This is a genomic window from Kitasatospora sp. NBC_01246 (assembly GCF_036226505.1).
In the GTDB taxonomy this organism is placed as follows: domain Bacteria; phylum Actinomycetota; class Actinomycetes; order Streptomycetales; family Streptomycetaceae; genus Kitasatospora.
Map to the genome: position 1 here is coordinate 5942039 of NZ_CP108484.1, position 115343 is coordinate 6057381.

82 protein-coding genes, 2 tRNA genes and 1 pseudogene (2 of these 85 running past the window's edge) are annotated in these 115343 nt (G+C 73.0%); 36 read left to right on the forward strand and 49 right to left on the reverse strand.

Annotation, left to right across the window (positions count from 1 at the left end; all coding sequences use genetic code 11):
- Together OG618_RS25760 and OG618_RS25765 are read left to right on the forward strand one after the other, a co-directional pair.
- A protein-coding gene (locus tag OG618_RS25760) for a citrate synthase (RefSeq protein WP_329489905.1) crosses the window boundary here: on the forward strand, nucleotides 1-875 show its 3' portion. It extends 415 nt beyond the left edge of the window; only the last 875 of its 1290 coding nucleotides appear in the window; the start codon falls outside the window, past its left edge; it ends in the stop codon at nucleotides 873-875.
- A gap of 507 nt (nucleotides 876-1382) precedes the next feature.
- A complete protein-coding gene (locus tag OG618_RS25765) occupies nucleotides 1383-2102 on the forward strand; it encodes an SDR family NAD(P)-dependent oxidoreductase (protein WP_329489906.1) in 720 nt (239 codons plus the stop codon).
- A 75-nt stretch (nucleotides 2103-2177) separates the two neighbouring features.
- On the opposite strand, the gene OG618_RS25770 is transcribed toward OG618_RS25765, so the two are convergent.
- Both OG618_RS25770 and OG618_RS25775 read right to left on the reverse strand, forming a co-directional pair.
- Complete coding sequence (locus OG618_RS25770; RefSeq protein WP_329489907.1) at nucleotides 2178-4499, reverse strand: heavy metal translocating P-type ATPase; 2322 nt, start codon at nucleotides 4497-4499, stop codon at nucleotides 2178-2180.
- Between the two features lie 69 nt (nucleotides 4500-4568).
- Nucleotides 4569-4787: a heavy-metal-associated domain-containing protein gene (locus tag OG618_RS25775; RefSeq protein ID WP_329489908.1), complete on the reverse strand. Its 219-nt coding sequence runs from the start codon at nucleotides 4785-4787 to the stop codon at nucleotides 4569-4571.
- 248 nt (nucleotides 4788-5035) lie between these two features.
- Here OG618_RS25775 and OG618_RS25780 point away from each other — a divergent pair, with 248 nt between their 5' ends.
- The gene (locus OG618_RS25780) at nucleotides 5036-6208 is read left to right on the forward strand and encodes a PP2C family protein-serine/threonine phosphatase (protein WP_329489909.1); all 1173 of its coding nucleotides are present in this window, start codon (nucleotides 5036-5038) and stop codon (nucleotides 6206-6208) included.
- A gap of 19 nt (nucleotides 6209-6227) precedes the next feature.
- On the opposite strand, the gene dhaL is transcribed toward OG618_RS25780, so the two are convergent.
- Together dhaL and dhaK are read right to left on the reverse strand one after the other, a co-directional pair.
- Nucleotides 6228-6857 (reverse strand): dihydroxyacetone kinase subunit DhaL, encoded by a 630-nt coding sequence (dhaL, locus tag OG618_RS25785; protein WP_329489910.1) that lies wholly within the window; start codon nucleotides 6855-6857, stop codon nucleotides 6228-6230.
- Between the two features lie 16 nt (nucleotides 6858-6873).
- Entirely contained in the window at nucleotides 6874-7869 is a 996-nt protein-coding gene (gene dhaK, locus OG618_RS25790; protein WP_329489911.1) for a dihydroxyacetone kinase subunit DhaK, read from the reverse strand.
- Between the two features lie 159 nt (nucleotides 7870-8028).
- Between dhaK and dhaM the strand changes: the two genes are divergently transcribed.
- The gene (gene dhaM / locus OG618_RS25795; RefSeq protein WP_329489912.1) at nucleotides 8029-8421 is read left to right on the forward strand and encodes a dihydroxyacetone kinase phosphoryl donor subunit DhaM; all 393 of its coding nucleotides are present in this window, start codon (nucleotides 8029-8031) and stop codon (nucleotides 8419-8421) included.
- Between the two features lie 63 nt (nucleotides 8422-8484).
- Here dhaM and OG618_RS25800 read toward each other — a convergent pair whose 3' ends face one another.
- Nucleotides 8485-10200, reverse strand: coding sequence for a bifunctional 3'-5' exonuclease/DNA polymerase (locus OG618_RS25800; RefSeq protein WP_329489913.1), 1716 nt, complete (start codon nucleotides 10198-10200; stop codon nucleotides 8485-8487).
- Between the two features lie 168 nt (nucleotides 10201-10368).
- On the opposite strand from OG618_RS25800, the gene OG618_RS25805 reads away from it, so the two are divergent.
- Nucleotides 10369-12393, forward strand: coding sequence for a M3 family metallopeptidase (locus OG618_RS25805; RefSeq protein WP_329489914.1), 2025 nt, complete (start codon nucleotides 10369-10371; stop codon nucleotides 12391-12393).
- An 84-nt stretch (nucleotides 12394-12477) separates the two neighbouring features.
- Here OG618_RS25805 and OG618_RS25810 read toward each other — a convergent pair whose 3' ends face one another.
- Nucleotides 12478-13953: a cellulase family glycosylhydrolase gene (locus OG618_RS25810; RefSeq protein ID WP_329489915.1), complete on the reverse strand. Its 1476-nt coding sequence runs from the start codon at nucleotides 13951-13953 to the stop codon at nucleotides 12478-12480.
- Between the two features lie 76 nt (nucleotides 13954-14029).
- Nucleotides 14030-14662 carry a TetR family transcriptional regulator gene (locus OG618_RS25815; protein ID WP_329489916.1) on the reverse strand — a complete coding sequence of 211 codons (633 nt, stop codon included), beginning with the start codon at nucleotides 14660-14662 and terminating at the stop codon, nucleotides 14030-14032.
- 282 nt (nucleotides 14663-14944) lie between these two features.
- Between OG618_RS25815 and OG618_RS25820 the strand changes: the two genes are divergently transcribed.
- Nucleotides 14945-16168: an acyl-CoA dehydrogenase family protein gene (locus tag OG618_RS25820; protein ID WP_329489917.1), complete on the forward strand. Its 1224-nt coding sequence runs from the start codon at nucleotides 14945-14947 to the stop codon at nucleotides 16166-16168.
- Nucleotides 16169-16231: 63 nt separating this feature from the next.
- On the opposite strand, the gene OG618_RS25825 is transcribed toward OG618_RS25820, so the two are convergent.
- A complete protein-coding gene (locus OG618_RS25825; RefSeq protein ID WP_329489918.1) occupies nucleotides 16232-17041 on the reverse strand; it encodes an enoyl-CoA hydratase/isomerase family protein in 810 nt (269 codons plus the stop codon).
- 89 nt (nucleotides 17042-17130) lie between these two features.
- Complete coding sequence (locus OG618_RS25830; protein WP_329489919.1) at nucleotides 17131-17829, reverse strand: TetR/AcrR family transcriptional regulator; 699 nt, start codon at nucleotides 17827-17829, stop codon at nucleotides 17131-17133.
- 192 nt (nucleotides 17830-18021) lie between these two features.
- Between OG618_RS25830 and OG618_RS25835 the strand changes: the two genes are divergently transcribed.
- Complete coding sequence (locus OG618_RS25835; RefSeq protein ID WP_329489920.1) at nucleotides 18022-19524, forward strand: MFS transporter; 1503 nt, start codon at nucleotides 18022-18024, stop codon at nucleotides 19522-19524.
- A 78-nt stretch (nucleotides 19525-19602) separates the two neighbouring features.
- Here the strand turns inward: OG618_RS25835 and OG618_RS25840 are convergent, their stop codons facing one another.
- A complete protein-coding gene (locus OG618_RS25840; protein WP_329489921.1) occupies nucleotides 19603-20151 on the reverse strand; it encodes a GNAT family N-acetyltransferase in 549 nt (182 codons plus the stop codon).
- Nucleotides 20152-20246: 95 nt separating this feature from the next.
- On the opposite strand from OG618_RS25840, the gene OG618_RS25845 reads away from it, so the two are divergent.
- Nucleotides 20247-20876 (forward strand): TetR/AcrR family transcriptional regulator, encoded by a 630-nt coding sequence (locus OG618_RS25845; protein ID WP_329489922.1) that lies wholly within the window; start codon nucleotides 20247-20249, stop codon nucleotides 20874-20876.
- 348 nt (nucleotides 20877-21224) lie between these two features.
- On the opposite strand, the gene OG618_RS25850 is transcribed toward OG618_RS25845, so the two are convergent.
- A tRNA-Arg gene (locus tag OG618_RS25850) sits at nucleotides 21225-21297 on the reverse strand.
- A gap of 635 nt (nucleotides 21298-21932) precedes the next feature.
- Between OG618_RS25850 and OG618_RS25855 the strand changes: the two genes are divergently transcribed.
- The 5 genes from OG618_RS25855 to OG618_RS25875 all read left to right on the forward strand — a co-directional run bounded on the left by OG618_RS25855 (nucleotide 21933) and on the right by OG618_RS25875 (nucleotide 27600).
- Nucleotides 21933-22484, forward strand: coding sequence for a single-stranded DNA-binding protein (locus tag OG618_RS25855; protein WP_329489923.1), 552 nt, complete (start codon nucleotides 21933-21935; stop codon nucleotides 22482-22484).
- 348 nt (nucleotides 22485-22832) lie between these two features.
- On the forward strand, nucleotides 22833-24302 hold the full coding sequence (locus tag OG618_RS25860; RefSeq protein ID WP_329489924.1) for a Cys-Gln thioester bond-forming surface protein: 1470 nt from the start codon (nucleotides 22833-22835) through the stop codon (nucleotides 24300-24302).
- A 290-nt stretch (nucleotides 24303-24592) separates the two neighbouring features.
- The gene (gene ettA, locus OG618_RS25865; protein ID WP_329489925.1) at nucleotides 24593-26257 is read left to right on the forward strand and encodes an energy-dependent translational throttle protein EttA; all 1665 of its coding nucleotides are present in this window, start codon (nucleotides 24593-24595) and stop codon (nucleotides 26255-26257) included.
- A gap of 112 nt (nucleotides 26258-26369) precedes the next feature.
- Nucleotides 26370-26849, forward strand: coding sequence for an acyl-CoA thioesterase (locus OG618_RS25870; protein WP_329489926.1), 480 nt, complete (start codon nucleotides 26370-26372; stop codon nucleotides 26847-26849).
- A 55-nt stretch (nucleotides 26850-26904) separates the two neighbouring features.
- The gene (locus OG618_RS25875; RefSeq protein WP_329489927.1) at nucleotides 26905-27600 is read left to right on the forward strand and encodes a hypothetical protein; all 696 of its coding nucleotides are present in this window, start codon (nucleotides 26905-26907) and stop codon (nucleotides 27598-27600) included.
- A 170-nt stretch (nucleotides 27601-27770) separates the two neighbouring features.
- Here OG618_RS25875 and OG618_RS25880 read toward each other — a convergent pair whose 3' ends face one another.
- The 10 genes from OG618_RS25880 to OG618_RS25925 form a co-directional block, all read right to left on the reverse strand.
- Complete coding sequence (locus OG618_RS25880) at nucleotides 27771-28175, reverse strand: globin (protein ID WP_329489928.1); 405 nt, start codon at nucleotides 28173-28175, stop codon at nucleotides 27771-27773.
- Nucleotides 28176-28267: 92 nt separating this feature from the next.
- Complete coding sequence (locus OG618_RS25885; RefSeq protein ID WP_329489929.1) at nucleotides 28268-29428, reverse strand: ABC transporter permease; 1161 nt, start codon at nucleotides 29426-29428, stop codon at nucleotides 28268-28270.
- Complete coding sequence (locus tag OG618_RS25890; protein ID WP_329489930.1) at nucleotides 29425-30342, reverse strand: ABC transporter ATP-binding protein; 918 nt, start codon at nucleotides 30340-30342, stop codon at nucleotides 29425-29427. The genes OG618_RS25885 and OG618_RS25890 overlap by 4 nt, the downstream gene beginning before the upstream one ends.
- 211 nt (nucleotides 30343-30553) lie before the next feature.
- A complete protein-coding gene (locus tag OG618_RS25895; protein WP_329489931.1) occupies nucleotides 30554-31936 on the reverse strand; it encodes an FHA domain-containing protein in 1383 nt (460 codons plus the stop codon).
- Nucleotides 31937-32009: 73 nt separating this feature from the next.
- Complete coding sequence (locus OG618_RS25900; protein WP_329489932.1) at nucleotides 32010-33365, reverse strand: vWA domain-containing protein; 1356 nt, start codon at nucleotides 33363-33365, stop codon at nucleotides 32010-32012.
- A 67-nt stretch (nucleotides 33366-33432) separates the two neighbouring features.
- The gene (locus OG618_RS25905; protein ID WP_329489933.1) at nucleotides 33433-34794 is read right to left on the reverse strand and encodes a PP2C family protein-serine/threonine phosphatase; all 1362 of its coding nucleotides are present in this window, start codon (nucleotides 34792-34794) and stop codon (nucleotides 33433-33435) included.
- A 2-nt stretch (nucleotides 34795-34796) separates the two neighbouring features.
- Complete coding sequence (locus tag OG618_RS25910; protein WP_329489934.1) at nucleotides 34797-37403, reverse strand: serine/threonine-protein kinase; 2607 nt, start codon at nucleotides 37401-37403, stop codon at nucleotides 34797-34799.
- Nucleotides 37404-37408: 5 nt separating this feature from the next.
- Entirely contained in the window at nucleotides 37409-38764 is a 1356-nt protein-coding gene (locus OG618_RS25915; RefSeq protein WP_329489935.1) for a hypothetical protein, read from the reverse strand.
- Nucleotides 38765-38925: 161 nt separating this feature from the next.
- Nucleotides 38926-39870: a glutamate ABC transporter substrate-binding protein gene (locus OG618_RS25920; protein WP_329489936.1), complete on the reverse strand. Its 945-nt coding sequence runs from the start codon at nucleotides 39868-39870 to the stop codon at nucleotides 38926-38928.
- Nucleotides 39871-39886: 16 nt separating this feature from the next.
- Nucleotides 39887-41281 carry a hypothetical protein gene (locus OG618_RS25925; protein ID WP_329489937.1) on the reverse strand — a complete coding sequence of 465 codons (1395 nt, stop codon included), beginning with the start codon at nucleotides 41279-41281 and terminating at the stop codon, nucleotides 39887-39889.
- Between the two features lie 359 nt (nucleotides 41282-41640).
- Between OG618_RS25925 and OG618_RS25930 the strand changes: the two genes are divergently transcribed.
- The 3 genes from OG618_RS25930 (at nucleotide 41641) to OG618_RS25940 (ending at nucleotide 44410) form a co-directional block, all read left to right on the forward strand.
- The gene (locus OG618_RS25930) at nucleotides 41641-42216 is read left to right on the forward strand and encodes a nucleosidase (protein WP_329489938.1); all 576 of its coding nucleotides are present in this window, start codon (nucleotides 41641-41643) and stop codon (nucleotides 42214-42216) included.
- A gap of 26 nt (nucleotides 42217-42242) precedes the next feature.
- A complete protein-coding gene (locus OG618_RS25935; protein WP_329489939.1) occupies nucleotides 42243-42761 on the forward strand; it encodes a DinB family protein in 519 nt (172 codons plus the stop codon).
- Between the two features lie 173 nt (nucleotides 42762-42934).
- Nucleotides 42935-44410 (forward strand): trypsin-like serine peptidase, encoded by a 1476-nt coding sequence (locus OG618_RS25940; protein ID WP_329489940.1) that lies wholly within the window; start codon nucleotides 42935-42937, stop codon nucleotides 44408-44410.
- A 134-nt stretch (nucleotides 44411-44544) separates the two neighbouring features.
- On the opposite strand, the gene OG618_RS25945 is transcribed toward OG618_RS25940, so the two are convergent.
- Complete coding sequence (locus tag OG618_RS25945; RefSeq protein WP_329489941.1) at nucleotides 44545-45141, reverse strand: cysteine hydrolase family protein; 597 nt, start codon at nucleotides 45139-45141, stop codon at nucleotides 44545-44547.
- A gap of 117 nt (nucleotides 45142-45258) precedes the next feature.
- Here OG618_RS25945 and OG618_RS25950 point away from each other — a divergent pair, with 117 nt between their 5' ends.
- The gene (locus OG618_RS25950; protein WP_329489942.1) at nucleotides 45259-46317 is read left to right on the forward strand and encodes a GlxA family transcriptional regulator; all 1059 of its coding nucleotides are present in this window, start codon (nucleotides 45259-45261) and stop codon (nucleotides 46315-46317) included.
- Here OG618_RS25950 and OG618_RS25955 read toward each other — a convergent pair.
- Entirely contained in the window at nucleotides 46218-47252 is a 1035-nt protein-coding gene (locus OG618_RS25955) for a TetR/AcrR family transcriptional regulator C-terminal domain-containing protein (RefSeq protein WP_329489943.1), read from the reverse strand. The two genes, OG618_RS25950 and OG618_RS25955, sit on opposite strands and share 100 nt — an antisense overlap.
- Before the next feature lie 246 nt (nucleotides 47253-47498).
- Between OG618_RS25955 and OG618_RS25960 the strand changes: the two genes are divergently transcribed.
- Nucleotides 47499-48611 (forward strand): FAD-dependent monooxygenase, encoded by a 1113-nt coding sequence (locus OG618_RS25960; protein WP_329489944.1) that lies wholly within the window; start codon nucleotides 47499-47501, stop codon nucleotides 48609-48611.
- Between the two features lie 60 nt (nucleotides 48612-48671).
- Here OG618_RS25960 and OG618_RS25965 read toward each other — a convergent pair whose 3' ends face one another.
- The 3 genes from OG618_RS25965 to OG618_RS25975 form a co-directional block, all read right to left on the reverse strand.
- Entirely contained in the window at nucleotides 48672-49181 is a 510-nt protein-coding gene (locus OG618_RS25965; protein WP_329489945.1) for a hypothetical protein, read from the reverse strand.
- 82 nt (nucleotides 49182-49263) lie between these two features.
- Nucleotides 49264-49941, reverse strand: coding sequence for a response regulator transcription factor (locus OG618_RS25970; RefSeq protein WP_329489946.1), 678 nt, complete (start codon nucleotides 49939-49941; stop codon nucleotides 49264-49266).
- Nucleotides 49938-51173, reverse strand: coding sequence for a sensor histidine kinase (locus tag OG618_RS25975; RefSeq protein WP_329489947.1), 1236 nt, complete (start codon nucleotides 51171-51173; stop codon nucleotides 49938-49940). Before OG618_RS25975 ends, OG618_RS25970 begins: the two co-directional genes overlap by 4 nt.
- 132 nt (nucleotides 51174-51305) lie before the next feature.
- Here OG618_RS25975 and OG618_RS25980 point away from each other — a divergent pair, with 132 nt between their 5' ends.
- The 3 genes from OG618_RS25980 (at nucleotide 51306) to OG618_RS25990 (ending at nucleotide 53766) form a co-directional block, all read left to right on the forward strand.
- Nucleotides 51306-52226: an ABC transporter ATP-binding protein gene (locus tag OG618_RS25980; protein WP_329489948.1), complete on the forward strand. Its 921-nt coding sequence runs from the start codon at nucleotides 51306-51308 to the stop codon at nucleotides 52224-52226.
- Nucleotides 52223-53071 (forward strand): ABC transporter permease, encoded by an 849-nt coding sequence (locus OG618_RS25985; protein WP_329489949.1) that lies wholly within the window; start codon nucleotides 52223-52225, stop codon nucleotides 53069-53071. The genes OG618_RS25980 and OG618_RS25985 overlap by 4 nt, the downstream gene beginning before the upstream one ends.
- A gap of 176 nt (nucleotides 53072-53247) precedes the next feature.
- Nucleotides 53248-53766: a cupin domain-containing protein gene (locus OG618_RS25990; RefSeq protein WP_329489950.1), complete on the forward strand. Its 519-nt coding sequence runs from the start codon at nucleotides 53248-53250 to the stop codon at nucleotides 53764-53766.
- Nucleotides 53767-53954: 188 nt separating this feature from the next.
- On the opposite strand, the gene OG618_RS25995 is transcribed toward OG618_RS25990, so the two are convergent.
- A complete protein-coding gene (locus OG618_RS25995) occupies nucleotides 53955-54449 on the reverse strand; it encodes an ATP-binding protein (protein ID WP_329489951.1) in 495 nt (164 codons plus the stop codon).
- A gap of 170 nt (nucleotides 54450-54619) precedes the next feature.
- Here OG618_RS25995 and OG618_RS26000 point away from each other — a divergent pair, with 170 nt between their 5' ends.
- The 4 genes from OG618_RS26000 (at nucleotide 54620) to OG618_RS26015 (ending at nucleotide 57295) form a co-directional block, all read left to right on the forward strand.
- Nucleotides 54620-55570, forward strand: a complete 951-nt coding sequence (locus OG618_RS26000; protein ID WP_329489952.1) for a helix-turn-helix domain-containing protein — start codon at nucleotides 54620-54622, stop codon at nucleotides 55568-55570.
- Nucleotides 55527-55664, forward strand: coding sequence for a DUF397 domain-containing protein (locus OG618_RS26005; protein WP_329492275.1), 138 nt, complete (start codon nucleotides 55527-55529; stop codon nucleotides 55662-55664). The genes OG618_RS26000 and OG618_RS26005 overlap by 44 nt, the downstream gene beginning before the upstream one ends.
- 147 nt (nucleotides 55665-55811) lie before the next feature.
- Nucleotides 55812-57140, forward strand: coding sequence for an alpha/beta hydrolase (locus tag OG618_RS26010; protein ID WP_329489953.1), 1329 nt, complete (start codon nucleotides 55812-55814; stop codon nucleotides 57138-57140).
- 71 nt (nucleotides 57141-57211) lie between these two features.
- Nucleotides 57212-57295, forward strand: a tRNA-Leu gene (locus tag OG618_RS26015).
- A 77-nt stretch (nucleotides 57296-57372) separates the two neighbouring features.
- Here OG618_RS26015 and OG618_RS26020 read toward each other — a convergent pair.
- Nucleotides 57373-57621 (reverse strand): annotated as a pseudogene (locus OG618_RS26020) (RNA polymerase subunit sigma-24); the annotation flags it as partial.
- Nucleotides 57622-57736: 115 nt separating this feature from the next.
- Nucleotides 57737-61651, reverse strand: a complete 3915-nt coding sequence (locus tag OG618_RS26025; protein WP_329489954.1) for an RICIN domain-containing protein — start codon at nucleotides 61649-61651, stop codon at nucleotides 57737-57739.
- Between the two features lie 228 nt (nucleotides 61652-61879).
- Here OG618_RS26025 and OG618_RS26030 point away from each other — a divergent pair, with 228 nt between their 5' ends.
- Together OG618_RS26030 and OG618_RS26035 are read left to right on the forward strand one after the other, a co-directional pair.
- Nucleotides 61880-69115: an RHS repeat-associated core domain-containing protein gene (locus OG618_RS26030; RefSeq protein ID WP_329489955.1), complete on the forward strand. Its 7236-nt coding sequence runs from the start codon at nucleotides 61880-61882 to the stop codon at nucleotides 69113-69115.
- Nucleotides 69115-69534 (forward strand): hypothetical protein, encoded by a 420-nt coding sequence (locus OG618_RS26035; protein WP_329489956.1) that lies wholly within the window; start codon nucleotides 69115-69117, stop codon nucleotides 69532-69534. Before OG618_RS26030 ends, OG618_RS26035 begins: the two co-directional genes overlap by 1 nt.
- Before the next feature lie 665 nt (nucleotides 69535-70199).
- Here OG618_RS26035 and OG618_RS26040 read toward each other — a convergent pair.
- The 3 genes from OG618_RS26040 to OG618_RS26050 all read right to left on the reverse strand — a co-directional run bounded on the left by OG618_RS26040 (nucleotide 70200) and on the right by OG618_RS26050 (nucleotide 74364).
- Entirely contained in the window at nucleotides 70200-71123 is a 924-nt protein-coding gene (locus tag OG618_RS26040; RefSeq protein WP_329489957.1) for an RNA polymerase sigma-70 factor, read from the reverse strand.
- Nucleotides 71124-71192: 69 nt separating this feature from the next.
- Nucleotides 71193-71666, reverse strand: a complete 474-nt coding sequence (locus tag OG618_RS26045) for a carboxymuconolactone decarboxylase family protein (RefSeq protein WP_329489958.1) — start codon at nucleotides 71664-71666, stop codon at nucleotides 71193-71195.
- Nucleotides 71667-71892: 226 nt separating this feature from the next.
- On the reverse strand, nucleotides 71893-74364 hold the full coding sequence (locus OG618_RS26050; protein ID WP_329489959.1) for a SpoIIE family protein phosphatase: 2472 nt from the start codon (nucleotides 74362-74364) through the stop codon (nucleotides 71893-71895).
- Nucleotides 74365-75055: 691 nt separating this feature from the next.
- Between OG618_RS26050 and OG618_RS26055 the strand changes: the two genes are divergently transcribed.
- The 3 genes from OG618_RS26055 to OG618_RS26065 all read left to right on the forward strand — a co-directional run bounded on the left by OG618_RS26055 (nucleotide 75056) and on the right by OG618_RS26065 (nucleotide 79211).
- A complete protein-coding gene (locus tag OG618_RS26055; protein WP_329489960.1) occupies nucleotides 75056-76147 on the forward strand; it encodes an alpha/beta hydrolase in 1092 nt (363 codons plus the stop codon).
- Between the two features lie 245 nt (nucleotides 76148-76392).
- On the forward strand, nucleotides 76393-77310 hold the full coding sequence (locus tag OG618_RS26060; RefSeq protein WP_329489961.1) for an AurF N-oxygenase family protein: 918 nt from the start codon (nucleotides 76393-76395) through the stop codon (nucleotides 77308-77310).
- Between the two features lie 239 nt (nucleotides 77311-77549).
- Nucleotides 77550-79211, forward strand: a complete 1662-nt coding sequence (locus tag OG618_RS26065) for an FAD-dependent oxidoreductase (protein ID WP_329489962.1) — start codon at nucleotides 77550-77552, stop codon at nucleotides 79209-79211.
- A gap of 236 nt (nucleotides 79212-79447) precedes the next feature.
- On the opposite strand, the gene OG618_RS26070 is transcribed toward OG618_RS26065, so the two are convergent.
- From OG618_RS26070 to OG618_RS26110, 9 genes are all read right to left on the reverse strand, one after another.
- Nucleotides 79448-80200, reverse strand: coding sequence for an SDR family NAD(P)-dependent oxidoreductase (locus tag OG618_RS26070; protein WP_329489963.1), 753 nt, complete (start codon nucleotides 80198-80200; stop codon nucleotides 79448-79450).
- An 88-nt stretch (nucleotides 80201-80288) separates the two neighbouring features.
- Complete coding sequence (locus OG618_RS26075; RefSeq protein WP_329489964.1) at nucleotides 80289-81257, reverse strand: GNAT family N-acetyltransferase; 969 nt, start codon at nucleotides 81255-81257, stop codon at nucleotides 80289-80291.
- Nucleotides 81258-81711: 454 nt separating this feature from the next.
- Entirely contained in the window at nucleotides 81712-82731 is a 1020-nt protein-coding gene (locus OG618_RS26080) for an N-acetylglucosamine kinase (RefSeq protein ID WP_329489965.1), read from the reverse strand.
- Between the two features lie 135 nt (nucleotides 82732-82866).
- Nucleotides 82867-84147: a 6-phospho-beta-glucosidase gene (locus OG618_RS26085; RefSeq protein ID WP_329492276.1), complete on the reverse strand. Its 1281-nt coding sequence runs from the start codon at nucleotides 84145-84147 to the stop codon at nucleotides 82867-82869.
- Nucleotides 84148-84155: 8 nt separating this feature from the next.
- Complete coding sequence (locus OG618_RS26090; RefSeq protein ID WP_329489966.1) at nucleotides 84156-85070, reverse strand: carbohydrate ABC transporter permease; 915 nt, start codon at nucleotides 85068-85070, stop codon at nucleotides 84156-84158.
- A 20-nt stretch (nucleotides 85071-85090) separates the two neighbouring features.
- Complete coding sequence (locus tag OG618_RS26095; protein ID WP_329489967.1) at nucleotides 85091-86089, reverse strand: carbohydrate ABC transporter permease; 999 nt, start codon at nucleotides 86087-86089, stop codon at nucleotides 85091-85093.
- A gap of 21 nt (nucleotides 86090-86110) precedes the next feature.
- Entirely contained in the window at nucleotides 86111-87421 is a 1311-nt protein-coding gene (locus OG618_RS26100) for an extracellular solute-binding protein (protein ID WP_329489968.1), read from the reverse strand.
- A gap of 199 nt (nucleotides 87422-87620) precedes the next feature.
- Nucleotides 87621-88811, reverse strand: coding sequence for an ROK family transcriptional regulator (locus OG618_RS26105; RefSeq protein ID WP_329489969.1), 1191 nt, complete (start codon nucleotides 88809-88811; stop codon nucleotides 87621-87623).
- A 297-nt stretch (nucleotides 88812-89108) separates the two neighbouring features.
- Nucleotides 89109-90329: a mechanosensitive ion channel family protein gene (locus OG618_RS26110; protein WP_329489970.1), complete on the reverse strand. Its 1221-nt coding sequence runs from the start codon at nucleotides 90327-90329 to the stop codon at nucleotides 89109-89111.
- A gap of 524 nt (nucleotides 90330-90853) precedes the next feature.
- On the opposite strand from OG618_RS26110, the gene OG618_RS26115 reads away from it, so the two are divergent.
- On the forward strand, nucleotides 90854-91498 hold the full coding sequence (locus tag OG618_RS26115; RefSeq protein WP_329489971.1) for an HNH endonuclease: 645 nt from the start codon (nucleotides 90854-90856) through the stop codon (nucleotides 91496-91498).
- Nucleotides 91499-91713: 215 nt separating this feature from the next.
- On the opposite strand, the gene OG618_RS26120 is transcribed toward OG618_RS26115, so the two are convergent.
- Nucleotides 91714-95682, reverse strand: a complete 3969-nt coding sequence (locus OG618_RS26120; protein WP_329489972.1) for a beta-N-acetylglucosaminidase domain-containing protein — start codon at nucleotides 95680-95682, stop codon at nucleotides 91714-91716.
- A 357-nt stretch (nucleotides 95683-96039) separates the two neighbouring features.
- On the opposite strand from OG618_RS26120, the gene malQ reads away from it, so the two are divergent.
- Together malQ and OG618_RS26130 are read left to right on the forward strand one after the other, a co-directional pair.
- Complete coding sequence (gene malQ / locus OG618_RS26125) at nucleotides 96040-98139, forward strand: 4-alpha-glucanotransferase (RefSeq protein WP_329492277.1); 2100 nt, start codon at nucleotides 96040-96042, stop codon at nucleotides 98137-98139.
- 10 nt (nucleotides 98140-98149) lie between these two features.
- Nucleotides 98150-98380, forward strand: a complete 231-nt coding sequence (locus tag OG618_RS26130) for a hypothetical protein (protein WP_380391966.1) — start codon at nucleotides 98150-98152, stop codon at nucleotides 98378-98380.
- Between the two features lie 113 nt (nucleotides 98381-98493).
- Here OG618_RS26130 and pepN read toward each other — a convergent pair whose 3' ends face one another.
- Nucleotides 98494-101085 (reverse strand): aminopeptidase N, encoded by a 2592-nt coding sequence (pepN, locus tag OG618_RS26135; protein ID WP_329489974.1) that lies wholly within the window; start codon nucleotides 101083-101085, stop codon nucleotides 98494-98496.
- A 155-nt stretch (nucleotides 101086-101240) separates the two neighbouring features.
- Nucleotides 101241-102935: an outer membrane protein assembly factor BamB family protein gene (locus OG618_RS26140; RefSeq protein ID WP_329489975.1), complete on the reverse strand. Its 1695-nt coding sequence runs from the start codon at nucleotides 102933-102935 to the stop codon at nucleotides 101241-101243.
- Nucleotides 102936-103424: 489 nt separating this feature from the next.
- Between OG618_RS26140 and OG618_RS26145 the strand changes: the two genes are divergently transcribed.
- From OG618_RS26145 to OG618_RS26155, 3 genes are all read left to right on the forward strand, one after another.
- Entirely contained in the window at nucleotides 103425-104627 is a 1203-nt protein-coding gene (locus OG618_RS26145) for an ROK family transcriptional regulator (RefSeq protein ID WP_329489976.1), read from the forward strand.
- A gap of 279 nt (nucleotides 104628-104906) precedes the next feature.
- The gene (gene dxs, locus OG618_RS26150; protein ID WP_329489977.1) at nucleotides 104907-106811 is read left to right on the forward strand and encodes a 1-deoxy-D-xylulose-5-phosphate synthase; all 1905 of its coding nucleotides are present in this window, start codon (nucleotides 104907-104909) and stop codon (nucleotides 106809-106811) included.
- Between the two features lie 123 nt (nucleotides 106812-106934).
- On the forward strand, nucleotides 106935-108449 hold the full coding sequence (locus tag OG618_RS26155; RefSeq protein WP_329489978.1) for an ArnT family glycosyltransferase: 1515 nt from the start codon (nucleotides 106935-106937) through the stop codon (nucleotides 108447-108449).
- 164 nt (nucleotides 108450-108613) lie between these two features.
- Here the strand turns inward: OG618_RS26155 and OG618_RS26160 are convergent, their stop codons facing one another.
- From OG618_RS26160 to OG618_RS26180, 5 genes are all read right to left on the reverse strand, one after another.
- A complete protein-coding gene (locus OG618_RS26160) occupies nucleotides 108614-110743 on the reverse strand; it encodes a 3-hydroxyacyl-CoA dehydrogenase NAD-binding domain-containing protein (protein WP_329489979.1) in 2130 nt (709 codons plus the stop codon).
- Between the two features lie 2 nt (nucleotides 110744-110745).
- On the reverse strand, nucleotides 110746-111963 hold the full coding sequence (locus OG618_RS26165; RefSeq protein ID WP_329489980.1) for a thiolase family protein: 1218 nt from the start codon (nucleotides 111961-111963) through the stop codon (nucleotides 110746-110748).
- Between the two features lie 305 nt (nucleotides 111964-112268).
- Nucleotides 112269-113516 (reverse strand): ribonuclease D, encoded by a 1248-nt coding sequence (locus OG618_RS26170; protein ID WP_329489981.1) that lies wholly within the window; start codon nucleotides 113514-113516, stop codon nucleotides 112269-112271.
- Nucleotides 113517-113751: 235 nt separating this feature from the next.
- Entirely contained in the window at nucleotides 113752-114477 is a 726-nt protein-coding gene (locus OG618_RS26175; RefSeq protein ID WP_329489982.1) for a response regulator transcription factor, read from the reverse strand.
- A 333-nt stretch (nucleotides 114478-114810) separates the two neighbouring features.
- Nucleotides 114811-115343, reverse strand: the 3' portion of a protein-coding gene (locus OG618_RS26180; RefSeq protein ID WP_329489983.1) for a DUF3000 domain-containing protein. 130 nt of this gene lie beyond the right edge of the window; the window shows 533 of its 663 coding nt (coding positions 131-663); its start codon lies off the right edge, out of view; the stop codon is at nucleotides 114811-114813.

Sequence of the window (115343 nt, forward strand, 5' to 3'; positions counted from 1 at the left end):
TCGGCGCGCTGTCCACCTTCTACCAGGACAGCCACAACCCCTTCGACGCCGCCCAGCGCCACCTGTCGACGGTCCGCCTGCTGGCGAAGCTGCCGACGATCGCGGCCTACGCGTACAAGAAGTCGGTCGGCCAGCCGTTCGTCTACCCGCGCAACGACCTGAGCTACGTCGAGAACTTCCTGCGGATGACCTTCGCCGTCCCCGCCGAGGACTACGAGCTCAACCCGGTCGTCGTGAATGCGCTGGACAAGCTGCTGATCCTGCACGCGGACCACGAGCAGAACTGCTCGACCTCCACCGTCCGCCTGGTGGGTTCCAGCCACGCGAACCAGTTCGCCTCGATCTCGGCCGGCATCTCGGCGCTCTGGGGCCCGCTGCACGGCGGCGCGAACCAGGCCGTGCTGGAGATGCTGGAGAGCATCCAGAAGGACGGCGGCGACGTCGACGCGTTCATTCGCAAGGTGAAGAACCGCGAGGACGGCGTCAAGCTGATGGGCTTCGGCCACCGCGTGTACAAGGCGTTCGACCCGCGCGCCGCGCAGGTCAAGCTGCTGGCGCACGAGGTGCTCGGCCAGCTCGGCAAGTCCGACGAGCTGCTCGACATCGCGCTCAAGCTGGAGGAGCACGCGCTCCAGGACGACTTCTTCGTCTCGCGCAAGCTCTACCCGAACGTGGACTTCTACACCGGCCTGATCTACCGCGCCATGGGCTTCCCGACCAGCATGTTCACCGTGCTGTTCGCCCTCGGCCGGCTGCCGGGCTGGATCGCCCACTGGCACGAGATGATCAACGACCCGACCAGCCGGATCGGCCGTCCGCGCCAGATCTACACCGGCACCGCGATCCGCGACTACGTGGGCCTCGAAGCCCGCTGACGCAGGACCTGAAAGGGCCCGGCCGCTTCACGCGGCCGGGCCCTTCACCGTCCCGCACGAGGGTGGGAGAGGTACAGCGCACGACTCCGGGGCGGCCGCAGCCGGGGACGGCCGCTCAAAGCGTCCCAGACCCGCCACACCCCGGCGTCGTGCGCGAAGGCCGCCAACCGTCGGCGACCGTCCCGGGGCCCGCCGGAGCCCCGTCGGCGGCAGTGGTGGCCGTGCGGCGACGTGATGCCGTTCGCCACGTCTCCGCCCACCGAAAAACTGCCGCACTACCAACCTAAGACGTATCAGGGTGCGAGAAGTTACGCCCGGGGGGTGTGAGCTGCCTCTCGCCACGCTCCGTGTGCGGGCTGTGGCCCGCCCATATCACACCTCCCGGCGGCGGCTACGTCACCCTCCCCGCAGTCACGGCAACCGAGCGTGATAGGAATCGTGGCATTCCGGTACGGACCGCCCCGCACCCTCGCAGCGTGGCGGCGGAACTGGGGAGGGAGTGCGCAGATGGCCAGGAACGTCGTCGTCACCGGTGGTGGCACGGGTATCGGGTACGAAGTGGCGCGGCGGTTCGCCGAGGCGGGCGAACGGGTGGTGATCGTCGGCCGTCGGCGGGCGGTGCTCGAACGGGCCGCGGCCGACCTCGGACCGAACGTCACCCCACTGGTCCGCGACCTCGCCGACCCCGACGACGTCGAGGCTGCGCTGGGTGAACTGCCGGAGCGGATCGACGTGCTGGTGAACAACGCCGGCAGCCGGGAGACCGTGATCGGTGGCGGGCCGCACGCCCTGCTGGCCCGCTGGCGCGGCGACTTCGAGCGCAATGTGCTGACCGTGGTGCTGCTGACCGAGTCCATCCGCGACCGGCTCACCCCGGGCTCGGGCCGGGTGGTCACGGTCAGCTCGATCGCCGCCCTGAGCGGCGCCGGCTCGTACGGGGCCGCCAAGGCCTCGCTGCACGCCTGGAACCACTTCCTGGCCGCGCAGCTCGGCACCTCGGGGATCACGGCCAACATCGTCGCCCCGGGCACCGTGGCGGGCACCGAGTTCTTCGGCCCCCGGCTGGACGAGGCCGAGGTGTCCCGCCGGGCGGCCCGGACGCTGCTCGGCCGGATCGGCGAGGCGGGCGAGGTGGCCGCGGCGGTCTACTTCCTGGCCTCGGCGGAGGCCGGCTTCATCACCGGCGAGATCATGCACTGCAACGGCGGCGAGCTGCTCGGGCGCTGACCGCTCCGGGAGACGCCGAGGGGCCCGCCACCGCACGCGCGGTGGCGGGCCCCTCGGCGTTGCGGGGGCGCGGTCTCAGGGCCGGTCGGCGGGCTGGAACCGGCGCAGCCGGAGGCTGTTGGTGACCACGAAGACGGAGGAGAAGGCCATGGTGGCGCCGGCGATCATGGGGTTCAGGAGGCCGGTGGCGGCGAGGGGGAGGGCGGCGAGGTTGTAGCCGAAGGCCCAGGCGAGGTTGCCCTTGATGGTGGTGAGGGTGGTGCGGGCGAGGCGGATGGCGTCGGGGGCGGCGGTGAGGTCGCCGCTGACGAGGGTGAGGTCGGCGGCCTGGATGGCGGCGTCGGTGCCGGTGCCGAGGGCGAGGCCGAGGTCGGCGGTGGCGAGGGCGGCGGCGTCGTTGACGCCGTCGCCGATCATGGCGACGGTGTGGCCCTGGTGTTGGAGGGCGCGGATGGCGTCGACCTTGTCCTGGGGGAGGACTTCGGCGATGACGTCGGTGGGGTCGATGCCGATCTCGGCGGCGACGGTGTGGGCGGCGGTGGTGTTGTCGCCGGTGAGGAGGATGGGGCGTAGGCCGAGGGCGCGTAGTCGGGTGATGGCGTGGGCGCTGGTGGGTTTGACGGCGTCGGCGATTTCGAGGACGGCGCGGGGGGTGTTGTCCCAGGTGATGGTGACGGTGGTGCGTCCGGCGGTCTCGGCGGCGGTTCGGGCGGCGGCGAGGGCGGGGGGCAGGGGGTGGTGGTCGGGGTGGGTGTGGCGGCCGGCGGTGACGTGGTGGCCTTCGACGGTGCCGTGGACGCCGAGGCCGGGGAGGTTGTGGAAGTCATGGACGGGGGGGAGGGTGCCGAGGCGTTGGGTGGCGGCGGTGGTGATGGCGGTGGCGATGGGGTGTTCGGAGGCGTGTTCGAGGGCGCCGGCCAGGCGTAGGACGTCGGTTTCGGTGGTGTCGTGGGTGGTGTGGACGGCGAGGAGGGTCATGCGGCCGGTGGTGACGGTGCCGGTCTTGTCGAGGACGACGGTGTCGACGCGGCGGGTGGTTTCGAGGACTTCGGGGCCTTTGATGAGGATGCCGAGTTGGGCGCCGCGTCCGGTGCCGACCATGAGGGCGGTGGGGGTGGCGAGGCCGAGGGCGCAGGGGCAGGCGATGATCAGGACGGCGACGGCGGCGGTGAAGGCCTGGGTGGGGTTGTCGGTGGTGAGGAGCCAGGTGGTGAGGGTGGTGAGGGCGAGCAGGATGACGGTGGGGACGAAGACGGCGGAGATGCGGTCGGCGAGGCGTTGGGCAGCGGCTTTGCCGTTCTGGGCGTCTTCGACGAGGGTGGCGATGCGGGCGAGTTGGGTGTCGGCGCCGACGTGGGTGGCTTCGACGACGAGGCGGCCGCCGGCGTTGAGGGTGGCGCCGGTGACGGTGTCGCCGACGGTGACCTCGACCGGGACGGACTCGCCGGTGAGCATCGAGGCGTCCACCGCGGAGGAGCCCTCGACGACGGTGCCGTCCGTCGCGATCTTCTCCCCCGGACGCACCACGAACCGCATCCCGGGGGTCAGCCGGTCCACCGGCAGCCGGACCTCGACGCCGCCGCGCAGCACCGCCACGTCCTTGGCGCCCAGCCCGAGCAGGGCGTGCAGCGCGGCGCCGGCGCGGCGCTTGGAGCGGGCCTCCAGGTAGCGGCCGAAGAGGATCAGCACGGTGACCGCGGCGGCCGTCTCCAGGTACAGGGTGGAGGAGGCGTCGGTGGCGCCGATCGACAGCGAGAACTCGTGGCGCATGCCCGGCATCCCGGCCCGGCCCCAGAACAGGGCCCAGCACGACCAGCCGAAGGCGGCCAGCGTGCCGAGCGAGACCAGGGTGTCCATGGTCGCGGCGCCGTGCTTCAGGTTGGTCCAGGCGGCCCGGTGGAACGGCAGCCCGCCGTAGACGACGACCGGGCCGGTGAGGGCGAAGGCCAGCCACTGCCAGTTGGCGAACTGCAGGGACGGGATCATCGACAGCATGACCACCGGCACGCTGAGGACGGCGCTGATCAGCAGCCGGTCCAGCAGCGGGTCGGCCGCGCGCTCCGCCGGGGCGGGGGCCGGCCCGGCGGGCGCGGCGGCCGGTTCGACGGCCGGCGGTGCGGGGAGCTCGGCGGTGTAGCCGGTGTTCTCGACGGTGCTGATGAGGTCGGCGACGCTCACCGCCGGTCCGAAGTCGATCCGGGCCTTCTCGGTCGCGTAGTTGACCGTGGCCTCGACGCCCTCCATCCGGTTGAGCTTCTTCTCGATCCGGGCCGCGCACGCTGCGCAGGTCATCCCGCCGATCGACAGCTCGACGCGGTCGCGTACCGGGGCGGTGCCGTCCTGGTCACGCGGGCCGCCCGGGCCGGCGGCGGTGGTGGCCGGGGTGGCGGTGCTCATGCTGATCAGCTCCTTGGGGAGGGCGTACGGCGGGGGCCGGGGCGAGCGGCCCCCGCCGCACCGCGGGGCTCAGACGGACCGGCCGACCAGCTCGTAGCCGGCCTCGTCGACGGCCGCGCGGACCTGGTCGTCGTCGAGCGGGGCGGCGGAGGAGACCGTCACGGTGCCGGCCTTGGCGTCGGCCGCCACCTGGGTGACGCCGGCCAGCGCGGTGAGCTCCTTGCTGACCGAGCTCTCGCAGTGGCCGCAGCTCATGCCGGTCACGGTGTAGGTGATGGTGCTGGACATCGGGGCCTCCGGGAGGTCTGTTCGGCCGCGGGCGTACGCCCGGGCTCCCACTCTTGATGACACCATACCCCTGCGGGGTATTCCCCGAAGGGGGTGGTGCGGTGCGGATCGCATCGGGGACGCGGTCCGACAGCAGAGCGTATGCGCCCGGACACGCTGCGCCCGAATCCGCGCCGCGTGGCGCGGGCGCGTCCCGGGCGGCCGCCTCCCGGGGGGTGCGGACGATGAGCGTCCGTTATGTTCGAGAGGTGTTCCCGATCCGCCGAGCCCAGTCGCCCGCGGCCCCCACCGCCACGGGACTGCCGCCGGAGCGGCGGCGCGGCGCGCTGCTGGCGGCCGACCTCCAGGACGTACCGCTCTGGCGCCGGGCGAGCCCCGCGCTGATCGCGATCGTCCTGGTCGGGCTGGCCGACCTGCTCTCCGGCAAGGATCGCTACCTCGCCCCGCTGATGACGGTCGTCCCCACCATCGCCGCGCTCACCCTGCGGCCGCTCGAACTGCTGATGGTCTGCCTGCTCGGCCTGTTCGCGGTCTTCGGCCTCAGCCACTACGACGAGGTCGACAACGTCAACGACGAGCGCTTCCTCTACGGCGCGATGGTCAGCTATCTGCTGCTCACCGTGTTCTCCGCCTGGGTGGCCAAGATCCGCATGCGGCGGGCCGCCGCCTTCGCGGCCGTCAGCTCCGTCGCGGAGGCCGCCCAGCGCGCGCTGCTGCGGCTGCCCGGACCGGTGGTCGGTCCGCTGCACCTGGCCGTGCGGTACGTGTCCGCCGCCGACGCCTCCCGGATCGGCGGGGACCTCTACTCCGTGCTGGAGACCCCGCACGGCACCCGGGTGGCGGTCGGCGACGTCCGCGGCAAGGGGCTCGGCGCGGTGCAGACCGCCGCCGTGGTGCTCGGCTCGTTCCGGGAGGCGGCCTACGACGAGGCCGGGCTGCGCGGGGTCGCGGCGCGGATCGAGGCCAGCGTCGAGCGGCACGCCCCGGACGGGGAGTTCACCACCGCGCTGTTCGCCGAGTTCCGGGTGCCGGGCGTGATGCAGCTGCTGCAGTACGGGCACGTCCCGCCGATCCGGGTGGACCACGACGGCGGCGCGCACGTGCTGCACGCGCCCGACCCGTGGGTGCCGCTCGGCCTGGGCCGGCTGGCCGTCGGCGAGCCGACCACCTGGGAGCAGCCGTTCGGGCCCGAGGACGTGCTGGTGCTCTGCACCGATGGCGTGATCGAGGCGCGGCACCGCGAGCACGGCGACTTCTACCCGCTGGCGGAGCGGGTCGGCCCGCTGGTCCGGGGCGCGGCCCGCTCCGCGACGGAGCTGGAGGCGGCGGTCGGCCGGGTCTACGCCGACCTGCTGGAGCACACCGGCGGGGAGCTGCGCGACGACGCGCTGCTCCTGCTGATCTCCCGGACGGACCGGTAGGGCCGGGGCCGCTCCGGGGCTACTCCGCGCCGACCACCTCCGCCAGGGCGCGGAAGAGCAGGGCGGTGGAGGTGGCGCCCGGGTCCTGGTGGCCGACGCTGCGCGGGCCCAGGTAGGAGGCGCGGCCCTTGCGGGCCTGGAGCGGCACGGTGGCCAGCGCGCCCTGCTCGGCCGCGTCCGCCGCGGCCCCGACGGCCCGCGGCAGGTCGGCGCCGGCCGCCACCGCCTCGGCGTACGCGGCCAGCGCCGGGGTGTAGGCGTCGACGATGGTCTTGTCGCCCGGCTCCGCCTTGCCGAGGGTCTGGACCGCCCGCAGCCCCTCGGCCAGCGCCTCGCCGAAGGCGACCGGGTCGGCCGGCCCGGGCAGTGCGGCGCCCAGCGCGCGGAAGGCCTTGCCGTACAGCGGGCCGGAGGCGCCGCCGACCTTGGAGATCAGCGTGCTGCCCGTTTTGCTCAGGACCGCCCCCGGGCTGTCGGGGGCGAGCGAGTCCAGTGCGGTGAGCACGGCGGTGAAGCCGCGCCGCAGGTTGCTGCCGTGGTCGCCGTCGCCGATCGCGGAGTCCAGCTCGGTGAGCCGCCCCTGTTCCTCGTCGACCGCGGCCGCGATCGCGCGGACCCAGGCCTCGGCCAGTGCGGTGTCGAAGTCCATGACCGTCCTTCCTCCGTCAGGCCCGCTTGAGGGCGGGGGTGTCCACCGGGGCGTCCCAGAGTTCCAGCAACCGGGCGTCGGCCTTGGTCAGGGTGAGCGAGAAGCCCGCCATGTCCAGGCTGGTCACGTAGTTCCCGACCAGGCTGCGGGCCACCGTGATGCCGCGCTCGGCGAGCCGGGCGGCGACCTCGCCGAAGACGACGTACAGCTCCAGCAGCGGGGTGCCGCCGAGGCCGTTCAGCAGGGCGATCACCTCGTCGCCGGCGCTCAGGTGGTGGTCGGCGAGCACGGTCTCGACCACCTCGGCGGCGAGCTCACGGGCCGGACGGAGCTTCTCGCGGCGGCGGCCGGGCTCGCCGTGGATGCCGACGCCGACCTCGATCTCGTCCTCCGGCAGGTCGAAGCCGGGCTTGCCGGCGGCCGGGGTGGTCGCGGCGGTCAGCGCGATCGCGAACGACCGGGAGGCCGCGTTGACCCGGGCGCCCATGGCGGTGACCTCCTCCAGCGCGGCGCCGCGCTCGGCCAGCGCGCCGGCGATCTTCTCCACCACCACCGTCGCGCCGGTGCCCCGGCGGCCGGCCGTCCAGGTCGAGTCCTCGACCGCGACGTCGTCGTCGACCAGCACCGTGCGGACCTCGATGCCCTCCTCGGTGGCGAGCTCGGCGGCCAGCGCGAAGTTCATCACGTCGCCGGTGTAGTTCTTGACGACGAAGACCACCCCGGCGCCGGAGTCGACGGCCTTGGCGGCGGCCAGCATCTGGTCCGGCACCGGGGAGGTGAAGACCTCGCCGGGGCAGGCGGCGTCCAGCATCCCCGGGCCGACGAACCCGCCGTGCAGCGGTTCGTGGCCGGAGCCGCCGCCGGAGACCAGGGCGACCTTCGACGCCGCCGGGCGGACCGCGCGGGTGATCACCCGATGCGCGATGTCCACCGTCAACTCCCGGTGGGCGGCGGCGATTCCGGCCAGGGCGTCCTCCAGGACGCTCTCCGGGGTGTTGATCAGCTTCTTCACGGCGCTTCGCTCCCTCGGCAGACGGTGCTGACCCGACGCTACGCCAGACGGGGGTGGCCGGCACGGGGTGCGACACGCCCCCGGGCGGCCCGCGGTACGACACGCGGGGCCGGCCGGCCCCCTCCCGCGGAGCGCCGGGGCGGTCGTAGGGTCGGCGGTATGAGCGACTACGTGGGCATCGTCCTGGTCTCGCACAGCGCACAGCTCGCCGCCGGGCTGCGGGAGCTGCTGGCGGAACTCGCCTCCGGTGCGGTGCGGGTGGTGGTGGCGGCCGGGACGGAGGACGGCGGGCTCGGGACCAGCTACGACCTGATCGCCCGGGCCGTCACGGAGGCGGACGGCGGGGCGGGCGTGGTGGTGCTGGCCGACCTCGGCAGCTCGGTGCTGACCGCCGTCACGCTGCTGGAGGACGAGCCGCGGCCTGGGGTGGTGCTGGTGGACGCCCCGTTCGTGGAGGGCGCGGTCGCGGCCGCGGTGACGGCCTCCACCGGGGCGGGCGTCACCGAGGTGGCCGCGGCGGCCGAGGAGGCGCGGGCGTTCCGCAAGCTGTAGCGGGCGGCCCGCGCGGCTGGCGCCGGTGCGCGGCCGGTCCTGGGCGCGCGGTCCGGGCCCCGGCTACTTGGCGTCGGCGTAGCAGTCCACCACGGCGGTGGTGAGCGGGAACCGGACCGGGGTGTCCCCGAAGACCAGCCGGCGGGCCTCGTCGGCGGACTCGGCGACGGCGGCGGCCACCTCGTCGGCGAGGTTCGCCGGGGTGTGCACCACCACCTCGTCGTGCTGGAAGAACACCAGGTGCGGCCGGTCGTCCGGGCCGGTGGCGGGCAGCGCGTTCAGCCGGCGGCGCAGTGCCGCGAGCAGGGCGAGCGCCCAGTCGGCCGCACTGGCCTGGATCACGAAGTTGCGGGTGAAGCGGCCCCGGGCCCTCGCCGAGCGGCCGCCGGCCTCCCCGGCCGTCTCCGGCGCCTCGGTGAGGTCGAGCCAGTCGGCCGAGGGCGGCGGGCAGGCCCGGCCGAGCCGGGAGGCGACCACACCGCCGTCCTCGCCGGTCCGGGCGGCCGCCTCGACGTAGCCCATCGCGGCCGGGTAGCGCCGGCGCAGGGTGGCGAGGAGCACGCCGATGTCCCCGCTGGTCTGGCCGTACATGGCGCCGAGCAGACCGAGCTTGGCCTTGTCGCGGTCCCCCTGGAAGGCGGAGGCGGCCAGCGCCTCGTAGAGGTCCCCGCCGGCGGCGGTGCGGGCCAGGCCGGCGTCCTGGGAGAGCGCGGCCAGGACGCGGGGCTCCAGCTGGGCGGCGTCGGCGACGACCAGCAGCCAGCCCGGGTCGGCCACCACGGCGCGGCGCAGGATGCGCGGGATCTGCAGCGCGCCGCCGCCCCGGCTGGCCCAGCGGCCCGAGACCACGCCGCCGACCACGTACTCGGGGCGGAACCGGCCGCCGCGGGCCCAGGCGTCCTGCCAGGCCCAGCCGTGCGCGGCGTGGATCCGGGAGAGCTCCTTGTAACGGATCATCAGCGCGGCGGCCGGGTGGTCCACCGCCTTCAGCTCCCAGGACCGGGTGGATCCGAGCTGGACGCCCCGGTCGGCGAAGGCGCGCAGCACCTGGCTGTGCGAGTCGGGGTTGAACGGCCTGCCGCCGAGGGCCTCCTGGAGCTCGACGGCCAGCTCGGCGAGCAGCCTGGGCTGGGTGCCGGGGACGGTCGGACGGGGGCCGAGCAGCTCGGTGAGCAGCCGGTCGTGGACGTCGGTGCGCCAGGGCAGGCCGTCGTGCGCCATCTCGGCGGCCACCAGCGCGCCGGCCGACTCGGCGGCGACCAGCAGCCGGAACCGGGCGCGGTCACCCGGCTCGGCGATCGCGGCGAGCCGGCGCTGCTGTTCGGCGTGGACGGCCGCCACGGCGGCCAGCGCGTCGGCCCCGGGCGGGAGTTGCAGCCGGTCGGGGGCGAACAGGGTGTCCTGGCCGTCCCCGGAGTCGGCGGAGCCGGGCTCGGGCAGGTCGGCCGGGACGGGCCGCCCGTTCAGCCGGGCCCAGGCGGCGCCGAGCGAGCGGGGCGCGCCGAACCGGCCCTCGTACGCCAGCAGCAGGGCCTCGGTCAGCCGGAGGTCGTGGCAGCGGGCGAGCCGGTCGGGCAGCCGGGGGAGCAGCGGCGCGTAGGCGCTGTCGGCGGCCGCCCAGACCCAGCGCGGGTGCTCGGCGGCCTCCCGCTCGGCGACGGCGGCCGCGAGGTCCGCCACGGCGGCGGGCGGCCCGAGCGGGGCCCCGGCGTCGTCGAGGGGGAGCAGCCGGCCGCCGGGGCCGTGCGGGTCGGGGACGAGGGCGATCCGGGGTGCCACGGGGGCTCCTCCTCTCGGGCGTACGGGCTGCGGACCTCGACGGTAACCGGTGGGTACGACAACCGGCGCAGGCGCGCGTGCCGATCCGTGCGCCCGTGCGCCGACGGTGCGCCGCCCGCCGGGCCGGACGCGTGTGCCCGGCCGTTGCCACGGCGTAGGGTCGGCGAAATGACCGAGAACCCGTTCTTCAAGCCCAGCACCCTGGTCTACGAACTGCCTCCCTTCGCCGAGATCCGGGAAGAGCACTACCTGCCCGCGTTCGAGCGCGGGATGGTCGAGCAGCTCGCCGAGATCGCCGAGATCGCCGCCAATCCGGAGCCGCCGACCTTCGACAACACCCTGATCGCGCTGGAGCGCTCGGGTGCGCTGCTGAAGCGGGTCCGGGCGGTCTTCGACAACCAGGTCTCCTCGGACACCACCCCGGGCGTGGACCGGCTGGACACCGAGATCAGCCCGAGGCTGGCGGCCCACCGGGACGCGATCCACCTGGACGCCGCGCTGTTCGCCCGGATCGAGGAGCTGCACGGGCGACGGGACGGGCTCGGCCTGGACGCGGAGTCGCGGCGGCTGCTGGAGCGGCGGCACACCGCCTTCGTCCGGGCCGGCGCCCGGCTCGGCGCCGCCGACCAGCGGCGGCTGCGCGGGCTGAACGCCGAACTGGCCGCCGGCGCCTCGGCGTTCCGCCGCAACGTGTCGGCGGACTCGAAGGCGCGGGCCCTGGTGCTGGACTCCGCGGCCGAGCTGGCCGGGCTCTCGCCGGACGCGATCGCCGGCGCGGCCGCGAACGCCCGGGCGCTCGGCCACGAGGGCAAGTACGTGCTGAACCTGAAGAACTTCTCCAACCAGACCGAGCTGGCCTTCCTCACCGACCGCTCGGTGCGCGAACGCCTGCTGGCGGCCTCGCTGGGCCGGGCGGCCGACGCCAACGGCCCGCTGGCGATCCGGATGTCCGCGCTGCGCGCCGAGCGGGCCCGGCTGCTGGGGTACGACACGCACGCGGCCCACGTGGTGGCGGACGAGACGGCCGGCACCGTCGAGGCGGTCGACGCGCTGCTGACCCGGCTGGTGCCGCCGGCGGTGGCCAACGCGCGGCGGGAGGCGGTCGAGCTGGCCGCGGCGGCGGCCGTCGACGGCGTCGAGGAGATCGCCGCGCACGACTGGGCGTACTACTCGGAGCTGGTCCGGCAGTCCTCCTACCAGGTGGACGCGGCCGCGCTGCGCCCGTACCTGGAGCTGGAGCGGGTGCTGCGCGACGGGGTCTTCTTCGCCGCGAACCTGGCCTACGGGGTGACCTTCACCGAGCGGCCGGACCTCCCGGCGTACCACCCGGACGTGCGGGTCTTCGAGGTGTTCGAGGAGGACGGCGGCTCGCTCGGCCTCTTCCTCGCGGACTTCCACGCCCGGGCGTCCAAGCGCGGCGGCGCCTGGATGGACGAACTGGTCACCCAGTCGCGGCTGCTGGGCCGGCGGCCGGTGGTGATGAACAACCTGAACGTGCCCCGCCCGGCCCCGGGCGAGCCGGTGCTGCTCTCCTGGGACGAGGTGCGCACGCTGTTCCACGAGTTCGGCCACGCGCTGCATGGGCTCTTCTCGGACGTGCGCTACCCGTACTTCGCCGGGACGGACGTGCCGCGGGACTTCGTGGAGTTCCCCTCGCAGGTCAACGAGATGTGGATGGTCCGGCCCGAGGTGCTGGCCAACTACGCGAAGCACCACGTGACCGGCGAGCCGCTGCCGGCCGAGCTGGTCGAGCGGATGGCGGCGGCCGACGGCTTCGGGCAGGGGTTCCGGACCGTGGAGTACCTGGCGGCGGCCCTGCTGGACCTGGCCTGGCACACCGTGGCGCCGGGCCAGGAGATCGCGGACGCCGAGGAGTTCGAGGCGCAGGCGCTGGCGAAGGCCGGGCTCGCGGTGGCGGCGATCCCGCCGCGCTACCGGACGGCGTACTTCTCGCACATCTTCGCCGGCGGGTACAGCGCGGGGTACTACGCGTACATCTGGTCCGAGGTGCTGGACGCGGAGACGGTGGACTGGTTCGAGGGGAACGGCCGGGGGGTGCGGGAGAGCGGCGAGGTGTTCCGCCGGGAGCTGCTCTCGCGCGGGGACAGCCGGGACCCGCTGGACTCCTTCCGGGCGGTGGTCGGGCGTGACCCGAGGACCGGGCCGCTGCTGGCCCGCCGCGGTCTGGCCTGAGCCGGTTCGAGCCCGGTGCCGGGCCTCGCGCGGTGGCCCGTCCCGTGGGCCTGGGTTCTCGTGGTCGGGGCGGGCCACCGGGCCTCAGCGGGGCGTGACGGTCACCGTGACCGGGGTGCCCGGGCGGGTGTGCGGCAGGCGGATCCGGGCGGTGCCGGCCCGGCCGCCGGCCGGCTGGTCGACCTCGACCCGGGCCGCCGGCGTGACGGTGATCCGCGCACCGGCCGGGAAGGTGGCGGCGGGCAGCACCAGGTCGGTGGTCCGGCCGCTGCCGTCGGCGTTCCAGCGCACCACGTGCCCGCCCGCCGCGGCGCCGGTGCGCACGGCCGTCCCGGCGACCGCCGCCGGGTAGGGGCCGAAGACCGGCTCGTCGCCGGGGGCGGGGCGGCCGGCCGGATCGAACGCGCAGTAGCCGCCGTTGCCCCGGCACCAGTACCACATCGTCCAGCCGGCGGCGAAGCCGTCCATGGCGGCGACCTGACGGCGGACCAGCTGGGAGTTGCCCGGGGTCCGCGCGTCCGGCGGGCCCCACTCGCCGACCAGGACCGGCAGGCGGTGGGCGGCGGGGTAGGCGGTGATCGCGGCGGTGTAGTTCTCGACGAAGCCGCCGGAGGGGTCCCAGTCGGCGCCGCCCTCGACCGCGGTGTCGTAGAAGTGCGGCGCGTAGCCGAGCCGGGGCGCGCCGGGGCGCGGGTCGCCGAAGCCGGGCAGCCGGGTGGGGACGCCCTGGCCGACCAGTACCGTCGGCTCGACGAACAGCCAGGCGCGGGAGTCCACGCGGCGCACGGCCCGGATCAGCCGGCGGTACATGTCGGCGAGCCGGCCCTGTTCGAGGGCGGCGGAGGAGGCGGCGAGCACGGCCGGGTCGGTCGGGTCGCCGTCCACCGGGCCGAACGGCTCGTTGAACAGGTCGTAGCCCAGCAGCGAGGGGTGGCCGCGCAGTTCGCGGGCCAGCCGGGTGTAGAAGTCGGCCTGCCAGGCGCGCAGGTCGGGGTCGTCGTAGAGGTGGCGGAAGGCCGCCTGGACGGCGGGCTGGAAGTAGCCGGCGAACCAGTCGTCCGGGTCCGGGGTGAACGGCAGGCCGTCGTCGCGGGTGGCCCAGAGCGGGACGCCGCGGTCCCCGCCGCCGAACTTGGGCCCGTAGACGTCCTGGTGGAAGTCGACCAGGGCCAGCACGCCGTAGCGGTCGGCCCAGTCCAGCACCCGCTGCACGCGGTGCAGTTCGGTCGGGTCGAGGTGCCCGCGGACGGGCTCCAGCCTGGTCCAGGAGACGGCCACCCGGACCAGGGTGAAGCCCTGGGCGGCCAGGGTCGCGATGTCCTGTTCGGTGGCCTCGGCGTACTTGTCGAGGTTGAAGCCGCGGAGCCGCAGCCGGCGGCCGGTGGCGTCGGTGAGGTCGGTGGTGCCGTCCGGCGCGGTGGCGGTGCCGGTGGGGAACCCGGCCCGGAACGGGGCCGGTGACCGGGAGGCGTCCGGCGACGCGGCCAGGGCGGGGGTGGGGGCGGCCAGGGCGGCGGTGGCGGCGAGTAGGAGGGCAACGGCGGTGCGGCGCAAGCGCATCGGTACCTCGCGGGAGCTCGCGGAGCGTGGGGGTGGGGCCCGATGATGCCCGAACTGGCATGCACAGCACAAGAGTTCAGCTCGACGCCGGGTCCTGCGCCGGGGCCGGCAGGGCGGCGGTCGGCAGGTCGGCGGCGGCGGCCAGCCGGCCCCAGAGGAGGTCGGCGAGCGCCTGCACCATCCGGGTGCGCGAGCACGGTCTGGACTCCAGCCACCAGTCCCCGGCGGCCAGCACCATGCCGGTGATCCCCCGGCCCCAGGCCTCCGCGAGGAGTTCCCGGTCGGCCCCGAGGTCCACCTGGCTCTGCACGGCCCGGGTGATCTCCTCGGCGATCTGCCGCAGCGCCGGGGCGAGCGCGTTGCCGACGCCGGACGGGTCGCCGGGCTCGGGGTGGGTGAGCAGCCGGTAGACCTGCGGGCGGGCCTCGATCCCGGCGAGGTAGGTGTCCAGCACGTGCTCGACGCGGTCGCGGCGCTCCAGCGGTTCGCTCAGCGCGGCCCGTACGGCGGCCAGCAGGCCGCTGGTGTGGCGCTCGGTCAGTGCCCGGATCAGGCCGTTCCGGTCGCCGAAGTGGCGGTAGAGGATCGGCTTGGTGATCCCGGCCTCGGCCGCGATGGCGTTCATGCTGGCGCCCGGGCCCTCCCGCTGGACCACCCGGTCGGCGGCGTTGAGCAGCTGCTCCCGGCGGGGTGCGTCGGAGGGCGGCATGAGGTCTCCTGGCGGGTCTGGCCGACGGGGGTTGCGGCTACGGGGTGGTGCGGGCGGTCGGGCGGAGCGGTCGGGGGCGTACGGGGGCGTGGCGCGGGGCAGGCGTGCCGCGGAGCTGCCCGGCGGGGGCGTCCACGGCCCCGGGGCGTTGACATTCCTACCTATGAGTAGCAGACTCCCCGCGATGTTACCCCCGGTAACACCTGTCCGACACCCCCACTGCCCCGCCCTTGCATCCGCCGCCCCGCCGGGCGGCGAGGGGCCCCTTCGACCGGAGGCATCATGAGCACGTTCTCGCTGGACCCGGGTGCGGACCAGCTCGCCGTACGCGACTGGCTGCACGGCTTCGCCGCCGACGTGATGCGCCCCGCCGCGGCCGAGTGGGACGAGCGCGAGGAGACCCCCTGGCCGGTCATCCAGGAGGCCGCCAAGCTGGGGATCTACTCCCTGGACTTCTACGCCCAGCAGTACTTCGACCCCTCCGGCGTCGGCATCCCGATCGCCATGGAGGAGCTGTTCTGGGGCGACGCGGGCATCGGCCTCTCGATCGTCGGCACCACGCTGGCCGCCGTCGCCGTGCTCGCCAACGGCACCGACGAGCAGATCGGCACCTGGGCGCCGCAGATGTTCGGCACCCCGGACGACCTCAAGGTGGCCGCCTTCTGCTCCTCCGAGCCGGACGCCGGCTCCGACGTGTCCGCGCTGCGCACCCGGGCCGTCTACGACGAGGCCAAGGACGAGTGGGTGCTGAACGGCACCAAGACCTGGGCGACCAACGGCGGGATCGCCGCCGTCCACGTGGTGGTGGCCGCCGTCGACCCGGCGCTCGGCGCGCGCGGCCAGGCCTCCTTCGTGGTGCCGCCGGGCACGCCCGGGCTGAGCCAGGGCCAGAAGTTCAAGAAGCACGGCATCCGCGCCTCGCACACCGCCGAGGTGGTCCTGGACGGCGTCCGACTGCCGGGGCACTGCCTGCTCGGTGGCAAGGAGAAGCTGGACGAGCGGCTGGCCCGGGCCCGCGAGGGGGCCAAGCGCGGCGGCGGCCGGGGCAACGCGGCGATGGCCACCTTCGAGGCCTCCCGGCCGGCCGTCGGGGCGCAGGCGATCGGCATCGCCCGCGCCGCGTACGAGGTGGCGCTGGACTACGCGAAGACCCGGGTGCAGTTCGGCCGCCCGATCATCGACAACCAGGGCGTGGCCTTCCAGCTGGCGGACATGAAGACCCGGATCGACGCCGCCCGGCTGCTGGTCTGGCGGGCCTCCTGGATGGCGGCGAACAACCAGCCGTTCACCGCCGCCGAGGGCTCGATGTCCAAGCTCTACGCGGGCGAGACCGCCAAGTGGGTCACCGCGCAGGCGATGCAGATCCTCGGTGGCAACGGCTTCACCCGCGAGTACCCGGTCGAGCGGATGCACCGGGACAGCGCGATCTACTCGATCTTCGAGGGCACCAGCGAGATCCAGCGGCTGGTGATCGCCCGGGCGATCTCGGGGATGCCGATCCGCTGAGTGCGGCGGGGCCGGGCGGCGCGACCGACGGGTGCGCCCGTGCGTCCGTCCGGCCCGGGCCGGTCAGAACCGGGGCGGCCGGCCCTCCAGGAAGGCGGCGAGACCCTCGCGGACGTCCGGGGCCTCCCGGGAGCGGCGCTCCCAGGGGTGCAGCGCCTCGGCGGCCCGCTCCGGCGGGACGGCCAGCGCGGCCTTGACCGCGCCGATGGTCTGCGACGAGCGGGTGGTCAGCAGCCGGGCGAACTCCAGCGCCCCGGCGTCGAGTTCGGCGCCCGGCAGGACCCGGTCGGCGAGACCGAGCGTGAGGCACTCCCGGCCGGTCACCAGCTCGCCGGAGAAGAGCAGGTACTTGGCCCGCGACGGGCCCACCAGGCGGGCCAGCCGAAGGGTCGGCACCGCAGGGTAGACCACCCCGAGCTTGGCCGGGGTGATGCCCAGCCGGGCGTCCTCGGCGACGAACCGCAGGTCGCAGGCGACGGCCAGCTGACAGCCGCCGCCGACGCAGGCGCCGTGCACCACCGCGACGGTCGGATGCGGGAAGTCCGCCAGCGCCTCCTCGGCCGCGACGTTGACGGCGTGGTAGTCGTCGGCGCGGTCCGGGTCGGCGTAGATCCCGGACAGTTCGGCGATGTCGGCGCCGGCGCTGAAGGTGCCGCCCGCGCCGGTGACCAGCAGGGCCCGCAGACCGGGCTGCTCGGCGAGCCGGAGCAGGACCTTCGGCAGGGCCTGCCAGATCGCCAGGGTGACGGCGTTGCGCCGGTGCGGCCGGGCGAACTCCAGCACCGCGACGCCGTCCTCGCCGGTGTAGGCGTGGAGGCCGTCGACGTGGGTGGGCAGCGGGGAGCGGTCCCGCGTGAGCAGCGGCTGGTCCATGCGCACCTCCGGAGTTCGTGGTGCGGACACTCTCTCAGGCGCGGCCGCGGCCCCGTCGGGCGGACCGTCCGCCGCCGGGCGGCGAACGGTCAGGCGGGCCGGGTGCCGTAGTCGCCGAGGCCGTGCTCGGCCATGTCGAAGCTGCGCCGGGCGTTCTCCAGGGCCTCCGGCAGCACGTCGGCGGCCCGTTCGCCGGCCAGCATCCGGCGGTGGTTCTCGTTGGTCAGCGCCAGCCGGACGCTCATCAGCTGGGCGGCCGCGACCTGGGCCCGGAGCCGGTCGCCGGCCGGGTCCTGGGCGAGCAGCTCGGCGGCGAGCAGCTCGTTCGCCGCCCGGCCCCACGCGGTGGTCGCGCGCAGGGTCAGTGCCGGTGTCCGGTGGATCAGGCGGATCACGTCGAGCACGAAGCGGTCGTCGCTCAGACCGGTGGCCGGGTCGAACCGCTCCAGGCCCGCCGCGAACCCGGCGCGCAGCGCGGCCACCGCCGAGACGCCCGGGGCACGGTCGCGGACCGCCTCGGCGGCCTCGCCGGTGTGCCGCTCCATCGGGCTCATGACCAGGTCTTCCTTGGACGGGAAGTAGTTGAAGACGGTCATCTTCGAGACGTCGGCCGCGGCGGCGATCTCGGCGACCGACACCTCGTCGAAGCCGCGCTCGGCGAAGAGGGCGATCGCGCTGTGCCAGATCCGACGGGCCGTCTGGCGCTTCTTGCGCTCGCGCAGGCTCAGTGCCGCGTCCGCGGCCGCCTCCACTGCCTCGGGCCCGGTGGTCGTGCTGCGCTCTGCCATGGCAGGACTGTACCAGGATCAAAGATCGATCGGGCCTAATGATGGACTTTGGCGAATCATTGACTCCAGCGAACAATTGACCGGGTCAAAAATACCTGCCATGGTGAGGGCGCGCCGCCGAGCCGCACCTGTCCGGTGCGGTCCGGTCCGTAGCCGAATGCCCGAATTCCACGATCCCCGGGGGGACTTCCCATGGCCGCCACCGCGCCGGCAGCAGCTCTGATGACGGAGCCCCAGCGCAAGCTGGGCATGCTGCTCTGCCTGATCACGATCGTCCTGGCGGTGCTCGACATGAACATCGTGTCGGCCGCCACCGTGCCGATCGTCCAGGACCTCGACCCCGTCCACGGCGTCGACCGACTGCCCTGGCTGGTGAGTGCCTTCGCCCTGGCGGCGACGGCGCTGCTGCCGCTCTACGGCAAGCTCTGCGACCTCTACGGTGCCAAGCGGGCGCTGCTGGGGGCGGTCGGCGTCTTCCTGCTCGGCTCGGCGCTCTGCGGAGCGGCCCAGTCGATGACCGAGCTGATCGCCTTCCGGGCGGTCCAGGGCATCGGCGGCGGCGGGCTGATGAGCGTGACGATGGTGGTGATGGCGCAGCTCAAGGACCCGGACGACGCCAAGGGCGGCGGTGGCGGCGTCGGCGGCATCGTGGGCGGCGCGGGCATGGCCGTGGGCCCGCTGATCGGCGCGCTCCTGGCGGACCACCTCGACTGGCGCTGGATCTTCTACATCAACCTGCCGCTCGGCCTGCTCGTCCTGGTCGGCTCCGCGCTCGTGCTCAAGCTTCCGCGTTCGGCCGGCCGGCGCGGCCTGGACTTCCTGGGCGCCGCCCTGGCGGCCGCGTTCGCCACCGGGCTGCTGCTGGTGACCGAGTGGGGCGGCAAGACCTACGCCTGGACTTCGCCGGAGATCCTCGGTCTGGCCGCCGCCACCCTCGCGGCCCTCGGCCTCTTCCTGTGGCGCCAGGCCACCGCCGCCGAGCCGGTCCTGCCGCTCTCGCTGTTCCGCATCCCGGAGATCCGGATCGGCTTCGCGGTGCAGGGGCTGGTCGGAATGGGCCTGATGGGCGCGATCATGTACGTGATGCTGTACCTGCAGGTGGCCCGCGGGGTCGCCGCGACCTCCGCCAGCCTCTATCTGATCCCGATGGCGCTCGGCATGACGGCGGTCGGTCTCGCGGCCAACCGGTTCGCCGCACGGGGCTGGTCGGTCCGGGCGATCCTGGCCTCCGGCGCCGCCTGCGCCACGGTGGCCCTGCTGCTGCTCGGGCTGAGCGGCCCGGACACCTCGCTCTGGCTGGTGCGGGCCGAGCTCGTCCTGCTGGGCCTCGGCCTCGGCCAGTTGATCGGCCGCCTCATCACCGTCGTCCAGGAGGCCGCCCCGGCCCACCAACTGGGTGTCGCCACCACCGGTGTCCGGTTCTTCCAGACGCTCGGCAGCGCGCTGGGCGCCGCGCTCTTCGGCACCGTGCTGGCCCGGGTCTTCGACAGCGGCGAGCCCGGTACCGCGCTCGGTGCGGTGGGCCGGCTGACCGGCGCCGCCAGGACGCACGCGGTGCACAGCTTCATCGGCGCGGTGGACGTGGTGTTCCTCTCGGCGGCCGGGGTGATGGCGCTGGTCCTCGTCTTGGCCCTGCGGCTGCGGCCGCGCCCGGTGCCCGAGCCGGTGGCGCAGGGGCAGGCGCTGGCCGCCTGAGCGGGGTACGGGGTAGGAGCGGTGCGGCGCGGGGCCCGGTGGACGACCGTCCACCGGGCCCCGCGCCGTGCGCCGCCGTCAGCCGGTCGGCTGCCACTCGTGGGCGAGCAGCGACCAGATCTCGGAGTCCTGGTGGACGCCGTTGACCAGGTACGACTCCCGCAGGACACCGTCCAGCCGCATGCCCAGCCGCTGCGCGAGCGAGCGGCTGCGGAGGTTGGTCGGGCTGGTGTGCCACTCCAGGCGGTGCAGGCCGCGGGTGGTGAACGCGTAGTCGACCAGGTGGCGGACGGCGGCGCCGACCAGGCCCCGGCCCTCGCCAGCGGGCTCCGTCCAGACGCCGATCTCGGCGACCCCGGCGACGGCGTCGAAGGAGACGAACATCGTGCCGCCGACCAGCGTGCCGTCCAGCCAGATGCCGTAGAGCCGGCCGGCGTCGGCGGCCTGCCGGTCGGCGTAGCCCTGCAGGGTGGCGCGGGCCGACGTCAGGTCGGTGGAGCGGTGGGCCCAGGTGATCCACGGGTTCATGTGGTCGCGGGCGCGGTCCATGTGGGTCAGGAACTCGGCGGCCTGCCACGGTTCCAGAGGGCGCAGTTCGGCACGGTCGGCGAGCGGGACGGCGAACATCGGCGGGCCTTTCGGGCGGGGCCGGGTGGGGGGCGGGGGCGCGGCCCGGCCGTTCCGGCATACATAACAAACGTTTGGTAGGTACCATACCGCCTATGACACCAGCCCGGGGAGACCATGAAGCCCGCCGCGAGGACGTCTCCGAGGCGGTCTGGCGGGTGCTCTCCTCGCGCGGCTTCGAGGGGCTGACGCTGCGTGCGGTGGCCGCCGAAATGGGCGCCTCCACCGGTTTGTTGACGCACTACTTCCCCAACAAGCGGGCGCTCGTGGCACACGCCCTCGACGTACTGGACCGGCGTTCCCAGCAGCGGCCGCGCCGGACCGCCCCGGCGGACGGCAGCCCGCCGCCGCCCGCCGGACTGCCCAGGCTGCGGGCGGCTCTGCTCGACATCCTCCCGCTGGACGGGGCCGGCACGGCCGGCAACCGGATCTGGGTCGGCTCCTGGGACGTCGCGCTGGCCGACCCGGAGCTGGCCGCCGCGCACGCGGCCCGCTACGGGCGGGCGCGGGCGCTGCTGGCCGAGTCGGTGGCCGCCGCGCAGCGGCTGGGGGAGCTGCCGGACGGCGTGGACGCCGGGCAGCTCGCCGCGGGGGCGCAGGCCTTCGCGCTGGGGCTGGTGGTGCAGGCGCTGTTCGCCCCGGCGGAGTTCCCGCCCGAGCGGCAGGTGGCGCTGCTGGACGCCTATCTGGCGGGGCTGCCCGGAGCGGCCGCCGGCCAGGGTTGAGCGGAGCCGAGCGGGACTTCGCGGCGCCGAGCGGCGTCGAGCGGCGCCTCGCGGCGCCGAGCGGCGTCGAGCGGGGCTCCGCGGCGCCGGGGACGGCCCGCGGCTGCCGTCCCCGGCGCGGCACCGGAGGCGAGCGGCGTGGCGGCCCCGGGGGGTGTTGTCTGATTCGCCCGTTGTTTCCGTTCGGGCCGTACGACCGGTTCGTACCGGTGTTTCCCCCGGTGTCGTTTCCGCCCCCACCACGACACGCATTGTCACGGGCTATGCGCGTTCGGTACACGTGATTTTCCGGCGGCCCGGCCGTGCAAAGCCCTCGCCGAGGGCGTGGCCTGCGGGAATTCGGTGCGGTGCCCCCAGCAGGATTCGAACCTGCGACCTACCGCTTAGAAGGCGGGTGCTCTATCCGCTGAGCTATGGGGGCGGGACGGACGGCGCCCTGATGGGCGTGACCGTTGCCGGGATCGGGCGACGAGCGCGCGGGGCGCCCGCTGTCCGGCCCCTGCCTGAGGGTGGGGTGGGGGTTGGCGGGGCCTTGCCCTGTCGGGGACAGGATAAGGGTGTCCAGAACCTCGGCCGGGTGTAACAACACCGTCGCGGGTGTGTCGGCTTCGGTGGAGCGGTCCGATAATCGCAGGTGACGGCCGTGCGTGCAGCGGTCTGGCCCGCTTCGGCGCCGGACGTTGTGCAGTCGTTACGGGGCTGCCGCCCCACCCGTTATGGATTCGGCACGGAGAAACTACCGGTCTCGGTGCGGGTGGGGGGCCGTATTCGGGTTCGTTCGGTCGGATGACGTGGGCGGACGGCCGGGCAGGCCACCCCTGGGGGTGCGCGGGTACGGCGGGAAGCGGGGCGTTTGTTGTCATGGCCCCGTAGAAGCCAGGCCGAAAGTAGGACCGGAAGGGCCGAAATTCACCCCTGTGGGTGACACCGGTTTTCCACAGGGCCGACTTGTCCACAGGATTTCCGATCTGCCTGGTGCGGATTTCCCGGGAAGCGCACTCTCAACTCGCGCCGGTCGATTCCGTACGGTGCATCCGGGAGAACGGAGCGTGTTCTGTGAACGAGACCCAGGTGACGGTCATCGGCAATGTCGCGACCGAGGTGAGCTGCACGCGGACGGCGGACGGGGTGGCGGTGGCCAACTTCCGGCTGGCGTCGACGGAGCGCCGGTACGACCGGCTGCGGGAGGCCTGGGTGGACGGCGAGACGCAGTGGGTGACGGTGACGGCCTGGCGGGCGCTGGCCGCTCACCTGATCGGCTCGCTGTCGAAGGGTGATCCGGTGGTGGTGAGCGGGCGGTTGAGGGTCCGGGAGTGGATGGACGGTGAGGCGCGGCGCAGCAGAGTCGAGATCGACGCCCGGTCGGTCGGGCACGACCTCAGTCGTGGCACCGCCGTCTTCACGTGGGGTGCGGCCTCGCGGGCGGAGCCGGCGGAGGGTCGGGAGGTGTCCGTGGGCGAGGCGGTACCGGGCTGGATCGCGGACGCACTGCAGGCGCGGAGGGCGGCCGTCGACCCGCCGGTGGCACCCCTGTTGGCGGTCGCCGGGGTCGGGGCGCGGGTGGACGGCAGGGGAACGGAGGGTGACGCCCTGGCTTCTTCGGTCTGACCGTCGACCGGTCTCAACTGTCGACAAATATGTTGATCGAGACGGTTGTTGTGCCCGCGCGTGCAAACACCGGACCGGTTAAGTGAAAGATCGGGAGTTTCTGGCTGATCGTCAGCTTGTGTGGATGATGGGAGCATTGATAACGATACAGATACGGAATCGTCCTGATTTCGCATGGGGGTTTGCGCGCCTCCCTGGCTCAATAGGATTCGTCTGGTTCACACACGTGCAGCGGCGCCACAGGGGGCGCGGCAATGCAAGGCGGGCAGCCCATCGGCATGGCCCGGCCCGGAGGGATCCCAGATGTTCCAGAGGCAGGGGCGGAGTCTTCCGCGCATAACCACTGTCATGCTCACGACCAGCGTAGCGCTGGGCGGGAGCCTGCTCGCAGCCGGTGCGGCGGCTGCGGCCGACGCACCGGGTGCGGGCGTCACGGCGGTGATCCAGCCGACCATGCAGAGCGAGGAGATCGCCATCGAGGGCGGTCACTCCGTTCAGGGCGGTCTGTTCACCCTCAAGACGGCCAACGGCGAGCTTCGTACGTACTGCATCGACATCGACCACCCGGTCAACATCGAGAGCAGGGTCGAGTACCAGGAGTCGGACTGGAAGTCGAGCTCGCTCGGCCGCAAGGAGAAGGCTCAGGACGCCGCCAAGATCCGTTGGATCCTGGAGAACTCCTACCCGCAGGTCACCGACCTCAAGAAGCTGGCCGACGCGGCCGGTATCAAGGACGGTCAGCTCACCGCCGACGACGCCGCCGCGGGCACCCAGGCCGCGATCTGGAAGTTCTCCGACGGCAAGAACGCCACCCCGGTCGACGCGCAGGCCAAGAAGCTGCGCGACTACCTGGTCAGCGACGCCAACAAGGGCATCGCGGCCGAGCCCAAGCCCTCGCTGAGCCTCACGCCGGACTCGGTGTCGGGCAAGCCGGGCAACAAGCTCGGTCCGTTCACCATCAACACCAGCGCCTCCGAGGTGAAGCTCGCGCTCTCCGGCGACGCCGCGGACAAGGCGAAGCTGGTCGACAAGGACGGCAAGCCGGTCACCGGCCTGACCGGCCCGGTCGCCAAGGACACCCAGCTGTTCCTGGACGTGCCGGCCGGCACGTCGGACGGCACGGCCACGGTGACGGCCTCGGCCGAGACCGTCGTGCCCAACGGCCGGGTCTTCCTGAGCAAGGGCTACACCCCCGAGAAGCACAGCCAGACCATGATCCTGGCCGGCTCCACCAAGCTCAGCGTGGTGGACGCGGCCAAGGCCGCGTGGAAGGCCGGCAAGGGCCCGCTGCTGGACAGCAACGCCCAGGTCGAGTGCGACTCCAACGGCGTCCGCGTCAACGTCGCCAACGGCGGCGACGAGGCGGCCTCCGTGACCGTCGCGCCGGGCAAGACGGTCACCGTCCAGCCCGGCAAGATGGAGAGCGTGCTGGTCCAGGTCAACGAGGACACCGCCTACGACATCAAGGTGACCGGCCCGAACGGCTTCACCAAGGAGTTCAAGGGCATCCTGGACTGCAAGGTCACCAGCGTGACCACGCCGACCGCCACCCCGTCGGCCGGCACCAGCGCCACGGCCACGGCCACGCCGACCCCGAGCGGTACCGGTACGCCGACCGCCGCTCCGTCCAGCTCCTCGGCGCACCCGGCCCCGGCCGCCAGCAGCCCGGCTCCCGGCACCACGGGCGGCCTGGCCGCCACCGGTGGTAACGACGCCACCCCGATCCTCGCCGCCGTCGCCGGTGGCCTGGTCGTGGCGGGCGGTGCCGCGGTCTTCGTCCTGCGCCGTCGCGGTCGCCACGGTCGCAGCGCCGCCTGAGGCAGCGCCGCACCGGTACCGAAGTAGTACTGAACGCAGTGAAGGGCGCCCGGCCTGCTCCGGCAGGGCGGGCGCCCACCACCCGGCCCGGTTCACCGCACTCGCTGCGGGGAGCCGGGCCGCGGTGCGTCCGGCGGGGCCGCGCCGGGCGGTGGTGGCCGGGGCCGGCGCGGGCGTCCGGGGCGGGATACCCCAGTGGGGCAAGGCTGGCGGTTCGGGCTCTCGGCCGGGTGCGGCACAATGGAAGGCTGCAAGCCGAATTACTCCCGACGACGCCGGAGCGATCTCACGTGGCGGAATACATCTACACGATGCGCAAGGTACGCAAGGCGCACGGAGACAAGGTCATCCTTGACGACGTGACGCTCAGCTTCCTCCCGGGGGCGAAGATCGGCGTCGTGGGCCCCAACGGCGCGGGTAAGTCCACCGTGCTGAAGATGATGGCCGGCCTGGAGCAGCCGTCCAACGGCGACGCCTTCCTCTCGCCCGGGTTCACCGTCGGCATGCTGCTCCAGGAGCCGCCGCTCGACGAGACCAAGACCGTTCTGGAGAACGTCGAGGACGGCGTCAAGGAGATCAAGGGGAAGCTCAACCGCTTCAACGAGATCGCCGAGCTGATGGCCACCGACTACTCGGACGCGCTGCTCGACGAGATGGGCAAGCTCCAGGAGGACCTGGACCACGCCAACGCCTGGGACCTCGAAGCCCAGCTGGAGCAGGCCATGGACGCGCTGGGCTGCCCGCCCGGCGACTGGCCGGTCACCAAGCTCTCCGGTGGCGAGAAGCGCCGCGTGGCGCTCTGCAAGCTGCTGCTGGAGGCCCCCGACCTGCTGCTGCTCGACGAGCCCACCAACCACCTGGACGCCGAGTCGGTGAACTGGCTGGAGCAGCACCTGGCCAAGTACGCCGGCACCGTCGTCGCCGTCACCCACGACCGGTACTTCCTGGACAACGTGGCCGGCTGGATCCTGGAGCTCGACCGCGGCCGCGCGATCGGCTACGAGGGCAACTACTCCACCTACCTGGAGAGCAAGCAGTCGCGCCTCAAGGTCGAGGGCCAGAAGGACGCCAAGCGCGCCAAGCGGCTCCGCGAGGAGCTGGAGTGGGTCCGCTCCAACGCCAAGGGCCGTCAGGCGAAGTCCAAGGCGCGTCTGGCCCGCTACGAGGAGATGGCGGCCGAGGCCGACAAGATGCGGAAGCTGGACTTCGAGGAGATCCAGATCCCGCCGGGCCCGCGTCTGGGCAGCATCGTCATCGAGGTCGAGAACCTCAACAAGGCCTTCGGCGAGAAGATCCTGATCGACGACCTGAGCTTCACCCTGCCGCGCAACGGCATCGTCGGCATCATCGGCCCCAACGGCGCCGGCAAGACGACGCTGTTCAAGATGCTGCAGGACATGGAGACCCCGGACTCCGGCACCGTCAAGGTCGGCGAGACCGTCAAGATCAGCTACGTCGACCAGAGCCGCGCCAACATCGACCCGAAGAAGACGCTCTGGGAGGTCGTCTCCGACGGCCTGGACTGGATCAACGTCGGCCAGGTCGAGATGCCGTCCCGCGCCTACGTCTCGGCGTTCGGCTTCAAGGGCCCGGACCAGCAGAAGCCGGCCGGCGTGCTCTCCGGCGGTGAGCGCAACCGCCTGAACCTGGCGCTCACCCTCAAGCAGGGCGGCAACCTGCTGCTCCTCGACGAGCCCACCAACGACCTGGACGTCGAGACCCTCTCCTCGCTGGAGAACGCGCTGCTGGAGTTCCCCGGCTGCGCCGTGGTCATCTCCCACGACCGCTGGTTCCTGGACCGGGTGGCCACCCACATCCTCGCCTACGAGGGCGAGAGCAAGTGGTTCTGGTTCGAGGGCAACTTCGAGTCGTACGAGAAGAACAAGATCGAGCGGCTGGGCGCCGACGCGGCCCGTCCGCACCGGGCCACCTACAAGAAGCTGACCCGAGGCTGACACCCAGCTGTCACAACGGCCCGGCAGACTGCTCCCCGGGGGGCGGCCTGCCGGGCCGCGGCCCACCGGCCGTCACCCGCCGGCGGGTCACCGGACATCGAGGAGAACACCCGTGGCACGCCACATCTACGCCTGTCCGCTGCGTTGGTCCGACATGGACGCCTTCGGGCACGTCAACAACGTGGTCTTCCTGCGCTACCTGGAGGAGGCCCGGATCGACTTCATGTTCACCCAGGCCGCCGCGGCCGGTGCGGGGGAGTTCGCGGGCGGCTCGGTGGTGGCCCGCCACGAGATCGACTACAAGCGCCCGCTGGTGCACCGGCCCGAGCCGGTCACCATCGAGACCTGGGTCACCAAGATCGGCGGCGCCTCGCTGACCGTGTCGTACGAGATCAAGGACACCGCCGAGGACGGCACCGAGACGGTCTACGTCCGGGCGTCCACCGTGGTCGTCCCCTACGACCTGGCCGAGGGCCGCCCGCGCCGGATCAGCCCGGTGGAGCGGGAGTTCCTGGGCCGCTTCACGGACGACGACCGCGGCGCGGACGGGCACAGCCGGGACGGACGCAGCCTGGACGCCGCGGCGGCCTGAGCCCCCGGCCCGGACCACCACCCATCACCGATACACGGATTCGAGCTGAAGCGCGTTGACCCCCACCGCCGCCCTCGCCCTCGCCGACGCCGGGGAGGCCGCCGACCTGGGCGCCTTCCTGGTCCGTCTGCTGCGCTTCGACCGGGCGGCGGCGGTGCGCCTGCAGGCGGTGGCGAAGCAGGCCGGCGGCGACGGCGTGCTGGCCGTCTTCGGCCGGCTGCCGCTGGGGAGCTCCGGCGCGCTGGCGGTCCGGACCGCGCGGCTCGCCGGGCCGGTCGGGCCGGCCGACCGCACGGTCTCGGCGGGGCAGTTGCTGGACGGCCTGGACAGTGCCGGGAACACCGTGGAGCTGCCCGCGCCCGTGACCGGTCCGGCCTGGGCCGGCCTGTTGCCGCCGCGCTCCGGCTGGCGCCCGGTCGGCGAGCCGCCGGTGGCCGAGGTGTACCCCGAACTGATGGCCGGGGTGCGGGAGTTCCGTGAGCGCAGCGAGGCCGTCCCGGCGCATCACCGGACCCGTGCGGTGCTGGACGGGCTGGCCGACGAGATCTGGTCCCGGCCGGTGGGCGCCCTTCCCGAGCTGCCGCTGCGCGCCGCGCACGCGGCCTATGTGATCGGGTTCCTCAAGCCGGGTGCGCCGCTGACCGTGCACCGCGCCGGTGGCTGGCTGCGATTGAGCGCGCCGGCGGGGTCGGTGGCGGTGCGGACCGCGGCGGCGCCCGGGGCCGGGCTCGGGCTCAGCCCGATGCGCTAGACCCCGATGCGCTAGACCCCGATGCGCTGGAACCGGATGCGCTGGAACCGGATGAGCCGGACCGGATGCGCTGGAACCGGATGCGCTGCAAACCGGATGCGCCGGACCTCGACGCGCTGGACCCCGATGTGCGGGGCCAGGGCGCGGGGCCCCGGGCGAAGGGGACCGGGTCAGCCCTCGGTGTTGACCATCGAGGCGGCGGCGTAGGTGAGGTAGTCCCACAGCTGCCGCTCGGCGTCGGCCGGCAGCGCCAGCTCGTCCACCGCGGCCCGCATGTGCTTCAGCCAGGCGTCGTGCGCCGCGCGGTCGACCCGGAACGGCACGTGCCGCATCCGCAGCCGCGGGTGCCCGCGCTGCTCGCTGTAGGTGCGCGGGCCGCCCCAGTACTGCATCAGGAAGAGCGTGAGGCGCTCCTCGGCCGGGCCGAGGTCCTCCTCGGGGTACATCGGCCGCAGCAACTCGTCCCCCGCGACGCCCTGGTAGAACCGGTGCACCAGTCGCCGGAAGGTCGGCTCGCCGCCGACCTGTTCGAAGAAGGTCTCCTCGCTGAGCGTGCCACGCCGGATCTCTTTCACCCGACCATGGTCGCAGACGGCGGCGGGGCCGTACACCGGGACCTGGGGACCAGGACCGGGGGCGTACGGCCCCGCCGCCGTCAGCGTTCGGCTCAGGCGTCCTCCCAGCGGAAGAACCGCCAGGCGATCGCGGTGAGCACGGCGGCGAACGCCAGCAGCCCGCCCATGGTCGGCAGCGCGTCCATCACGCCGCCGCCCCGGGAGAGCACCGACTGCGCCGCGGTGACCAGGTGCTTGAGCGGCAGCGCCTCGGAGACGGCCTTCAGCCAGGTCGGCATGTCATCGGTCGGGAAGAACGAGCCGGACAGGAACGACATCGGCAGCACGATGATCTGCGAGATGCCGTTGGCCGCCTCCTCGGTCTTCGCCAGCGACCCGGCCAGCAGGCCGATCGACATGAAGGCGATCGTGGCGCAGACCACCAGCGGGATGATCAGCCACCAGTCGCCGGTGAGCTTCAGCCCGAAGAACGGCATGGTGGCGACGACGAGGAAGACGGCGGTCTGGACCAGGGCCGTCAGCACCGAGACGGCGATCCGGGAGGCCACGATCGACCCGGCGCTCACCGGGGCCAGCCGCAGCCGCCGCAGCACCTGCTTCTTCCGCCAGGACACCAGGGTCAGCGAGGCACCGAACACCGCGCCGGTGGCCACCGCCCAGCCGAGCAGGCCGGGGGTGAGGAACTGGATCGGCTTCAGCGAGTTGTCCTCGACCTGGCCGGCGTCCAGGACGAAGGCGGCGGGCTTGCCGCTGGCGGCCTGGTTGGCCTGCTGGACGACCGAGTTGACGATGCCCTGGACGGAGCCGGCGCGGACCTGGTCGGCGGCGCTGAAGCGCAGCACCACCTTGCCGTCCGGGCCCTGCTTGATCATCGCGTCCAGGTCGCCCTTGCGGACCTTCTCCAGCGCGGCGGCCTCGTCGTCGCCGCGGCTGATCGTGAGGACCTTCTCCAGCGCGGCCCGGCCGTCGCCCTGCACCGAGTCCAGCACCTGGACCGCGCCGACCTGCGCCACCTTGGCGTGCGGGCTGGTCGCGCCCTTGAGCAGGGTGCCGAACAGCAGCAGGAACATCAGGGGGAAGAGGATCACGAAGAAGACGGCGGTGCGGTCCCGGAGGAAGGCGACCACCATCACCCGCGAGAGGCTGGCGAACGCGCTCACCCGCTCGCGCTCCGGCTGCCCGGCGGGCGCGCCGGCGGGTTCGGGCGTGCGCTGGGCCGGAACGGCCGCGTCCCGCGTGCGTTCGGCGCTCATGCGCGGTACTCCCGTCCGGTGAGCTGGAGGAAGACGTCCTCCAGGGTGGCGCCGCGGACTTCGAGTCCGCGCAGCGCGTTCTGCTCGGCCAGCACGGCGAGCACCGGGGCCGGCAGGCGGGTCGAGACCGCGAGCGAGACGCCGTCGTCCTCGACCGAGGCGATCTCGGCGCCGGTCGCGTCGAGCAGGTCACGCACCCGCTCGACGGTCAGCAGCCCCGACTCCACGCTGATCCGCACCGTGTCGTCGATCTCGCGGACCAGCGCGGCCGGTGCGCCGGTGCGCAGGACCTTGCCGTGGTCCATCACCGAGACGCGGTCGCAGAGCACCTCGGCCTCGTCCAGGTAGTGGGTGGTCAGCACGACCGTGCGGCCCTCGGCGTTGATGTCCCGCAGGAGGTCCCAGAGGTTGCGGCGGGCCTGCGGGTCGAGACCGGTGGTCGGCTCGTCCAGGAAGACCAGCTCCGGGTCGTGGGCCAGCGCGCAGGCGATCGAGAGGCGCTGGGCCTGACCGCCGGACATCTTGTCGGTCATCACCCCGGCCGACTCGGTGAGGCCCACCCGCTCCAGCATCGCGTCGGCCCGCTTGGGGCCGACGCCGTAGAAGGAGGCGAAGGTGCGGATCGTCTCCCGCGCCGTCAGTTTGTTGAAGAAGGCCGAAGCCTGGAACTGCACGCCGATCCGCGGCAGCAGTTTCGCGTTGCGCGGCCAGGGCGCCATCCCCAGCAGTTCGATCCGGCCCTCGTCGGGCTTCCGGATTCCCTCCAGAATCTCCAGTGTGGTCGTTTTCCCGGCGCCGTTCGGGCCCAGGATCCCGTAGAACTCGCCGACCTCGACGGTGAGGGACACCCCGTCGACGGCCTGCACATCCCCGTACCGCTGACGGATTCCGTCGGCGGATATAGCTGCAGTCATGTGGCCTGAGCGTAGGGGTACACGGGGTGTGCTGGGGAGACCGGGCGGACGTGATTTGAAGATCATTTTGCCGGGCCGCCGGGCCCCGACCAGGGGTCCGGACCGTGCGTGTACGGGGTGACGGGCCACTGCGCGCGGTGGCGGACGCCGAGGGGCCCGGGCGGGAGCAGACTCCCGCCCGGGCCCGGGCGTCAGGGGCCCGACCTCGGGGTCAGGCGCGGTGCAGGGTGATGGTGGTCCACGCCCCGATGTGGATCCGGTCGCCGTCGTTCAGCGGCACGGCGGTGTGCGGGGTGAGCGACTCGGCGCCGCCGTTCATCGTGGTGCCGTTGGTGGAGTCCTGGTCGACCAGCACCCAGCTGCCGTCCGACTGTTCGGCGAGCAGCGCGTGCTGGTGCGAGGCGCCCGGGTCCTCCGGCGGGACGGAGAGGTCGATCTCCGGCACGGTGCCGCGGTGCTGGCTGCGCCGGCCGATCCGCAGCTGGCCGCGGCCGGTCAGCGGGATGCGCCGCTCGGGGCAGTACGGGGGGAAGAAGAGACCCGCGGCCTCCGGACCGCTGCGGGCCATCATGTCGGTGAAGTAGTCGCGGTCGGCCGAGACCACGGCGATCCAGTTGGTCCGGACCGGCTCGGGCTGCGCGCCCTGGTACGGCGGCTGGTGCGCCTGCTGCTGGGCCTGCTCCGGCTGCGGGGCGGGCTGGGGCGGCTGCGGGACCTGCTGACCGTGCGGGTGCTGCTGCGGAGCCTGCTGCTGGACCTGCGGCGGCTGCGGGGCCTGCGGCGGCTGCGGCAGGACCGGCGGGGCCAGGTTGAACGAGGTGCCGAACTCGGCGCCGCGCCCGTTCGGACCGGGCTGGGCGTAGACCGGACCGGAGTCCTCGCGCGGCCGCTCCTGGTAGGGCTGCTGCTCCTGGTAGCCGGACTCCTGGTACGGGGCCTCCTGGTAGGGGCGCTCCTGGTACGCGGCCTCCTGGTACGCGGCCTCTTGGTAGGGCTGCTCCTGGTGTCGTGCCTCCTGGTACGGCTCGCCGCCGAGCTGCGGGTAGCCGTAGGCGGGCCGCTGCTGCTGGGCGTGCGGCGGCTGCTGCTGCGGCTGCTGGGCCGGCGGCTGGGGGCCGCCGTACGCCGCCGGGATGTTCAGCGGGTCGGGTCCGGGCCCGCCCGCCGGTGCCCCGCCGGACGGCGGGGGCTGGCGCCGCGAGGGCGAGGAGAGGTCGTAGTCGTACCCGCACTCCTCGCAGAACCGGCCGGTCTGCGGGCTGCGGCAGATCGGGCAGACCACCAGGCCTTCGGTGAGGTCCGGGAAGCCCTGCGCGCCCGGCGGGACGGCGCCCGGGCCCGGCTGCTCGGGGCGCGGCTGCACCGGCCCGCCGAACGGCGCGCCGCCGTGGCCGGGGTGCCCCTGCCCGCCGTGCGCCCCGGGGCCGCCGAAACCGTCGTGCCCGCCGTGACCACCGTGCGCCGCCGGTGCCCCGGGCGCGCCCGGGTGGGTGCCGGGCGGCGGCGGGATCGGCGGTGGCGGTGTCATCGGAAAGCCGCAGAAGTCGCACCAGTCCTCGGCCTGCGACTCGTGCCCCCTCGGGCAGATCGGCATCAGGTCCCCCCTCGATTTCCAGCCAGCTGGGGCAGCGTCCGGCCGGGCCGCGGCCCCACCGGTACTTCAGCGGTCATTTCTTCACACGGACAGTTTTGGTCGACCGGGTCTCAAGGGTCATCGAGTCGGCCTCACTCACATTCTTACGGAACCGAACCGTACCCTCCTTCGGGTCGACCACGTCCACCACCTTCTGCAGCAGCTTGAAGGTGCCCTCGTTCCCGGTCGCGTGGGCGATCCGGACGGCGGCGCCGAGCTTGGCGGTGGCGCGGTCGACGTCCCCGGCGCGGTGCGCCTCCAGGCCCTCCTGGATCGAGGAGGCCAGCTCGGCCTGCCCGGTGTAGTGGGCGACCTGCGGGCTGATCCGGGTGGACGAGGCCAGGTCGTCCGTCCAGACCGCCTTGACCAGGCCCTGCGACAGCACCTCGGGGGTGCTCCCGGTCTGCGGCGGCAGGACGAGGCTGATCCGGGCGGCGAGCATCTCGTTGCCGACGGCGGCGGCCGGGACCTCCACGCAGACGTGGTAGTCGCGGCTCTCGTCCCCCCAGGAGCCGGTCGGGTAGTCGCCGGCCCGCGGCCCGGCCTCGGTGCGGCGGCCGGTGAGGTCCTCCACGGTGGGGGCGACCTGCTTGACGAAGGTCACCACGGCGTTGGCCGGCGTCCAGATCCGCAGCGCGACGTCGGCGACCTGCTTGCCCATGGCGCCTTCCATCATGGAGCGGAAGTCCTCGGCGAGGCCGGACGGTTCGGCGACGATGTCGACGGTGCCGAGCAGCGCGGAGGAGATCCGGCGCAGTTCGTCCACCCGCCAGTCGGTGCCGACGCCGCGGCAGTCGGCGGTGAAGTGGCCGGTGACGCGCTCGATCACGCGCTCCAGGTCGGCCGCGGACTCGTGCTCGTTCTTGCCGTCGGTGAGCAGGATGGCGTGCCGGATGGCGATGTCACGGCGGGTCAGGAAGAGAGCGTCGGCCTTGGCGAGCCAGGTGCTCATGGCTGTGCCGCCGGCCGCGCTGAGCCGGCGCAGCGCCTCCTTGGCCCGGGCCCGGGTGGCCGGCGAGGCGGTCGCGAGGCCGCCGTCGCCGGGGAAGATCTCCCGGGCCTCGTGGGTGCCGGCCACCACGGCGAAGGCGACGCCGTCGCGGACGGTGTCGATGGCGGCGGCGGTGGCCTCCCGGGCGCCGCGCATCTTGCTGGCCGGGTAGTCCATCGAGCCGGAGCAGTCCACCATGATCACCACGGCGGCGGAGTGCGCTCCCGCGTCCAGCGGCCCGCTGTCGGTCACCCCGAGCGGCCGGCCGCCGGAGGTGCCGCCGCCGGTCGCGGTGACGGTGACGATGGCGTTCACCTCGCGGGCGCCGTCGGCGAGGAACGCGTTCTGGAAGATCTCCACGTCGAACCTGGGCAGGTTCGGCTTAGCCAGTGTTGCCATGGGCCGGTGGCTCCCGTCGGGTGGTCGGATGGTGCGAACGGTCGGTGGAGTGGGCCGCGGCAGGGCGTCAGCCCAGCGGCGGCTGCGGCGGGCGCGGCGGGACGCCGGGCCGCGCGGGGGGAGCCGGCGGGGCCGGCGGCAGGGGCGCGGCGGGCGAGCCGATCACCGGCAGGTCCGGCAGCGTCGGGTCGTGGTCCTCCTCGTCGTCCGCCGGTCCGCCGGCGGGGGCGGCCGCCGGGCGGAGCACCGGCAGGTCCAGGGCGGTGGCGGTGCGCTCGTCCTCGGCGTCCGGCCACGCCGGCGGACCGGCCAGACCGGTCGGCGGGTCGATCGGCAGCACGGCGACGGTGATGTTGTCGTGCCCGCCGGCCGCGACCGCGAACTTCACCAGCGTCCGAGCGGCGGCGAGCGGCTCGGTCCGGGCGTCCTGGCGCACGTAGAACGCGAGGTCGGTGGCGGCCTCGGCGTAGTTCCAGAGGCCGTCGGTGCAGATCAGCAGCACACCGGGGACGTGCGGGGTGAAGTCCAGGGTGTGCGGGACGACCTCCTCGGCGTCCGCGCCGAGCCAGCCGGTGATGGCGTGGGCGCGCGGGTCCGCGTAGGCCTCGGCCTCGCCCATCAGCCCGGCCTCGACCATCCGGGCGGCCCAGGAGTCGTCCTGGGTGAGCCGGAACGGCTCGGCGGCGACCCGGTCGTCCGGGATCCAGTACGCCCGGGTGTCGCCGACCCAGCCGATGGTGACCCGGCCGCCGGAGGCTATGGCGCTGACGTACGTGCAGGCCGGTGCGTTGACGTCGGGCCGGGCGGGTGCGCCGCCGTCCTCGGCGAGCGCGGCGACGGCGGCGGCCGCGTCGGCGATCGCGTCGCGCATCGCGGCCTCGGGGTCGCGGCCGGCCTCCAGCGCGGTCAGCAGGGATTCCGACGCCGCGTCGACGGCGGTCTCGGAGGCCTGGTCGGGCCGGTCGGAGGAGGAGACCCCGTCGCAGACCACGGCCACCACGACCGGCTCGCCACCGGGCAGCGAGGTGGCGGCGACGGTGAAGGAGTCCTCGTTGCGGTGGTGGCGCAGACCGCGGTCGCTGACCCCGGCGACACCCCCGAGGGCCTTCTCCATGTGGTCGCGCGGGCGCGGCTGGGCGCCCCCGCAGGCCTCGCAGTAGCCGTCGGAGGTGACCTGCGGCAGGCCGCAGTGCACGCAGCCGGGGCCGCCCTGGGCGGGCACCGCCGCTCCGGGCGCGGCGGCGGGCACCACCGGCACCGGCACGGTCGGCGCGTGGTCCGCCCCGCCGGCGCCCTGGGCGGCGGACCAGCTCGCGGGCATCGCGCCCGGAGCCGGACGGCCGTTCCGGCTCGCCCCGCAGGAGCCGCAGTACGCGTCCTCCTGGTCCAGCGGCTCGGAACAGCTCTGGCACACGGTCTGCTGCGGCATTGCTACACCCACGTTCTGGGGCGGGCGCGGTTGGCCCGCTCCACCATCTCGATCCTGATCTCGGCCCGGTCGGCCAACCGGGCGAGTACCCGGTAGGACTGCTCCAGTGCGAGCCGCAGTTCCCGGTCGGCGGCCGGCCGTCCGAGGACGGTGACCTCGCCGGTCGTCGCGGTCCCACCGGTCCCGTCCGCCCCGCTCGCCCCGGCCGTTCCGCCCGCCTGCCCGGCGCCGCCGGGCGAGCCGGCGGACACCCAGCCGAGCGCGCTGTCGAGCACCTCGACGGAGAGCTCCTCGCGGGTCCGGTCGTCCAGCCGCAGGGCGGTCAACTGCTCGGAGCAGGCGCCGAGGTCGGCGCCGAGCGGGTCGGTGGCGGGCCGTTCGCGCAGCCGGGCCCGGACGGCGGCGATCCGGGCGGCGGTGAACTGGCTGGAGGTGGCCGGTACCGACTCCAGCGCCCGGACGGCGCCAGGGCGGTCCCCGTCGGCGAGGCGGACCCGGGCCAGGCCGAAGGCGGCGCTGAGGTAGGCCTGGTCGGTCGTCCACACCAGGCGGTAGAACTCGGCCGCGTCGCCGCCGTCGCCGAGCAGTTCGGCGCAGATGGCGAGGGCGAGCTTCGGGGCGGATTCGCCGGGGAAGGCGTCGTAGACGGCGTCGAAGGCCTCGGCGGCGGCCCGCAGCCTCGCCTCGTCGGGTTCGCCGGGGGACCCGGGACCGGAGGAGCCGCTGACGGAGTCGACCAGGGCGACGAGGCCGCGGTACCAGACCACCCGCCAGTCGTCCGGGTGGTCCTTCTCCAGGGCGGCGAGCATCCGGTCGGCGTCGGCGCGGCTGCGCAGTTCCAGGTGGGCGCGCAGTTCGCGCAGCCGGCGCTCGGTGGAGACGGCGGGGGCGCCGGCCAGCGCGGCGAGTGCCTCCGCCGGGTCGGCGGCCAGCAGGGCGGCCAGGAAGCCCGCGTTCGGGTCGTTCGGGTCGACCCGGGGGACGGGCAGCGCCAGGGCGGCGGCGGCCGGGTCCAGCGCGGTCACCCGCAGCTCGCCGCGGCGCACCGCGGGGAGCACCAGCTCGGTGTCGACCACCCGCAGTTCCGGGCCGAAGAGGGTGGAGAGGGCGGGGCGGGGCCGCTGGTCCTGGAGCGCCAGCACCTCGCGGAGCACGCCGGTGAGCTGGTCGGCCATCTCCTCGGCGGAGCCGAAGCGGCGGGCCGGGTCCGGGTCGGTGGCGCGGACCAGGAAGCGGTAGTAGGACTCGTACTCGGCGAAGGCCGGCACCGACTCCGGCCCGGGCAGGCTCTCCCGGTAGGTGGTGCTGTAGCCCTGGAAGTCGAAGGTGAGCACGGCCAGCGTGCGGGCCACCGTGTAGAGGTCGGAGGCGGGGGAGGGGCCGTCGGTGGCGATCTCCGGGGCCTGGTAGCCGATGGTGCCGTAGATCGGGCCGTCGTCGTCGAGGCGGCGGACGGCGCCCATGTCGATGATCTTGAGCGCGTCGCCGCTCTGGATCACGTTGTCGATCTTGAAGTCGCAGTAGACGAGGCCCCGGCTGTGCAGGTACCCGAGCGCCGGCAGCGCCTCCAGCGCGTACGCGATGCCCTGTTCCACCGGCAGCGGCAGCCGCCGGCCGTCCGGCGCCCGGCGCTCGTTGGCGATGTCCTTGAGCGACTTGCCGCCGACGTACTCCATCACGATGTAGCCGTCGGTGGAGCCGGTGCGCAGGTCCGGGTGCTCGGCGAAGTTGATGATGCGGACGATGTTGGGGTGGTCCACCTCGGCGAGGAAGCGCCGCTCGGCCACGGCCACCGCGAGCGCGTCCTCGTCCCCGGTGTCCAGCAGGCCCTTGAGGACCACCCACTTGTCGTTGACCCGCCGGTCGATGGCGAGGTAGATCCAGCCGAGCCCGCCGTGCGCCAGGCAGCCGACCACCTCGTACTGCCCGCCGACCAGGTCCCCCCGGCGGAGCTTGGGCGTGAACGAGTACGGCGTGCCGCACTTGGTGCAGAAGCCGTCGGGGCGCCCCGGCCGGCCGTTCTTCTCCCGGCCCACCGGGGTCTCGCACTTGGAGCAGAACCGCTTGCGCTCCGGCACCTCCGGGTCGGCCAGCACCGCCGCCGTCGGATCGGCCGCCGGCACGGTCGGCACCGTCACCAGGCCGGCGCCGAGCCGGTGGCGGGTGCCCGCGCTGACGCTGCCCCGGCTGCTGCGCACCGAGACCGAACGGCCGCTGCCGGTCCGGGTGGAGCGGTGCGAGCGGGAGCGGCCGGACAGCGAGCGGGACGAGCCGGTCCGGGAGGAGCGCGCCGAGTCGGGGTCGACCCGCGCGGACGGCACGTACGGCTGGGTCAGTCCGGTGTCACCGCCGGGGGCGGTCAGGCCGCACTCGTCGCAGTACCCGTCGTCGTCGATGGTTCCGGCGCACTCCCGGGGGCAGGGCGAGCCGGGGCCCGCCGCGGCCGTGCCCACCGGGGCGGCGGAGCCCGTCGAGGGGGAGCCCGTCGGGGAGCCCGCGGCCGCCGGGGAGCCCGCGCCCGTCGGGGCGAGCCCGCACTCGTCGCAGTAGCCGTCCGCGTCGATCGTCCCGTCGCCGGTGCACTCCGGCCGTACGCACGCCTGCGCCATGAACCTCAGCCCCCCAGTCCGTGTTGCTGTGTCTGTCCGTCGACCGGCCCGGCGCCGGGCGGCTCGGCCTGCGCCGGCCGCAGCGACTGCTGGAAGCGGGCCACCGCGCCGGCCGCCGCCCGCAGGTCGCAGGGCGCGCTCCAGAGCAGCCAGCGGGCCTTCTCGTAGCGCTCGATCACGACCGGGTCCTCGGCCACCCGCAGCCGGGCCGCCATCGCCTTGTACGCGTCCAGGCGCCCCCGCAGCTCGGAGCGGACGGCCAGCGGCTGGGTCACCTCGGTCAGCGACTGCCGGGCCCGGCCCAGCTCCTTGGCGGCCGCGTCCTCCAGCGCGTCCAGCAGCGGCGCCAGCCGGTGCCACTGGCCGCTCTGGCGCAACTCCAGGGCCAGCACGATCTGTTCGCGCAGCGCCGAGGCCGGTCCCGGCACGGCCGGCACCTCGGTGGCGGCTATCTTCGCCAGCACCTCGCCGCGCGCCCGGCGGGCCTGCGCCAGCGTGGCGTCGGCTCGCTGCAGCAGGTCGCCGACGCCCTGCAGCCGTTCCTCCGCGTCGTCGCGCAGCCGCAGCAGGTCCTCCAGCTCGACCCGGACGCCGTCCAGCGCCCGGCCGGCCCGGTCGAAGCGCTCAGTGTCCACCACGCCGGACGGTGTGGCGAGCGCGGTGCCGTCCGGGCGGGTGCCGCGCTGGGCCGGTACCCGGGCCGGGCGCCAGAGCGCCAGCGGGTCGCCGCGCACCTCGGTCCGCAGCTCCGTCAGATCGGCTTCGAGCCCGGCCAGGTCGTCGCCGAGCGGGTGGTTGCCGGTGTGCACGCCGAGCGAGGCCGCCAGCGTCTGTACCCGGCGCAGTTCGGCCAGCAGCAGGTCGATCCGGGCGGGCAGCGCCGACCAGACGGCGTCGGCGGCGCTCACCACCTCCAGCACGGTGGCGTACCAGGAGTTCATCCTGGTCATCAGGTCGTCCAGGCTGACCCGCTCGACCAGCTTGGCGGGTGCGCCGAGCAGCTGCGGGCCGTCCGGCACCGCGCCGCCGGGCACGGTGACCGCCTCGCCGGTGAGCAGTTCGCTCAGCTCGGCGAGTTCGGCCGCGCCCGGTCTCGACCGGCGGGCGCGCACCGCGCGGGCCGAGGCCAGGGCCTCCGAGTAGCGGTCGAACAGCGACCAGAGCAGCGGCAGGCCCTGCCCGGCGACGGACCAGCGCTCCTGCGTCCGCCCGGTCAGCGCGGCGCCGTCGAGCAGCCGCAGGCCCGCGTGGTCCTGGAGCGAGAGCAGCGCCGACTCGACCGCGTCGCGGTCCGCGCCGAGGCGTGCCAGCGCACGGTCGACCTCCTCCCGGCTCAGTACCGGGCCAGCGGAAGCTGCCAACGCCCTCTCTCCTTCTCTGTCCTGGATCGTTCTCGCTGCCCCGGACCGATCCGCCCCGACCCTAGCCTGTGGCCGCGGGGCCGGACCGGGGCCGGGCGCCGACGGGCCGTCATCGGGCCGTCATCGGTTCCTCGGGGGGCGCCGGGGTCGCGCCGGGCCGGTCAACGCTGCGCCGGCCAGTAGTGCTCGGCGTCGTTCAGCATGTACGGCTTGAGCCAGCGGTCGTACGCCGCCCGCCACGCGCCGCTCGCGTGGTAGTCGGCGAGCACCTGGTTCACCCGGGCGGTCAGGTCGGTGCTGTTCTTGAGCATCGCGACGCCCATCACGGCCGGCCGGACCTCGCCGTCGACCAGCCGGACGGTCTGGTCCTGGGCGGCCTGGCTGGCCGCGAGGCCGTCGTCGGTCATGGTCGCGTCGACCTTGCCGAGCTGCATCAGCACCAGGCAGTCCAGGTGGTTCTCCACCGAGACGATCTTCGCGACCTTCGGACGGGACTTCAGCTCGTCCTCGGCGGAGGAACTGGTCGCCGCGCAGACGGTCTTGCCGTCCACCGCCTCGTCGATCGTCCTCGCCGCAGACGCCTTGGGGACCACCACGCGCTGGCTGGTGTTGAAGTACGGCTTGGAGAAGGCGATCTGCTGGAGCCGGTCGCAGGTGATGGTCATGGTCCGGACGATCAGGTCGACCCGGCCCTCCTGGACGAACTTGACCCGCTCGGCGGTCGGGACGGCCTTGAGGGTCACCTTGTCCGGATCGCCCATGATCGCGGCGCCGATCGCCCGGGCGAGGTCGATGTCGAAGCCCTCGATCTGGCCCGTGTTGGGGTTGCGGGAGCCCCAGCGGAAGCTGTTCTGGTCGACGCCGATCACCAGGCTGCGCTTGGCCTTGACGGCCTTCACCGCCGGGCCGTCCTCGCTGCTCGGCGGCACGCTCTGGTAGACGTCGCAGTCGTTGCCGGCCTGCTCCTGCCGGGGCGCCGTGGCCGGCGCGGCGGCGCCCGCCGACAGCACCATGCCCTGCGGGCCGCCCGCGCCGAGCACCGCCGCGCAGCAGGCGAGCAGCGCCACCGCGGTGGCCGATCCGGCCCGTACCGTTGTCCTGCCCATCGTGTCCGTCCCCCTTCTACCGGTACTCGGCCAGTCGCCGGCCGAGGCCGCGCAGGGCCGCGGCGGCGGCCACCAGGGCCAGCACCGCGACCGCCGCGGCGGCGGTGCGCAAGTCCCCGTCGGTGCCCTCGGCGGCCCGTTTGAACTCCTGGAGCTCGGTCGCGGCGGCCTGCGCCAGCCGCTGGTCGGTGGCGTTGAACGCGGCGTCGGAGGTCTTCGGCGCGTCCGCCTCCTTGACGGTCACCGTGGCGTCCAGCGCGCCCTGGTAGTCCGCCTCGACGTTCTCCAGGTTGCTCGCCGCCTGGTGCCGCTCGCGCCACTGGTCGTACTGCCGCATGGCGTCGAGGATGGCCGCGCCGGCGTCCTCGGGCGCAAGCCGCCGGGCCTCGGCCAGGGTCCCGGCCGTCCCGGGGCGACCGGTGTCGGAGCTGAAGAGGTGCTCGGTGGTCTTCGACCAGAGGTCCGCGTACTGGGTGCTGGAGCCGCGGGCCACCAGGTGGAGGTTCTCCGCCAGCCGGGCGGTCAGCACGTCGACCCGGGCGGCGTTGAGGGCCTTCAGCGGGTTGGCGCCGTCGATCTGGCTCTTGCGCAGCGTGGAGTTGGCGCCCGTCCCGGCCACCGTCAGCCAGAGCACCGCGGCCAGTACGGCGGCGGTCGAGCCGAGCAGCCCGATGTTGAACACCCGGTTGGTCCGCCGGTAGAGCGTCGTCTGCACCCAGACCAGCGCGGTGAGCGTCACCACGCCCAGCCCGTACGCGGCCCAGGGGATGGACTGCGCCTCGGCGTAGTCGTCCGCCAGCGCCTGGTTCTCGGCGGCGCTGAGCTGGGCCGCGGCGGGCAGCAGCACGGTGCGCATCTGGTCCGAGGCGTGGCGCAGGTAGGCGCCGCCGAGCGGGAAGCCCTGGCGGTTGTCGGCCCGCGCCGTCTCCACCAGGCCGGCGTACACCGGGACCTGCTGGTTGAGCGTGGCGAGCCAGCCCTGGGCGGGGGAGGAGGTGGTGGTGCGCGCCGCCGCCTCGGCGATCAGCCGGGACGCCGTCGCGAGGTCCTGTTCGTAGCGGTCCCGGACGGCCTTCGGCTCGGCGCCCGCCAGCAGGAAGCCGGTGGCCGCCGTGGTGTCCGCGTCGGCCAGCGAGCGGTGGATGTCGGCGGCCGCCTGGCTCAGCGGCTGGCTGTACGAGACCACCCGTTCCGCCGCCTGTGCGCGGGAGTTGACCTGCCAGGCGGTGAGCGCGCCGAAGGCCACGGTGAGCACCGCCAGCAGCGCACCGGCCAGCCGCAGCCGGCCCGGTGCCGTCCGGGTGGCGCGGCGCAGCCGGCCGAGCGGGCCGGTCTCCCGGGCCGCGGCCGTGCCGCCGGGCCGCGCCGGCGCCACCGTGCGGGGCCGCTCCGTACGTACTGGTGTCGCCACCGGCCTCACCCTCCCCTGTGGCCGGCTCCGTCATCCGGGGCCCGGCCGTTGCCAGCAGTATGGCCGTCACTCCCCGCGGCCACACCCGACTTGCGCCGATCTTGAGCATCGCGGGGGCCCGGTTCCGGGCCCCGCTCCGCGGGCACTGCTGCGATCACTGGTACGAGTGCGGCCGACCACGGGATCGAGCCCTGCCGGCGGCCGCCAGGGCTCGCCGGGGTCCGTCGCCCCGGTGCGCGGGGCGGGTCGGTGATCGGGTCGACGCGGGATGCACCCTATGCGGTTCCCCGGACAGTCGGAGGGGAGGGGTCCGGTTGTGCCGCCCCGGTCTCCGGAAGGGCCGTCCGTACCATGGCGGCATGCGACTTCTGGGAACGATCTCCGCCGACCGTCCGCTGCTCGTCGTCGCCGTCCGGGAGGAGGCCGCGTACCTGGGTGACCGGCTCCCGGTCCTGCTGACGGGCATCGGCAAGGTCAACGCGACCGCCGCGCTGGCGACCGTCCTCGCCCGTGGCGAGCACCCCTCCGAGGTGGTCAACCTCGGCACCGCGGGCGCGTTGCGCTCCGGCTGGGCGGGCACCCACACGGTCGTCCAGGTGATCCAGCACGACCTCGACAGCCCCGCGCTGCTGGAGCTGACCGGCCGTACCTACGGCGCTCCGCTGATGGTCGGCAAGGGGGACGGCCCGGTGCTGGCCACCGGCGACCAGTTCGTCTCCGGCGCGGCCGCCCGTGACCGGCTCGCCGAGCACGCGGACCTCGTCGACATGGAGGGCTACGCCGTCGCCACCGTCGCCCACCGGGCCGGACTCTCCGTGCGGCTGGTGAAGCACGTCAGCGACGAGGCCGGCGAGGGCGCCGTGCACTCCTGGCGGGAGTCCGTCGACGACTGCGCCCGCCACCTCGGGGACTGGGTCCACCACCAGGGCTGGTGACGGGAGGGCTCGTTAGCCTGGCGGGCGTGACCGACAACACCGCCGCGAACGAGCACCGTGACGTCCGCCCGCCGGGCCTCGACGCCGACGAACCGACCACCCTGCTGACCTTCCTGGACTACCTGCGCGAGGCCGTCATCGGCAAGACCGACGGCCTCACCGACGAGGGCGCCCGGCGCCCCGGCGTCGCCTCCGGCACCAGCCTGCTCTGGCTGGTCCGGCACCTCACCGCCGTCGAGCTCAACTGGTTCCTCTGGGCCTACCGGGGCGAGGGCGACGAACCGTGGGACGACGAGGCCGCCTCGCCCGGCGACGAGACGGTGGCCGGGTCGGTCGCCGCCTACCGGGCCGCGATCGCCCGCGCCAACGAGGTGATCGCCGCCGCCTCCGACCGGCTCGACCGCCCCGGGGTCCGGTCGCTGCGGCCCGGCGCCGAAGCGCCGTCGATGCGCTGGCTGCTGGTCCACATGATCGAGGAGACCGGTCGGCACGCCGGCCACGCCGACATCATCCGCGAGCAACTGGACGGCTCGGTCGGCCGGTAGGGCCCTGCCCGGACCCCGCTCCGCCCCCGGACCGCGTTGCCGGGCACCCGCCCGCGGCGCGACGCCGGGGGCGGGTGGGCCCGCACCTGACGGACAGTGGAATACTCCCCCGCGCACCGCGGCGCCGTCTCGACGGCGCCGCGCGCTTTCACACATGGGGGATTCGGAAGTTCATGTCATCGTCAGCCAGATCCACGCGTTCCGCCCGGGCCGTCCTCGGGGCGTCGGTCCTCGCACTCACCCTGCTCGGCACCTCGGCGTGCGGGCCGGACAACAGCTCGGCGGACACCGCCGCCGCGGCGGGCGCGCCGGCCCTCGGCCTCCCCGCCAACCTCGACGACCTGAAGAAGTGGAAGTTCGAGGACTGGGAGAAGTGGGCGAAGGACTACGCCCTCCCGGCCGCCACCAAGGGGTTCTGGACCCTGGAGAAGCTGCTCCAGGCCAAGCCGAACGAGCCGATCGAGCCGCCGGCGCCGCAGCCCGCGGGCACCCAGGCGCCCGCCCAGCCGTCGGCCCCGGGACCGAGCACCCCGGCGGCGGGCAGCAAGCCGCCGGCCGGCCAGCCCACCCAGCCGGGGCACCCGACCACGCCGGCCGCCGCGACCACCCCGGCGGCGCCGAAGCCGTCCAACACCCAGCAGCCGGCCTCGCAGGCCCCGGCGCCGCCCAAGCAGCCCGCGCAGCAGCCCTCCCAGGCCCCGGCCCAGCCTTCCCAGCCCGCGCAGCCGCCTTCCCAGCCCGCGCAGCCGCCCGCGCAGCCCGGGCAGCCGCCGGCCCAGCCCGGGCAGCCGCCGGCCCAGCCCGGGCAGCCGCCCGCGCAGCCCGCCGACAACGGCAACGACCCGCTGCCGAAGACCGTCAACGCCCAGCCCCTGCAGCACCCGTACACCAAGCTCGCCGTGCACGGGAAGCTGTTCGCGGACGAGCCGGGCGCCGGCGCGGCCGGCGGCGGTCTGGGCCGCTCGCAGTGCTCGGCGACCGTGGTGGCCGACCCGGCCCACCCCGGCAAGAGCAACCTGGTCTGGACGGCGGGCCACTGCGTCCACCAGGGCAAGGGCGGTTCGTTCTACGGCAACATCTCCTTCATCCCGGCCTTCAACAGCAATGCCGCGATGAGCGGTGGCAAGCAGGCGGACGAGTCCCAGTACGCGCCGTTCGGCATCTGGGGCGCGACCCAGGCGGTGACGTCCCCGCAGTGGAAGGCCGAGGGCGGCAAGACCGGTGACGCGGCCACCCACTACGACTTCGCGGTCATCCGGGTGAAGCCCGCGGACGGCGCGAAGTCGCTGGAGGAGACGGTCGGCGGTGCGGTGCCGGTCTGGTTCAACGCGCCGCGCGACCAGCTGAGCGTCACCGAGTACGGCTACCCGGCCGCCCCGCCGTTCGACGGCATGGAGCTGAACCGCTGCGAGAGCGGCAAGCCGGGCCGGCTGTCCTACGAGCCGACCCGCCCGCCGATGCTGGTCATCGGCTGCACCATGACCGGCGGCTCCAGCGGGGGCGGCTGGCTGGCGGTCAAGGACGGCAAGCCGGCGCTGGTCAGCAACGTCTCGGTCGGGAAGCACACCGGCGACCCGATGTACCAGGCCGGCCCGTACCTGGACGACGTCGCCGCGGGGGCGTACGACTTCCTCTCCAAGAAGGGCTGAGCCCCCGGCGGCCGCCCCCGCACCCCGGTGTGCGGGGGCGGCCGCCGCCGGGTCCTGTCGGTGCCTGGAGTGACTGCCGGGGCGGTGTTTCGTCCTGCTCGACGCGGTGGAGGGCACGGCCCATGAGGCGCTGATCAGCTGACCGCCGCCGCCAGGACTGCGCCGGTGGTGACCACCTTGGCGAAGCGCATCGCGTGCAGCACCGTCGCGGTGGCCCGGGCGAGTTCGGCGGCCGGCACGGTCACGCCGTCCGGCCCGGCCATGTCGAAGGTGTGCATGGCATCGGTCGGGAAGATCGTGTCGTACCCGAGGTTGCCCGCCATCCGCGCGGTGGTCTCGTTGCACACGTTCGTCATGATCCCGACGATGACGACCTGGCGGGCGCCCCGCTGCCGGAGCCAGGCGTGCAGGTCCGGGGTGCCGTAGAAGGCGCTGTTCACCGGCTTGGTGATGTGCAGGTCCGCCTTGACGTCCGCCACCACGTCCTTCAGCTCGTACCCCGGGGTGCCCGGCGCCAGCGGCCCGGTCTGCGAGGCGTGCTGCACCACCACGACCGGGCGCCCGGTCTCCTGCCAGGTGCCGATCAGCTCGCCGATCCGCCGCTCGGCCTCCGGGTTGTCCCGCTCGCCCCAGAACGCGTGGTCGTCGAAGCCCTTCTGGACGTCGATGACGACGAGTACGGCGTCGGAGTCGATGGTGAGCGGGGCGTCGAATGCGTCGGTGTTCGTCATGCGTCCATCGTGTCGGCGCCCGGGCAGCCCGGGTGAGGGGCGCCGGCGCCACCCGTCGATCGATTCCTGCCACCGCGCCCGGGGCGCCCGGGCGCCCTTCGTCGCTAGATTTCTGCCATGCGGACTGTGGGTTGCCTGATCTTCGAGGGCGTGCGGGCGTTCGACTACGCGGTGATCGGCGAGGTGTGGTCGAACCGGCTGACCCGGCCCGGGCTGCCCGCCTTCGACCTGCGGGTCTGCGGGCCGCAGGGCGCCCGGGTGCGGCTCGGCGGTGGGCTGGAGCGGGTGCCGGACTTCGGCCTGGAGACGCTGCGGGAGTGCGATCTGGTCGTCGTCCCGGGGATGGAGCGGCTGAACGAGCCGCGCGACCCGGCCGTGCCGGCCGCCCTGCGCGCCGCCCACGAGGGCGGCGTCACCGTCGCCTCGCTCTGCGCGGGCGCCTTCGTCCTCGCCGAGGCCGGGCTGCTGGACGGCCGGACCGCCACCACCCACTGGGCGCTCGCCGGCGAACTGGCCCGGCGCTTCCCGGCGGTGGACGTCCGCCCGGAGGTGCTCTTCACCGGCGAGGGCGGGCTCTGGACCTCCGCCGGGGTGGCGGCCGGCATCGACCTCTGCCTGCACCTGGTGCGCGCCGCGCACGGCCAGCAGGCCGCCGCCACGATCGCCCGGGCGATGGTCACCGCGCCCTTCCGGGCCGGCGGGCAGGCGCAGTTCATCCCGTCGCCGGTCCCCGAGGACGCCGGCGGTGACGACGTCCTGGCCCGGGTCCGCGCCGAGGTCCTGGCCGCCCTCGACACCCCGTGGACGGTCCGCGGGATGGCCGGGCTGGCGCTGATGTCGGAGCGCTCGTTCGCCCGCCGCTTCGTCGGCGCGACGGGCACCACGCCGCTGCGCTGGCTGCTGGAGCAACGCGTGCTCCTGGCCCAGCGGTTGCTGGAGGAGACGGACCTGCCGGTGGACGCCGTCGCGGTCCGCTGCGGTTTCGGTGCGGCGGTGTCGCTGCGGCCCGTCTTCGTCGCCCGGGTCGGGGTCGCCCCGCGCGAGTACCGCCGGGCCTTCCGGGGGCGCGAGGGGGATCAGGGACCGGCGGGCGTCCCCGGGCCGACGCGGGAGGCCAGTCCGTCCAGCAGGTTGGCCAGGCCGAACTCGAACAGGGTGTCCAGGTCCAGGTCGTAGCCGTTCGGGAGGTCGGCCATCAGCCGGCCGAACACCGGGAAGCGGCCGGAGTCGGCGAGCGCGCCGATGACGGGGAGCTGGCGGTCCATCCACTGGTCCTCGGTGACGCCGGTGGCGGCCCGGGCCTGGTCCTCGCGCTCCAGGTTGACGGCGATGCCCTCGATGTAGCTGTACAGCAGCACGTGGATGTCGAGCATGGCCGGCGCGGAGAGGTCGTGGCCGTCGAGCGCGGCGAGCGCCCATTCGGCGTGCACCAGCAGGTTGGGCAGCAGCAGCGGCCGGGTGACCGGGCTGAGCTGCGCGAGCCAGGGGTGGCGGCGGAACAGGGCCCAGAGGGTGCGGGCGCCCAGCTCCAGGCGGGGCCGCCAGCCGGCGGGCGGGTCGGCCGGGTAGCGGGCCTCGCCGAACGCCGCGTCGGCGGCCAGCATGACCAGCTCCTCCTTGCTGGTGACGTAGCGGTACGGCGACATCGCGGACACCCCGAGCCGCCCGGCGACGGCGCGCATCGAGAGCGAGCCGAGCCCTTCGGCGTCGGCCAGCTCCAGCGCGGCCCGGACGATCCGCTCCCGGCTCAGCTCGCCGTCCCCGGCGGGCGCGCGGTCCGGTGCGGGGGTGGTGGCGGCTGCGGTGGGCGGGGCGGGCACGGGCGCGACGGCAGCTGCGGCCGGCGCGACCGCCGGAACCGCCACGCCCGGGCCGGTCGGGCCGGTCGGTCCGCCGGCCACCACGGTGCCGACCCGGGCCCGGGCCTCCACCAGCCCCTCCAGCCGCAGCACGGTCAGCGCCTTGGTGGCGGTGGCGAGGGCGACGCCCCACTCCTGGGCGAGCCGGCGGTTCGAGGGCACCCGCTCGCCCGGGGCGAGCGTGCCGGTGGCGATCCGCCGTCGGAGGTCGGCGGCGATGCGCCGGTAGGGCGGGTCCGGGTCCGTGGCCATGCTGTCGACTCCTCGGAAGATCTTTTCGCGGTCGTCCGCCCTGTACTAGCTCAGAGCCGACCGGCCGAGATGCCTGCCGAAAGGCTTGCTGTACTAGCACAGATGCGGCCTAACCTGCTGGTCAGTCCCTTGCGTGCCTCTGAATTTACGCCGTACATTCAGAGCGTGAGCTGCGCGCGAGCAGCTTGCTTACAGCGTACAGACACAGGCGTCCGGGTGACCGGTCGCGAACAGGGGGAGTTCCTCATGCAGACCGTCCTCGTCTCCGGTGGCGGCATCGCCGGCCTCACCCTCGCCCACTGGCTGCGCCGCAACGGCTTCGCCCCGACGGTGGTGGAACTCGCCGCCGCCCCGCGCCGTGGCGGCCAGGCCGTCGACATCCGGGGCGTCGCACTCGACGTCGTCGACCGGATGGGTCTGACCGGGCCGATCCGGGCCGCCCGGACCCGGATGCGCGGCATGTCCGTCCTCGACGCCGACGGCAACGAGGTGCACCGCTCCACCGAGGCCACCTACAGCAGTGGCCGGCTCGACAGCGACGACGTCGAGCTGCTGCGCGAGGACCTCGTCGCCCTGCTGCACGAACACGCCTCCGAAGGCGTCGAGTTCGTGAGCGGCGACAGCATCACCGGGCTCCGGGAGGACGAGCACGGCGTGCACGTCACCTTCGCGCACGGCGCGCCCCGCACCTTCGACCTGGTGGTCGGCGCGGACGGCCTGCACTCCGGGGTCCGCAGGCTGGCCTTCGGCCCCGAGGAGCGGTTCCTGCGCCACCTCGGCTCCCACGTCGCCATCTTCGGCGCGGACAACTTCCTCGGCCTGGAGGACTGGCAGGTCTGGCAGCGCGACGGCCACGCCGGCTACGGCATCTACCCGGTGCGCGGCAACCGCGAGCTGCGGATCACCTTCGGCTACGGGAGCGACGAACCGGCCGTGCGCGACATGGCGGTGGCCAGGCGGCAGGTCGCCGAGCGGATGGGCGCGCTGCGCTGGGAGACGCCCCGGCTGCTGGCCGCGCTGGAGCGGGCGCCCGACTTCTACGCCGACGTGATGGCCCAGGTGCACCTCGACCGCTGGTCCGTCGGCCGGACCGCCCTGGTCGGCGACGCCGGGTACTGCGCCTCGCTGCTCTCCGGTCAGGGCACCAGCCTCGCGCTGGTCGGCGCCCATGTGCTCGCCGACGAGCTCGGGCGGGAAAGGGCGGCGGGCGGGGACCACCGCGCCGCCTTCACCCGCTACGAGGAGCGGATGCGCCCCTTCGTGGCCCTCAACCAGGCGCTGGCCACCGAGAACCCCGGCGGCCCGCCGGCCGAGGAGTCGGTCGAGCGGGCCAAGCACGCCATCGCCCTCGACCGCTGAGCGGCTCAGGCGCCGAGCGGGCGCAGGGGCAGGGGCAGGGGCTCAGGGTCGAGGAGGCCCCTAGAAGTCGCCCGCCCGGCGCAGGACGAGGTCGGCGACGGCCTCCCAGTGCGCGTCCGGCGCGGTCACGACGAGGTGCCCGGCGCCGCACGGCAGCGAGGCGCTGGTGCAGCCGTGGGACCGGTACCCCGCCACCCGGGTGGCGACCCCGTCCAGGCGGAGGGCGACCTCGTGGCGGACGGGCCCGAGGTCCTCCGGGAACGTCCCGTGGTCGATCCGCCCGGAGTTGGCGAGGAAGACCCAGAGCTCGGACTCGGGCGTGCTGAACGGCCGGACCCGGTGGCTCTTCGGCAGCGGCCGGGAGGTCTGGACGGTCGCCATCAGGTCGGTGCCGCGGTGGTAGCCGACGTCGAGGCAGTGGAGGAACCCGTCCGAACTCTGCCGCCCCAGCAGGGTGAACCACCCGGCCGGGGCGTCGCGGAGCACGGCGACCGGCTCGCCGAACTCCTCGGCGGTCTCCCGGTCGGGCGTCCGGATGCCGGGCGGGCGCCGGTCGTCGCTGTGGAACACGGCTCCCCCAAGTGTGTGCTGCACGGGCCGACTTGGCCCAGTACACCACGGCGGTCGGGTCCCCCGGGGCCGGGTCGGGCGGTCACCGGGACGGCGTGACCAGCCCGGCCTCGTAGGCGGTGATCACGAGCTGGACCCGGTCCCGGGCGCCCAGCTTGGCGAGCAGCCGCGACACGTGCGACTTGGCGGTGGCCACCGTGATGAAGAGGTCCTCGGCGATCTCGGCGTTCGACCGGCCGCGCCCGACCAGGGTCAGCACCTCCCGCTCCCGCTCGGTGATGCCCTCGACCGTCGGGGGCGGGCCCTCCGGGGCGGCCCCGGGGCGGGCGGCCCCCGGGCGCCCGACGAAGTCCGCGATCAGCCGGCGCGTCACGCCCGGCGCGATCAGCGCGTCGCCGTCGGCGACCACCCGGACCGCCGCGAGGATGTCGTCCAGCGCCATGTCCTTGACCACGAAGCCGCTCGCCCCGGCCCGCAGCGCGTCGTAGACGTGGTCGTCCTCGTCGAAGGTGGTCAGCACGAGGACGCGGGCCGTCGCCGGTCCGGCCGTGATCAGTCGGGTGGCCTCGATCCCGTCCATGCCGGGCATCCGGATGTCCATCACCACGACGTCGGGGCCCAGCTCGCCGACCAGCCGGACGGCCTCGGCGCCGTCGGCGGCCTCGCCGACCACCAGCAGGTCGGGGTGGTCGGCCATGATCACGCGCAGTCCGGACCGCACCAGCGGCTGGTCGTCGACGAGCAGGACGCGGACGCTCATCGGGCCACCGCCGTGACTCCGGCGGGCAGCGGCAGCCGGGCGGCCACCCGGAAGCCGCCCCCGGGGCGCGGCCCGGCGCTCAGCCGGCCGTGCAGCAGGGCGACCCGCTCCCGCATGCCCACCAGCCCGAAGCCGTGGTCCGGCCCGCTCGTGGCGGCGCCGCGCCCGTCGTCGACGATCTCCACCGACAGCTCCCCGTCCCCGTGATCGATGGTCACCCGGCAGTGCCCGGTGGCCGCGTGGCGGACCACGTTGGTCAGCGCCTCCTGGACGATACGGTAGGCGGACAGCTCGATCTCGGCCGGCAGCGGACGCCGCTCCCCCCGGTGGCGCAGGTCGACCCGCACCCCCGCGTCGGCCGTCGCCGCCACCAGCCCGTCGATGTCCGCCAGGCCCGGCGAGGGCGCGAGCGGCGCCCGCTTCGACTCCGCGGGGCCCGGGTCGCTCTGCCGCAGCGCCACCAGCGTGCGGCGCAGACCCGCCAGCGTCTCGCGGCTGGTGGCCTCGATGGCGCGCAGCGCCTCCCGGGCCTCCGCGGGCTGGGTCTCGATCACCCGGCTCCCGACCCCGGCCTGGATGGCGATGATGCCGATGCTGTGCGCGACCATGTCGTGCAACTCCCGCGCGATCCGGAGCCGTTCGGCGGTCACCGCCTCGGCCACCTCCTGCGAGCGCAGCGCCACCGCGTGCTCGCGGCGCTCGCGGACCAGCAGGCCGACGGTGCAGGCCGCGGCCGTCGCCAGGACGGCGATCACGGCGTTGGCGGTCAGGTTGTCCCCGTGGGCGAAGCCGCCGACCAGCAGCAGTTGGACGAGGGTGGACACGGTCACGGCGCCGATCCAGGCCCGGCGCGCACCGGTGGCGACGACGAAGCCCAGGAGCGCGTCCACCGCCAGGAAGGGCAGGAACTGGCTCTGGTAGGTCAGCGCCAGGTGCGGACCGCCGGAGTTCCCGGTGCCCACCACCACGAGGGCGGAGCCGAGGAGAGCCATCGTCAGCGCCAGCAGCGGCATCCTCCGCAGCACACCGACGAGCAGGCTCACGGCCAGCAGCGACCCGACGGCGTGCAGCGCGTGCGGAGCCCGCGGCGTGGCCCCCGCCAGCAGGGCCGTCGCGAGGACGTAGACGGAGCCGCCCACCCAGGCCGCGACCCGCGTGCCGGTCACCGGCACGGCGCCTCTCGGCCGGGGCGTGGGCGTGGCGGTGCGCGGGGTGATCGTTCCGACGTTCATGCGGCGAGGTTAGCCAGCGGTCGGCCACGCGGCATCGGCCCGGGGGCGTACGCCCGTGGGCGGATCCCGCCGACCGAGGTGTCGCCCCGGGCCCGATGCCCGGACGAGGTCCGCCCGGGCAGAGTCGACCTCGTGATCGAAGTCAAGGAACTCACCAAGCACTACGGCGGCAGGACCGCCGTCGACCGTCTCACCTTCACCGTGCGGCCGGGCCGGGTCACCGGATTCCTCGGCCCCAACGGTGCCGGCAAGACCACCACCCTGCGGATGATCCTCGGCCTGGACGCGCCGACGGCCGGCACCGCCACCGTCGGCGGCCTCCCGTTCCGCACGCACCCGCGCGGCCTGCGGCACGTCGGCGCGCTCCTCGACGCCAACCAGGTGCACGGCGGACGCAGCGCCGCGGCCCAACTGTCCGCCCTGGCCCGCAGCAACGGCATTCCGCTGCGCCGGGTCGACGAGGTGCTGCGGGAGGTGGGGCTGGCCGAGGCGGCGGCCCGCCGGATCGGCGGGTTCTCGCTGGGCATGAAGCAGCGGCTCGGGATCGCCACCGCCCTGCTCGGCGACCCGCCCGTGCTGGTCTTCGACGAACCGGTCAACGGCATGGACCCGGAGGGCGTGCTCTGGATGCGCCGACTGTTCCGGCGCCTGGCCGCCGAGGGGCGCACGGTGCTGCTGTCGAGCCACCTGATGTCGGAGATGGAGCACACCGCCGACGACCTCGTGGTGATCGGCCGGGGCCGGCTCATCGCCGCCGAGCCGGTCGGGGAGTTCGCGGCCCGCAGTACCGGCCGGGGCGTCGTGGTGGGCACCCGGCAGGCCGCCGAACTGGCGGCGGTGCTGACCGCCGCGGGCGGCTCGGTCGCACCGCCGGACCCGGCCGGTACCGGGAGGCTCACCGTGACCGGACTGCCGGCGGACCGGATCGGCGCGCTCGCCCTGGAGCACCGGATCCTGCTGGACGAACTGACCACCCGGAACGCCTCCTTGGAGGAGGCCTTCATGGAACTCACCGCCGACAGCGTCGAATACCTGGCAGGAGAGCCCCGATGACCACGTCCACGGCCGCCCCGGCGGCAGCCCACTCAGTCGCCCCCGCAGTCGTCCCGGCGGCTGCCTCTCCCGTGCGCTTCGGAGATCTGCTCGCCTCCGAGTGGATCAAGATGCGGTCGCTGCGCTCCACCCCGTGGGCGATCGCGGTCACCACGGTGTTCGTCATCGGCTCCGCCGTCGCGGCGACGATGGCGGCGCACGACGGCGACGCGGTCCCGGGCGCGCCCCGCGAGTTCCTCCCCTTCAACGCCTTTCCGGCGGCCGGGTACTGGACGCTGATGCTGGTCGCCGCCACGATGGGCGCCATCACCGTGGTGAGCGAGTACAGCAGCGGGCTGATCCGCACCACCACGGTGGCCGTCCCCGCCCGTGGCCAGGTGGTCCTGGCCAAGGCGGCCGTCACCGCCGCGCTGTGGACCGCGGTCGGCGCGGTGACCGCCGTCGGCTCCTTCCTGGCCTCCCAGGCCGTGCTGGGCGGGGGAGCCCCGGCCACCCACCCCGGGCTGGCCCGGGCCCTGGTGGCGTGCACCCTGGTGGCCCCGATCTGCGCCCTGGTCGGGCTGGGTCTCGGGGTGCTGATCCGGCACACCGCCACCACCGTGGTCACCGGGGTCTTCACGCTGGTGCTGCTGCCCCCGATGTTCTCGGAGGGCACGCGCTGGTCGGCGGACGTCAACCACCTGATGCCGTCCACCGCCTGGCGGCGCCTGGTCCAGAGCTGGCCGGCGGATCCCGACTCCCTCGCGTACACCGCGACCGTCCCCGGCTCGTGGGCCGTGTACCTGCTCTGGCCGCTCGTCGCCGTCGTGCTCGCGGTGGTCGTCGTGCGGCGCCGGGATGTCTGAGCAGCTGCTGCGGAGACCGTGTATGACGCCGAGTCAGGACAGGCGGCGTCCGAGAATTGACCCATGGAAGTGGGTCGGAAATGCACCCTGGCCCGGGTCTATCGACTGCGTAGAGTCGTAGACACAAGGCCACGGCGAGAGACCGGGGCCCACCACCCGAAACACGGAGAACGACTGTGAACACCGCTGCGAACCTCATCCCGGCCGCCGCCGACCTCAAGCCCGTGCTGACCCGCGCGGCCGAGGCCGAGACCACCAGTGACCCGAGCAGCGTGATGACCCTGCTGGCCGACTGCGGCACCGACGGCAGCTCGATCACCAGCTACCGCTCGACCTTCGCCAAGGGCGCGGTCGGCGCCCCGGCCCACTTCCACACCCGGGCCTCGGAGCTGTTCTTCGTGATCGACGGCTCGTTGCAGGTGCTGGTCGAGAACGAGATCAAGGTCCTCGGCGCCGGCGACCTGCTGCTCGTCCCGCCGCACACCCCGCACGCCTTCGCGGCGGCGCCCGGCTCCGAGGCCGACGTGCTCTTCGTCTTCACCCCGGGCATGCCCCGCTTCGACTACCTGCGCCTGCTCGGCCGGGTGATGCGCGGCGAGGCGAGCCCGCAGGAGATCAAGGACTCCTCCGAGCAGTACGACAACCACTACGTCGACAGCCCGCTCTGGCGCGCCACCCTCGACGCCGCGAAGTAACGGGCAGCGGTAGTCGTCGACCGGGGGAGGAGCGGCGAACGGGGTGGCAGCCCTCAGCGCCGCCACCCCGCCCGGGACTTGCGCCGCATGGGGCATCGGTACGCACGGGCCGATGGGTTGAGCCAAACCCCACGTTGGGGGGAAACCGTTGCGGGGCGCACGGTGAATGCGCCGGGGTGGCGCTGCCGTCAGACGGCGATGACGCCGGGAGCACGACCGAAGGCGGGACCGGTGTACTCGGGCCCGGGGGCGACCAGGGCCCAGACGAACTTGCCCACCCCGCCCGCACGCGGGCGGCAACCCCACCGGTCCGCGAGCTCGTTGACGAGGAGGAGGCCCCGCCCGTGCTCGTCGTCGGTGGCGGAGAGCCGGGCGGTCGGGCGGCCGGTGCCCGCGTCGTGCACCTCGATCCGGAGCCGGTCGGTGATCAGCGCGAACCGGACCTCGATCATGCGGTCCGGCGGCGCGTCACTGTGCTGGACGGCGTTGGCGAAGAGTTCGCCGAGCAGCAACTCGCCGACGTCCGAGTAGCGTTCGCCCTGCGGCATCCCGGCGAGATAGGCCCGCAGCATCAGCCGGGCCAGCGGAGTGCACGCGGGCCGGGAGTCCAGCCGCGCCGCGAAATCACGCGGTCGACGGTGCTGGGGGCCGAACAGCCGGCGGTCTACGCAGTTCTTGGACATGGCGTGGCTACCTCCTGGGGCGATGGGGGAGTGGAAGCGGCTCGCGGGACGGCGCGTGGTCACGCGGTGCAAGCAGAAGATTGCGTTCCGGCATCAATCATCGAGGGGACGGAGGTACGGTGACGACCAATTCGGCGTGACGGGGGGTCCCGCCACGAGAGGGGGCGGGGATGTCACATCGGAAGGGCCGCTCGGGGCCGACCGCCAGTTCGGCCGAACTGTTCGGCGAGGAGCTGCGGTTCGCCCGAGAGGCGGCCGGGCTCACGCAGGAGGAGCTGGGCAGGCTCCTGCACTGCGACCGGACGGTGGTCACCAAGTCGGAGGGCGGCAAGCGCAAGTTCCCGGTCGAGCTGCTGGAGGAGGCGGACAGGGCGCTGTGGACGGGAGGCCTGCTCGCCCGGCTGTACGAGCGGGTCGACTGGCATGCGGAGGTCGAGCACCCTGACTGGTTCCAGAGGTTCGTGGAACTGGAGGCTGCGGCAGTGGCCGAGAGAGTCTTCCAGTACGCCCGGATCAATGGGTTGCTCCAGTGCGAGGAATACGCCCGTGCGCTGTTCAGCCTGGGAGAGGCCCGTGACAATGCGGAGCTGCTTGCCGAGCGTGTGTCAGCTCGGCTGAGCAGGCAGGACCGCTTTCTCGCGTCCGACGGTCCGTTGCTGCTCGTGGTTCTCCATGAGAGCGCCATTCGCAATGTCACTGGAGGGCCGGGTGTCATGCGGGCCCAGATGGAGCACCTTCTCGCGATGAGCGACCGGCCCAACGTCGGCATCCAGGTGGCGCCCTTCCAGAATGCGGGGGTCAGGCTTCCATCTGTCTCAATGTTCCTTCTGGAGATGGCAGATGGGGTCGAGTGGCTCTACTCGGAGAGCCTCGTTCGAGGGCACTTCAGCGAGGAGCCGGCGGTCGTCTCGGAGCATCGGCGCGACTATGATCTCGTGCGCGGGGAAGTACTCTCGGCCAGCGACTCCCGCGCGCTGATCGCCGAGGCGATGGAGGAGTACCGGGATGACGAAGTCCGAGTTCGCCGCAGCCGCTTGGCTGAAGAGCAGCTACAGCGCCGATCACGGCGGCGAGTGCATCGAAGTAGCCCCCGGATTCCCCGGCCTCGTGCCGGTGCGTGACTCGAAGGACCCCGACGGGCCCGCCCTCCTCTTCCCCGCCTCCGCCTGGGACTCGTTCCTCGCCGCCGTCCGGGCCGGCGACTTCCCTGTCTGACCGGTCGGCCAACTCCGGTCATCCGCCAACTGCGGCCGAACAATCTCGATCACTCTGCGTGTTCCGCTGGTGCGGTGCGTGATCAAACCATTACGGTCACCAACTGTGCGCACGTGATCCCCGTTCGACTGGACCGAGGCGGTAGTCATGACACAGGAACCCCGGATCGACGTAGCCCTGACCCTCAAGGGGGGCCAGGCGGAACCCAGCCAGGCGGAGGTGGCGGAGCTCGCCGCCTCGCTGACGACCGACGTGTGGTTCGCCTCCGCGCTGGAGCGCTCGGCTCCCGGCGGGCGCCAGGCCGACGTGGTCTGGGAGCTGACCGGCGCCGAGTACAAGGGCCAGGCCGCGAAGGGCAAGGCGGCCGTCTACTACGCCAACCCGAAGCTCGGCCTGCGCAAGCCCTTCCTCTTCGCGGACGGCTTCAGCTACGGCCCGAGCAAGCTCCCCGAGCTGTTCGCGTACTTCAACCAGCCCTACGACGACAAGCAGGGGCTCTTCGACCAGCTGCTCGCCCGGGGCTTCGACATCGTCCTGCTCGGCTTCGAGGAGCGGCACACCCACATCCAGGCCAACGCCGAGGTCGCGATCGCGGCGATCCAGAAGCTGATCGACGAGCGGGTGGGCGACGAGCGGCTGACCGTCGGCGGGGTGAGCATGGGCGGGATCGTCACCCGCTTCGCGCTCGCCAAGCTGGAGACGCAGAAGATGGACCACCAGACGGAGACGTACCTCTCCTTCGACTCGCCCCACAACGGCGCGTGGATCCCGCTGGTGCTCCAGCAGATGGCCTACTTCTTCGAGGACTACACCCCGGCGGGCCCGGACGGCGCCAAGCAGGCCGACCTGATCCGCAGCCCCGCCGCCCAGCAGCTGCTCTGGGCCTGGGTGGAGAACTCCAAGTACTCCGGGCCGGTCGCCACCGCCAGCCCGCTGCGCGAGGAGTTCCTGGCGGACCTCAAGCGCTTCGACGAGTTCCCGTCGATCCCGCGCAAGCTGGGCGTCTCCAACGGCCGCCGCGACGGCGTCGGCCGCCCGCTGCCGGCGGGCGAGGTCGCCTTCGACTGGCAGGCCCTGATCGCCAGCGCCACGGCCCGCTTCCAGCCGGAGCGGGGCGAGGAGCAGCCGATCGGCGGCATGCACCTCGGCCTGGCGATGCGCCGCAGCACCACCACCGAGGTCCCGGCGCTGGACGGGGCGCCCGGCGGCACCCTGGACTCCTTCGGCAAGGTCGCGGACGCGCTGAAGGCGAAGATCTCCGAGGACTTCCGCAGCGGCGCCTTCGTGCCGTCCGTCAGCGCGGCGGCGCTGGACTTCGACCCGGTGCGGTGGAACGTCGACGTGAACCTCTCCATCACCGACGCGGACCTCGACCGGGGCCACCTGGACGAGGTCGCCTTCGACGACGACAACACCGTGCACAGCAACGGGTCCCCCGTGCTGCTGGACTGGATCGTGGAGCGCCTCGCAGGCTGATCCCGGCGGCCCCACTGACCTGGTTCGGAGCACCCGCGCGGATGGGCTACGATTTACCTCATCACCCAGATGCGCGGGTGGCGGAATAGGCAGACGCGCTGGATTCAGGTTCCAGTGCCCGAAAGGGCGTGGGGGTTCAACTCCCCCCTCGCGCACACTTGGTCGTCAGACCAGCAGACGGCCGGTCGGCCCGACTCACGTCGGGCCGACCGGCCTTCTCGTTGTCCCGGGGTCACCGCCTCGGGCGGCCGGCCTTCCGGACCTCGTCGTGGACGGCCCAGGCGTCGGCGACCGGGCCGAGGTGGCCGAGCTTGTCGGGGTTGAGCACCAGGCGGACGGCCTGGATCCGGCCGTCGAGCACGTCGAGCGACAGCGCCTGGAGCACCCTGCCGTCCCGGTCGCGGAGGATCGCGCCCGGCTGGCGGTTGACCTCGTGCGGCTCGCAGGTCACGTCGACCAGCGCCAGCCGGGGGAAGAAGGCGGCTGCAGGGCTTGCGGTGGTCGCGCTGCGCGGCGGTGCTCCGAGACCAGTCTCGGAGCACCGCCGCGCAGCCTGTCAGGTCAGCTCACACCTTTCAGTCAGAGGAAGTGGCTGATCACGCAGCGTGCTTCTCGTAGTTGAGGGTCCAGCGCTGGTTGTTCTGCACCGCCGGACAGTCCCAGATGCCGAGGTGGGTTCCCTGCTCGGTGGACCACCCAGGAAGTTCGAGGCATCGGCCGGCGGGATTGTCGGCAGTGACGGTGGCGGGGAGGAAGATGCGGCCGTCGGGTCGTACGGCCCACTTCTGCCCCTCGTTGTCCACACACCTGGAGAGGACGAGGCCTGTTCCGTTGCCGAGAGCGTTGTCCTTGGTGGACACGCACCAGCTGCCGGAACGGACCGTTCCGTCGGTGGCGAAGTTGAACCGCTGGTTGCCGGTCTGCCAGCAGGCGTACGCGGCGATGTCGGTGCCCTCGTGCGGGCCGCCGATGGCGTCGGCGCACAGCCAGTCCACGAGTTGGGAACGGACGGTGACGCTCGAGTCCGAGTATCCGGCGAAGGCCCAGCGCTCGAAGCTGTCGACCTTGCCCTTGGTGTCAGTGCTGCTCTTGCCGGGGAAGATGGCGATTGCATTGGTGTTGTCGATCACCCAGAGGTCGGCAGTGCCGTCGTTGTTGAGGTCGCCAGCTCCGATCTGCGGGTAGTCGGCGGACTTCAGAGCCTGTCCGACGGCCAGCTTGATGCCCTGGTCGGGCTTGGTGAGCGCGGAGTAGTCGACGGTTCCGTCGGACTTCCAGCCGAGGGGATAGGCGTAGAGGTCGCCGGTGACGCGGTTCCGTGCCCAGACGGTGGCCTGGTAGGCCGGGTCCGTGGTGTCGGGGAGGACGGTTGCGCCGTTGGCGGCCCCTGGGTTGATCAGCTCGAGATCGGCCCAGCTCCCGGTAGTGGTGGGGATGAAGGTCGCGGTGTCCAGACTGTCCTGGAGACCATTGGGCTGGAAAAGGTAGAGGCCGTTGTTCTCCAAGGTGAGGATGGAGGTCTGGGTCATGATGACCTTGTGGGTCTCGTTGCCGGGTTCTCCGGCGACAGCCTCGCCGTCTGGTGTGCCAACCGCGATCACCTGTGAGGCGTTGCTCCAGTTGTCCTGCTTGTATCCGGGGCAGGTGGTACCGGTCTCGTAGGTAGTGCAGGCAGGCCGGTTGAGCGCGACAGGCGTCAGGGTGTCGAACCGCCCTGTGCCGTTGTTGGGGATCAGGTAGAGGACCTCCCGTAGCCGGGAGGTCGTGTCCTTGTTGTAGTGGGCGAGGATTTCATCGACGGCCTGCCCAGGTGCGAAGGTGCCGTGATGACTGACCTGGAAGTCGGACCAGGTGGCGCCGTATTCGCGATTGCCGGGTGCGGCGGCGGCGGGGGCGGCAAGAGAGGTGGTGGGGTCGGTGGTTCCACCGATGATCCGCAGATCACCGTTCTTGTCGACGCTGATGACGTCGGGCTTCTGGTCGTTGTCGACGTCGCCGAAGAGAGGCTGGGTGTCAGGCTTCCAGGGAACGTAGAAGTTGTAGGTGGCCATCTGGCTGTAGTTGCCGGCGTTGTCCATGGCCCAGGCGTAAAGGGCGTTGGTACCCCAGTCCCGGGGCTGGTACCGGTACGGCTCGCCGGGGGCGATGGTGTCATCCTGGCCGCAGCGCCAGCCGGTGACCGGTGTGCTGTCGGTGCTGACCCGGATGCAGGCGACACCGGAGGCCTGGAGTCCCGAGCCCGGGGCCGGGTCCTCGGCGTTGATCACGAACACGCCCGGGTCGTTCATGTACCGGGTCGGCGTGGGATTGGGGGTGCCAGAGGGTGGGAAGTCGGTAGAGCTGATGCTGACACGAGGGTTGGTGCGGTCGACTCGGAAGTAGCACCAGGCACTCGCGGGCGAGGTGAGTGCTCCGTCGGCGGCGCGAGCGAGCCAGCCGTACTGGTGGCCGTCACTTAGCGAACCCGGTGAGACTGCCTCCGCAGGATTGTTCCAACTGCCCCCCCAGCGGCCGTCGGCGTAGGAGAAGTTCGGGTCGTTGTCGTCCCACATCTGGTAGCCGGTGTACAGGCTTTGCCCGGTCGGAGACCAACTGTTGGCGGTGAGGTAGATGTTCTGGTTGCTGCCGACCCAGCCGGGGTTGTCCCAGGGATTGTCGCCGCGGCTGGTGCACTCAGCTGTGCTGTTGTCGCGCGCGAAGCCGGGGGCAGGCCAGGTCCGCGGAGACCAAATGGTCGGGGTGATGTCGTAGGTGACGGTGATGGTGGGGTTGTTCGCCAGGTAGTGGCGGTAGAGCTTCTCCCACTCACTGCTCTGGGGTGCTATGCCGACCGTCCAGATCGGCGCCTTCTCCGCGGCCAGGACCTTGATCGCTTCTACGACGTCGATCGCGAGCGGGCCGGCTCCGGTGAGCCACTGACCGTTGACACCCCAGCAGCCTTCCATGACGACGTTCCCGTTGGTGCCACACGGCTGCGCGTTCCAGTTGGTGGCGGTGCCGATTGTGTTGGCGCGCGGGGCCGAGTAGAGGACGAACGGCGTGTTCGTAGTAAGGCTGGAGGCGGCGGTCACCTGAGCATTGAACGTGGCACTCATGATGGTCGGCGCAAACTCGGCGCCATCGGGGATCGTGTAGATAGCGGGATTGATGCCGAACTGGAAGTAAGCGCGCTGGCGACCCAGCGTGCCGCAGTCCAGGTTGGGGTCGCTGCTGTGGTACCCGCAGTAGCCGGTGGCCACGTTGCTCTTCAGGTTGTAGTTCTTCGCATCCTTGTGGTTTTCCTGGACCTCGACCGAGCCCTGGCTGTAGCTGGAGGCGGCGACCAGCGACGGGTCGAGGTACCACGGGCCGTCACCGGAGCCGAGCGCGTCTTGATCTGGTGTCAGCTCTATGGTGGAAGGGGTGACCTTGGTGGTGATGGCGGCCACGTTGGCGCCGTCGCCCGGTTCCTCGGCGGTGGACGGCGTTCCCGCGCTGCCTTCCACCGGGGCGACGGCCGGAGCTGCGGCAAGGCCCGCGCGCGTCGAAGCCCTGGAGGCCCGGGAGGCGCTCGCGGTGGCCTCGGTGGACGGCTTGCTGGAGTCCCACTGCAGTGGCAGGGGGGACCGGAACCGCGTGGTGCCGCGTTCATCGGTGACATTGATGCCGCCGGACTGGTCGGCGGTCATGGTCAGGCCGTGTGCGGAAACCGAAAAGGTGAGTGACTTGAGAGCCGGGCTGTCGGCGGCTTCCTTCGTGCGCACGATGATGACGTCGCGCCAGCCGCCCTGTGGAAGTGCGGTCAGTTGGAGGTCCACACCCGGCAGAACATTGGGATAGACGGCGTTCGCGCCTGACACGACTGGCTTCGGTAGGGGGAACGGGGCACCGACTGCGATGCTCTTGCCGTCGTCGGTGGTGACGGTGGCCATCGGGCTGGCACCGCCGCCGGAGAATGTCAGGCCGGTCGTCGCGATGGCTGGGCTCAGTGTGCCGTCGGCGTTGATCCGCAGCGACGGGTCGAGGTCGGCCCACACGCCGCTGCGCTTGGTCCGTACGGCGAGAGCGTTGTCGGTGGAGGTAAGGGATCCGTCGGGGTTGGCGAGGGTCTTCGAGGTGTCGCTGGTCAAGCGCTCTACGGCAACCGACTTCCCGGTGGCTTTGGCCTTCGCAATCGCGTCGAGCATGGCTTGCTGCTCGGATGTACGGGCCGGTGCCGGCAGCGCGGGGACCAGCGGTGCGACGCCGCCTGTCGGGCCGTGCGCCGGGGGTGTGTTGCTGCCAGCCGCGGCAGCGGCCGGTGCGGTGAGCACAGCCAGGCCGAGCGCACCTGAGAGTCCGAGTGCGGCCAGGTGATACGCGCGGGCGCGTACCCCCCGTAGTGGTGTGTTCGCAATTGGGCTTGAAGTGGTGAACATGTCGGTTCTGTGACCCTCCAGGTCTGCGACCCCGCCGTCAAAGCGGCGTTCGGGTGGGAACGATGCGGCCTGACCTGCAAGCACGTCAAACCAGTTGCCGTCTTGAGTGGACATGTCCGAAACGCGTCGGATCGTGAGATCAAGAGTTCATAAACATCGCATGCTTAGCGGTTGGACGGTCTAGCGGTGCAATCAGGTGGTCACTTATCGTCACACTGACTATAGGACAGGTTTGTCCATATGACTGTGTATCGATAATTAGTGAGGAGATCTCACATGAGGTTCTGGCCTGCCCGGCTACAGGCTGGGGGACCGCCAGGGAGCCGTTGGCGATCGCCTGCAGTGGCGGTCCTGCTTGCCTTGGCAATGACAGGTGTCGCCGTGCCGCCCGCAGTGGCGTGGACGATCCCCGAACCGGAGGGAGAAGTCTGGATTCCTCCGACCACGCCTCTCGGTGACGGGAACGTCTCGGTCGAGGGGCGCGACGCCCGGCCGTCGGGAGTGAAGTCGGCAGCTAAGCCCGCCGATTGGAACCCGGAAGCAGCGGCACCGGTGGTTACCGGGACCGAGACCATCACGATCGGGCCCGACAGTGCCGAGGCGAAGGCCGCCCGCTCTGCGACCGGTGGTGCCTCACCCGCCTCTGGAGGTGCCACCGGTGCCAAGGCCGGTGCTCTGGCCGTACAGATCGCTCCCGGCAATGGCACGGGTGAGAGCGCCCATACCGTCACCGTCCACGTGGCGGGCCAGGACAAGGGCAAAGCGGCAGGCGTTACCACGCCGCTCATCGCCGTCTCGGACGCCGACCCGACGCCGAAGGGCGACGGGCGCACCGCGAGTGTCACTGTGGACCTCAAGGCGCTGCAAGCGACCGGCTGGTCCGACCGGGCAGCGCTCGTCTCGCTGCCGGCCTGTGCGCTGAACACCCCGGATCGGCCCGAGTGTCGCACTCAAACGCCAGTTCCCTCCAGGTCTGACGGCAATGGCAAGGTTACGGCCGACGTCACCCTGCCGCCGGTAGAGGCTCAGCCGACGCCGGGGAAGCGTCAGAGCGGGACCGTCAGAGCCTCCTTCGCCACCATGGAGGGCCTTGCCACGGCGCCAACTGCGGCTGGTGGTACGGCATCGCCGCTGGTGCTCGCGGCGGCCCCGACACCGTCCGGCCGTGGGGGCACCTACACCGCCACCCCGCTCTCGCCGTCCTCCGCGTGGAGCGCTGGATCGAACGCGGGCAACTTCACCTACAACTACCCGATCCAGGCACCGCCAGCGCTCGGCGGGGCTGCCCCGGCAGTGGGGCTCGGCTACAACTCGGCCGCCGTCGACGGCAAGACCTCGGCCACGAACTCCCAATCTTCGTGGATCGGCGACGGATGGGGCTACGAGCCAGGTTTCATAGAGCGGTCCTACAGGAACTGCGACAAGGCAGGAATCACCGGTTCGGCAGACCAGTGCTGGGGCGGCCAGAACGCCACCCTCTCGCTCGGTGCACACTCTGGCACGATCGTGCGGGACGACAGCACCGGTACCTGGCACCTGCAGAACGACGACGGCTCCAGGATCGAGCAGCTCACCGGCGCGCCGCGGGCCACCGGTGACATCGACTACCAGGGCATGGAGTACTGGCGCATCACCACGACCGACGGTGTCCAGTACTACTTCGGCCGGAACCACCTCCCTGAAGGCGACGGCACGGATCCAGCCGCAGGCTCCGTCCTGACCACGCCGGTGTACTCGCCGAACAGCGGTGATCCCTGCTACAGCGCCACCTCCGGAAACGGGTCGTGGTGTCAGATGGCCTGGCGCTGGCAGCTCGACTACGTCGTCGACCCGCACGGAAACCTGACGACTTACAGGTACCTCGCCGAGACCAACAAGTACAACCGCGGTGGAGCCCCGAACGGCAACGGGACCCTCACCGACTACCAGCGGGCGGTCAGCCTGCGTGAGATCGGCTACGGCCAGCGCCTCGACGACCAGAGGGCCGCAAGGGGCACCCTCGATCCGGCCGCCAAGATCCTCTTCAAGACCGAGGAGCGCTGCAAGCCCTCAGGAGCGATCCTCTGCTCCGAGGATCAGCGGAATGCTGCCAATGCCGACGCCTGGCCCGATGTTCCCATCGACCAGATCTGCACCACCGCGCCGTGCGTGAACAACGCGCCGACGTTCTTCACCACCAAGCGTCTCACCGAGATTACTACGCAGGTCCTGGTGAGCGCCGCCTACCGGACCGTCGATACCTGGAAGCTCAACCAGAGCTTCCCCGATCCCAAGGACGCGACAAAGCGCACACTCTGGCTGGACTCCATCCAGCGCGTCCCGAGCAATGGCCAGGCTCCGATCGAGAACCTGCCCGCCGTGACGTTCGACTTCAAGATGATCGCCAACCGCGTCGACGGCACCGATGTGCCCGAGCACATGTTCATGCGGCCGCGCATCAAGGAGATCACCACCGAGACCGGCGGCCGGATCAACGTCATCTACTCCGAGCCCGAGTGTTCCCGCGTGAGCGGGCACATGCCCGCCTCCGCGGACAACAACACGATGGCCTGTATGCCGGTCAAGTGGTACCTGCCCGGTCAGTCCTCTTCGAACCCGGTCGACGACTGGTTCAACAAGCCATTGGTCAAGACCGTCACTGAGCAGGACCTGGTCAGCAGCCCCGCGATCGGTAGGACAACCGAGTACACGTACAACGGCGGCGCCGCCTGGCACCGCAATGACGCCGAGTTCACGGATCCCAAGACCCGCACCTGGGACAGCTTCCGTGGCTACCAGTCGGTGACAACCACCAGCGGCAGCGGCTCCATCAGTGAGGCGCCGAAGACCCAGCAGACGGCCACCTACCTGCGCGGGATGGACGGTGACTACCTCGCTGGCGATACCAGCCAGCGGAGTGTTCAGGTTGCCAGTCCCTTGGGCGGCAGCATCACCGACAGCGACTGGCTGAGCGGCCGGGTCATCGCGACCGAGGTCTACGACCAAGCCGGCGGAACTGTCCAGGCGATCTCCGGCACCTTCGCTCAGACGGCCTCGATCGATTCCTATGACGGGCACCCGGTCACCTCGACCCACGCCCAGACTGCCGGCGCACCCAAGATCTACGCCCGCTACCCGGACAACCAGGTCACGGCGATCTCCAAGAGCAAGCTCGCCAACGGCGACTGGCGTACTGCAAGTGGTACCACGACCAGCGACCCGTCCCACGGCAACCGCGTCGTCCAGACCGATGACAAGGGCGACGGCAGCACCGCCACCCCCGAGACCTGTACCACGACCAAGTACGCGAATAGTGGCAACCCGCAGCAACTCGCCCTTGCGTCGGAACGGGTGACGATCCAGGGCACCTGCGGCCCCGATCCCACAGCCGCCAACACCATCTCCGCCAGTCGCACCCTCTACGACGGTAGGCCGTTCAGGCAGGCCGGCACGACCGGCGACCCCACCAGCTCCCAGGTCCTCGATCATTTCGATTCGGCTGGGAAGCCTGTCTATTCGCAAAGCAACAGCGCGACCTTCGATGCGTACGGCCGAAGCACGTCGACCGCTACTCCCGATGGCTCGACCTACGGCAGCGACGGCGAGCAACTGACGAGCCCGTCGGTCTCACCGGCCATCACATCGGTCGCCTTCACCCCTGCCTCCGGCGAGCTGCCGACCGAGGTGCGTGCTACTGGGCCGCTGGGCGCGGGTTGGACCACGACCGTCACCCAGGATCCGGCGCGCGGATCAGTGCTGACCAACAAGGACATCAACGACCGCGTCACTACGGCCCAATACGATGCCATGGGCCGCACCAAGGCAGTGTGGACACCTGACCGGCCGACAGGCGGTCTCCCGAGCAAGAAGTTCACCTACTCCGTCAAGGGCACCCTTGGCCCTTCCGCGATCACGACCGAATCGATCAACGATGATGCGGTGACCTACTCCGCCAGCATCGACATTCTCGACGGTCTGGGTCGGCCGCGTCAGAGTCAGAGCACCAGCGCCGCCAAGCCCACGGGGCGCCTGATCACCGATACCCTCTACGACACCCACGGCTGGGTTATCAAGACCTCCAACCCGTACTACGAGAAGGGCTCCTTTCCCACAGAGTCGATCTTTGTCCCGCTGGCCGACGGTCAGGTCCCCGGCCAGACGTGGAACGTCTATGACGGCAACGGCCGTGTAGTTCGCTCGGAGTTCCGTTCCTACGGGAACCTTCAATGGGCTACCACTACGGCCTACCCTGGCGCCGACCGGACTGATGTCACGCCGCCCGCGGGTGGCACACCGATGTCGGTGGTGACCGACGCGCGTGGTCGCACCGCTGCCAGCTGGCAATATCGCACGAACGAAGCCACGGGTAACCCCGCTGACGCCGACATCACTACCTACGGGTACACCACTGGCGGCCTGACGTCCCGTCGAACCGATAGCAGTGGCAATACCTGGAGCTACACCTACGACCTACGCGGCCGACAGGTCTCTCGGGTCGACCCGGACAGTGGCGCTACCCAGACGTTCTACGACGTCGACTCACAGATCGACCACACCACTGACGCCAAGGGCACCACCCTCGCGTACACCTATGATCTGCTCGGCCGCAGGACCGGCAGCTACAGCGGCAGTGTCGCCCCGGCGAACCAGCTGGCCTCGTGGTCGTACGACACCCTTATCAAGGGACAGCCGACCTCCTCGACCCGCTATGTCGGCGGTGCCTCCGGCGCGGCCTACACCACAGCCGTGACCGGTTACGACACGGCCTACCGGCCGCTTGGCACCTCCACCACCATCCCCGCAGCCGAGGGGGCTCTTGCAGGGACCTATACCACCACCAACTCCTACAGCCCGGTCATCGGCTCTCTGAAGACCACCAGCATTCCTGCCGCCGGGGGCCTGCAGGCCGAGACCGTGAGCTACGGCCGCACCATCACGGGCCTGCTCACCGGAGCCACGAGCCTCGGCAAGGCTGTTGTCGCCAAGGTGGAGTACGACGCACTCGCAAGGCCGGTCCGTACGACGGCCGGCGAGTACGGCAAGCAAGTCATCTCGACTCAGCAGTACGACTGGGCAACCAGCCGGGTCATCAACTCCTTCATCGACAAGCAACTCGGCACCGTCGCGGTCGACCAGACCAGCTACACCTACACCCCCTCCGGCCGAATCACCTCGGCCACTGACATCCAGGACGCTGCCGGCGTCGACACCCAGTGCTTCAGTTATGACCACCTCGGCCGCCTGACGGGTGCCTGGACCGACACCGGAGGTACCTCTACCACTGCCGACTGGACCGACTCCTCCGGCAACGTTCACGGCACCGGCAGCTCCACCACAGTCCCTGGCATCGGCGGCTGCAAGAACGCCTCTGAGCCGGCTGTAGTCAGCCCTGGTGGCCGCACCATCGGAGGTCCCGCCCCCTACTGGAACAACTACACCTACGACGCCTCCGGCAACCGCACTGGCCTCGTTCAGCACGACATCGCGGGTAATGCCCTCGACGACATCACCACCTCCCAGACCTTCGGACCGGCCCAGAGCACCAACACCCCCACCAGCGCGCCCAACACCGGCGGCGGTACCGGCGGGCCCCATGCGCTCCTCACATCCACCACGACCGGTCCCGGCACAACCAAGGCCGTCTCCTACCAGTACGACGAAAAGGGCAACACCACCGCGATCACCGACACCGGTGGTACCACCACCCTGGCCTGGAACGGTGAGGATAGGCTCGAATCCGTTGCCAAGACCGGTCAGAGTGGCCCCACGACCTACCTGTACGACGCCGACGGAAATCAGCTCATCCGCCGGAACCCGGGCAAGACCACGCTCAACCTGCCCACCGACGAGCTGACCCTCGACACCGTCAGCGGTTCGATGAGCAACGTCCGCGCTATCGCCGGGCCCGGAGGCCTTACCTACACCCGCGTCACCGCCGCCATCGGCGGCGGCAAGGTACTCATCCAAGCTGCTGATCCCCACGGCACCAACGGCGTTCAGATCAACACGAGCGCGGGCCAGCCTGTCACTCGACGGTCCACCGACCCCTTCGGCGGTCCCCGCGGCACCCAGCCCGCCCCCACCGCCTGGGCCGGCAGCAAGGGCTTCGTCGGCGGCAGCAAGGACGACACCACCGGCCTCACCAACCTCGGAGCACGCCAATACGACCCCACAACCGGCCGCTTCATCAGCCCGGACCCGATATTCGACGCAGGCGACCCCCAGCAATGGAACGGCTACGCCTACAGCGAGAACAATCCGGTCAACCTCAGCGACCCCAGCGGTCTCAAGTCTGAGGAATGCGGCACGCTGTACGACTGTGGCTCCGCTGGCACCATCACCATGTCTAATGCGGCTGAAACCACTGAGAATTACGTTTCGGATTCCGCGCTCTTCCGATTGGTCGACAGTGCTCCGGGCTATAAGCCCGTGAGGCCCATCGGACCGCCGCCCAAGCCAAAGAAGCGAGGGTTCCTTGACGGTTTCAAGGACGGCTTCGTCGGCGCTGTCAAGGGTGCGGTCCAGCCGTGGACGGATTTGAAGGACTGCGTCGTCGGGCGGAGTGGAGACGCATGCAAGGCCGTCGCCATATCCTCCAATCCGATCACCATGTCGATCAAGACCGTCAGCGGGTCCATCGACGGTATCAATGCAATGAACGACCAGCTGAACAATGGCGAGGTCGCCTACACCGGCGGCGAAGCCACCGCGATGCTCCTCATGGCAGTCGCTGGTCGAAAGATCTCCAAGGCTGTAGAGGGCCCGTGTAACAGCTTCCCGGCCGGAGCTCTCGTTCTGATGGCCGACGGAAGCTCCAGGCCGATCGAAGAGGTGAAAACTGGCGATGTCGTAACTGCAACGGATCCTCGGACGGGCGTTACCGCACAAGAGCCGGTCACAGATGAGATCACGGGCTATGATGACACCCAGTTCACTGAGCTGACGCTCACCACCGCTGTCGAGGAGGGTGCTCAGCGCGCTCCATCCGGAGTAGTGTCCACCGCGCACCACCCGTACTGGGATGAGACAGCCCAGAAGTGGGTCGATGCGGAGAAGCTACAGCCGGGCCACGTCCTTTTGTCGCCCGATCACAGTTCTGTCGTTGTAGCAGCAATCCGCACTTACGCGACTCCGCCCACTATTGCCCATAATCTCACTGTCGCTAATCTTCACGCGTACTATGTGCTAGCCGGGGCTACGCCAGTCCTCGTGCATAATTGCGACAGCGTTCCAGGGGACACCTACCGCGTTGATACGCGTGGCCCTGACGAGATATTTCCAACTGGATTTACGCCCCGCGGATCGAACATGAGTCTTGAAGAGCATGTCTACGGCGTGTCGGGCGATATCACTCCACCTTCGGGCTATGTGGCAACGACCAACAGTCACAACTACGCTGTTTCTCGCGCCATAGGCGGAAAGTATGTGTACCAGATTCGTGGTGGCCCAGAAGGAATTGACGTCAATAAAACTCTCCCGGGGAATCCGATGAGTCACGAGAGGGAGTTTGCAGTACCGGGGAGAATTCCGACGGAGTGCATCGTCGGCTGCCACATGCCAGACGGAAGCTTCCGTTCCAATCCGAACTATGGGCGCTGATGGTCGAGATCATTAATCTGCAGGCAGTGAGTCCAGATGGCTCCCTGCGGCCAATTGAGCTTCGCCTTCATGGGGTGGAGGAGGTAGTCATTGAAGTGGTGCTGGACGGCTCAAGTATTGGTGAGTTCGTAGGGTGCAATATCTCGTCTTCTCTCAGGCGGGCACGGCGAGGAGTGGAGGATAATGGCCTGATCATCTGCTGTCAGGGGGCTCGTCAAGACGTACATTCGTCCGGAATGCTGCAGCAATTCAGCAATGGTAGAGAAGCCTACGTGTTGCGAGATGGCGTAGATATGGCCAGTGCCGAAGTGGTTGATGTCCTGGCGCCAGCCGATCCCGCTGACGTGAATACTGTTGACGCTCAGGAGATGAACATCTTCAGATTCTTCGGGCTGGCGCGACCGGGTAATGACCAGTAGCTGCTGGAATTGATTGAGTGATGTCTGGGTCGTTTTCCTTGACCGTGTGAGAAGCCTCGCCGCAGTGGCATGCGGCGAGGCTTCTTCGGGTCTTGGCGGCCACGTCAGGAGGCGAGGGCTGCACAAATCGGTGGCTCACCGCCTTTGCCCGTGCTCGGCCCTGTCGTCTGCCAGGTTGCAGAGGGCGTTGCGAGGAGGTCGAGAGGCGTTGAACTGAGGCGGAGCCGGACGTGGGCGTAAACCGCGGCGGAGACACCGATGAGGGCGTGGCCAAGGAGTTCTTTGATGACGATGAGTTCGACGCCCTGTTCCAACGGGAGGGGCGCGCCGCCGAGAGCTTCAGATTATGGAGGCGGATGCGGCGGAGTCTGGCCCTACAGAGCAGCGTGGCGAAGCGCCGGTGAGCGTGGCTCGCTCTATCGGAGCTCCGTCTGGCCGGGGAATGGTTTAGAAGCCACTGTCCTGGCATTTCTCGCCCGCCACCTCGTGCTCCTGGCACTGCTGGTCACGGTGGCATTTCGAGCGTGGTGATGCTCTGGGTCGGAAGGGATCGGCAATGGTCAGTCTGATACGTCGGCTCCCCGCGCATGGTCGAATGGCCTTCAGGTAGTTCGGGTGCACCGCTGGCCCCACGTTCGCGCGGGGCCAGCGAAGGCCAGCCGCCGCTACCGCCTCGGGCGGCCGGCCTTCCGGACCTCGTCGTGGACGGCCCAGGCGTCGGCGACCGGGCCGAGGTGGCCGAGCTTGTCGGGGTTGAGGACCAGGCGGATGGCCTGGATCCGGCCGTCGAGCACGTCGAGCGACAGCGCCTGGAGCACCCTGCCGTCCCGGTCGCGGAGGATCGCGCCCGGCTGGCGGTTGACCTCGTGCGGCTCGCAGGTCACGTCGACCAGCGCCAGCCGAGGGAAGAAGGCGGCCAGCAGCCGGGCCACGTTCCCGGCGCCGACGATGGCCCTGGCCAGCTGCGGGGTCTTGCCGCCGCCGTCGCCGACCATCGTCACGTCGGCGGCCAGCAGCTCCTGCAGACCGGCCACATCACCCTCGCGCAGGGCCTCGAAGAACCGCGCCGACAGCTCCTCCTGCTCCGTGCGGACCGCCTCGAAGCGCGGCCGTCCGGCCTCCATGTGCCGGCGGGCCCGCACCACCAGCTGTCGGCAGGCGGCCTCGGACCGGCCGACCGTCGCCGCCACCTCGTCGTACCCGAAGCCGAACACCTCCCGCAGCACGAACGCCGCCCGCTCCAGCGGACTGAGCCGCTCCAGCAGCAGCAGCGCCGCCATCGACACCGAGTCGGCCAGCTCCGCCGACCGCGCCGGGTCCTGGTAGGGGTCGTCCAGCAGCGGCTCGGGGAACCACGCACCCACGTACGCTTCCCGCCGCACCCGGGCCGAGCGCAGGACGTCGATCGAGATCCGCGTCACCGTCGCCGACAGGAAGGCCCTGACCGACGTGGGCCGGGTCGCCGAGCCGTCGTAGCGCAGCCACGTCTCCTGCACCGCGTCCTCGGCCTCGCTCACGCTGCCCAGGATGCGGTAGGCGATCGAGAACAGCAGCGACCGCAGCTCCTCGAACTCCTCGACCTTGCTCACGCCGGATCCCCTCTCCTGATCGTCCGAACCATCCGCGGGCGGGGGCCCGTCGCCCCGCCCGTCGCGTACTCAGTGGAACTGACCGACCTCGTAGTCGCCGGCGGGCTGCCGGGTGATGACGTTGAGCCGGTTCACCATGTTCATGAGCGAGACCAGCATCGTCAGGGCGGCCAACTGCTCCTCGTCGAAGTGCGCGGCGGCCCGCGCCCACACCTCGTCGTCGACCCCGCCGGCCGCGTCCGCGACCCGCGTCCCCTGCTCCGCCAGCTCCAGCGCGGCCCGTTCGGCCTCGGTGAAGACCGTCGCCTCCCGCCACGCCGCCACCAGGTTGAGCCGCGCCGCGGTCTCGCCGGCGGCCGCGGCCTCCTTGCCGTGCATGTCGATGCAGACCGCGCAGCCGTTGATCTGGCTCACCCGCAGCGCCACCAGCTCCTGCGTCGCCGCCGGCAGCGGCCCGTCCTTGAGCGTCCTGCCCAGCGCCATCAGGTGCTTGAAGGCCTTCCCGGCGGCCGGGGTGGCGAACAGGCTCAGTCGCGCGTCCATGGGGTGCTCCTCCGTTGTCGTCCGTCCCTGCACCCCTTGAGACGGACCGGGCGGCCGGGTTGTGACACGCACGGATGTGACCCGCGTCTCCGGCGGGCCGGCTGGTGCGGTTGCTGGACACCGGGACGGCGAGGGCGCCCGCGCCGGTGCGGTGGGCGGGGCGGAGGACATGGTCAGCCTGAAGGTGGCCGGCGTCGAGGGCGGGCCCGGGCCCAGGCCGGGGTGGCTACGGCAGCTCCTGCTCGGCCCAGATGGTCTTGCCGTTGCGGGTGTAGCGGCTGCCCCAGCGGCTGGTGAGCTGGGCGACCAGGTACAGGCCCCGGCCGCCCTCGTCGGTGAGCCGGGCCCGGCGCATCCGCGGCTGGGTGGCGCTGGGGTCGGAGACCTCGCAGGTCAGCCGCTCCGCCAGGATCAGCCGCACCTCGACCGGGCCGCCGGCGTAGCGGATGGCGTTGGTGACCAGCTCGCTCAGCACCAGCTCGGTGGTGAAGACCAGCTCCTCCAGGCCCCAGTCGCGCAGCCGCGCCGTCGCACTCCCGCGGACCCGGGCGACGGCCGCCGGGTCGGCCCCCACCGACCAGGTGGCGGTGGCGTCGGTCGGCACCGCCCGGGTGCGGGCGAGCAGCAGGGTGACGTCGTCGGCCAGCCGGTGCGCCGGCTGACCGTCGACGATGGCGCGGCCGAGCTCCCGCAGCGGTGCGGCGGCGGCGCCGGGGCGGGCCATCCGGCTGCGCAGTTCGGCCAGCCCCTCGTCGAGGTCGCCCCCGTACCCCACGATCAGCCCGTCGGTGTAGAGCGCCAGTACGCTGCCCGGCGCCAGCTCGACCTCCGCCACCTCGAACGGCAGACCGCTGACGCCCAGCGGCGGGCCCGGGCGCACCGGCACGTACTCGACGGTGCCGTCCGGCGCCGCGACGGCGGGCGGCGGGTGTCCGGCGGAGGCCATCGCGCACCGCCGCGAGACCGGGTCGTAGACGGCGTAGACGCAGGTGGCGCCGAACGGGCCGGTCCGCTGACCGGCGGGCCACTCGCCGTCCTCCTCCGGCCTCTCGCCCTCGATCAGCAACTGGCAGACCAGGTCGTCGAGATGGACCAGCAGCTCGTCGGGTTCCAGGTCGAGGTCGGCGAGGGTCCGGACGGCGGTGCGCAGCCGGCCCATGGTGGCGCTGGCCTCCAGCCCGTGGCCGACCACGTCCCCGGCGACCAGCGCGACCCGGGCCGAGGAGAGCGGGATCACGTCGAACCAGTCGCCGCCGACGCCGCTGGCGGTGTCCGTGGGCAGGTAGACGCTGGCGGTGGTCACGGCGGCGGTCTCGAAGTGCGCGGGCGGCAGCAGGCTGCGCTGGAGGCTGACGGCGGCGCGGTGCTCGCGGGTGTAGCGGCGGGCGTTGTCCAGCGCGAGGGCAGTGCGGGCGGCGATCTCGCGCAGCAGGTCCAGATCCGCCGGTTCGTAGGCGAGGCGGCCGGCGGCGCGGTGGACGGTCACCCGGCCGAGGAGGCTGCCCCGGGCGCGCAGCGGCGCGGTCATCGTGCCGGCCGTGCTCGGGGAGGCGTCCGCAGGGGTCAGGGCAGGAGGGCCGGCGGGGGCGATCGGTGAGCCCTCGGTGTCGAACTCCACCGCCGTCGTCTCCGCCACCCGGTCCAGCCCCGCGTCCTCCAGCAGGTCCGCGTCCCCGGTGACGGCGGTCCGGCGGAGCAGCAGCCGGCCGTCCCGGCCGGGCGCCGGCTCCTCGCCGGTGAACACCGCCTCGGCGATCTCGACCACGGCCAGGTCGGCCAGCCCGGGCGCCAGGACGGCGGCGAGGTCCCCGGCGGTGCCGGTGACCGAGAGCGATCCGCCGACCGCCGCCGTCGCGCGGTGCAGCACGGCGAGCCGCTCGCCGGAGCGGTGGAGCGCGGTGACGTCGGTGAACAGCGCCGTCACCCCGATCACCTGGCCGTCGGCGGCCTGCAGCCGGAAGGCCGAGATCGCCATCGCCGCGCCGCCGCCCGGCTCCTCGATCGTCCGCACCAGCTCCCCGGAGATCACCAGCGGCCGGCCCGTCCGCAGCACCTCGTGCAGTTGCGCTTCGACCGCCTCGGCGCCCTCGGGCTCCAGGAAGTCCCCGAGGCGCCGTCCGGTCAGGTCCGGCGGGAGGCCGGAGTAGGGGAGCAGGTGGGTGTTGGTCCTGACCAGTCGCAGCTGGGGGTCGAACACGGCGAGGCCCACCCGGTCCTGGAGGAACAGCTCCCGGGTGAACGCCTGGTCCTGCCGCCACTGGGTGACGAGTTCGGCGGGGGCGCCGAGCACGAAGTACCGGGCCGCGCCGGACGGCTTCCGGCCGTCGCTGTCCTCCAGCGGGAGCACCTGGAAGACGATCCCCAGCTCCTCGCCCCGGCCGGAGCGCACCAGCGCGGTGCCGGACCAGGTGTCGGAGGACTGCTCCGGGGACTGCGTCGCCGCCGGCTCGGCGGAGGCCGCCCGCTCAGCTGCCGCCGCTCGCTCCGCTGCCGCCGCGCGCTCGGCCCGGCGTTCGGCCAGCAGAGCGGTCCAGGTGGCCGGGTCGGCCAGCAGCTCACGGACCGGGCGGCCGCAGACCTCGGAGGCGGGCAGGGACAGCAGCTGCTCGGCCTCCCGGGTCCAGCGGACGATCCTGCCGTCCGCGTCCAGCAGGGCACCGGCCGCGCTGTCGACGAAGGGGGGTCGTCGGCTGTCCATGGTGCGCACCTCGGATGTGTCGTGCGGTCTCGGCCGTCTGCGGTTCGTCCGTCCGTCCGATGGTCACCCTCCCTCCCGCCGTCGGGCCGCGTGCCGCCGCAGGCCGCCATCCGGGTGATGTGCTGCCCCGCCGTCGCCGGGCCGCCGGGTCACCGCCCGCCGGGCAGAGCCGGCGTCCGCCGGGGGGACCGGGTGCCGGGCGCGGCCCACCGGTGACCGGGGGCCGAGGGGGAGGAGGTCCACCGTGCTCATCCGGTCGCTCCTCTCCTCCGGCCGCGAGCGCGCCGGTCCGTACTCCCCGCTGCCTGGCCCGGGGCTTCTCCATCATCCCTCCGGCGCGCGTCGCCGCCAGTCACGGCGGGCTACCGGCGACGGCCGGGCCGGGGCCTGTGCGGGGCCCGGGCCGAGGCGTCCCGTCAGGCGTTGCCGGGGTGTCCCACGGGCTCGGGGTGTGGTCGGTGCGCCGGGCCGGGGCCCGTCCCGCCCCGCGCCCGTCCGTTCGAGGACCGCCGGGCGCCCGGCATCCGCCGCGCGGACATCGCGCGAGGCCCGGGCCGTCACCGACCGGACACACGAAGGGGCCCGCTGGGCCGAACCGGCGAGTAACACTACGCTGAGCCGCCTCGATCCCGAGCCGTCGTGCCGGCCACCGCGAGCGGCCGGCCCGGGCCCCGACCACGCAGGAGGCACCATGACGATCCCGACCCGGGCACCGGCACCGGCACCGGCCCTGATCCCGGTCCAGGTCCGTGCCCAGGCCGCCGCCGTCCGCGCGGCCTACGCGCTGCCGCGGCCGCTGCGCCGGCTGATCGCCGGCGCGCCCGTCCGACGGGACGGCCAGCGGCTGGCCCTCGACGCCCAACTGCTGCTGAGCCTCCAGCGGATCTCCGGGAACCACCTGGTCAGGCCCGCCGGAGTGGCCGCGTCGCGGGTCGGGCTGGACCACGGCCGCCACCTGGTGAGCGGCCCGGTGATCGAGCCGGTGGCCACCCGCGAGATCCGGATCCCGGTCGAGTACGGCGAACTGCCGGCCACCCTGTACACGCCGGACGGCCTGGCCGCCCCGTCCGGGCTGCTGGTCTTCTTCCACGGCGGCGGCTGGGTGCTCGGCACCCGGACCAGCCACGACAACACCGCGCGCTTCCTCGCCCGGCACGCGGGTGTCCGGGTGCTCTCGGTCGAGTACCGGCTGGCCCCGGAGCACGTCTTCCCGGCCGCCGTGGACGACGCGCTGGCCGCCTTCGACCACGCCCACGCCGAGGCCGCCGACCTCGGCGTGGACCCGGATCGGATCGCGGTCGGCGGCGACAGCGCCGGCGGCAACCTGGCGGCCGTCACCGCCCAGCTGGCGGTCCGGCGCGGCGGGCCCGCGCCCGCGTTCCAGCTGCTCTTCTACCCGGCCGTCGACGCCTCCCGGCACCGGCCGTCCCGGGAGCTGTTCGCCGACGGGTTCCTCCTCACCAGCGCGCACATGGACTGGTTCGCCGACCACTACGCACCCGAGGGCGTGGACCGCTCGGACCCCCGGCTCTCCCCGCTGCTCACCCCCGACCTGACCGGCCTGCCGCCCGCGTACATCGCCACCGCGGGCTTCGACCCGCTGCGCGACGAGGGGGAGGCGTACGCCGAGCGGCTGCGCGAGGCGGGCGTGGTGGTCGCGCTCAGCCGCCAGCCCGACCTGATCCACGGCTACATCAACTATCTGGGGATAGGCCGGCGGTTCCGCGAGGCCACGGCGGAGGCCGCCGGGGCACTCCGGCTGGCGCTCAGCCCGAACGCGTGAAACCCCCGGCAGCGTGACGGGCCGCGATGCCTGAGGGACCACAACGCCTGACGGCCTGCCACGCCTGACGGCCCGCAACGCCTGAGGGGATGCGACGCCTGACGGGCCGCCATGCTGACGCGCCGCCCGGGTTCCGCCGGAGGCCGGTGCGCGAGGGCTTCTCGCGCCCGGCCTCTTATTGTACTCTCCGTCTAATAAGCGGGGCGGGCGGGAACCCCGCGCAGGGCACGCACCTGGAGGCAGCCATGGCTCACCCCGGCACGGCAGCAGGGATCCACGCTCACACCTCGGCCGACGACGACGTCTCGAAGCGACTGCTCGACTCGGCCGCGACCCTCTCCTACGACCCGGCGACCGAGATCGACTGGGACGCGCCGCTCCCCGAGGACGGCTACGGGCTCAACCCCGAGTGGAGCACGCTCTACGGCACCCGGCTGTGGGACGAGATGACCGAGCGGCAGCGGGTCACCCTCACCCGGCACGAGGTCTGCTCGATCATGACCACCGGCATCTGGTTCGAGATGATCCTGCAGCAGATGGTGCTGCGCGACCAGTACCTGAAGAACCCGGCCAGCGCGGAGTTCCGCTTCGCCCTCACCGAGATAGCCGACGAGTGCCGGCACTCGATCATGTTCGCGCGCGCCTGCGAGAAGATGGGCGTCCCGCAGTACCGGCCGGCCGCGGTGATCGCCCAGGCCGGCCGCCTCTTCAAGGCCACCGCCAAGGGTGAACTCGCCTACGGCGGGATCCTGGTGGCCGAAGAGGTGCTCGACGTCATGCAGCGCGACTGGATGCGCGGCGAGAACGTCCTGGACATCGTCCGCAGGACGTCCCGGATCCATGTCGTCGAGGAATCGCGGCACATGAAGTTCGCCCGCCAGGAGATCCGCGAGCGGCTGCGCGGCACCGGCCGCGCCCGTCGGCGGGCCGCCGGGACCGGCATCGCGGTGGCGGCCTACGTCATCGTCAGCAGCATGGTCCACCGGGGCGTGTACCGGGCCGCCGGGCTGGACACCGAGCGGGCGCTGGCCGAGGTGCGGGCCAACCAGCACCGCAAGGCGATGATGCGCACCAGCTCCAGCCACCTGATGGCCTTCCTCGGCGAGGCCGGGCTGCTCAACAGCTCCGCGGCCGCGGTCTACCGCCGCGTCGACATGCTCTGACCCGAGCCGACCCGAGCCGACCCGAGCCGACCCGAGCCGACCCGAGCCGACCCGAGCCGACCCGAGCCGGCGCTCGCCGACGCGACCGCGACGCCGCCCCGTCCCGACCCCGTCCCGACCCCGATTCGTCCCGACCCCGAGAGCCGGCCGACGCCCGCGCCGACCGGCTCGACGCCTGCGCCCGACCCGACCCGGCGTGACCCGACCGCCCCCCCACGCAGCGAGGACCCCACCCGGCCATGGCCTACGCGATCACCCAGACCTGCTGCAACGACGCCTCGTGCGTGTCCGTCTGCCCGGTCAACTGCATCCACCCCACCCCGGAAGAGCCGGAGTTCGGCCGTACCGACATGCTCTTCATCGACCCGGTCGCCTGCATCGACTGCGGCGCCTGCGCGGACGCCTGCCCGGTCGACGCCGTCTACCCCGTCGACCGGCTCGCCGGCCCCGACACCGTCTTCGGGGAGCTCAACCGCGACTACTACCGGGACCACCCGGCCGACCACAGCTGGGGGGCGCCGACCTTCCCCCGGAGCCTGCCGGACGACCTCGGGCCGCTGCGGATAGCGATCGTCGGCACCGGCCCGTCCGCGAGCTACACCGCCCAGTCGCTGCTGCGCACCACCGGCGCGGAGATCACCATGATCGACCGGCTGCCGGTCGCGGGTGGCCTGCTGCGGCACGGCGTCGCCCCCGACCACCAGTCGACCAAGCGGATCGCCGAGAGCTTCGCGAGCGTGTTCCACCACCCCCGGCTGCGGGTCCACCTCAACGTCGAGATCGGCAAGGACCTCAGCCACGCCGAACTGGCCGCCCACCACCACGCGGTCGTGTACGCGGTCGGCGCCGCCACCGACCGCCGGCTCGGCCTGCCCGGCGAGGACCTCCCCGGCAGCCTGCCCGCCACCACATTCGTCGGCTGGTACAACGCCGACCCGACCGTCCCGGCCGAGGCCGTCGACCTCTCCGCCGAGCGGGCGGTCGTCGTCGGCAACGGCAACGTCGCCGTGGACGTCGCCCGGATCCTGCTGCTCGACCCGGACCGGCTCGCCGCGACCGACATCGCCGACCACGCCCTCGCCGCCCTGCGGGACAGCCGGGTGCGGGAGGTGGTGCTGCTCGCCCGCCGGGGGCCCGAGCAGGCGGCCTGGACGCGGTCCGAGTTCCTCGCGCTCCAGCACCTGCCCGGCGTCGAACTCGTCGTCGAGGACCACCCCGAGGTCCGCGCCGCGATCGCCGCCGCGCCGGAGGGCTCGAAGGCCGCGCTGCTCGCCGGGCTGCCGCTGGAGCACGTCGACGGCGGCGAGCCGCCGCGCCCCGGCCGCCGGATCGTGCTGCGCTTCTTCGCCGCGCCCACCGAACTCCTGGGCACGGGCCGCGTCGAGGGCGTCCGGCTCGACGGGACGGCGCTCGTGGCCGGCCCCGACGGTCCGCGTGCCGAACCCACCGGCGAGCACGGCACCCTCCGGGCCGGGCTGGTGGTGCGGTCCATCGGCTACCGGGGCGTCCCCGTGCCCGGTCTGCCCTTCGACGCCGCCGCCGCGGCCGTGCCGCACCGGGGCGGCCGCGTGATCGACCCGGAGACCGGCCGGCCGCTGCCCGGCACCTACGTCGTGGGCTGGGCCAAGCGCGGCCCGTCCGGCGGGATCGGGGCCAACCGGGCCTGCGCGCAGGAGACCGTGGACGCCCTGCTGGACGATGCCGCGGCCGGTGCGCTGCCCGATTCGTCCGGCACCCGACGGGAGTTGGCCCGGCTGGTCCGCAGTCGGCGGCCGGACGCCGTCGGGCTGAAGCAGCTGCGGGCCATCGACCGCGCCGAACGCGCCCTCGGTGAGGCCGCCGGCCGCCCCCGGGTCAAGTTCGCCACCCTCCCCGCCCTCCTGGCGGCCGGCCGCCGCTGACCCCCGGGCCCGCCCCCCGCGCCCGCCCCCTCCCGCGCCCGCCCGGGCCCCGGCCAGTCGTCGCCCGGTCCCGCGCGAGGGCACCCGGCCGCGCGCGGGTTCGCTGTCCCGGCCGTAGCTGGCGCGGGTTGGCGTAGCAAGCCGGTGGTGAGGCGCCCGGCCCGGGAGCCGCCGGCCTGCCGATGGGTCCGCACCGGGCGGGACCGGCCCGCCCGGTGCGGGTCCGCTGATCGGCCTCAACGCCCCAGGACGGCGCCGCCGTTGACCCCGATGACCTGGCCGGTGACGTAGCCGGCCTCCGGGGAGGCCAGGTAGGCGACGGCCGCCGCCACGTCCTCCGGGGTGCCGGCCCGGCCGACCAGGGTGGCGGCGATCTTGTCGGCGTGGAACTCCGGCGTCCAGCCGCTGCCGAAGATCTCGGTGGACTCGACGTAGCCGGGGGCGAGCATGTTGACGGTGATGCCCTCCGGGCCGAACTGCCGGGCGAGGCCGAAGCCCCAGCCGTGCAGGGCGGCCTTGGCGGCGGCGTAGGAACCGGCCGAGTGCGGGCCCGCCCCGCCGCGCTGGGCGGCGGCGGAGCTGATCAGGATCACCCGGCCGCCCGGTCGGCGCAGCCGGTCGGCGAGCGCGCCGGTGAGCAGGACGGCGGACAGGAGGTTGGTGTCCAGGTCCCGCCGCCAGGCCTCGGCCAGGGCTTCGAGGGAGGCGTCGGCGGGCGGGGTGATCACCGCGCCCGCGTTGTTGACCAGCACGTCCACCGGGCCGAGTGCCGCGATCGCCTCGGCCGCCGCCGCGACCTCGGCGGCCACCGTGAGGTCGGCCGCGACCGGCACCACGTCGCCCCCGATCTCCGCGGCGGCCTTCGCCAGCACCTCGGCCCGTCGTCCGACGATCGCCACCCGGTAACCGCGTCCGGCGAGTTCGGCGGCGACGGCCCGGCCGATCCCCGTCCCGCCGCCCGACACCACCGCGGTCCGTCGCTGCTCCATCGTGTGCGCCCCCTGCTCCTGCGTCGATCGACGACCCCGGCCCGGAGCCTACCGAACGGTAACTTCCCGGCGGGTCCGAACGGCCGGCTCACGCGCCCGACCGGGCCGGCCCGCCGGCCCCGCCCGGGTGGAGCGGCTTGCCGTACACCGTCGAGCCGAGCCGGACGGTCATCCCCACCCGCTGGTACAGCGCGAGCGCGCCGGTCTCCGAGTGCGTCCACAGCGTGCACGCCCGCCGGCCGCGCCGGTGGAACGCGGCGAACGCCTCCCGCAACAGCGCCCGGGCGACGCCCCGGCCGCGGTGGTCCCGCCGGACCGCGACCCGCTCGATGTAGCCCTCGCCGGTGTCCGGCAGGTCCAGCGACAGCACCGCGCCGACCATCTCCCCGGCCGCGAACGCGACCGGCGAGAGCGCGGGCGCGAAGGTGTCCCGCTCGACGGTGTGCCGCGCCCACTCCTCGTAGGGCTTGCGCCGCACCTGCCACTCGTCGAACGCGTCCTCGGTGAGCCGGTACGCGGCCCGCTCGTCGCCGGCGCGGAACGGCCGGACGGTGATCCCGGCCGGTGGTACGGGCGCCGCCGGCCCGGCGGGCAGCGCGATCTCCAGCAGCCACTGCGTGACGAACGGCCCGTACCCGCGCGAACGCAGCAGCGCGTCGGCGGCGCGGTCGCCGTCCCGGACGGTCTGCGAGAGCCGCTCGCTGCCCAGCTCCCGGGCCCGCGCCTCGACCCAGTCGAGCAGCGCGCCGCCCAACCCCTGTCCCCGGTGCGCCGGGTGGACGTCCACCTTGCTCCGCCGACCGCCGTGCACCCAGGCCCGGGCGACCACGGTGCCCGCCGCGTCCAGCACCAGCAGCGTGTCGCGGGCCGGGTCCAGACCGGGCAGGGCCAGGTCGGCGGCCACGCCGTCGACCGCGTTCTCGGCCCCGCCGCCGGCGCCGCCGGGCAACTCGCGTTCGCGGGCGGCGACCAGCCGGTGGATCGCCGGTGCGTCGGCCGGGGTGGCGGCCCGGCTCCGGTAGTGGGCCGGGAGGGACGGCAGCGGAAGTCGGGGCATGCCGCGACTCTGCGCCATCGGCGGCCGCCCTGTCGACCGGATCGGGCGAGCCGACCCGGCCGGACGGGGCCCGGGGCCGCCTCCGGCACGATCGGGTGCGGAGGCGGCCCACTGGCCCGAGGCCGGTCGTCACCCTACGGACGGGGCATCGACCGCGTCGTTCGACCGGCCACGATCCCCGGCGGCGTGCGCCGCCGTCGATGCCCATCCCACACCATGAAGTGCGGTTGAGGTCAAGGCCGTACGGCGCGAGAAGTCGGCCGGTCCGACTTCTCGCGCCGCCGCGGTCACGGTGGCGGAAAAGGCCGCGGCGACGACACGGCTGCGCGGCCGCGGTCGCCGGGGGAAGGCCCGGCACCCGCGCCGCCACCGCCCCCGGCGCCCGCCGCACGAGGACCGCCCCCGACGGGTGTGCGGACCTGTCGGGGGCGGAGTCTCGGGGGCCTGCGATGGATCAGGCGGCGACCGGGTGGGCCGGGTCGTACGCCTCGCGCACCCGGGCCTGGGCCGCCGGCCCGGCCGCGAGGTGGTCGAGGCCGAGCAGCGCGGCGCCCAGCACCGGCGGCGCCACGACGACCCGCGGCTCGGCCAGCGGCGCCGCCGCGGCCAGACGCGCCGTCAGGTTGTCGAGCAGCAGCGGCTGCCGGGAGGAGAGCACCCCGCCGCCGAGCACCAGCGGGGTGGGCTCGTCCAGCAGGTCCAGGCGGCGCAGCGCGACGACGGCGAGCCGGGTGATCTCGTCGGCCTGCCGGTCGATCAGCTCCAGGGCGACCGGGTCGCCGGTCTCCGCCACCGCGAACAGCACCCGGACGATCTCGTGCAGCCGCCCGAAGGGCAGGTGCCCGAGGTGGATCGCCTCGGCGACGGCGCCGGTGTCCGGCAGGCCGAAGTGCTCGGCGATGGCGCGGGCGAGCCCGGTCGGGCCGCCGCGGCCGTCCTCGGCGCGGACGGCGTGCCACATGCTGCTGACGGCGAGGCCGCTGCCGCCGCCCCAGTCGCCGGTCAGCTCGCCGAGGGCGGGGAACCGGGCGGTGCGGCCGTCGGGCAGCAGGCCGACGCAGTTGATGCCGGCCCCGCAGACGACGGCCACGCCGCGCGGGCCGTCGGTGCCGGCCCGCAGCAGACCGAAGGTGTCGTTGACGACGGTGTTGCTGAGGCCCCAGGGGTGCGACTCCAGGGCGGTGCGCAGGGCGGCCTCCTCCACCGGGAGGTCGGCGTTGGCGAGGCAGGCGCTGACGTGGGTGGTCAGCACACCGCTGCGGAAGGTCAGCCCGGCAGCGGTGGCCGCCTCCTCGACCAGCGGCGCGAGGCCGGCGACGGCCGCCGCGCCACCGATCTTCTGCGGTGCGAAGCCGCCGCCCCGGGCGGCGCCGAGCACGGTGCCGTCGGCGCCGATCAGGGCGACGTCGGTCTTGGAGTTGCCCGCGTCGATGGCGAGAACGCCGGGCAGTAGTGGTTCGGGCTGGTGGGTCATGAGGTCCCCGCGGCTCGTACGTGGCCCGGCCGTTGTCCCCGGCCGGGGGTGGTCGGTCTCCTCGCGGCCCGGCGGGCCGTCGCCGCGGTCGGCGGCGACGGCGGCCGGGGGCGCGGGCCGGACGGAACGGACACGTCAGGCCCAGGCGAGGTGCTCGCGGTTGTGGGCGAGCAGCCGGTCCGTCAGCTGGTCGGCGAGTTCGATCTGGCCGACCAGCGGGTGGGCGAGCAGGGCGTCGAAGACCCGGTCGCGGCCGCCGTGCAGGGCGGCGTCGAGGGCGAGCCGCTCGTACGAGGTCACCGCGGCGATGAGGCCGGCGTACAGCGGCTCGACGGGGCGCTGCGGCAGCGGGCGCACGCCGGCGGCGTCCACCTCGGCGGGCACCTCGATCACGGCGTCGTCGGGCAGGAACGGCAGCACGCCGTCGTTGCGGGCGTTCACCACCTGCACGGACGTCCCGCCGCCGGTGCCCAGCAGGGCGGCGATCAGCTGGACGGCGGCCTCGGAGTAGAACGCGCCGCCGCGCTGCCCGAGCAGCTCCGGCTTGGTGTCCAGGGCCGGGTCGGCGTACATCTCCAGCAGCTGCCGCTCGATCTCGGCGACCTCGGCGGCCCGGGAGCCCTTGACCTTCAGCTCCTCCACGACCAGGTCGTGCTGGTAGAAGTACCGCAGGTAGTAGGAGGGCACCACGCCGAGGCGCTCGACGACGCGCCGCGGCAGCCGGATGTCGTCCGCGATCTCCTTGCCGAAGCCGGTGAGCAGCTCCGGCAGCACCTCGCGCCCGGTGGTCGCGCCCGGGGCGTCGAGCAGGGTGACGCCGCGCTCCCAGGTGAGGTGGTTGAGGCCGACGTGGTCGAGGCGGATCAGCTCGGGGTCGACGCCGAGGTGCCGGGCGAACCGCCGCTGGAAGCCGATCGCGACGTTGCACAGGCCGACGGCCTTGTGCCCGGCGCGCTGCAGCGCCCGGGTGACGATGCCGACCGGGTTGGTGAAGTCGATGATCCACGCGTCGGGGTTGGTCCGGCGGACCTTCTCGGCGATGTCCAGCACCACCGGCACCGTACGCAGGGCCTTGGCCAGGCCGCCCGCCCCGGTGGTCTCCTGGCCGACGCAGCCGCACTCCAGCGGCCAGGTCTCGTCCTGGTTGCGGGCCGCCTGCCCGCCGACCCGCAGCTGCAGGAGCACCGCGTCGGCGTCGGCGACGCCCGCCTCGACGTCGGTCGTCGTGGTGACCACGGCGCCGTGCCCCTGCTTGGCGAAGATCCGCCGGGCCAGCCCGCCGATCAGCTCCAGCCGGTCGGCGGCCGGGTCGATCAGGACGAGTTCGGCGATCGGCAGGGTGTCGCGCAGCCGGGCGAAACCGTCGATGAGTTCGGGGGTGTACGTCGAACCGCCACCCACGATGGCCAACTTCAGTGCGGACATCAGCCCTTGACCCCTGTCAGTGTCACGCCTTCGATGAAGGCCTTCTGTGCGAAGAAGAAGAGGACGATCACCGGCGCCATCACCAGCAGGGTGGCGGCCATGGTGAGGTTCCAGTTGGTGTGGTGGGCGCCCTTGAACGACTCCAGGCCGTAGGAGAGGGTCCAGGCGCCGGGCTTGTTGCTGGCGTAGATCTGCGGGCCGAAGTAGTCGTTCCAGCAGTAGAAGAACTGGAACAGGGCGACGGCGGCGATGGCCGGCTTGGCCATCGGCAGCACGACCTTGAGCAGGGTGCGCAGGTCGCCGCAGCCGTCGATCCGGGCCGCCTCGATGTACTCCTTGGGGATGGTCATCAGGAACTGCCGCAGCAGGAAGATGGAGAAGGCGTCCCCGAAGGCCATCGGGATGATCAGCGGCCAGAGCGAGCCGCTCAGCCCGAGCTCCTTCGCCCAGAACAGGTACATCGGGATGATGGTGACCTGCGGCGGCAGCATCATCATCGAGATGACGGCCATCAGCGCCAGATTGCGGCCCCGGAAGCGGAACTTGGCGAGCGCGTAGGCCACCGGCAGGCTGGAGACGATGGTCAGCGCGGTGCCGAGGCCGGCGTACAGCAGGGTGTTGCGCCACCAGGTGAGGAAGCCGGGCGTGTTCCAGACCTTGGCGTAGTTGCCCCACTCCCAGGAGGTCGGCCAGTAGTCCGTGGTGAGCGCCTGGTTGTCCGTCATGACGGAGGTGAGGAAGGCGAAGACGAACGGCAGCAGGAAGAACAGCGTGGCGGCGATGGCGAGCGAGTGCACGGCCACCCAGTTGAGCAGCGCGCGGCGGCGGGCGGCGCGGGCGGCGGCGGTGGGGGCGCCGCGCCGGGCGGGCCCCTTCGCGGGGGCCTGCGCCGTGAGGGTGGAGCTGAGAGTCATGATCGTGTCCTCACTGGGCCCTAGTCGTCGTTCGACATGAAGCCGGACTTGCGGCGGAGCAGGATCGAGGTGACCGCCATCGAGATGGCGAACAGCACCAGGGCGACGACGCACGCCGCGCCGTAGTTGAAGCGCTGGAAGCCGAGGTTGTAGACCATCTGCGGCAGGGTCCAGGTGGAGCCCTGCGGGTAGCCGGGTTCGAACTGCTGCCCGGAGTTGCCCGCGTTGCCGCCGGCGACCTTCCCGGCGACGATCGCCTGCGTGTAGTACTGCATGGTCTGGATGACGCCGGTGACCACCGCGAACATGATGATCGGCGAGATGTTCGGCAGGGTGACGAACCGGAACCGCTGGAGCGGGCCGGCGCCGTCCAGTTCGGCGGCCTCGTACTGCTCCTTCGGGACGTCCAGCAGGGACGCCATGAAGATGACCATCAGGTCGCCGATCCCCCACATGGCGAGCATGGTGAGCGAGGGCTTGGACCAGGACGGGTCGGAGAACCAGCCGGGCTGCGGCAGTCCGATCTCGCCGAGGAAGTGGTTGACCGGGCCGGTGCCGGGGTTGAGCAGGAAGGCGAAGGCGACGGTCGCGGCCACCGGCGGTGCCAGGTACGGCAGGTAGAACGCGGTGCGGAAGAAGCCGGCGCCGGTCTTGACCTTGGTGATCAGCAGGCCGATGCCGAGGCCGAAGGCCACCCGCAGGCCGACCATGATGAAGACCAGCCAGACGGTGTTGCGCAGGCCCTGCCAGAACGCCGGGAGGTCGTTGAAGACGTAGTCCCAGTTCTGCAGGCCGGTGAAGGCCGGCGAGCCGAAGCCGTTGTACTTGGTGAAGGAGAAGTAGACCGTCGAGATCAGCGGGTACAGGAAGAAGACGCCGAAGCCGATCAGCCAGGGGGAGAGGAAGGCGAGGGTGCGGGCCGCCTCCCGGCGGCGCTTCCGGCGCAGCAGGTGCTGCGTGGAGGGCGCCGCCGGGTCGGTCGATCCGGTGCCCTTGCGGGTGCCGAACGCGAGTGACATGGGAGCTCCGTGGGCCGCTGGCTACTTGGCCTGGGCGATGGCGGCGTCGATCTCCTTGGCGGTGGCCGTCAGGCCGGCCGGGAGGTCCTTCTGCTGACCGGACTCGTAGGCGTAGCCGAGGTTCTGCAGCGACACGATGTACGCGCCGCCGTTGACGCTCGCCGGCGTGGTGCCGGAGTGCTGGTTCTTGGCGATGTCCAGGAAGGTCTTGAAGTTCGCGTCGCTGATCAGCTTCGGCGAGTTGAGCGCGTCGAAGGTGCTCGGCACGTTGTGGATCGCGTTGGCGAAGCTGACCACCGCGTCGGTGTCGGTGGTCAGGAACTTGACCAGCTCCCAGGCGGCGGCCTGCTTCTTGCTGGTGCTGGCGATGCCGACGATGGTGCCGGTCTGGTAGCCGCGGCCGTAGGTGTCGACCTGGTCGTCCGGCACCGGGAACGGCGCGGTGGCCCACTCGAAGTCGGGCTTGTTCTCGGCGAGCGAGGCGGTCCGCCACTCACCGTCGATGGCCATCGCGACCTGGCCGGTGTGGAAGGGGTTCTTGGCGCTGAACTCCTCGCCGAAGGTGGCGCGGAACTTGTCCAGCTTGTCGTAGCCGCCGAGCTTGTCGACCAGGCCCTTCTGCCAGGTCAGCATCGAGGCGATCTTGGGGTCGGTGGCGAGGTTCGACTTGCCGGAGCCGTCGAAGTAGCTGGGGCCCCACTGGCCGAGGAAGTGCTCGGTGGTCGACTCGTAGCCGTGGTAGAGCGGCATGAAGCCGAGCTGCTTGTAGCCGTCGCCCTCGGGGACGGTCAGCGCGGCCGCGGCGGCGGCGAACTCGCTGAAGGTCTTCGGCGCGGCGGTGATGCCGGCGGCGGCGAAGGCGGCCTTGTTGTAGTACAGGCCGAAGGCGTCGCCGAGCAGCGGCAGCGAACACTGGTTGCTCTGGTACTGCGTGTAGTTGAGCATCGCGGCCGGGAAGGTCTTGGCCGCGTCGATGTTGTCCTTGGCGAGGAAGGGCTTGAGGTCGGCGAAGGCCTTGGTCGAGCAGAACATGCCGACGTTGTTGGTGGTGAAGGAGGAGACCACGTCGGGGGCCGCGTCGCCGCCGGCCCGCAGCGCCTGGTTGACCTTGTCGTCGGCGATGTTGCCGGTCGTCTTGACGTGGATGTTCGGGTGGGCCTTCTCGAAGGCGGCGATGTTGTCGTTGATCGCCTTCACCTCGGAGTCCTGGCTCCAGCCGTGCCAGAAGCTGATGGTGACGTCCTTGCCGGAGGCGGAGTCGTCGCTGCCGCCGCCGTCGCTGGACCCGGTGCAGGCGGTGGCGAGCAGGGCCAGTACGGCGCTGCCGGTCACGGCGGCGATCGTCCGGCGGCTTCTGCGAGAGGTGGTGGAGTGCACTTCGAGATCCTCCTGGGGGCGCGCGGGCAGGCGTCATTGCCTCTGGTCCCGCGTAAGGGGGTTGGGGAGAGGTGTGCAGGGGCTTTGGTGCAGGGCTTCGGTGCGGTGGGAACCGGCGGTGGGCGGTGCGGCGGGGGCCGCGGTGGGACGGCCTTCAGTGCGTGGAGAAGACCGCCTCGCGAGCGGCTGCCAGGGCGCGTTGCAGTGCGCCGAGCAGGACGGGTGAGCCGGGCAGGGCACTGCTGCGGACCTCCGGCCGGGCGATCGAGATCCGGGCCAGCTCCTCCTCGACGAGGGCGCGCAGCCGCTCGCCGCCCGCGTTCGGCACGCCGCCGGAGACCACCACGAGCTCGGGGTCCACGACGGCGACGATCGCGGCCAGTCCGACGGCGAGCCGGCCGGCCAGCGCGGCGAGGAACTCGTCGCCGGCCCCCGGGGTCGCCAGGGCCTTGGCGAGCGACTCCTCCGCGCTGGGCGCGCCGAGCCCGTACTCCCGGGCCAGGGCCCGGACGGCGGGTGCGCCGGCCAGCTCCTGGAACCCGCCGGAGTTGCGGCGGCGGACGTCCCGCACCACCGGCGAGCCGGGGACGGGCATGTAGCCGACCTCCCCGGCGCCCCCGGTGAAGCCGCGGTGCAGCCGGCCGGCGATCACGATCGCCGCGCCGATGCCCTCGCCGGCCCAGAGCAGGACGAAGTCCTCGAACCCGCGCGCCGCGCCGGAGGCCTGCTCGGCGACGGCGGCGAGGTTCACGTCGTTCTCGATCGACACCGGTGCGCCGATCGCCTCGGAGAGGTCCTGCACCAGTCGCGGGGAGTGCCAGCCGGGCAGGTGGGAGGCGTAGCGGAGCTTGCCGGTGACGGGGTCGGGCGCGCCGCCGACGCCGATCGCCACCGTGCGCAGGGCGCCCTCGGCGAGCCCGGCGGCCCGGACCGTCCCGGCGACGGCCGCGGCGACCCGGGTGACCGTCTCGGCGGCGGTCCAGCCCTTGGTCGGTACGACGTGCTCGGCCAGCGTGACGCCGGTGATGTCGGCGACCGCGATCCGGGCGTGGCTGTTGGTGACGTCCAGGCCGGCGACGTGACCGGCGGCCGGGTTCACCTGGTACAGCTGCGCGTTGGGGCCCGGCCCGCCGGCGGTGGTGCCCACCGGCAGGACGAGCCCGGCCGCCTCCAGGCGGGCCAGCAGCTGGGAGGCGGTGGGCTTGGAGAGGCCGGTCAGGGTGCCGATCTGGGTCCGCGAGAGCGGGCCGTTCTCCAGTAGCAGTTCGAGGGCCGCGCGGTCGTTGATGGCGCGCAGCAGGCTGGGGGTGCCGGCGAGGGGGGCCTTGGCGGATGGTCTGCTCACGACGCGGATCCTCCTCTCCTGACACGTCACGGTGATCACCGGGTGGGCTCGAAGCGAACTGTTAGGAAACTTTCCAGTCGCTTGGACAGGACCGTACGGTCCTCGTCAGGAGGGTGTCAATGGTCCCTCCGGCGGTGGATGCCGAAGCGTTACCGGGCAGCGCGAAGCCCCGCTCCCCGATGTCCGGGAGGCGGGGCTTTGCTCCGGTTCGCGCCGCGCTCCGGCGCCGTCGGCGCCCGGGTGCGCGGGTCGCCCGGGCCGGGCGGCGGGGCCGTCGGCGTCCGGGCGCCCGGGCCGTCAGGGCGCCTTGGAGGCGTCGTCGGCGGGCTTGACGGGAGCCGGTATCGGCGCCGTCGCGAGGTAGCGCGGCGAGGCCGGGTCGGCCAGCGCGGACGGCGGGGCGGTGTCGGCGGACGGTGTCACCGAGGCGGCCGTCAGCACCACCCCGGAGGCCGCCGCCCCGGTGGCCGCGGCGACGCCGGCGGCGGCCGGCGGCTCCTCCTTGACCTTGATCCCGGCCTGGTCGAACGCGGTCTTCAGCCGGTGCCGCAGCGCCCGGGCGACCGACAGCGCCTTGCCCGGGGCGGTGCGCGCCTCGACCCGCAGCACCACCGAGTCCACCGCGACGGACTCCACGCCCAGGATCGAGACCGGCGCCCAGACCAGCTCGTCGAACGGCGCCTCCTTGGCCAGCGTCTCCGCGGTCTCCTGGATCAGCGCCTCGACCCGGGCCAGGTCCTCCTTGTAGCCGACCTGGACGTCCACCGAGGCGGTCGACCAGCCCTGGCTCATGTTGGCGATCCGCTTCACCTCGCCGTTGCGGATGTACCAGATCTCGCCGCCCGCGCCGCGCAGCTTGGTGACCCGCAGGCCGACCTCCAGCACCGTGCCGGTGGCCACCCCGGTGTCGATCTCGTCGCCGACGCCGTACTGGTCCTCCATGATCATGAAGACCCCGGAGAGGAAGTCCGTGACCAGGTTGCGGGCGCCGAAACCGATCGCCACACCGGCCACACCGGCACTCGCCAGCAGCGGCGCCAGGTTCACGCCGAGCGCCGAGAGGACCATCAGCGCGGCCGTGCCCAGGATGCTGAACGACGCGACGCTGCGCAGCACCGAGCCGATCGCCTCGGAGCGCTGCTGCCGGCGCTCGGGGTTGACCACCCCGGTGTTGGCCAGCAGCCCGCCGAGCCGGCCGGGCTCCTCGTCGGCCTCGTTCGGCTTGATCATCCGCGCTATCAACTGGGTGATCAGCTTGCGCACCACGGCCCGCAGCACCAGCGCCAGCACGACGATGAAGACGATCCGCACCCCGCCGGCCAGCCAGTCCTGCCAGTGCGAGTCGAACCAGCCGGCCGCCTGCTTGGTGGTGTCGCTGACCTCCTGCGCGCTGGTCGGGATTCTGAGGTCGAACTGCGGCAGCTGCGGGGCCGTGGGGCTCGGGGACGGGCTCGGCGGCGTGGACGAGAGCGTCGTGGACGCGTCGGCGAGGAGACCGGCGGCACCGGACCTGAACACGTGCGGGGACCTTCCTGCAGGGGGCGTGGCACAGCCCGCCGACGCGGAAGCACACCCGGGGCCTGCGGACCGTCCGCCTTAGCCTATCCGCCGTCCGGCCGCGCCCCGGACACGCCGGGCGGCCGCCACCCGCCCGGCGGGAGCCGCTCCGGGGCGCGTGACCACGGTCCGGACGCCCCGTCAACGCCCCGGCACGCCCCGGGTCGGGCCCCCGGGCGACCCCCGCGCGGCCCCCGAACGGTGCCGGGACGGCCCGGGCGCCGTCCGGGCGGCACCCGGGTGGCCCGCTGCTCCGAGCGGGCGAAGGGTCCTCCGGGAGGGCACCCGGGTGCAACCCGTCCTTCGCCCGGGCATATCGGGTATGACAGAACCCACACCCGGAGTTCACATCCGCTCCGTTACACAGGAGTGGTGGCGCCGTACAAAGGCGTAAGGCGACACTGGGGGAGATCACGCACCCGTTGCGCGGTCGAACCGCTCGTCCCGGCGCGAGCCACGCGCCGCAGGCGTCCAAGGAGGCATCCGTGCCGCACGTCCTGGTCCTCAACGCGTCCTACGAGCCGCTCGGCGTCGTATCGATGCGCCGCGCACTCATCCTGGTCCTCAACCACAAGGCGGTCAGCCTGGAGGACTCGGGAGTCACTCTGCACAGCGCCACCAGCGCCCTTCCGGCGCCGTCCGTCGTCCGTCTGACCCGCTTCGTCCGGGTCCCGTTCTGCGGGCCGGTCCCGCTCACCCGCCGGGCGCTGTTCGCCCGTGACCACGGCCGCTGCGTCTACTGCGGGGCCGCCGCCACCAGCGTCGACCACGTCATCCCGCGCAGCCGGGGCGGCCAGCACCGGTGGGACAACGTGGTGGCAGCCTGCCGCCGCTGCAACCACACCAAGGCCGACCGCCACCTCACCGAACTCGGCTGGCGGATGAAGCGCCCGCCCGCCCCGCCCAGCGGCCTGGCCTGGCGCATCATCGGCACCGGGATCAAGGATCCGCGCTGGCGGCCCTACCTGGAGCCGTACGGCGGCGGCGACCAGCTGCACGCCCCGCAGTGGGCCGAGTACGAGCACCACGACCATACCGAGGCCGCGCACGCGCTGCCGCTCACCCGGGCGCACGGCGCCCACGCCGCCCCCGTCCGCCGCGGTGAGCAGGCCGAACCGCTCTCCGCCTGACCCCGCTCCACCAAGGGCTTGCCCGTCATATCTCCGGTACGCCTCATGGGCCGCCGCGCACCCCGTATCGGGGAGCGCGGCGGCCCGCCGTTCGAGGGCCCGTCACGGCGGGCGCGACCTCCGGGCCCGCCCGGCCCGGCACGGCCCCGCGCGGCGGGCTCCGCTACGGCTTCCGCGCGGCTACGGCTTCCGCGTGCCCACGGCTTCCGCGTGGGCTACGGCTTCTGCGAGGGCGATCCGGACGGCGTCACCGGTGCGGTGGTCGCGGGCGGGGCGGCCGGCACCGCGGGCGTGGCCGGTACCGCCGGGGTGCCCGGTGTCGTGGCCGGCTGCCCGGCCGTCGCCGGGTCGGTGACGGCGTACAGCTCCACGCCCCAGAGCGAGTAGCCGTACTTGGTCGCCCGGGCGACGCCCTGGACCCGCAGGAACTTCGCGTCCGGCGCGTCGAACCGCACCGTCTCGTTGCCGCCCTTGCCGTCGTCGACCGTCGCCACCGTCGTCCAGGAGACGCCGTCCGCCGAGGCCTGGATCTTGTACGAGGAGGCGTACGCGGCCTGCCAGTGCAGCACCGCCGAGCCCAGGTGGGCGGCCTTCGGCAGCTCCAGCTGGACCCAGGCGTCGTCCTTGGCGGGGGAGGACCAGCGGCTCTTCGGGTCGCCGTCGGCCACCGCCGAGGCGGGGAAGGCCGAGGTCTCGTCGGCCGAGGAGGCGGCCTTCGCGGTACCGGCGAGGTCCGGGCCGCCGGTCGGCGGCACCACGTGCACCTGCAGCACCTGCCGCACGGTGGTCGAGCCGGTCACGAACTGCACCGGCACCTGGTAGGTGCCGGACGGCGTCCCCGGCGCGGCGCTGATCAGCAGCGGCACGCCCACCCGGCCGCCGCGCGGCACGCTCACCCCGGAGGCCGGCGCCACGGTCAGGCCCTTGGCCACGGCCGGCACCTCGGTGCGCAGCTCGCCCACCGCGCCCTCCGGCCGGCCCGCCTCGATCATCGCGCGGGCCTGCACCGGCGCGGCCGCGCCGGTCACCACGTCCAGCGCGGCGTCGGCCAGGCTCAGCCGGGCGGCCGGGGCGTCCGCGTACCAGGGGATCACCTGGTTGACGACCGGCGGCTCCCCGCCGGGCTTCCAGGCCAGCCGGAAGGCGTCCGCGCTCTGGCCGCCGGCCGGCAGCTCGTTGTAGCCGGGCTGCACGGTGCCGATCTCCGCCCAGCTGCCGTCGGCGCGCCGCACCGAGACGGTGGCCGAGGCCCGCACGGTCGGGTCGGTGAGGACGGTCAGCCGGTCCAGCGGCCGGGCCGCGCCCAGCTCGACGGTGAGCGGCTCGTCGGCGGCGGTCGGCGCGGTGGCCGCCCGGTAGGCGGTGTCCGGGTTGCCGTCCAGCACGGCGCCGGCCGAGGCGCCGGGCAGCGCGGCCGGGCCGCCGGTGACACTGGCCGGGGCCTCGTCCGGCGCGGTCACGGTGAACTCGCGGACCGCGACGGCCGTCTTCTGGGCGGCGGTGGCCCGCAGCCGCACCCCGCGCACGACCGCCCCGCCGGGCAGCTGGGCGGTGACGCTCTTCTGGTTCCTCACCTGGGCGAGCTGCTTCCAGCCGCCCTCGCCGGTGGAGTACTCCAGCACCCCGTCGTGGATGTAGTCGTCCAGCGCGTTCTGGCCGTCCGGGCCGCTGCCCCAGGAGCCCATCAGCACGGTGACGCTGCCGACCGGGCGGCCGCCGCCGAGGTCGAGGCCCACCGAGTCGCCGGGCTGCGGCGGCGCCGAGCTCCAGTAGAAGGTGTCGGCCACGCCGTCGGTCATCAGCGCCGGCAGGTGGTCGTGCGCGGTGCCCAGGGTGGTGGTCGGGGCGGCCCCGCCGCCGACCACGCCGGCCCAGTTGTCGGCGGCCCGCACGGCGCGCTCCAGGAACGGGCCGAGCACGCCCGCCCCGACCGTCGCCGGGCTCTGGGCGAGCTGCTCGCGCAGCTTGTTGAGCTCCACCCGGGCCCGCCAGGCCGCCGCGCCGTCGCCGCCGCGCTGGGCCAGCAGCATGTCCAGCGCCGCCTGGCCGGCCAGGCCGTAGTCGCGCAGCGGGGCCAGCCAGGCGCCGGCCTCGGCGGCCAGCGGGGCGGTGGCCGGGGTGGCGCTCAGGGTCTGCTGGGCGCCCGCCATCGCGGCGAAGGACTCCCGCAGCGGGGCCGCCGCCTCTATCAGCCGGGCGAGGTCGGGCGCCGCGCCGGCGTTCGGCTCGGCGGTCGCCCAGAACCGCTCCAGCAGCGGGTTGAGGTAGCCGGACTCCTCCTTGGACAGCGGCGAGGAGGAGCTGTTGCCGGCCAGCGCGGTGACGGAGGCCAGGACCGCCCCGGCCGGGGCGGCGGTGGCGCCGGCCGGGCCCGCCAGCGAGCGCAGCGCGGCCTGCCAGGAGTCCTCCGGCTTGTACCCGCCCGGGTTCCAGGCGAAGTCCCCGGCGGTCGCCAGGGCGATCCGCGAGGCCACCGGCTGCTCCATCGCACCGGTCAGCATGACGGCCGACCGGGTGGCGACCTCGGCGTCCCGGCCGGTGTAGGCGCCGAGGAAGAGCCGGTCCGGGTTGGCGTCGTTCACCGGGTAGTTGTCCATGGTGACCAGCGGGTGCCCGTACAGCTCGGCGGTCTCGGCGGCCTGAGCGCCCGTGATCTTCTCCGGGATCACCCCGACACCGCTCCAGGCCACCTGCACGCCCGCCGGCAGCGCCGCCGCCAGCGCCTTGCGGTACGGCGTGGAGCCCTGCTGGTGGTACTCGGTCGGCACCACGGACAGCGGCGCCAGCCCCGGGTGCTTCGCGATCAGCCGGTCCTGCACCTTGGCCGCCAGCTCGGCCTGCGCCTTGGCGGCGGCGGCCGGACCGGTGCCGTACTTGGAGCGGTCGTCGCCGCAGTGCCACTCGTCGTAGGAGACGTCCAGGAACTGCAGCTGGAAGGCGGTGAAGCCGAGCGCCCGCAGCCCGTCCAGCTTGGCGACCAGCGCGTCCGCGTCCTTGGCCGAGCTGTAGCAGAACGACTGCCCCGGGTCGATCGCGTAGCCGGCCGTCACGTGGTTCGCCCCGGCCCGGGCGGTCAGCGCCTTGAGGTCCTCGGCCCGGGCCGCCGGGTAGGCGTCGCGCCAGCGGGAGAGCCGGTACGGGTCGTCACCGGGGGCGTAGAGGTAGAAGTTCTGCTTGGAGCGGCCCAGGAAGTCCAGCTGGTCGAGGCGCTGCTGCTGGCTCCACGGGGTGCCGTAGAACGCCTCCGCGGTACCGCGCACCGGTGCGCCGGACGGCCAGTCGCGCAGCGTGATCCCGGGCAGCCCGAGACCGGCCGCGCCCGGCGCCTGCCCCTGTCCGGCCGGTACGGCGGCCAGCAGCTGGCGCATGCTCTGCGCCGCGTAGAAGGTGCCCGCCTGGTCGGCCCCGGCCAGCACCACCACGCCGTACGTCCCGCCGCCCGGGGCCGGCAGCTGGCCTGCCGAGAGCACGTACCCGCCGGCCGGCATCCCCGCCGTGGAGGGCGCACCGCCGTCCTTGCCGCCGGCCGCCGCGGTCAGTTCGCGCAGCGCCCGGTCGACCTCGCCGCCGGCCTCCTCGGCCGGTCCGCCGACGTAGACCACCAGCGATCCGGCGGCCGGCGTCCCGGCCTCCGCCTGCGGCGTCACCGTGGTGGCCCCGGCCACGCCCAGCACCTCGCGCACGGTGTCCACCGCGCCGTGGTCCGCCTTCGCCGAGGTCACCAGCGTCACCGCGGCGGGCACCGTGACCGGCCTGCCGGCCACGCTCTGCTCCTGCGGCCGCGGGAAGACCTGAGGGTTGCTCACACTGCCCAGCGGCGTCTGCGCCGCGGTGCTCACCACGTCCGGCCCGGGGCTGTAGGCGTACGCGGCCGGGCCGCTCACCAGCAGCCCGCCGACCACGGCCGCGGCCGAGAGCGTCGCCGCCACCTGCAGCGTCCGGCGCCGGCTCGGCGTCCAGGCCCGGGCCCGCTCGGCCCGCACTGACGCCAGCAGCGGCTCCGTGCCCTTGAGATCCGCGATCAGCCGGTCCGCCGTCCGGGGCGCCAGCTGACGGCACGTCCGCGCCGTCGCCCGCCGCGCCGCCAGCGCCGCCGGGTGCTGCAACACGTCCCGCAGCGCCGGACTCTGCTCCAGCTGCTGCCTCAACCGCCGCCCCGCGGCGACGGACACTCGGGCTTGCACAGGAGCCTCCTCGCCAGGCATCGACCACAACGCGCCAAAGCCCACCAGTTGGCCATGCCGGTGTCAACGTCACCGACGGGTATGCCAAGTTTGTCCTTTTTGTACTTTCATCACCCTCCTTCGCGGAACCCCGGCCCGCGTGCCGTCGCGGGCGCCCCCGCCGGCCGTCCGAGCCCGCCGCGCGGGCCCGGATGACGCACCGTCGGCGGGCGTCCCCGGCCCGGCCCGTGTGTCGCACCGGGTGACCGGGGTGTCACGCGGGTAGGACTGTGGCTGTTCTGACCGGGCGTTGCCGAGACATCGCAGGAGCCGCGAGTGGCCGCTTATCTCGACCGTGACGGAGCCGACGGCCTGGAGGTGCCCGCGCAGGACGCGCCGCCGCCTCCCGCCGAGCTGGTCGCGCTGGCGCAGGCGTACGGGGTGGACACGGCCCTCCAGCCGTCGGCGCGGACCCTGGTGGCGGTGCTGGCCGCGCTGGGCGTGGAGGCGGGCACGCCGGAGGCGGCCCGGGTGGCGCTGGAGCGCCACCGGGCCGGGCAGCGGGCCCGGCTGCTGCCGCCCTGCGTGGTGGTGCGGGCGGGGCGGCGGACGGCGCTGGACGTGCCGGCGGACGCCCGGCTCAGCGTCGAGCTGGAGGACGGCGGCGTCTGGGAGCTGCCGCGCGGGCACTCGCACTGGCTGCCCGCCGACCTGCCGCTCGGGCGGCACCGGCTCAGCGCGGTGACCGACGGCACGCGCCAGGACGCCCATCTGATCGTCGCCCCGGAGCGGCTGCCGCAACTCCCCGGCCGCGGCTGGGGCTTCCTCGCGCAGCTCTACTCCGTGCTCTCCGACCGCTCCTGGGGCATGGGCGACCTCGCCGACCTCGCCGAACTCACCCAGTGGGCCGGGAGCCTCGGCGCGGGCTTCGTGCAGATCAACCCGCTGCACGCGGGGCTGCCGGGCACGCCCTCCGACCCGTCCCCCTACCGGCCCTCCTCGCGCCGCTTCGCCGACCCCGTCCACCTGCGGGTCGAGGCGGTACCCGGGTACGCGTACCTGACGGGCGAGCTGCGGGCCGAGGCCGAGGAGCTGGGCCGGCGCGCCGCCCGGCTGCGCGCCGAGGTGCTGGGCCACGACGGACTGATCGACCGGGACGCCGTCTGGGCGCTCAAGCGCCGCGCCCTGGAGCTGCTGCACGAGGTGGAGCCCGGCACGGGCGCCCGGGCCGCCTACGAGGCCTACCGGCGGCGGGAGGGCGAGTGGCTGGAGCGGTACGCGCTCTGGAACGCCCTCGCCGAGGTGCACGGCGCCGACTGGCACGCCTGGCCGAAGGGGCTGCGCCATCCGGACAGCCCGCACGTCGTCCTCGCCGCCGAGGAGCTGGCGGACCGCGTGGAGTTCCACCGCTGGCTCGCCTGGCAGGTCGACCGGCAGCTCGCCGGGGCCCAGCAGGCCGCGCGCACCGCCGGCATGGCCGTCGGACTGATCCACGACCTCGCCGTCGGCGTCCACCCCGACGGCGCCGACGCCTGGGCGCTCCAGGACGCGCTGGGCGGCGGCATCTCGGTCGGCGCCCCGCCGGACGCCTTCAACGCCCACGGCCAGGACTGGGGCCTGCCGCCCTGGCGTCCGGACGCCCTGGCCGCCTCCGGCTACGCCCCGTACGCGGAGCTGTTGCGCTCGGCGGCCCGGCACGCGGGGGCGATCCGGATCGACCACGTGATGGGCCTGTTCCGGCTCTGGTGGGTGCCGGCCGGCCACCCGCCGACCGAGGGCGCCTACGTCCACTACGACGCCGAGGCGATGCTGGGCGTGCTGGCCCTGGAGGCGCACCGGGCCGGCACGGCGGTGATCGGCGAGGACCTCGGCACCGTGGAGCCGGGCGTCCGCGAGGAGCTGGCGGCGCGCGGCGTCCTGGGCACCTCGGTGCTCTGGTTCGAGCGGGACTGGCAGGCCGAGGGCGAGATCCTGCCCCCGGAGCGCTGGCGGCCGGGCAGCCTGGCCACCCTGACCACCCACGACCTCCCGAGCACCGCGGCCCGGCTGACCGGCGAGCACGTGGAGCTGCGCCACCGGCTCGGCCTGCTCGCCAGGTCGCTCGACGAGGAGCAGGCGCAGGCGGCGGCCGAGCTGGCCGAGTGGCGGGCCGAGCTGACCCGGCTGGGCCTGCTGGCCGAGGGCGAGGAGCTCTCGGCGGCGGCGCTGTACCGCTTCCTGCGGGCCACCCCGGCCGAGCTGGTCGGCCTCTGGCTGCCCGACCTGGTGGGGGACCCGCGCCCGCAGAACCTGCCCGGCACCTGGGACCAGTACCCCAATTGGCGGCTGCCGGTCGCGGACGGCTCCGGCCGCCCGGTGACGCTGGACGAGCTGGCCGCCGCCCCGGCCGCACAGGCCCTGACCGGCGTTCTGCGGGCCGCCGGCGGGCAGGCCCGAAAGGCCGACCCCGCCGAGCGCGGCGACGTAAGCGGCGGGTAAGTTGAGCAGCGTGGACAAGAGGAACGCTTTGCGAGCCGGCGCGGTCACCGCAACGGTCACGCTGATGATGCTGCTGTCGTCGCCCGCCATGGCCCTCTCCCGGGACGACGGCGACGACCCGGGTAGCGGCCTGAGCGTCGCCCAGACCCTCGGCCTGTACGTGCTGCTGCCGATCGTGGCCTTCGTGGTCATCGCCGGCCTCGCCGGGCTGCCGTACGGCAGCAAGGACAAGAAGAAGTAACCGAGGGCTTCCACCCGAGCCTGGTACAACGCCCGAGGGGGCGCCGGACATCGTCCGGCGCCCCCTCGGGCGTCAGTGGGGTCCCGGGGCTCGGCCCCGGGACCCCGACCGGCTCAGTGCCCCGCTGCCCGGGCGCCCGCCGCCCGGTCGGCGGCCTGCGCCTTGATGGCGCGCTCGACCCCGGCGCGCTGCTCGATCACCCGGCGACGCAGCGCCGGCGCCGGCTCGGCCGTGCTCAGCCAGGCGTCGGTGGCGTCCAGCGTGGCCTGCTCGACCTGCAGCGACGGGTACAGCCCCACGATGATCAGCATCGCGATCTCGTGGCTGCGGCTCTCCCAGATGCCCTTGAGCGCCGCGAAGTACTTCGCGCCGTAGGGCGCCAGCAGCTCGCGCTGGTCGGCCTGCTGGAAGCCGGCGATCACCGCGTCCTGGACGTAGTTGGTGAGCTTGTCCGACTCCATCACCGAGGCCCAGGCCGCGGCCTTGGCCTCGGCGGTCGGCACGGCGGCGCGGCAGCTGGCGGCGTGCTCCTGGCCGGCCGCGGTGTTGTCGCGGGCCAGCTCGGCCGCGATGGCGGCCTCGTCGGCGCGGCCGGTGGCTGCCAGCCGGCCGAGCAGCGTCCAGCGCAGCTCGGTGTCCACGGCCAGGCCCTTGATCTCGACCGAGCCGTCCAGCAGCGCGGCGAGCAGGTCCAGCTGCCCCTCGCTGCGGGCGACGGCGGCCAGCGCGCGGGCCCAGGCCAGCTGGTGGTCGCTGCCGGGCTGGGCGGCGCGCAGCTGCTCCTCGGCGGCCTCGGCCCAGCGGGCGAGACCCTGCTCGCTCCACGCCGGGTCGGTGTAGGCGTCGAGGGCGAGCTTGACCTGGCGGTGCACCGACTGGACGACGCCGATGTCGGACTCCCGGCGGAGGCCCGAGACGGCCAGCTCCAGGTAGTCGCGGGCGGCCATCTCGCCGTCGCGGGTCATGTCCCAGGCGGAGGCCCAGCACAGGGCGCGCGGCAGCGAGTCGGTGAAGCCGCCGAGGTGCTCGGTGACGACGGCCAGCGAGTCCTCGTCCAGGCGGACCTTGGCGTAGGAGAGGTCGTCGTCGTTGAGCAGGATGACGGCCGGGCGGTGCCGGCCGACCAGCTCGGGGACCTCGGTGCGCGGACCGTCGACGTCCAGCTCGATCCGGTCGGTGCGCACCAGTGCGCCGTCGGCCAGCTCGTAGAGGCCGATGGCGATCCGGTGCGGGCGCAGGACGGCCTCGCCCTTGGCACCGGCCGGCAGCGCGGGGGCCTCCTGCAGCACGGCGAAGGACTCGATCTCGCCGTCGGTGTTGAGGGTGAGGGCCGGGCGCAGCACGTTGATGCCGGCCGTCTCCAGCCACGCCTTGGACCAGGCCTTGAGGTCGCGCCCGCTGGCCTCCTCCAGTGCGCCGAGCAGGTCGGCCAGGCGGGTGTTGCCCCAGGCGTGCCGCTTGAAGTAGGCCTGCACGCCCTGGAAGAAGGCGTCCTGGCCGACGTACGCCACCAGCTGCTTGAGGACCGAGGCGCCCTTGGCGTAGGTGATGCCGTCGAAGTTGACCTGGACGTCCTCCAGGTCGTTGATGTCGGCCATGATCGGGTGGGTGGACGGCAGCTGGTCCTGCCGGTACGCCCAGGTCTTCATCTGGTTGGCGAAGGTGGTCCAGGAGTGCGGCCACTTCGAACCGGGGGCCTCGGCCTGGCAGACGGCCTCGGCGAAGGTCGCGAACGACTCGTTCAGCCAGAGGTCGTTCCACCACTCCATGGTGACGAGGTCGCCGAACCACATGTGGGCGAGCTCGTGCAGGATGGTCGCGGCCCGCGCCTCGTACGCGGCGTCGGTCACCTTGGAGCGGAACACGTACTGGTCCCGCAGGGTGACGGCGCCCGCGTTCTCCATCGCGCCGGCGTTGAACTCCGGGACGAACAGCTGGTCGTACTTGGCGAACGGGTAGGGGAAGTCGAACTTCTCCTGGAAGTAGTCGAAGCCCTGCTTGGTGACCTCGAAGATCGCCTCGGCGTCCAGGAACTCGCGCAGCGACGGGCGGCAGTACACGCCCAGCGGGACCTTCTGGTCGCCGTTCTCGTAGCTGTCGAAGACCCCGACGTACGGGCCGGCTACCAGTGCCGTGATGTAGGAGGAGATCCGGCCGGTGGGCTCGAACGTCCAGACCTGGCTGTCGCCCTCGCCGACCGGGGTCGGGGTGGGCGAGTTGGAGACCACGACCCAGCCGGTGGGCGCGGTCACCGTGAAGGCGAACGTGGCCTTGAGGTCGGGCTGCTCGAAGGTGGCGAAGACGCGGCGGGCGTCCGGCACCTCGAACTGGGTGTACAGGTAGGTCTCGTCGTCGACCGGGTCGACGAACCGGTGCAGGCCCTCACCGGTGTTGGTGTAGGCGCAGTCGGCGACGATCCGCAGCTCGTTCTCGGCGGCCAGGTTCGGCAGCGTGATCCGGCTGTCGGAGAAGTTGGCGTTGTCGAGCCGCTCGCCGTTGAGGGTGATCTCCTCGACGCTCGGCGCCACGAGGTCGATGAAGGAGGACGCGCCGGGGGTGTTGGCGCTGAACCGGACCACGGTGGTGGACCGGAAGGTGCCTCCCTCCCGGGCCGAGCTCAGGTCGAGCTCGATGTCGTACGCGTCCACGTGCAGGAGGTCGGCCCGGGTACGGGCCTCCTCACGGGTGAGGTTGGTGCCGGGCACTCGCAGGACTCCTTCGTCAGGCTGATGCTTCGCATCCTCCCATGCCCGGCGCGCGGCGCCCGGGGAAATGTTCGAGGGCGGGGCGGAACAGGCGGGTTGGCCTGTTCCGCCCCGCCCTCGACCGGGTCGGGCACCGGGGCGCTACGCCCCCGGCGTCACTTCTTCGCGTACTTGACCACGGGCGCGTCCGAGCCCGCGCTGCGGGCGAAGCCGTACAGCGAACCGTCCGACTGCAGCACGTACTCGGTGGTGCTGGAGCCGATGAAGTCGGAGTTCTTCTGGCTGGTGATGGTGCCGAGTTCGGTCGCCGCGCCGTCGGCCGGCGCGAGCGTGACGATCTTGGCACCCTTGCCGTAGCCCATGTCCAGCACGGCCCGGACCTTGCCGTCCTTGTCGGTGCCGGAGACCAGCCGGATGCCGTCGTTGGTGCCGCCGGTGGACGACCAGAGCCGCTTGCCGGTCGTCAGGTCGTAGGCGTTGACGGCGGGCTTGCTCGGGTTGGTCTGGACGTACAGCGTGGTGCCGCTGACGACGTTCTGGGTGAACGCGTCCGCCTGGCCGGAGAGCCGCAGGCTGTCCGCCCCGGGCTCCTTGACCGACATCGGGGTCATCGGCTTGTTGCTCTTGTCGAACGGCAGGATGTAGTCGCCGTTCGGGCCGCTGGTCACCAGCAGCACCAGCGGCTGGTCCGAGACGACCTTGTCGATGCGCTCGATGCTGCCGGTGAACGGGACCGGCGCGGGGCTGGTGGTCTTGCCGGTGTCGGTGTCGACCAGCACCAGCTGCGACTTGGGGTTGGCGTTGGAGCCGTAGCAGCGGTCGCTCACCGCGATCTGGGTGCCGGCGACCTTGCCGTAGACGTTGCAGTCCTTGTCACGGGGCTGGAACTGCCAGACCGGCGAGCCGTCGGCGATGTTCACCGCGCCGGCCACGTTGCCGCCGATGCCGATGACCTTCTCGGTGACGGTCAGGGTGGGCGAGGACATCCGCTCGGTGCTGACCTTGGCCGACCAGAGCAGCTTGCCGGTGCTGATGTCGACCGCGCCGACGGTGGAGCAGTCGCTGTCACCGGTGTTGAGCGCGACCGCGGCGATGTGCTTCGAGTTCACCCCGTACGAGACGGCGCAGAACTCCTTGCTGCCGGCCGGCGGCGCGAGCGTCCACAGCTCCTTGCCGTCGGCCGAGTTGAGCGCGCGGATGCCGTAGCTGTCGGCGCGCACCACGGCCTTGTCGGCGCCCCAGATGCCGAGCAGCTGCGAGCCGCTGGCCGCGTTGGCCGGCTTGGCGGCGGTCCAGGCGAGGCTGTAGGAGCCCGCCTTGCCGCCGCTGCCGCCGCCGGTGCCCGCGGAGGGGTCGGTGGTCGAGCTGTCGGTGGTGCCGCCCGTGCTGCTGGTGCCGCCGTCCGCGGACGGGGTGTCCGGGTCCTTCTTGTTCTCGGTGAACAGCACGACCAGACCGGCGACGATGGCGATCGCCAGCACACCGCCGATGATGCCGCCCCAGACCATCACCGGGTTGCGCCGCTTGGGCGGCGCCGGCACCGGCGCGCCGGGGAAGGCGTACCCGGGCTGCTGCTGCGGGTAGCCGTACCCGGCTCCGCCGTCGGCCGGCGGCGGGGCGGTGTAGCCGTACTGCTGGCCGGCGTTGGGGGCCGGGAACGGGGGCTGGGCCGGGTTGTACGGGCCGGCCGGTGCGGCGCCGGGCGGCGGCGGGGCGCCCTGGGCGGGGAAGGCGGCGGCGGTGGGCGCGTAGGCGTAATCGCTGCCCGGGGCCGGCGGCTGCCCGGGTGCGGCGCCCGGCGCGGCCGGTCCGCCCTGCCCGGGGACCGGAGCCCCGTCGAGCTGTGTCATCTGGTTCGCCACGGCGGCCGGGTCCACGCCTCCCGGCGTGCGGCCGAGCGAGACGCCCCGATTGTCCTGCGGCCCGGTACCGGGTGTGTCGCCTGCCCCCGGCGTAGGGTGATCCCCTGCCATCTGATGCCCCGTCATGTCTGGAAGCGTCCCCCGGCCGGTCACGTCCGTGGCCGGTGGGACGGGTGAGAATGGGCACCATGGTACGGGTGGGCGGTTTTCGGCCGGTCGCAGGAGCCCGGCAGGCCGCGCGTCGCGGCTCTGAGCTGGGGCCCCGTCGCCGGCGCCCGGCCCCCCGGCGGTACCCCGCCCGGCGCCCGGTGGCACACCGCCCGGCGCCGTGCGAGGCCCCCGGAGCAGTCCACCGGGACCACCTTCCCCACTCCGCCCCCGCGGTAGCCGCGCCACCCGACGCCGTCAGGCCCTAGGCTTCAGGAGTTGAAGGGATCGCCCGGCGGAGGGGTTCCCTCGCCCTTGGAAGGGTGGATCATGGCGACGGACACACCGGGTTCGCAGTCCTCACTGCACCGGGCCAACCTGGAGCGGGTGCTGCGCGCGGTACGGATGGCCGGCTCGCTGACCCAGGCCGAGATCGCCCGCGCCACCGGCCTCTCGGCGGCGACCGTGTCCAACATCGTCCGGGAGCTCAAGGAGAGCGGCACCGTCGTGGTCGCCGACACCTCCTCCGGCGGCCGCCGCGCCCGCAGCGTCTCGCTCAGCGGCGACGCCGGCATCGTGGTGGGGATCGATTTCGGCCACACCCACCTCCGGGTCGCCGTCGGCAACCTCGCGCACCGGGTGCTCGCCGAGGAGAGCGAGCCGATCGACGTCGACGTCTCCGCGGCCCAGGGCTTCGACCGCGCCGAGGCGCTGGTGGACCGGCTGCTCCAGGAGGCCGGCTTCCGCCCGGACAAGGTGATCGGCGTCGGCCTCGGCGTCCCCGGCCCGATCGACGTGGAGACCGGCGCGCTGGGCTCCACCGCGATCCTGCCCGGCTGGACGGGCATCGCCCCCGGCCGGGAGCTGGCCGAGCGGCTCGGCATGCCGGTGCACGTGGACAACGACGCCAACCTGGGCGCGCTCGGCGAACTCGTCTGGGGCGCCGGCCGCGGTCTGAGCGACCTCGCCTACATCAAGGTGGCCAGCGGCGTCGGCGCGGGACTGGTGGTCAACGGGCAGATCTACCGCGGCCCGGGCGGCACCGCCGGTGAGATAGGGCACATCACGCTGGACGAGGCCGGCCCGGTCTGCCGCTGCGGCAACCGCGGCTGCCTGGAGACCTTCGTCGGCTCCCGCTACCTGCTCGGCCTGCTCTCCTCCACGCTCGGCCAGGACCTGAGCGTGCCCCGGGTGGTCGAGCTGGCCCACCAGGGCGACCTCGGCTGCCGCCGGGTGATCGCCGACGCCGGCCGGCAGATCGGCACCGGTGTCGCCACCCTCTGCAACCTGCTCAACCCGCGCCGGGTGATCCTCGGCGGGGACCTCGCCGACGCCGGTGAGCTGGTGCTCGGCCCGATCCGCGACTCGGTGGCCCGCTACGCCATCCCCAGCGCGGCCCGCCAGCTCTCGGTCGTCCCGGGCACCCTGGGCGGCCGGGCCGAGGTGCTCGGCGCGCTCGCCCTGGTGATGAGCGAGATGGACGACTCCAGCCCGATCGGGCGGTCCGTACAGGCGTCCGTCGCCCGGCCGTGAGTGCCGGCCGGTCCGCGGCGGTCCGACCGTCCGTGTCCGGCGCCGACCGGGTCTGCCGCCCTTCGACCGTCCGTGCCCGCCCCCGGACCCTCCGTGGCCGCGGCACGCCGCGAACGCCGAGTACGGGCCGCCGGCACCGGGCACCCCGCTCGGTGTCCGGTAGGCGGACATTAGACTCGACCGGTCGGCGCACCGCCGAGACCGATCGGCGCGACGGCACACGGGCAGCGAGGCCCGTCGGACCGCCCGCGGTCCGCGACTTTGAACGAGGAGGAACGGGTGGCCCTGCTGACCCGCATTCGGGGACCGCGCGATCTCGACCGGCTCACGCCCGGACAGCTGGCCGCGCTGGCCCAGGAGATCCGGACCTTCCTGGTGACGGAGGTCTCCAAGACGGGCGGCCACCTCGGGCCCAACCTCGGCGTCGTGGAGCTGACCGTCGCGCTGCACCGGGTCTTCGACTCGCCGCGCGACCGCATCCTCTTCGACACCGGCCACCAGAGCTACGTCCACAAGCTGCTCACCGGCCGCCAGGACTTCTCCCGGCTGCGGATGAAGGACGGCCTCTCCGGCTACCCCTCCCGCGCCGAGTCCGAGCACGACGTCATCGAGAACTCGCACGCCTCGACCGTGCTCTCCTACGCCGACGGCCTGGCCAAGGCCAACCAGCTCCAGGGGAAGAAGGACCCGGTCGTCGCCGTGATCGGCGACGGCGCCCTCACCGGCGGCATGGCCTGGGAGGCGCTCAACAACATCGCCGACTCCAAGGACCGCCCGCTGGTCATCGTCGTCAACGACAACGAGCGGTCCTACTCCCCGACCATCGGCGGGATGGCGAACCACCTGGCCACGCTGCGCACCACCCAGGGCTACGAGCGCTTCCTCTCCTGGGGCAAGGACGCCCTGCAGCGCACCCCGGTGGTCGGCCAGCAGCTCTTCGAGACGCTGCACGGCGCCAAGAAGGGCCTCAAGGACTTCATCGCCCCGCAGGGCATGTTCGAGGACCTCGGCCTCAAGTACATCGGCCCGATCGACGGCCACGACCTCACCGCCCTGGAGTCCGCGCTCACCAAGGCGCGTGGCTTCGGCGGCCCGGTGATCGTGCACTGCCTCACCGAGAAGGGCCGCGGCTACCACGCCGCCGAGAACAACGAGGAGGACCGCTTCCACGCGGTCGGCGTGATCCACCCGGAGACCGGCCTGCCGATCAAGAGCGCCGGCAAGGACTGGACGTCCGTCTTCGGCGAGGAGATGGTCGCGCTCGGCCGCGAGCGCGAGGACATCGTCGGCATCACCGCCGCGATGCTCCACCCGGTCGGCCTGGCCCCGTTCGCCAAGGCCTTCCCGGACCGGATCTTCGACGTCGGCATCGCCGAGCAGCACGCCGTGACCAGCGCGGCCGGCATGGCCACCAACGGCCTGCACCCGGTGTTCGCGGTCTACGCGACCTTCCTCAACCGGGCCTTCGACCAGGTCCTGATGGATGTGGCGCTGCACCGGCTGGGCGTCACCTTCGTGCTGGACCGGGCCGGTGTCACCGGCACCGACGGCGCCTCGCACAACGGCATGTGGGACATGTCGATCCTCCAGGTCGTCCCCGGTCTGCGGCTCGCCGCCCCGCGCGACGCCGACCAGCTGCGCGCCCAGCTGCGCGAGGCCGTGGAGGTGGAGGACGCCCCGACCGTGGTCCGCTACTCCAAGGGCACGGTCGGCCCGGCCGTCCCCGCGGTCGGCCGGATCGGCGGCATGGACGTGCTGCGCGCCCCCGAGGCTCCGGCCGAGGAGCGCCGCGCCGACGTGCTGATCGTCTCGGTCGGCGCGATGGCCGCGACGAGCCTGGAGGTCGCCGACCTGCTGGCGGCCGAGGGCGTCACCGCCACCGTGGTGGACCCGCGCTGGGTCAAGCCGGTGGACCGCGCCCTGCCGGGCCTGGCCGCCGAGCACCGCGCGGTCGTCACGATCGAGGACAACGGCCGCGTCGGCGGTGTGGGCGCCGCCGTGGCGCAGGCGCTGCGCGACGCCGAGGTGGACGTCCCGGTGCGCGACTTCGGCATCCCGCAGGAGTTCCTGGACCACGCCTCGCGGCCCGAGATCCTCGCCGAGATCGGTCTCACCGCCCCGGACATCGCCCGCAAGGTGACGGCCCTGGTCTCCCGGCTGGACGGGGCGGCCGTCCGGGCCTGAGCCGCCCGGTCCGCGGCCGTTTGCCACAACTGGGCAACAGTTCGTCGCAAGACAGGCTGATAATCGCACCGAAAGGCGGGACCGGCGCTGCCCGCGCCGATCCCGCCCGGTAGGTTGTCATCCGTGCCGACCCCCACCCGCCCCCGCCTCGTCGGGCTTGCCGAGCGCCTGCCCGACCGCGTCCGCCAGGGTTACTGGACGAGGCTGGTGCCGGTGCTGGCCCTGGTCGCGCTCGCCACCCACATCCCCTCCTTCGTCCGGCCGGTCTGGAGCCCCGACGAGGGGTTCCTGGCCACCCAGGCCCGGATGCTGGCGGACGGCGGCGTCCTCTACGACACCGTGGTCGACCGCAAGCCGCCGCTGCTGCCCTGGCTCTACCAGGCCTGCTTCGCCGTCTTCGGCTCCGCCTCGCTCTGGCCGCTGCGCACCCTGGCCGTGGTCGCCCACCTGGTCACCGCGATCCTGCTGGCCTCGATCGCCCGCGGCCGCTGGGGCAACCGGGCGGGCGCCGGGGCGGGTCTGCTCTACCTGCTGGTCTCCATCGGGCTCTCCCCGGAGGACACCCAGGCGGCGACCTTCGAGGTCTTCATGCTGCCCGCCATGGTGGCCGCCTTCCGGTACGCCGAGCGCCGCCGCTGGCTGGCCGCCGGCATCGCGGTGGCACTCTGCTCGCTGACCAAGCAGACCGGCGGCGCCGTCCTGCTGCCGGTGCTCTGGATGCTGTTCCAGGACGCCCGCCGGCGCGGGGTCCGCTGGCCGCCCGCCCTGTTCAAGATCGGATTCGGCTTCACCCTGCCGATAGCGCTGGTCGCGGTGATCCTCACCAAACCCAAGGGCTTCCTGTTCTGGGTGGTCACCGGCAGCGGGGACTACGCCTCGGTGGGCGGCGCCTGGCTGCAGATGGCCGGCCGCGCGCTGGGCAACTCGGCGATCCTGGTCGGCGCCGGCCTGGGCTTCCTGCTGCCGGTCGGTCGCCGGCTCTGGCTGAAGCACCGCCACCGCCCGCTGCCGGTCGCCGGGGAGGAGCACGGCTCCACCACCGACCTCTGGGTCTGGCTGCTCTCCTCGGTGGTCGCGGTCAGCGTCGGGTTCCACTTCTTCGGCCACTACTACCTGCAGCTGATGCCCCCGCTGGTGCTGCTGGGCACCGGCGCGGTCGCCACCTCGGCGATCCGCTGGAAACCGGTCCTGGTGTACACCGCGGCCGCCGCCACGGTGTTCTGGGGCCTCGCGCTGGCCTGGCCGGGGGAGCGGCTCACCCGGACCACCGAGGTGGCCACCGCGGTCGCCGCGCAGAGCAAGCCGCAGGACACCGTGCTGGTCTGGGGCATGCACCCGGAGCTGTACTGGCTGGCCGACCGCAAGCCGGCCACCCGCTACCTGACCGCGGGCTTCCTGACCAACTTCAGCGGCGGCAAGGACGGCAACGCCAACGTCGGCGAGCAGTTCAGCGTCAGCAACGCCTGGCAGACCTTCGACCGGGAGATCGCCAAGGGCCTGCCCGAGATCGTCGTGGACGACTCCGGCCTGGCGCCCTACCAGCCCGGCATGATCCCGAAGATCGAGAACCTGCTGGACACCCACTACGAGATGGTCGGCGTCTTCGCCGACACCGTGGTCTACCGCCTCAAGCGCTGACCGCGCCCGGCGCGCGACAGGGCCCTCGCGCCCGCGCCCCGGGCTCCCCGGGCCCCCGGCCCCGCCGAGAGTGCCCGCCGCACCCCACCGCCCCCGCCACGACGCGCGGGAGCCCCGGTGACCCTGAGGTCACCGGGGCTCCCGCGTCGTACGGGGCCTACGCCTTAGGCGGGCACCGAGGCCACGCCGGGGGCGAGGAACCGCTTGCCGTTCACCCGCTCCGAGACGCCCTCACGGTCCAGGTACGGGGTGATCCCGCCAAGGTGGAAGGGCCAGCCGGCGCCGGTGATCATGCAGAGGTCGATGTCCTGCGCCTCGGCGACGACACCCTCCTCCAGCATCAGGCCGATCTCCTGCGCGACGGCCTCCAGAGCGCGGTTCAGCACCTGCTCCTCGGTCAGCACGGTGTCGCCGAAGGTGAGCAGCTCCAGCACCTCGGGGTCGAGCACCTGCTTGCCGTCGACCCAGGTGTAGAAGCCGCGCTTGCCGGCCTTGACCACCCGGCCGAGGTTCTCGGAGACGGTGAACCGCTCCGGGAAGGCGCCGCGCAGCGTCTCCGAGACGTGCAGCGCGATGGCCGGGCCGACCAGCTCCAGCAGCACGATCGGGGACATCGGCAGGCCGAGCGGCTCGACGCCCTTCTCGACCGTGGCGATCGGGGTGCCCTCGTCGATGATGTCCTGGATCTCGCCCATGAAGCGGGTCAGGATCCGGTTCACCACGAACGCCGGGGCGTCCTTGACCAGCACCGAGGTCTTCTTCAGCTTCTTCGAGACGCCGAAGGCGGTGGCCAGCGCGGCGTCGTCGGTCTGCTCGCCGCGGACGATCTCCAGCAGCGGCAGGATCGCGACGGGGTTGAAGAAGTGGAAGCCGACGACCCGCTCGGGGTGCTTCAGCTTCGAGGCCATCTCGGTGACCGAGAGGGAGGAGGTGTTGGTCGCCAGCACGCAGGTCGGCGAGACCACGTTCTCCAGGTCCGCGAAGACGTTCTGCTTGACGCCCATCTCCTCGAACACGGCCTCGATCACGAAGTCCGCGTCGGCGAAGCCGGCGGCCTTGTCGAGCGAGCCGGTGACCAGGCCCTTGAGCCGGTTGGCCTTGTCCTGGCCGATCCGGCCCTTGCCGAGCAGCTTGTCGATCTCGGCGTGGACGTAGCCGACGCCCTTGTCGATGCGCTCCTGGTCGATGTCGGTGAGGACCACCGGCACCTCCATCCGGCGGGCGAACAGCAGCGCCAGCTGCGAGGCCATCAGACCGGCGCCCACGACGCCGACCTTGGTGACCGGGCGGGCCAGCGACTTGTCCGGCGCACCGAACGGGCGCTTCGCCCGGCGCTGCACCAGGTTGAAGGCGTAGATGCCGCTGCGCAGCTCGCCGCTCATGATGAGGTCGGCCAGCGCCGCGTCCTCGGCGTCGAAGCCGGCCTGCAGGTCGGCGTCCTTGACCTGCTGGATGATGTCCAGCGCCTTGTAGGCGGCCGGGGCCGCGCCGTGCACCTTGGAGTCGGCGACCAGCCGGCCCCAGGCGACGGCGTCGTCCCAGGCCTTGCCGCGGTCGATCGCCTCGCGCTCGACCACGACGTCGCCCGTGAGCACCTTGGCGGCCCAGAGCAGCGACTGCTCCAGGAAGTCGGCCGGCTCGAAGATCGCGTCGGCGATCCCCAGCTCGAACACGTCCTTGCCCTTGAGCTGCTTGTTCTGGCTCATCGAGTTCTCGATGATGACCTTGATCGCCTTCGAGGGGCCGATCAGGTTCGGCAGGATGGTGCAGCCGCCCCAGCCGGGGACGAGGCCCAGGAAGACCTCCGGCAGCGAGAACGCCGGAACGCCCGCGCTGACGGTGCGGTAGGTGGCGTGCAGGCCGACCTCGACGCCGCCGCCCATCGCCGCGCCGTTGTAGAAGGCGAAGGAGGGGACGGGCAGCGCGGCGATCCGCTTGAAGACCTCGTGGCCGCCCTTGCCGATGGCCAGCGCGTCCGCGTGCTCCTTGAGGATCTCGACGCCCTTGAGGTCGGCGCCGACCGCGAAGATGAACGGCTTGCCGGTGATCGCGACACCGACGATCGCGCCCGCGGCGGCCTCGGCCTCGACCTGGTCCAGCGCGGTGGACAGCTTCAGCAGCGAGCCCGGGCCGAAGGTGGTCGGCTTGGTGTGGTCGAAGCCGTTGTCCAGGGTGATCAGGGCCAGCCGGCCGGCCTGCAGCGGCAGGTCCAGGTGGCGGACGTGCGCGGTCGTGACGACCTCGCCGGGGAACAGCTCGGCGCCCTGCTGCAGCAGCTCAGTCGTGGTGCTCATGGTCACTTACCACCCTCGAAGTGCGGGTTCTCCCAGATGATGGTGCCGCCCATGCCGAAGCCGATGCACATCGTGGTGAGGCCGTAACGGACGTCCGGGCGCTGCTCGAAGCGGCGGGCCAGCTGGTTCATCAGGCGCACGCCCGAGGAGGCCAGCGGGTGGCCGAAGGCGATCGCACCGCCGAACGGGTTGACCCGCTCGTCGTCGTCCGCGATGCCGTAGTGGTCCAGGAAGGCCAGCACCTGGACGGCGAAGGCCTCGTTGACCTCGAAGGCCTGGATGTCGTCGATGGTCAGACCGGCCTTGGCCAGCGCCTTCTCGGTGGCCGGCACCGGGCCGATGCCCATCACCTCGGGCTCGACGCCCGCGAAGGCGAACGAGACCAGGCGCATCTTGACCGGCAGGCCGAGCTCCTCGGCGACGTCCTCGGCGGCCAGCAGCGACGCGGTGGCGCCGTCGTTCAGACCGGCCGAGTTGCCCGCGGTGATGTTGCCGTGCGGGCGGAACGGGGTCTTCAGACCCGCCAGCGACTCCATCGTCGTGCCCGGGCGCATCGGCTCGTCCGTGGTCGACAGGCCCCAGCCGGTCTCGCCGACCTCGGGGTTGGAGTTGCGGACCGAGATCGGCACCAGGTCGGGCTGGATGTCGCCGTTGGCGTACGCCTTGGCGGCCTTCTCCTGCGAGCGCACGGCGTAGGCGTCGCAGCGCTCCTTGGTGATGTGCGGGAACCGGTCGTGCAGGTTCTCCGCGGTCATCCCCATGAACAGGGCGGACTCGTCGACGAGCTTCTCGGACACGAAGCGCGGGTTCGGGTCGACGCCCTCGCCCATCGGGTGACGGCCCATGTGCTCGACGCCGCCGGCCACGACCACGTCGTACGCGCCGAAGGCGATGCCGCCGGCGGTCGTGGTCACGGCGGTCAGCGCGCCCGCACACATGCGGTCGATGGCGTAACCGGGAACGGACTTCGGCAGGCCGGACAGCAGGGCCGCGGTGCGGCCGATGGTCAGACCCTGGTCGCCGATCTGCGTGGTGGCCGCGATGGCGACCTCGTCGATCCGCTCGACGGGCAGGTTCGGGTTACGGCGCACGAGCTCCCGGATGCACTTGACGACGAGGTCGTCGGCGCGCGTCTCGTGGTAGATGCCCTTCGGGCCGGCCTTGCCGAACGGGGTGCGGACGCCATCGACGAAGACGACGTCCCTCGCGGTACGAGGCACGGGGGCTCTCCTCCCAGGGACCAACAGGTTGAGGTGGGCAGGCTGCCGCCGTCCGTCGCACGGGGGCACGTGAGCGGCGCTGCTTCACCGTCATGCTACCCGCCGGTAACCAACCTGCCCAGGCCCGACGGCCGGTTCACCCCGTGTGTCCCCCGACACGTCCTCCCGGCGGAGCCCGGGAGCGGTGGCGCCGGGGCGCGCGGGCGGCCGCCCGGACACGACGGAGGGGATGCCGTCGCACGACGGCATCCCCTCCGCCGCGGCAGCGTTCCGCCGCTGCCACGGTCTCCGGTCCGGCCCGCGGGCTACTCCGGCTCGACCTCCGCGGCCTTGACGAAGGCCGCGGCCACGACCGGTGCCACCAGGTCGACCTGCCACTGCCGGGCGCCCAGCCGGCGCAGCGCGGCGGCCACGCCGACCGCGCTCGGGTCGGCCGGCGGCTCCCAGGAGACCCGGCGGACGAGGTCCGGCGTGATCAGGTTCTCGGCCGGCAGGTTGCGCGCCTCGGCCAGCTCGCTCACCGCGGCCCGGGCCCCGGACAGCCGGGCGGCCGCGACCGGGTCCTTCTCGGCCCAGGCGCGCGGCGGCGGCGGGCCGTCGTGCGGGGCGGCGGCCGGCGGCAGCTGGTTCTCCGGGACCTCCCGGCCCCGCTGGACGGCGGCCAGCCACTGCTCCAGCTGGCGGCGGTGGACCCGCGGCCCGAAGCCCTGGACGGCCTGCAGGGCGGCGATGTTCAGCGGCATGGCCAGCGCGGCGTTGACGATCGCGGCGTCCGAGAGCACCCGGCCGGGCGAGACGTCGCGCTCCTGCGCCAGCCGGTCCCGGGTCAGCCAGAGCTCGCGCACCACGGCGAGCTGGCGGCGTCGGCGGACCTTGTGCAGCTGCGAGGTGCGGCGCCAGGGATCGGTGCGCGGGGCCGGGCGGGGTGCGGCGGCGATCGCCGCGAACTCCTCCAGCGCCCAGTCGAGCTTGCCCTGGGCGTCCAGCTCCTGTTCGAGTGCGTCCCGCAGCTCGACCAGCACCTCGACGTCCAGAGCGGCGTAGCGCAGCCACGGCTCGGGCAGCGGGCGGGTGGACCAGTCGACGGCGGAGTGCTCCTTGGCCAGGCTCAGCCCGAGCACGCTCTCGGTCATCGGTCCGAGGCCGACCCGGGCGAAGCCGGCGATCCGTCCGGCCAGCTCGGTGTCGAAGAGCCGCTGCGGCCGCATCCCGACCTCGGCCAGGCAGGGCAGGTCCTGGGTGGCGGCGTGCACCACCCATTCGGTGTCCGCGAGGGCGGCGCCGAGCCCGCTGAGGTCGGGGCAGGCGATCGGGTCGATCAGCGCGGTGCCGGCGCCCGCGCGGCGCAGCTGGATGAGGTACGCCCGTTGGCCGTAGCGGTAGCCGGAGGCTCGCTCGGCGTCCACGGCGACCGGTCCGGTGCCCGCTGCGAAGGCGGCGACGGTGGCGGCCAGCGCCTCCTCGTCCGCCACGACTGGCGGGATCCCCTCCTTCGGTTCGAGGAGCGGGACCGGGGCTGCTTCTTCTTGGGTGGCTGCTACGGCGTCGGTCACTCACCAAGGGTACGACGGACCTCGGGGCCAGGAGTGTTGTCGGACTGGTCAGACCGGGTTCGTGACTATGCCACCGGGCGGCCTGCGCCGTCCCCGCTCCCGTGGTCCGGGACCGGGGGCGGTCCGGAGCGGCCGCGGGGGTCGCGGTGACGCCGCCGCGGGGCCGTCCGGACGCCGCTGCGGCGGTCCTGGAGGAAACGTTCCTCCAGGACCGCCGCAGCGGCCCACCGATCGCTCAGTGGATGATGCCGGTGCGCAGCGCGACGGCGACCATCCCGGCCCGGTCACCGGTGCCCAGCTTGCGGGCGATCCGGGCCAGGTGGCTCTTCACGGTGAGCGCGGACAGGCCCATCGCGACGCCGATGGCCTTGTTGGACTGGCCCTCGGCGACCAGCCGCAGCACCTCGACCTCACGGCCGGAGAGCTCGCGGTAGGCGGACTGCTGGGTACCCGGCGCGCCCGGCGCACCGGGAGCTCCGGGGGCGCCCGGCGCACCGGCGGCACCGGGCATCCCCGGCATGCCGGGGCGGCGCATCCGGCCGGCCAGACCACCCGCGCCGAGCGGCAGGCCGGGGCGACCCGGCATGGCCACGTTGGTGCGGGTGCCGGTGACCACGTAGCCCTTGACGCCGCCGGCCAGCGCACTGCGGACCGCGCCGATGTCGTCGGCGGCGGAGAGCGCGAGGCCGTTGGGCCAGCCCGCGGCGCGGGTCTCCGCCAGGATGGTCAGCCCGGAGCCGTCCGGGAGGTGGACGTCGGCGACGCAGATGTCGCGTGGGGTGGAGACCCGGGGGCGGGCCTCGGCGATCGAGGACACCTCGATCACGTCTCGGACGCCGAGCGCCCAGAGGTGGCGGGTGACGGTGTTTCGGACACGGGGGTCAGCGATGACCACCATGGCGGTGGGCTTGGTCGGCCGGTAGGCGACCACGTTTGCGGGGTGCTCAAGAAGGACCGACACCAGGCCTCCTGCGGGGAGTGGCGGACGGAACCCCGATGGGGCGGTCGGAGTGTTCCGCGTTTGGAAAGGGTCACAGTCTGCTTCGGCAGCTACCGTGCCCGGCTTTAGCGAAAGATCACGATCTAGTGAGTAACAATACGGACAAATCGCGCAGGTGACTGATACGACATGCCTGGAATTCGTACAAAATCGATCAGAGTCGGCATGAATCGGTCACGTCAGGCATCGCGTCAGGCCGGACAAATCGCCGCAGAGCGGGTCCGAAGCCACACTCCGTCAGCCCTGGGGGTGGCGCTGGGTCTGGTACCGCCGCCGGCGGCCGCGGACCACCCGTCAGTGCGAGCGCGGGCGCCGGCGGGCGGGCATCGGGACCACCCCACCGAGTGACGGCACGTCGACGGCCGGCTGCGGCGCGGGCGCGACCGGCGGCAGACCGGCGCTGATGCAGAGCAGGTCCCCCCAGGCGGCCAGGTGCCGCTCGAAGCGGCCGTCGGCCGGCGTCCAGGAGGCCCGGATCTCGATCTCGGTGGACGACTCGCGGTCGGCCAGGGCGCCGAAGTACTGCGAGGCGCACCTGGTCACCGTCCCGGACGGCTCCGCGTACCCGGCGCCGTGCGCCTGCAGCGCGTCCATCAGCCAGGCCCAGCCGACCTCGGAGAGCATCGGATCGCCGGCCATCTCCGGCTCCAGCTCGGCCCGGGTCATGGTCACCACGCGGAAGTCCCCGTTCCAGGCCTCCTGCCCGGCCGGGTCGTACAGCAGCACCAGCCGGCCGTCGGCCAGCTCGTCGCCGTCCACCTCCACCGAGGCGGTCAGGGCGAACGCGTGGGGGGCGAGCCGGCGCGGCGCCGGGGCGGGGGAGAGTT

Coding starts and splice junctions, on each gene's coding strand:
- OG618_RS25765 (WP_329489906.1), top strand. CDS start 1,383: ATGGCCAGGAACGTCGTCGTCACCGGTGGTGGCACGGGTATCGGGTAC.
- OG618_RS25770 (WP_329489907.1), bottom strand. CDS start 4,499: ATGAGCACCGCCACCCCGGCCACCACCGCCGCCGGCCCGGGCGGCCCG.
- OG618_RS25775 (WP_329489908.1), bottom strand. CDS start 4,787: ATGTCCAGCACCATCACCTACACCGTGACCGGCATGAGCTGCGGCCAC.
- dhaL (WP_329489910.1), bottom strand. CDS start 6,857: ATGGACTTCGACACCGCACTGGCCGAGGCCTGGGTCCGCGCGATCGCG.
- dhaM (WP_329489912.1), top strand. CDS start 8,029: ATGAGCGACTACGTGGGCATCGTCCTGGTCTCGCACAGCGCACAGCTC.
- OG618_RS25805 (WP_329489914.1), top strand. CDS start 10,369: ATGACCGAGAACCCGTTCTTCAAGCCCAGCACCCTGGTCTACGAACTG.
- OG618_RS25810 (WP_329489915.1), bottom strand. CDS start 13,953: ATGCGCTTGCGCCGCACCGCCGTTGCCCTCCTACTCGCCGCCACCGCC.
- OG618_RS25815 (WP_329489916.1), bottom strand. CDS start 14,662: ATGCCGCCCTCCGACGCACCCCGCCGGGAGCAGCTGCTCAACGCCGCC.
- OG618_RS25820 (WP_329489917.1), top strand. CDS start 14,945: ATGAGCACGTTCTCGCTGGACCCGGGTGCGGACCAGCTCGCCGTACGC.
- OG618_RS25825 (WP_329489918.1), bottom strand. CDS start 17,041: ATGGACCAGCCGCTGCTCACGCGGGACCGCTCCCCGCTGCCCACCCAC.
- OG618_RS25830 (WP_329489919.1), bottom strand. CDS start 17,829: ATGGCAGAGCGCAGCACGACCACCGGGCCCGAGGCAGTGGAGGCGGCC.
- OG618_RS25835 (WP_329489920.1), top strand. CDS start 18,022: ATGGCCGCCACCGCGCCGGCAGCAGCTCTGATGACGGAGCCCCAGCGC.
- OG618_RS25840 (WP_329489921.1), bottom strand. CDS start 20,151: ATGTTCGCCGTCCCGCTCGCCGACCGTGCCGAACTGCGCCCTCTGGAA.
- OG618_RS25845 (WP_329489922.1), top strand. CDS start 20,247: ATGACACCAGCCCGGGGAGACCATGAAGCCCGCCGCGAGGACGTCTCC.
- OG618_RS25860 (WP_329489924.1), top strand. CDS start 22,833: ATGCTCACGACCAGCGTAGCGCTGGGCGGGAGCCTGCTCGCAGCCGGT.
- OG618_RS25885 (WP_329489929.1), bottom strand. CDS start 29,428: ATGAGCGCCGAACGCACGCGGGACGCGGCCGTTCCGGCCCAGCGCACG.
- OG618_RS25890 (WP_329489930.1), bottom strand. CDS start 30,342: ATGACTGCAGCTATATCCGCCGACGGAATCCGTCAGCGGTACGGGGAT.
- OG618_RS25895 (WP_329489931.1), bottom strand. CDS start 31,936: ATGCCGATCTGCCCGAGGGGGCACGAGTCGCAGGCCGAGGACTGGTGC.
- OG618_RS25900 (WP_329489932.1), bottom strand. CDS start 33,365: ATGGCAACACTGGCTAAGCCGAACCTGCCCAGGTTCGACGTGGAGATC.
- OG618_RS25905 (WP_329489933.1), bottom strand. CDS start 34,794: ATGCCGCAGCAGACCGTGTGCCAGAGCTGTTCCGAGCCGCTGGACCAG.
- OG618_RS25910 (WP_329489934.1), bottom strand. CDS start 37,403: ATGGCGCAGGCGTGCGTACGGCCGGAGTGCACCGGCGACGGGACGATC.
- OG618_RS25920 (WP_329489936.1), bottom strand. CDS start 39,870: ATGGGCAGGACAACGGTACGGGCCGGATCGGCCACCGCGGTGGCGCTG.
- OG618_RS25930 (WP_329489938.1), top strand. CDS start 41,641: ATGCGACTTCTGGGAACGATCTCCGCCGACCGTCCGCTGCTCGTCGTC.
- OG618_RS25940 (WP_329489940.1), top strand. CDS start 42,935: ATGTCATCGTCAGCCAGATCCACGCGTTCCGCCCGGGCCGTCCTCGGG.
- OG618_RS25945 (WP_329489941.1), bottom strand. CDS start 45,141: ATGACGAACACCGACGCATTCGACGCCCCGCTCACCATCGACTCCGAC.
- OG618_RS25950 (WP_329489942.1), top strand. CDS start 45,259: ATGCGGACTGTGGGTTGCCTGATCTTCGAGGGCGTGCGGGCGTTCGAC.
- OG618_RS25955 (WP_329489943.1), bottom strand. CDS start 47,252: ATGGCCACGGACCCGGACCCGCCCTACCGGCGCATCGCCGCCGACCTC.
- OG618_RS25960 (WP_329489944.1), top strand. CDS start 47,499: ATGCAGACCGTCCTCGTCTCCGGTGGCGGCATCGCCGGCCTCACCCTC.
- OG618_RS25970 (WP_329489946.1), bottom strand. CDS start 49,941: ATGAGCGTCCGCGTCCTGCTCGTCGACGACCAGCCGCTGGTGCGGTCC.
- OG618_RS25975 (WP_329489947.1), bottom strand. CDS start 51,173: ATGAACGTCGGAACGATCACCCCGCGCACCGCCACGCCCACGCCCCGG.
- OG618_RS25985 (WP_329489949.1), top strand. CDS start 52,223: ATGACCACGTCCACGGCCGCCCCGGCGGCAGCCCACTCAGTCGCCCCC.
- OG618_RS25995 (WP_329489951.1), bottom strand. CDS start 54,449: ATGTCCAAGAACTGCGTAGACCGCCGGCTGTTCGGCCCCCAGCACCGT.
- OG618_RS26000 (WP_329489952.1), top strand. CDS start 54,620: ATGTCACATCGGAAGGGCCGCTCGGGGCCGACCGCCAGTTCGGCCGAA.
- OG618_RS26010 (WP_329489953.1), top strand. CDS start 55,812: ATGACACAGGAACCCCGGATCGACGTAGCCCTGACCCTCAAGGGGGGC.
- OG618_RS26025 (WP_329489954.1), bottom strand. CDS start 61,651: ATGTCCACTCAAGACGGCAACTGGTTTGACGTGCTTGCAGGTCAGGCC.
- OG618_RS26035 (WP_329489956.1), top strand. CDS start 69,115: ATGGTCGAGATCATTAATCTGCAGGCAGTGAGTCCAGATGGCTCCCTG.
- OG618_RS26045 (WP_329489958.1), bottom strand. CDS start 71,666: ATGGACGCGCGACTGAGCCTGTTCGCCACCCCGGCCGCCGGGAAGGCC.
- OG618_RS26050 (WP_329489959.1), bottom strand. CDS start 74,364: ATGGACAGCCGACGACCCCCCTTCGTCGACAGCGCGGCCGGTGCCCTG.
- OG618_RS26055 (WP_329489960.1), top strand. CDS start 75,056: ATGACGATCCCGACCCGGGCACCGGCACCGGCACCGGCCCTGATCCCG.
- OG618_RS26060 (WP_329489961.1), top strand. CDS start 76,393: ATGGCTCACCCCGGCACGGCAGCAGGGATCCACGCTCACACCTCGGCC.
- OG618_RS26065 (WP_329489962.1), top strand. CDS start 77,550: ATGGCCTACGCGATCACCCAGACCTGCTGCAACGACGCCTCGTGCGTG.
- OG618_RS26070 (WP_329489963.1), bottom strand. CDS start 80,200: ATGGAGCAGCGACGGACCGCGGTGGTGTCGGGCGGCGGGACGGGGATC.
- OG618_RS26075 (WP_329489964.1), bottom strand. CDS start 81,257: ATGCCCCGACTTCCGCTGCCGTCCCTCCCGGCCCACTACCGGAGCCGG.
- OG618_RS26080 (WP_329489965.1), bottom strand. CDS start 82,731: ATGACCCACCAGCCCGAACCACTACTGCCCGGCGTTCTCGCCATCGAC.
- OG618_RS26090 (WP_329489966.1), bottom strand. CDS start 85,070: ATGACTCTCAGCTCCACCCTCACGGCGCAGGCCCCCGCGAAGGGGCCC.
- OG618_RS26095 (WP_329489967.1), bottom strand. CDS start 86,089: ATGTCACTCGCGTTCGGCACCCGCAAGGGCACCGGATCGACCGACCCG.
- OG618_RS26140 (WP_329489975.1), bottom strand. CDS start 102,935: ATGACACAGCTCGACGGGGCTCCGGTCCCCGGGCAGGGCGGACCGGCC.
- OG618_RS26145 (WP_329489976.1), top strand. CDS start 103,425: ATGGCGACGGACACACCGGGTTCGCAGTCCTCACTGCACCGGGCCAAC.
- OG618_RS26160 (WP_329489979.1), bottom strand. CDS start 110,743: ATGAGCACCACGACTGAGCTGCTGCAGCAGGGCGCCGAGCTGTTCCCC.